Here is a 115,343-nt window from a genome sequence, read left to right as displayed (position 1 = left end):
GGAGATATCAGGATACAATGATTAGAATTCTCATCTCCGGAGACACGCAATGCAGCAATCAGACAACAAACATCAACAGTTTACTCCACAAGATGTAAAAATCATCTCAAGAAAATCGCTTTATCGAGGCTTTTTCTCGATGGTGAAATACACATTCCAGCACAAATTGTTTGCTGGTGGTTGGAGTAACCCCGTTGAACGAGAAATGTTTGAAAGAGGCCATGCCGCTGCGATGTTGCCCTATGACCCTATCGAAGACAAAGTTGTTTTGATTGAGCAAATTCGAGTTGGGGCGCTTGAACATAATAGCCCATGGCAACTCGAAATTGTGGCTGGTGTAATCGACACTGATGAATCTTCTGAGGAAGTTGTCCGCCGCGAAGCCGTTGAAGAGGCCGGAGTTGAAATTGGGAAAATCGAAACCATAACGAGTTATTACCCCTCTTCAGGAGGTTGTTCTGAAAAGTTGGATGTTTTCATTGGTCAGGTAGCGGCATCAAGCGCTAAAGGCATTCATGGCTTAGACTATGAAGATGAGGACATAAAAGTGCACGTGATGAGCCGCCAAGAAGCTTACCAGCTTGTTAGGGACGGAATTATTGAGAATGGTGCCTCAATAATTGCACTGCAATGGTTGGAATTGCATCATGAAGAACTAAAATCTCGATGGAAGTAAAGAATGTTGAATAAGCCATATCATGTTGATCTTGCAGCTCTCATGAGAGTCTACGAGACCAATTACGCCAAATTGAATGCATTGCTGCCAGGGCAGCCCAATGTCGGTGACGTGCGTTCTTATCAGGTGGCGTCAATGGCTTATCAGTTGGAAGTGAGTGAAGTGACCAAATACACCACGCTCATTGATGTATGTCAGTGTGATGAACAGCCCGTTTTTCCACTTCCGAAGATGACTGTAAGACTTTATCACGATGCTCGTGTTGCAGAAGTGTGTGCAAGCGAGCAGATTTCTCGTGTCTTTGCTCGTTATGATTACCCCAATACAAAAATGGTGCAAAAGGATGAAAAGTTTCAACTTAACCAATTTTTAGGTGAGTGGCTTACATTCTGTCTTAAGAACGGTATTAGCCGAAGCCCCATTTACTAAGCACCAACGTTACCAAAAGCCAACGTTATCAAAAATAGTGTAGAGAGATTTAGCCAGGTTTTATTTTGAAATTGTCCTTAGATTCAAATCGCGATATCAGACTATTGCAGATTACTGACACTCATTTGTTTGAACCTGAAGACGGGTGCTTGTTGAGTGTTAACACCCAAGATAGTTTTCATGCTGTTGTAAATACGGTAATTTCTCGGAAACTGGAATTCGAAGCCATTCTGGCTACAGGCGATATTTCGCAAGATCATACAGCCGCTTCTTATCAGAAATTTGAAGAAGGCATTGCTCCGTTAAAGAAGCCATGTTTTTGGTTGCCCGGCAATCACGATTTCAAGCCGGGTATGCACAGTATTTTCCCGTCTACGCAAATTAAGACAACTTCGCATGTGGTGCTTAATAATAAGTGGCAGATCATTTTACTGGATAGCCAAGTTGAAGGGGTTCCTCATGGGCGACTGAGCCAAGAACAGTTAGATTTACTTGAATCTAAACTGACTGAGTTTCCTGAGCACCGCACTATTGTTCTTCTGCATCACCATCCAGTATTGGTAGGCAGCCACTGGCTTGATCAGCATACTTTAAAAGATGCCGATGACTTTTGGTCAGTGTTGAGCCACCACCAAAATGTAGAAGCTGTACTTTGTGGACATGTTCATCAAGACTTTGATGTTATGTATCAGGGAGTAAGAGTAGTGGCGACACCTTCAACCTGTGTGCAATTTAAACCAAACTCCGATGATTTTGCGTTAGATAATGAATCACCAGGTTGGCGTATGCTTACTCTTACTCGAGAGGGTGAACTAAAGCTGGAAGTCGGGCGACTGTCCGATGGTGAGTTTCTCCCCGATTTTTCTGCCGGAGGCTACTAATTTGAGTGAAAATAAGCCCTCATTGTTGCTGTATATACATGGGTTTAACAGTTCCCCTCAGTCGCACAAAGCGAATGTAATACTAGAGTGGTGCAGTGAAAACCGACCAGACATTAAAGTTATCGCACCACAGCTTCCTTGCTACCCTCAACTCGCCGCCAAGTTTCTACTAGAAACGGTAAAAAAATATCAGACAGACTATCAAATAGGATTGATTGGCAGTTCTCTAGGCGGATATTTATCGACTTGGCTAAATGCACATTTTGGTTTTAGAGCTGCTCTAGTGAACCCAGCAGTGAAACCTTATGAATTGCTTGTAGATTATTTAGGGAAGCAAGTTAACCCCTATACTCAAGAAGAATATGTGCTTGAAGAAAAGCATATGGCTGAGCTTAAGGCTCTCGATGTAGACACAATTAAACATCCACAAGATTTCTGGCTACTTCAACAAGAAGATGACGAAGTATTGGATTATCGGCAAGCGGTTACACGATATAAAGACGCAAAACAAACGGTCGAGAAAGGTGGAGACCACAGTTTTGTTGGCTTTGAAAGATATTCTCAACAAATTATTGAGTTCTTAGGAATTTAACCCGGTAGTCCAAAAATTCAAACACGGAGGGGCAGATAACCCAAGTTGGGATGGGGTCATAATTTTGAGGTTTACTTACCTTGGTCTCTTGACATCCCCTTGTCTGTTCCAGAGTATGTTCCATCATAGTTTTATCATTGTGCTTTTGATGTCTTTTTCTACAACTAGGCGCAACTTTCCACAATGTCACCAAAAAACTTAACAATCACGCATCAAAGTGCTGATTGCATTCTAATCATTTGAGTATTATTCCGTATTATGACTGAACAATATAATGCGAAAGACCTGTCTGTTCTTGAAGGTCTCGACCCAGTACGACACCGTCCAGGTATGTATACCGAAACTGAGCGTCCAAACCATCTTGCACAAGAGGTTATCGATAACTCAGTCGACGAAGCACTTGCTGGGCATGCAAAGAAGATAAAAGTCATTCTGCATAGCGACCAATCACTAGAAGTGATCGATGATGGTCGAGGTATGCCCGTCGACATTCACCCAGAGAAAGGTATTTCGGGTGTGGAACTTATTATGACCAAGCTCCATGCTGGCGGTAAGTTTTCCAACGACAACTATAAATTTTCTGGTGGATTACACGGTGTAGGTATTTCCGTTGTTAATGCCCTATCCAAACGTGTTGAAGTAACAGTAAAGCGCGATGGTCAGGTGCATGAAATTGCATTCGAGGGCGGCACGACAGTCAGTGATTTAACTGTGACGGGTACTTGTGGACATCGTAATACAGGAACCTCCGTTCACTTCTGGCCAGACGCTAAGTATTTTGATAGCGCCAAATTCTCTGTTATTCGGTTGATCAATAACCTACGTGCGAAAGCGGTATTATGCCCTGGGCTAGAAATCACATTTAGCGATAAGGTAAATAACGAAGAACACAAATGGTTCTATGAAGATGGTCTAAAAGACTACCTTGCCGAAGGTGTGAAAGGCTATACCGTTCTTCCAGAAGAGCCTTATATCGGCGACTTTTCTGCTGAAACGGAAATGGCGACATGGGCCGTGATTTGGCAGCCTGAGGGCGGCGAAATGATCACAGAAAGCTACGTAAACTTGGTTCCCACCAAGCAGGGTGGTACTCACGTTAATGGTCTTCGCCAAGGTCTTTTGGATGCCATGCGTGAATTCTGTGAGTTTCGAAACTTATTGCCACGCGGTATCAAACTGACGGGGGATGATGTATTTGACCGCTGTTCTTATGTTCTGTCGATTAAAATGCAAGACCCTCAATTTGCGGGTCAAACCAAAGAGCGCCTATCTTCTCGTCAAACTGCGGCATTTGTTTCAGGTGTTGTGAAAGATGCCTTTAGCCTGTGGTTAAATGAAAAGCCGCAATTAGCCGAGCAACTAGCGGAAGTGTGTATTGCTAATGCGCACCGCCGTATGCGAGCGAGCAAAAAAGTCGTACGTAAGAAAATCGCATCCGGTCCAGCGCTACCAGGTAAGTTAACCGATTGTTCCGTTCAAGACTTAAGCCGCACTGAGATCTTTTTCGTGGAAGGGGATTCTGCGGGTGGTAGTGCAAAACAAGCACGAGATCGCGAGTTCCAAGCGGTGATGCCACTTCGCGGTAAAATACTGAATACATGGGAAGTGTCTGCAGATCAGGTATTGGCTTCTCAGGAAGTACACGACATTTCGGTTGCTTTAGGTATTGATCCGGATAACGACAACCTAGACGGTCTGCGTTACGGTAAAATTTGTATTCTTGCGGATGCGGACTCTGATGGTCTTCATATCGCTACGCTTTTATGTGCCCTGTTTACTCGCCACTTCCGTGCGTTAGTAGAAGCTGGTCATATTTACGTTGCAATGCCTCCTTTGTATCGAATCGACTGTGGTAAAGAAGTTTTCTACGCCTTAGACGATGACGAAAAAGAAGGGGTATTGGAGCGCCTTTCTAAGAAGAAAGCCAAAATCAACGTTCAGCGATTCAAAGGATTGGGTGAAATGAACCCACTCCAGCTGCGTGAAACAACTATGGATCCCAATACGCGTCGCTTGGTTCAATTAACCATAGATGACAGCGATGCAACCATGGAAATGATGGATATGTTGCTTGGCAAGAAACGTGCGGATGACCGCCGTACTTGGTTACAAAGCAACGGTGATTTGGCTGAGGTTTAATAGATGTCGACAGAAATAACATACGATGGCGTTGAACAGCTGCCAATGCGCAGGTTTACTGAAGACGCGTATCTGAATTACTCAATGTACGTCATCATGGATCGTGCCCTGCCTTACATCGGCGATGGCTTAAAACCGGTTCAACGACGTATTATTTATGCTATGTCGGAGCTCGGTTTATCCGCAGCGTCTAAATACAAAAAATCGGCTCGTACAGTGGGTGACGTGTTGGGTAAGTATCACCCTCACGGCGATTCCGCATGTTATGAAGCCATGGTATTGATGGCACAGCCTTTCTCCTATCGTTACCCATTGGTGGATGGTCAGGGGAACTGGGGTGCACCTGACGATCCGAAATCCTTCGCTGCAATGCGATATACCGAAGCCAAGCTGTCTAAATTTGCCGAAGTATTGCTTGGAGAATTAGGACAGGGAACCGTTGAATGGCAACCCAATTTTGATGGCACGATGAAAGAGCCACAAATGTTGCCTGCAAGGCTGCCACATATCCTTCTAAACGGCGTAACCGGTATTGCGGTAGGTATGGCGACAGACATCCCACCACATAACGTACGTGAAGTGGCTGACGCTACGATTAAGCTGATTGATAATCCTAAACTGGAACTTGATGACATAATGCAACATGTCCAAGGTCCGGATTATCCAACAGAAGCGGAGATCATTTCTCCGAAAGCTGAAATCGAGAAGATTTACCGCAATGGTCGCGGTAGCATTAAAATGCGCGCGGTTTGGAATAAAGAGAATGGTGAGATCGTAATTACCTCTTTGCCTCATCAAGTCTCGGGCGCTAAATTGCTGGAACAGATCGCTAATCAGATGCGAGCGAAGAAGCTACCAATGGTTGACGATCTTCGCGATGAGTCTGATCATGAAAATCCAACACGTATTGTTATTGTGCCAAGATCTAACCGAGTGGACAGTGATCAGTTGATGAATCATTTGTTTGCTTCCACAGATCTGGAAAAAAGCTATCGCGTTAACTTAAACATGATTGGCTTGGATAATCGCCCGCAAGTGAAAGGGCTGGTGATGATCCTGAAAGAGTGGATTGAATTCCGCCGTGAAACGGTTCGTCGTAGGCTGCAATATCGTTTAGACAAAGTGTTGGCGCGTCTACACATCTTGGAAGGTTTGTTGATCGCTTACCTAAACCTTGATGAAGTGATCGAAATCATCCGAACAGAAGATGATCCTAAAGCTGTGCTGATGTCTCGCTTTAGTATCTCTGAAATTCAAGCCGATGCGATCCTCGATACGAAACTTCGTAATCTTGCCAAGCTGGAAGAAATGAAGATTCGTGGAGAGCAGGAAGAGTTAGAAAAAGAGCGTGAGAAACTGGAGCAGTTGCTTGGCTCTGAGCGTCGCTTGAATACTTTGATTAAAAAAGAGATCAAAGCTGATGCGGAAAAATATGGCGATGATCGTCGCTCGCCAATTGTTGAGCGAGCAGAAGCGAAAGCGTTGACTGAGCGAGATCTAATGCCAAGTGAACCAATCACAGTGGTTCTGTCAGAAAAAGGCTGGATACGTCATGCGAAAGGTCATGATGTCGACTCTGAGAGCTTGAACTATAAGTCGGGTGATAAATATCTCGCTCATGCTCGTGGTAAGAGTAATCAACAAGCGGTTTTTCTGGGTACAGATGGTCGTAGCTATTCGCTTGAATCCCACTCGTTGCCTTCGGCACGGAGCCAAGGTGAGCCCATTACAGGTCGCTTGAACATTACTGCGGGTACAACGATCAGCCAAGTGATTATGGGTGAAGAAGAGCAGCTTTGGCTTGTTGGTTCAGATGCGGGTTATGGGTTTGTCTGTAAAGGCACAGATTTACTTTCCAAAAACCGCAGCGGTAAGGCGTTGGTCAATCTTCCTCAAAATTCTGAGGTGATGACGCCAAGCGCTATTTCTGATTTGGATAATGACGAGATACTCGCGATTACCAATCAAGGTCGAATGCTAATATTTGCAATTAAAGATCTCCCTCAGCTGAGTAAAGGTAAAGGGAATAAGATCATTAATATCCCATCAGCGAAAGCCAAAGAGCGTGAAGAAACGGTTTCTCACTTAATGGCTCTTCCTAGTGGTGTTTCTATTACTTTGTACGCTGGCAAACGCAAACTTGGTTTGAAACCTGCTGACCTGGATAACTTCCGAGGAGAGCGAGGTCGAAGAGGTAGTCTGTTACCACGAGGTTTGCAGCGCGTGACTCGAATAGAAATTGAGAGTAGCACGCAGTTATCTGCTCCTGAATCGGACAGTGAATAGTAAAAACCCCCTAGTTTAGCTAGGGGGTTTTTGTTTGGTGTGAATTGATCAATACATTTGAATGGAGCAAGATAGCAAAGAGACGGTGTTTTAACCCTGAGGGTCATCACCTACAAGTACATTGAGTTTTACTTTCTCGCCTTTACGAAGAACGGTCATCTCTACTTCTGCGCCAGGGCGTAGACCCGTTACAATTTCAAGAACACCTTCTTTTCCATTAACCTTTGCACCGCCAATTTCAAGTATGATGTCTTTTACTCGAATGCCCGCGTCTTCTGCTGGACCTCCTACATCCACACTCATCACGATGATGCCACCTACGTATTCTGCTCCGAGTATTCTTGATGAGATGGAAGTGATGTCTTGACCACTAATGCCGATGTAACCGCGAATAACACGCCCATCAGCAATGATTTTTTCCATTACCCTATCCGCTAAAAAGTACGGTATAGCAAATGAAATTCCATAGGTATTTGTATTTGTCGCTTGCTGGAAGGAGGCCGTATTGATTCCAACTAACTCGCCTTTCGTGTTAACCAAAGCACCGCCTGAGTTGCCTTTATTGATTGCCGCGTCGGTTTGTATAAATGGCTGACGGCCATCTGCGCTAATGGCAAAGCGTTCAATCGCAGAAATGATGCCAAAAGTAGTTGTTTGACCTAAGTTATACGGGTTACCTATCGCGAGTACGACATCGCCGACTTTTTCTTGGTAGTTCGGGTTCAAAGGGATAACAGGTAGATTTGCCCCTTCAATTCGCAAAACAGCAATGTCTGTCCTACGGTCTTTGCCGACCAGTTGAGCTGAGAAATATCGACCATCTTGTAATGCTACCGTTATTTCAGCAGCCTGAGCGATGACGTGGTAGTTTGTTATGATGTAGCCTTTTTTACTTACAATGACACCAGAACCCAGATCTTGTTTAATTCCAGCTCTATCACCACCATTTGGCTTACTCGTATAAATGTTGACGACAGCAGGGCTTGCTCTACGTACAGCATGACTGAACGATACCTGAAGATCTTCTATATTTGTCGGCGTGTCATCTATTGTTGCTTCTACCGCAGCTGTTCGCAGTGATGGCAATACGGCAAGAAGTAAACCTGCGGTAAGGAGCCCTATGAATGAAGAGCGTAAAAGGGTCTTCCACATACTATCCTCAGAGTGGGTATAAAGGGGAAAACCCCATAAGAATTTGATTTATATTGAGAGAGAAAGCATAGCACTGATTAGCCAACGTATGCCAGTACTGGCTATGTCAGCTGTGTGTTAGCCAAGATAGAGCTTTTAAAACGGCAGGTATAAAAAAGGAAGCAGTTATTTGCTTCCTTTTTAGAAGTGTTGTTCGTGAAATGACAAAAAGTGCTAACTTAATATCAATAACTTTATTAAAAACAAATACTTAGATGGAATTAATGTTTATCTAACAACAAGGTAAATTGTTCTTTCGCCTCGTTGGATGTTCAGCGCGAGTACATTTGGTTTGTCTTCCAAAATGGCTCTAAACTGCCCAAGGTTTTTAACACGAGTACGGTTAACACCAATGATGATATCTCCTTCCTTAAGCTGATAAGCATCGGCTGGAGAGCCTTTCTCAACACTGGTGACCTTCACGCCTGACAGTGGATCACTGTTGTCTGTGTTTGAGAGTTCCGCCCCGGCAAGCCCTTCATGCAGTTTGTCTGCCCGTGTCTTATTGTCACCAGCTTCTTGCAGGGTTGCGTCGAATGTTTTGTTTTTACCGTCGCGAATAACCCCAATGGTGATTTCTTTACCGGCACCTAGCGTGGCTATTTTCGCCCGAAGTTCTCCGAACGTGCTAATGGACTTACCGTTTAGTGAAACAATAACGTCGCCCGCTTCCAGACCTGCTTCATCTGCCGCACTTTCAGGCACAACCTGGCTTACGAATGCGCCTTTATTTGATGCGTAACCAAGGGCTTCAGCGAGCTCGGATGTGATTTCACTTCCTTGAACGCCAAGTAAGCCTCGTTTGACTTGACCAAACTCCAGTATTTGCTGTGTCAGGTTTTTCATCATATTGGCAGGGATCGCGAATCCAATCCCAACATTACCGCCATTTGGCCCAAGAATCGCAGTGTTTATGCCGATCAGTTCACCGTTTAGGTTCACCAATGCTCCACCAGAGTTACCGCTATTAATCGCGGCATCGGTTTGAATGAAGTTTTCAAAATTCTGTACGTTTAAGCCAGAACGCCCAAGCGCAGACACTATTCCTGAAGTAACAGTTTGACCCAAACCAAACGGGTTACCTATTGCAACAGTAAAATCACCAACGCGTAATTTATCGGAATCCGCCAATACGATTTGGGTTAGGTTTTCTGACTTTTCTAACTTGAGCAATGCCACATCCGACATTTCATCACCACCGATGAGCTCTGCATCGTATTCGCGACCATCGTGTAGTTGAACGCGGATTTCGTCAGCGCCTTTAATTACGTGGTAATTGGTGACAATGTGTCCTTTTTCGGCATCAATGACCACACCAGAGCCGAGCCCGCGAAACGGACGCTCTTGTACTTGCTCAGCAGGAAAGTCTGGGCCAAAAAAGAATCGGAATGCTTCTGGAACACGTTGAGTGGCAACGTGTTTGCCTTCGACGGCTATGCTTACAACCGCAGGGGTTACTTTTTCAAGCATAGGTGCAAGGCTAGGTAACTGTTCACCGCTAACCGCTACTGGTAATGCCGCAGTAGCGGGCAGTGGCGCGATGATTGAACTTAAGCTTAATGTTAATGCACTTAAAACAAGCAAAGGTTTTTTCATCATAAGGCTCCTCTTTGATAGGTGAAGATTATGACTCAGTAACCTAAATAAAGTTCAATCATCCATTTTTCAAGTCATGATACTTTTTGTACCAAGACCGTTTTTTGTATCAAGACAGTTTTGGAGCAGGCTCATCGGTAGGTGTATTGATGACTTCTTTCTCTTGGTCTTTCAGCAAACCCGTTGCACCATGCGCATAATCTTTAGGTGCTTCTTGACCGTTATCTTTAGAAATTATTTCTTCTTCAGTATGTTGGGCTATCTTTTTTACAAATGGATTGTCTTGTTCGGGAACGTTAGGCAGTAGCTCCGTCGACGTTTTCGCCATATGCTGATAGAGCTTTGTGTAGTCTTTCCCAAGCACATCTAACATTTCTGCCGTTTGAGCGAAGTGATCCGCAAGTTCTTGTCTTTGTTGCTCTAACTCGAATTTTGATTTTTCTAAATCTTTTTGAATGGATTTCTGCTTATTCGCATCCGGTGTCATCAGTTTTGCCAGAAAATAACCGGCAACTAATCCGATCACAATCCCAATGACAATATACATCCCAGGCATAAATGCTCCTTTATCATCGTTACAGTAAGCTGTGTTTGGCTGAATTTTGGGGAATTCAATTGCAGAGACCAAAGTCACCTTTAAGGCTTGATTTGTTATTGGTGTGTTACACAGCCGAAGGGGCATGGTACTATGAGTTCAGAGTACGATAAAGAGAAAGCGTCTTATACTGAGAACAAAAAAACGACATGTCTCAACTCTTTGAAGTCGCTATAATCGTAATAATATCAACACGATTAATGAACAATAATAAACGTAGTTTCCAATGACGCCTAAGCTTAAATATCAAGAAGATATAGAAAACAATGGATTTTCGGTTGACCCTGCTCAGCAACTTGCTGTTGAAAAATTAGACAGCTTATATCACCGATTTCAAGACTATTTAAATACTCCTATCGAACCACTTTCTACCTGGCAAAAATTGATGGGGAAGAAGCCTCAAAAACCTGAACCACCAAATGGTTTATATTTCTGGGGTGGTGTAGGGCGTGGGAAAACTTATCTAATGGATACGTTTTTTGATGCGTTGCCCACCGATAAGAAACTTAGGGTTCATTTTCACCGCTTTATGTATCGGGTTCATGATGAACTAAAAGCATTGGGTGAAGTTGCAGATCCTCTAGAGAAAGTGGCTGATGTATTAAAGTCTGAAGCCGACATCATTTGCTTTGACGAGTTTTTTGTATCGGATATTACCGATGCGATGATTTTGGGTACCTTGATGCAGGCGTTGTTTGCCAGAAATGTAGTTCTCGTAGCTACCTCTAATATTCCGCCACAAGACTTGTATCGAAATGGATTGCAAAGGGCTCGCTTTTTACCGGCTATCGCGCTAATCGAAAAGCATTGTGATGTACTGAATGTCGACAGTGGTATCGATTACCGCCTTAGAACCCTTGAACAAGCTGAAATTTTCCATTTTCCGTTGGACGAAGATGCCACCATCAATTTGAATCGATATTACCGTCAACTGGTTGGTGAAGGTCATCAATGCGTTACTCAAATAGAAGTGAATCACCGAATAATTGATGTCATTAATGTTCATGATGACGTACTTATGGCAACGTTCGGGCAGTTGTGTGAATCGATGAGAAGTCAAAATGATTACATTGAGATGTCTCGTGAATATCACACGGTATTGTTGGGTGATGTGAAGCAAATGGGAAAAAGTAATGACGATGCCGCAAGGCGATTTATAGCGTTAGTTGACGAGTTTTATGAAAGGAATGTAAAACTCATTATTTCTTCAGAAGTGGCTTTGGAAGAACTCTACACAGAAGGGCACTTAAACTTCGAATTTAAACGTTGTCAGTCGCGTCTAATTGAAATGCAAAGTCATGATTATTTGGCTAAAGAACACTTACCTTAATATCAGAAAAACGTAAAATTTGCCGATTCACTTTCCAAAGAGGAAAAAAATGATCTTTTTAGAGAAAAAAAGGTGATTTTTTCCTCACTCTTCTCTATAATCCTGCGACCTACCGTTACTGCGAGCCTCTGGCTACACATGATAAGTAGCTATGCCGAGAGTTTCCAACACTCGAAGGGGTGATGAATGGGGCTTTCAGACAGTGGGGACAAGTAATTGTTCCTTAAGTGTAAATTTTTTAATAGGTAATTATTAGCATGAAAACTTTCGTTGCTAAACCAGAAACTGTAAAACGCGACTGGTACGTTGTAGATGCAGAAGGTAAAACTCTGGGTCGTATTGCAAGTGAAATTGCATCTCGCCTACGCGGCAAGCATAAAGCAGAATACACTCCTCACGTAGACACTGGTGATTACATCATCGTTGTTAACGCTGAGAAAGTTGCTGTTACTGGTAACAAAGCTAAAGGTAAAGTGTACTACCGTCACTCTGAGTTCCCAGGTGGTCTAAAATCTATCACTTTTGAAAAGTTGATCGATCGTAAACCTGAAATGGCTATCGAACTTGCGGTTAAAGGCATGCTACCACGTGGTCCTCTTGGCCGTGCTATGTACCGTAAGCTGAAAGTTTACGCTGGCGCTGAGCACAACCATGCTGCTCAACAACCACAAGTACTAGACATCTAATCGGGGATTATGAAAATGGCAGAGAATCAATACTACGGCACTGGTCGTCGCAAAAGCTCAGCAGCCCGTGTTTTCATCAAACCAGGCAGCGGTGAAATTGTAATCAACAAGCGTAGCCTTGATGTTTACTTCGGTCGTGAAACTTCTCGTATGGTTGTTCGTCAGCCTCTTGAGCTAGTTGAATTGACTGAGAAGCTAGACCTATACATCACTGTTTCTGGTGGTGGTATTTCTGGTCAAGCTGGCGCGATCCGCCACGGCATCACTCGTGCTCTAATGGAGTACGATGAGTCTCTACGTCCTGCGCTACGTGCAGCTGGTTACGTTACTCGTGACGCTCGTTGCGTTGAACGTAAGAAAGTTGGTCTACGTAAAGCACGTCGTCGTCCACAGTTCTCTAAGCGTTAATCTTTCTCTATTCAGAAAGTTACCGCTCCAGTTTTGCTGGATTGTGGCACCAAAAGCTCGGTATTTATACCGGGCTTTTTGTTTTTTCCTTCCTAAAAATTCGTTGTAACTCTTTCTTCTTAAATTACATTTTTTAAATATCCCTATCTTTTGTGATGTGATCGCCACTTTCACTCACATTTGTTACAAAAAAGTAGTATTACCTTGTCAAAAAGTAGGGTTTTATTTATCATTTCTTAAGCAAATAAGTATAAAAAACGCGTAATTTTTAGCCATGCTCTTTGGAAGTCGAAAAAATAATAAGACACTGGGAGCAAATGGGAGAATGTTGGATGAGCAATGCGCCTATAAATAACGGACGTCGGCGCTTCCTAACAGCCACAACTGCAGTTGTGGGTGCTGTGGGAGGTATCGCCGTCGCCGTTCCTTTTATCAAATCTTGGAACCCTAGCGCCAAAGCTAAGGCCGCCGGAGCCCCTGTTGAAGTTGAAATAGGGAAACTGGAAGAAGGTCAAATGGTTCGTGTTGAATGGCGAGGTAAACCTGTTTGGGTGGTCCGTCGTTCGAATTCCATTGTTGAAGAACTCAAAGAGCTGGACGGGCAGCTTCGTGACCCTGCGTCGTCAGAGGAGCAGCAGCCTTCTTACGCGCAAAATACTTACCGGTCTATCAAACCTGAGTATTTTGTTGCAGTTGGAATATGTACTCACTTGGGGTGTTCCCCAACTTACCTCCCAGATAGCTTTAACGAACAAGTGCAAGGCGTTAAATCAGGGTTCTTCTGCCCATGTCATGGTTCTAAATTTGATATGGCAGGACGAGTATTCCAAGGGGTTCCGGCTCCTTTAAACTTGGTTGTTCCCAAGCATACATACTTGACCGACTCTAAGATTCTTATCGGGGTTGATGAAGGAGGGGAAGCCTAATGCAAGCGATACTTGATTGGGTAGAAAAACGCCTACCCGCGATGAATGCTTATAAAAAGCATCTTTCAGAATACCCAATGCCAAAGAATTTCAATTTCTGGTATCTTTTCGGTTCTTTAGCAATGTTGGTTTTGGTTAATCAGATCTTAACGGGCATCTGGTTGACAATGAACTACGTACCGTCTGGTGACGGTGCATTTGCTTCCATTGAATACATCATGCGAGATGTTGAGTATGGTTGGCTACTTCGCTATATGCATTCAACTGGCGCGTCTGCATTTTTTGTTGTGGTTTACCTCCACATGTTCCGTGGTCTAATTTACGGCTCTTACCAAAAGCCTCGTGAGTTACTGTGGATCTTTGGTATGTTGATTTTCCTCGTGCTCATGGCTGAAGCCTTCATGGGTTACCTACTTCCTTGGGGACAGATGTCGTATTGGGGAGCACAGGTAATTATTTCGCTATTTGGTGCGATTCCTGTAATCGGAGATGACTTAACGCTTTGGATTCGTGGTGACTATGTTATTTCTGGTGCGACGCTTAACCGCTTCTTTGCACTTCACGTTATAGCGCTACCCATCGTATTGCTACTGCTTGTTGTTTTGCATATTTTAGCTCTGCATGAAGTCGGCTCTAATAACCCAGATGGTATCGAAACCAAGCTACCGAAAGGCAGTATGGGTGACGACTACAAAACGCAATTCAAATTCCACGATTATTACAGCAAAAAATACGACATTATTGATTCGGTACCTTTTCATCCGTACGGAACTGTTAAAGATCTGGTCGGCGTTGCTGGGTTCTTATTCCTTTTCTGCTACGTATTGTTCTTTAATCCAGAAATGGGAGGTTACTTCCTTGAGCCACCTAACTTTGAAGCAGCAAACCCGCTGAAAACACCAGAGCATATTGCGCCAGTTTGGTACTTCACACCTTTCTACGCCATATTACGTGCTGTACCTGATAAGTTGTTAGGAGTGGTTGCAATGGGGGCTTCGATTGTTGTGCTGTTCCTACTTCCATGGCTTGATCGTTGTAAAGTACGTTCTTATCGTTATCGAAGTAAGTTCCACTTATTCAATATCATTCAGTTCACCATCTGTTTTGTCGCGTTGGGTGTTTTAGGTGCTTTACCTGCAACACCAACTTACACGCTTATGGCACAGATATTTAGTTTGGGTTATTTCATGTTCTTTGTGTTGCTGTACTTCTACAGTAAAAATGAAGCCACGAAACCATTACCAGAGAGGGTGACATTCAAATGAAGAAGTGGATTGTAATGCTTTTTGCTTTGATGCCATCTTTAGTGATGGCAGCTGGTGCGAATGTGCCACTAGACAAAGCGAACAACGATTTAAGCGATAAGGCTTCTCTGCAAAATGGTGCGAAGCTATTTATGAACTATTGCTTTGGCTGTCACTCAGCGCAGTATCAGCGATATGAACGTGTAGCGACTGATCTTAATATTCCTCTCGATCTTATGAAGGAACATTTGATATTTGATCCGGAAGTTAAAATCGGTTCTTTGATGGAAAACTCGATTCCAGATAAGCAAGCTGGTAACTGGTTTGGCGCGCCACCACCTGATTTGACTTTGGTTGCGCGAGTTCGTGGGGCCGATTGGTTGTATACCTACCTCCGTTCTTTCTATGCTGATCCATCACGTCCTTTTGGGGTGAACAACGTTGTATTCCCGAGCGTTGGTATGCCACATGTACTTGAAGAGTTACAGGGTGTTCCAACTGCAGTGTATGAAACACACACTGTAAACGGTGAAGAGAAACAGGTGATTGCCCGAATCGAAACGGATGGCCGCGGAGAACTCAGCCCGACGGAATACGACGATGCGGTTAGGGATTTAGTTAATTTCTTGGAGTACTCCGGCGACCCGGTCAAACTTGAGCGTCATGTTATGGGCTGGTGGGCTATGGCATTCCTTGTTCTCTTGACTATAGTGGTAGTATTCCTCAAGAAAGAGTATTGGCGTGATGTTCACTAATCGTGCTATAATACATCGCTAATTTTTCTACAATGGAGACAGTTGGTCTCCATTGTTTTTTTTATTTTCAAGTGTGCTGGAGGGCTCAATGGCTGTAGCTGCCAATAAACGTTCCGTGATGACTCTATTTTCTAGTGCTTCTGATATGTACAGCCACCAGGTTCGTATTGTTCTGGCTGAGAAAGGGGTGAGTTTCGAAGTTGAACTGATTGATGAAGCAAACTTACCAAGTGAGCTTATCGAACTAAACCCTTATAAGACGGTGCCAACCTTGGTTGACCGTGAACTAGCACTATATAACTCCAAGATTATCATGGAGTATCTGGATGAGCGTTTTCCGCACCCACCATTGATGCCAGTCTACCCTGTTGCCCGTGGTAACAGCCGTTTGATGATGTTCCGAATTGAGAACAACTGGTATTCGTTGGCAGAGAAGGTACAGAAAGGAAACGCTGAAGAAGCAGATTCTGCTCGCACTAAATTGCGTAACGATCTACTTACTCTTGCTCCAATTTTTGCAGAATACGAACACTTCATGAGTGAAGAATTCAGCTTGATCGATTGCTACTTGGCTCCGCTTCTATGGCGTTTGCCTGCGTTAGGTATCGATTTAATTGGACCAGGTTCGAAAGAACTTAAGATTTACATGAATCGCGTATTTGAACGTGATTCGTTCTTAGCTTCTTTAACAGAAGCTGAGCGTGAAATGCGTTTGGTTCGTTAATGGATATAGAGAAAATGACACCGCGCCGTCCTTATTTAGTACGCGCGTTTTATGAGTGGTTGGTTGATAACGACTTAACCCCGCATTTGGTTGTTGATGCAACATTGTCTGGTGTACGAGTTCCTAAAGAGTTTATTCAGGATGGTCAAATCATTTTGAATATTGCCCCGCGCGCGGTAGGTAACTTGGAAATGAGTAACGATGCGATTACTTTCAACGCCCGATTTGGCGGTAAACCTCATTCTGTCATCGCACCCCTTTACGCTGTGCATGCGATATATGCTCGTGAAAATGGTGCCGGAACTATGTTTGAACCTGAAGACGGTTACGCAGACGCAGAGGAAGGCATTGTTGAGGAAGACTCTGAAGATATCGGATTTGATGTTGTTGACAGCATTGCGGAATCCAAACAAGTCGAGTCTCCATCAGATAATACTCCACCTGAGAGACCGAAAGGTCGCCCTAGTTTAAGGGTTGTCAAATAGTTACTAGGTTCATATTCTCTAATCGGATAACATAAAAAAGCAGCGAATTTTCGCTGCTTTTTTATTTAGCTAAGAATAAATAACCAATTCAGACGCCTATCACCTTAGGCTAAGTTTGCTCGGCTATTTCAAAGGCTCGAATAACTTGTTTCACACCGGAAATATTGCGCGTAATGTCAGTCGCGATATCTGCTTGCTCAGGAGTAACATACCCAAGTAAAAAAACTTCACCATCTTCAGTGATGACTTTGATTTTTACTGTGGTCAGATTTTCGTTCGCAATCAAACTGGCTTTGACTTTAGTGGTAATCCAGCTGTCGTGCGTAATAGTTTGCAAATCAAGCAGCGGGCGAACACGTAATTGATTCGATACGCTACTTACCCCTTTAGTTTCTGATACTCTCACGCCGAATTGCTCTTTGTAGTCATGAGTGACAGCTTGACCGATTAGAATAACCTTACCGCGAAAGGCCGTTGCAGTTGCCTTTACGTGTCCAGTATAAGGGGCTTTGTTTCCAATTCCGGCTACCTCAAATTCCAATTGGCTATCTTGCCATTGCTCTTGAGTTGTGCGCGTATCTGAAACGATATTGGCAGTGGTTGCTGCGCCAGCCACCAACAATCCAGCACAACCTGTAAGGCTTAAACTGCAAGCTGCGACTAAAAACCATTTTTTCATCTCTGTACCTCTCGTCAAAATACCAAGCTGCTTACTCAACAGAACATCATGTTTTCTAACTACTCGTCATGCGAAGGGAAGAGGACTTGGTCGATAAGGTCGCACAGACAATGTAGGGTTACCATGTGAACTTCATGGATACGGGCAGTACGATGAGATGGGATGCGAATTTCGACGTCCGACTCACCTAATAACCCGGCCATCTCGCCGCCATCTTTACCTGTGAATGCGATGATGGTCATATCACGGGTTACAGCGGCTTCCATTGCTTTGATGATGTTTTTGCTATTTCCGCTCGTTGATATAGCGAGAAGAATATCGCCTGTTTGCCCAAATGCCCGTACCTGTTTGGAAAAAATTTCTTGGTAGTGATAATCGTTGGCGACAGCAGTTAGAGTTGTATTATCCGCCGTAAGTGCCATTGCTGGAAGGCTCGGTCTTTCAGTCTCAAAACGATTGAGAAGGCAAGAAACAAATTGTTGAGCGTTCGAGGCTGACCCGCCATTACCACAACAAAGAATTTTATTGCCATTAAGTAAACTGGTCACCATTGCCTGCGCGGCATGCATAATGTGATCAGGCAGCGCTTCGGCCGCAGCAATTTGAATTTGAATACTTTCTGTAAAGCTTTCTTTAATGCTGTCTAGCATCGATTATCCTTGAGTTATTGCGTTCTTTATCCACTCAACTTGACGACCTTCATCATGAATGGCGACGACGTCAAACCGGAAGTCGGTATCGTAAGGAGATAAGTTGTTCTTGCTTAGCCATATCATAGCGGCTTTAATCAGCTTTCGCTGTTTTGCTGGTGTTACCATTTCCGCTGCGTGCCCATAGTGGCTTTGTTTACGATACTTTACCTCGACAAACACAACCGTGCTTTGGTCTTTCATTATCAAATCTAATTCACCAACTTTGGTATTAAAATTAGACTCAATCGGTTTTAACCCTTTACCAGCAAGAAACTTACTGGCAAAGGATTCGTATCGTTCGCCTAACGCTCTACGGTTAAATAGCCTCATGCTCAGCCCAGCTAACTTCGCGCTGAACCACACACTCGTTATTAATGGTTAGAGTGCCAGTTTGCCCTTTAACTGAGTATTCTGGCATAACTTTCATTTGTGGCAACTCTAAGATGAGCTTGTATGCATCCATTCCAAGCGCATGTAGGCGTTTTTCTACATTACCACTTTTCGGCCAGTTTTCTTCAAGTTGCGCCTTTAAAGTGGAGTTTTGCTCAATCAGCATCGGAATGTCACTGTAAACCACACCACTTAAGTCTTCATACTGACGCTTTTTCCCACTATTACTCCGCGAGTTTGAAAACAGCTTAGGAGGCGTTGTGTCTGGATTGATGGCCACTTCAATGAAAGGTTTAATGAGGGTCAGCTCGGAACTTTTAGCCACAACATAGACCGCATCAATATCGCGACGGCTGCGAGGTTGAGACTCTGTTTGAATGTTGATTAGGCGGTTAAGTTGGGCTATGCGCGCTTGACTGTCTGCTAGACCAAAGACTGAGTTGATGTTCTTTTGAAGCTGGGACTTGTTACCGAAATAGCTGAACGCTGCTGGGTTCTTACTGTATTTTTCCCATTCTGACTTGAATGCTTGAGTGACTCGCTCACCAAAGCCTCCTACAGGAGCAAGAATCAGTGGATATTGGAACCCGTTTGCAAATAGATATTTCGCGGCTTGAGCAACCTCTTGTTCAGGAGAGAGCGTGAAATAACACACACGAGTTTCAGGTAGCTTTGCATCTGGGATGTTGAGTGCAAGCATGGGAAGTTGTGTAGATTGTTGAAGCACTTCCACTTTGTCTTTTACCAATGGACCCACAACAAAATCCACATGACGTTTTTCAAGCTCTTGCTGAATTTCATCGGTTGAAAGCGCAGCGGAATCAAGAACCGTCAACGTCGCCATGTCTTCTCGATTAAAATCATCCATCATGGCATGAATGAAACCATCACGAACCAACTGACCTTGCTTTCCATATTTTCCACTGAGAGGTAATACCAGCCCAGTATTTGTAGGCTTAATGATTTCTAGGGCAAGAATGGCTTGGACATCAGCAGGAGTATAAATGTTCGCTGGGTGCTCTGGATTGGCTTCAAACCAAGTTTCTAATGTACTTTTGAGCTGAGCAGGGTTACCTGAAATGGTTTTCATGTAGACGGCGAGTTGAAGCCAGCCTTGTAATTCGGATTCCCCATCCTCCGCTTGCAAAGATGTAATATCGTACTCAGAGTACGTACTCAGATTGAGCCAAATATTCTGATGATTTCGCACTTGCGCATCTTCAAACGAATACTGATTAGCAGCAATATATTCTCGGCTGGCGTTTAGGTGATCCGATAGCAACTCAAACAACTGCGCACGAAATTCATGATATTCACTCCACTGAGCATTATTTAGCTCCCACCAAGACTGATAATTCAGCTGTTTCAGAGCGGATTGAATTTCACCTGTACGGAAGAGCAATTGCGCGCGCGAAATTTGCCATTCAGCCATTTGCACAGGTGATAAAGCTTGCTTAGATAGACGTTTTACTAAATGATCGGCTCTGACCAAATCGTTTTCTTGCAAAGCCGCTTTTAACGCCATGATCAGAAGATCATTTTGGGTGCCACCTTTCGCACTGTCGGCTTGCATGACATAGGCCTGTGCACTTTGCGTTGGATCTTGTGTAACGTCAATATTCACAGGTGTTTGTGAAGTAGTCGAACACGCCGCTAAAGTTACTGCCAAGGCGATAGGGGTCAGAAGGCGTGGTACACTAAATTTATTCTGGTGCTTCATAGCCATGAGTTCTTGTTAAACAAATACAAAATTGTCTCTATATTAATCGTTGAAGTGATGGTAAACAAATGACAGACAACAATTCTTCCCCGTCTGAGGTCTCAACTCTCTATATTGTTCCCACCCCAATCGGAAATTTGGGAGATATTACGCAGCGAGCCATAGAAGTTTTATCCAACGTGGATCTTATTGCCGCTGAAGATACCCGACACACAGGCAAGTTACTTTCCCACTTCAATATATCGACGAAAACATTCGCTCTGCATGATCACAATGAACAACAAAAAGCGCAAGTACTGGTTGAGAGGTTACAACAAGGGCTTTCTATTGCTCTGGTTTCCGATGCTGGAACGCCATTAATCAGTGATCCAGGGTATCACCTAGTGAATCAATGTCGTCAGGCCGGTGTCAAAGTTGTGCCATTACCTGGTGCCTGTGCTGTGGTGACAGCATTGAGCGCTGCAGGGCTGCCTTCCGATCGATTCAGTTTTGAAGGTTTTCTTCCTCCTAAGAGTAAAGGTCGAAAAGATAAGTTCCTTGAAATTGCCAAAGCTGAGCGTACCTGTATTTTTTATGAGTCGCCGCACCGTATCATGGACTCTCTCAACGACATGCTTGAGATCCTTGGTGCTGATAGAGAAGTGGTTCTAGCCCGCGAGCTGACCAAAACATATGAAACCATTCAGGGGATGCCGTTAGGCGAACTTATTCCTTGGATTGAAGAAAATGACAACCGTAAAAAAGGTGAAATGGTGTTGCTCATACACGGTCACCGAGAGCAAGCCACAGAAGAAATACCTGATGAGGTGACTCGTACTTTGAGTATTTTAACCAAAGAGTTACCACTCAAAAAAGCGGCAGCAATGACGGCAGAAATATACAACCTCAAAAAAAATGCTTTGTATAAATGGGGATTGGAGCATTTAGATTAAGACTCGTCGATAAGTTGCTTGAGTTTTATACGATTGGCATTAAAAATATCGTCAACCCTAATGAGCCCCTAGACAGTAGGCATCTATCTCTATACAATCCGCGGTCGGAGTTGACTGGGTAGTCGCTGCTTCGTTGGTGTCCTTCGGGAGACTGACGGAGGGGAGGAAAGTCCGGGCTCCAAAGAGCAGGGTGCCAGGTAACGCCTGGGGGGCGCAAGCCCACGACAAGTGCAGCAGAGAGAAAACCGCCGATGACCTATTTCCTTCGGGAAGGGCACAGGTAAGGGTGAAAGGGTGCGGTAAGAGCGCACCGTGCGACTGGTAACAGTTCGTAGCAAGGTAAACTCCACCCGGAGCAAGACCAAATAGGCTTCCACATTGCGTTGCTCGCGTAAGGAAGCGGGTAGGTTGCTTGAGCCAGTGAGCGATTGCTGGCCTAGACGAATGGCTACTGCCGCGCAAGCGGAACAGAACCCGGCTTATGTGTCGACTCCACCTATTCAGAACCCATCATTACTTTACCGAGTAATGATGGGTTTTTTGCTATTTGCTGACGCATTTAAGCCTATTGTGGCTAAACTAAGCGAGACTTAGATACAAAAGCTAACAAAATAAGATTAAGTACTGGCAGCAAAGAGCGAAATCAGTACACTAAACCCTTGCTTTATTTTCGCCATTCGGCACAAGAGAAAACCATGACAGAAACTTTTCAGCACATTTCCGTTTTACTAAATGAATCCATTGATGGGTTGGCAATTAAACCCGACGGCATTTATATAGACGGCACTTTTGGTCGTGGTGGTCATAGCCGAACCATTCTTTCTAAGTTGGGAGAAAACGGTCGCTTATTCAGTATCGATCGCGATCCGACGGCGATTGCTGAAGCCCAAAAAATTGATGATCCTCGTTTTACTATTGTTCATGGTCCATTTTCGGGTATTGCAGAATACGCCGAGCGCTATGATCTTGTGGGCAAAGTTGATGGCGTGCTTCTTGACCTTGGTGTTTCATCCCCACAATTAGATGACGCTGAACGTGGATTCAGTTTCATGAAAGATGGTCCATTGGACATGAGAATGGATCCGACGTCAGGTATGCCGGTTTCTGAGTGGCTAAAAGAAGCCGAATTAGATGACATTACGTGGGTCATTCGTGAATTTGGTGAAGATAAGCACGCAAGACGAATTGCTAAAGCCATTGTCGCCTATCGTGAAAATGAAGAAAACGAGCCAATGACACGTACAGGTCAGCTCGCTAAGTTGATTTCAGATGCAGCCCCAAAAAATTTCAAAGAGAAAAAGCATCCAGCGACTCGTAGTTTTCAAGCATTTCGAATTTACATCAATAGTGAATTGGAAGAGATCGATACCGCTTTGAAAGGGGCAGCTGAGATTTTAGCGGCAGAAGGACGTCTTTCTGTCATCAGTTTTCATTCTCTCGAAGATCGCATGGTTAAGCGTTTCATGCGAAAAGAGAGTAAAGGACCTGAAGTGCCTCATGGTATCCCAATGACGGAAGATCAAATTAAGGCATTGGGCAGCGCGCGAATGAAAACGCTCAGTAAAGCCATCAAACCTTCGAAACAAGAAGTGGATGAAAATACGCGTTCACGCAGTTCAGTGTTAAGGATTGCGGAAAAACTCTAATGCCGAGTGCCAAGGACGCTTCCCCGAATCTCGCCAAGCTCATCTTTATCGACATTGTTACCGTCGGAAGAGTGCCTGCGACCCTATTATTATTAGCGTTTGCCTCAGCGATGTGGGTTGTGCATACCACGCACGATACGAGAGCTGCCATTCACCAACGTGATAGCGAACTGGTTGAGAGGGATCGTTTAGATAACGAATGGCGCAACTTAATACTGGAAGAGAATGCGTTGGCAGAGCACAGTCGTGTGCAAGAAATGGCGCAGAAAGAGTTAGACATGAAGCGTCCTGATGCCGACAAAGAGGTCATAGTTTCTTTCCAATGAGTAAGTCTAAAACCACTTCTAACACAAGAAAACAACCCGAAAAAGAAACGCCAATTCTTATCCGTTGGCGTTTTGCTGTTGTACTTGGGTTCGTTGTGTGTGTTATGGGGGCATTATTAGCGCGGTTGGCTTACATTCAGGTCGTTGAGCCAGATAATCTAATTAGACAGGGTGATTTACGCTCTGTTCGTGTCAAGGCGCTACCTTCTGCTCGGGGGATTATTTCTGATCGGAACGGGGAGCAACTTGCTGTCTCCGTACCCGTTGAAGCCGTTTGGGCAGATCCAGTCACCATATTTAAAGAGTCCGGACTAGAGCCGATAGAGCGCTGGTATGCATTGGCCGACGTACTTGGAATGGACCGCCAAAAACTTATTACGCGCATCAATAAGAATAAATCGCGCCGTTTTATCTATCTTCAACGCCAAGTCAGCCCTGCCATGGCAAATTATATTCGAGAATTAAAGCTAGCGGGTGTAGGGCTAAAGCAAGAATCTCGACGTTATTACCCCTCTGGTGAAGTTAGTGCTCACTTGATTGGTGTGACTGGAATCGATGGACATGGGCTTGAAGGCATAGAGCGTTCGTACGACAAATGGCTCATGGGTGAGGCAGGCAAACGCACCATTCGAAAAGATCGCTTTGGGCGGGTTGTCGAAAATATCTCGCTCGAAGAAAGAGAAGAAGGGCAACCACTTCAACTTACTGTGGACCAAAGATTGCAATCCATCGCGTACCGAGCGATGAAACAGGCGGTGGCCGATCACAACGCGACTTCGGCTTCAGCGGTGCTTCTCGATGTTAAAACTGGCGAAGTGTTGGCGATGGTTAATGCGCCATCTTACAACCCAAACAATCGTTCTCAACGACAAAGTTTTCGCATGAGAAACCGCACCATTACAGATGCATTCGAGCCGGGTTCGACAGTGAAACCTTTCGTCGTATTGGCCGCTCTAGAAAATGGTGTGGCTGATGAAAATACAGAAATTGATACGGGTAATGGCATTTTACAAATTGGCGGAAGCCGAGTAAGAGATGTCTCTAAGGTCGGGAAAGCCGATCTCACCACCATATTAAAAAAATCGAGTAATATCGGCGTCACTAAGTTAGCGCTCGCTATGCCGCTGGAAGCATTGCTGGGAATGTACAGCTCTGTAGGGTTTGGCGAAGTCAGTGGTTTGAACCTTGTCGGCGAAACAACCGGTATATTTCCATCGCGACGTCGTTGGTCTAAGTTTGAAATCGCAACGCTATCATTTGGTTATGGACTATCGGTTTCACCAATTCAACTAGCGCATGCTTACGCGACATTAGGTAATTATGGGATGTATCGACCTTTGCATATTGTGAAAAACAATAAGCACGATATTTCAAAACAAGTGATCGATGAGCATAACGTAAAGTTAGTTCTGAATATGATGGAGAAGGTAACCCAAAAAGGGGGCAGTGCCACGCGTGCTGCCGTTCCGGGTTATCGGATTGCCGCCAAAACGGGGACATCCCGTAAAGCAACGGCTGGTGGTTATAGTGACGAATATTTTGCTTATACGGCAGGCATTGCACCAGTAAGCGATCCAAGGTTGGCATTAGTTGTGGTCGTGAATGAACCGCAAGGTGACCAGTATTACGGAGGCACCGTTGCTGCACCTGTTTTTTCTGAAATTATGAAAGGTGCGCTGCAAATTCTCAATGTCGCACCGGATGAAAATCAGTTTTCGGAATAATAGAATTTCTAAAGAATAGATAAGAGGACATTGCGTGCATAATTTAGCTTCTCTGATTCGTCCATGGACAGATGCAAATATTCCTGAAGAATTTAACGTTCGTATTACTCAGTTAGTATTGGATAGTCGAAAAGTACAGCCAGGTGACACATTTGTGGCGCTTTCAGGCCATGCGGTTAATGGTCATGATTTCATTCCTGCGGCTGTTAACAGCGGAGCTGTGGCAGTAATTGCTCAGGCAACCGAAGAGCACCCACATGGTAGCTATGAAGAGCAAAGCGGTACGCTGATCGTTTATCTAAGCGATTTGAATATGATCTTATCGGCAATTGCTTTGCGAGCATATGGTGACATAGATACCAAGCTTATTGGTGTCACTGGGACCAATGGAAAAACTACTATTACGCAAATCATCGCTCAATGGATAGAACTGGTTGGTCAAAAAGCCGCAGTAATGGGCACGGCCGGTAATGGCTTTCTCCACGATATTAAACCTGCGTTAAACACAACTGGCAGTGCAATTGAAGTGGTTGAAACCTTATCTAACCTAAGACAGCAAGGTGCAGAGCATGCGGCTATTGAAGTCTCTTCTCATGGTTTGATTCAAGGAAGAGTGAAGGCCCTGACTTTTTCTGTAGGCGTATTTACTAACCTGAGTCGTGATCATCTTGACTACCATGAAACCATGAAGTCCTACGCTGATGCGAAATTTACTTTGTTCCGAGACCATGACTGCCGCAAAGCCGTGATAAATGTCGATGATTCGGTCGGGGCGCAATGGGTCCAACAGCTATCGTCGCCTTTGGCGGTGTCTTTAGAGTCAAATCCAAATACAGAAAAGTCTCTATATGCCACAGAGGTGAAATACAGCACTAAAGGTATTGAGCTCTCATTTGACGGTAATTGGGGGGCTGGCAAGCTTTCCGTTCCTCTGATTGGTGCTTTTAATGCAAGTAACATATTACTTGCGTTTGGTTCTTTGTTGGAATTGGGCTTTGAAAAAGAAGTGTTAATAGAAGCCGCACCTAGGCTTTCCCCTGTTATTGGCCGTATGGAGCTCTTCCAGCGTAGCGGCAAAGCCAAAGTTGTCGTGGACTATGCACATACACCCGATGCATTAGAAAAAGCGTTATCAGCGTTACGTGTCCATTGTGAAGGGAAGCTATGGGCAATCTTTGGGTGTGGTGGTGATAGAGATATTGGTAAACGCCCGATGATGGCGGACATAGCTGAAAGGCTGGCCGATCACGCGATTTTAACGGATGACAACCCAAGAAGTGAGTCCCCTGAAATAATCGTTAAGCATATGCTCGGTGGCATGAAGCAGCCAGATAGGGTGGTGATTAAGCATGATAGGTTTGATGCTTGCTCGTATGCTCTGCGCAATGCATCTGAAAATGACATTATTTTATTAGCAGGCAAAGGGCACGAAGATTACCAAGTATTGGCTGACAAAACGGTGCACTATTCGGATAGGGAAACCGCAGAACAATTATTAGGAATCATGGGATGATCAGTTTTTACCTTTCTCAAGCAAGTCAAATTCTTGAAGGGACGTTGAAGGGAGAGGATGTTCAGATACATTCTGTCTCAACGGACACTCGCACCATTGAGGAATCAGCCTTGTTTATCGCAATCGTGGGTGAGCGATTTGATGCCCATGATTTTTGCCAGCAAGCGATAGACAAAGGGGCAAAAGCGCTTTTAGTTGAGCGCGAACTTCCCATCGACATACCGCAAATAATTGTTGAAGACACAACAAAAGCACTTGGCGCGCTTGGTTCTTGGGTGCACGAACAAAGCGAAAGCTTAACCTTAGCTCTAACAGGAAGCTGCGGAAAGACGACAGTGAAAGAAATGTTGAGTGCAGTCTTGCGTCAAAAAGGTCACGTATTGGCAACGCTTGGCAACTTTAACAATGAGTTTGGTGTGCCACTAACATTGCTTCGCTCAGAAAAGAAAAACGACTATGCCGTTATTGAGCTGGGGGCTAATCATATTGGAGAGATTTCCTACACGACTCGCATAGTGAAGCCCAAAATAGCGCTAGTAAACAATGTGGCGGCTGCGCACCTTGAAGGTTTTGGCTCGATGGACGGAGTAAAACAAGCGAAAGGTGAAATATTTCAAGGGTTGTCCAGTAACGATATTGCTGTTGTAAATAAAGACAGTAATGGCTTGGAATTTTGGGGGGAAACGTTAAACGATAAGCAAGTCGTTACGTTTTCTGCTTCAGATTACAGTGCTGATTTTTTCGCAAAAGATATTGAAATCTCAGAAGAAGGGCTTCCCTCTTTTACACTTTGTACCCCGCTTGGCAATGCACCAGTGAGTTTAACCTTAGTTGGTGAGCACAATGTTGCTAACGCTGTTGCGGCAGCTGCGCTTGGACAAAACGCTGGCGCTACGCTGACAGAAATACAATTTGGTCTGGCTAACATGACAAATGTTTCGGGTCGGGTAGAAGTGATCAAGCTCAATGAACATGTTCGCCTTATCGATGATAGTTACAATGCCAGTGTTCCTGCGATGAAAGCCGCTGCTGATCTACTGAATCATTACGACGGCGTGCGCTGGTTAATTTTGGGCTTCATGGCGGAATTAGGTGACGAAAGCCTTGAACTTCATCGTGAAGTCGGACAACATTCGGCACCATTTAATTTTGAATATGTGTTGACCTACGGGGACGACACAAAAGTGATCAGCGAAGAATGTGGTGGGCAACATTTTGATTCTCACGACGCGATGATCCAATTTATTAAGCAGCAGCTAGAAACACAACAAAATCAAATGCACACACTTTTGGTCAAAGGGGCGAATAGCGCCGGAATGAGCAAAGTAGTCGCTGCTTTGAAGGAGATTCAATAATGATTATTTGGCTCGCCGAGTTACTTCAACCATATTTTTCTTTCTTTCGATTGTTCGAATACCTGTCTTTTCGTGCCATCCTCAGCGTATTGACCGCTCTGGGTCTTTCATTATGGATGGGACCTCGATTGATTGAGCGTTTGCAAATGCTGCAAATTGGTCAAGTTGTTCGCAATGACGGTCCTGAATCTCACTTTAGTAAGCGCGGCACTCCAACAATGGGAGGGTTGATGATTCTATCCTCCATTGCAATAACGGTTTTACTCTGGGCAGATTTATCCAACCCTTATGTCTGGGCTGTAATGGCGGTCTTATTAGGATATGGCGCTGTTGGGTTTGTCGATGATTATCGTAAAGTTGTACGTAAAAATACCGATGGTCTTATCGCTCGTTGGAAATACTTCTGGCAATCGAGTATTGCACTTGTCGTCGCGTTTGCACTCTATGCGCATGGTAAAGATACAGCGGCAACTCAATTAGTAGTGCCATTCTTTAAAGATGTCATGCCTCAACTGGGCTTACTGTATATTGTATTTACGTATTTCGTGATCGTTGGTACCAGTAACGCGGTGAACTTAACCGATGGGTTAGATGGTCTCGCGATTATGCCAACGGTCATGGTTGCGGCGGGTTTTGCTGTTATCGCGTGGGCGACGGGTAACGTGAATTTTGCCGCATACCTGCATATCCCTCATATCCCTTACACTAGTGAGTTGGTTGTGGTGTGTACCGCTATCGTTGGTGCTGGTATGGGCTTTTTGTGGTTCAACACATACCCTGCACAGGTCTTCATGGGTGATGTCGGCTCTCTTGCATTAGGTGGAGCGCTTGGCACTATTGCGGTATTAGTGCGCCAAGAACTTCTGCTTGTGATCATGGGGGGCGTGTTCGTGATGGAAACAGTATCCGTTATCCTTCAAGTTGGATCATACAAACTTCGTGGTCAACGTATTTTCCGTATGGCACCTATTCACCATCACTACGAATTGAAAGGCTGGCCAGAACCTCGCGTTATTGTACGCTTCTGGATCATCTCTATTATTTTGGTTCTTATTGGTCTGGCGACCTTGAAGGTACGTTAATCGATGAATGTAAATCCAAACAATCAGCGTTGGGAGAACCTGAAAGACGTCGTGGTAGTGGGGCTTGGTATTACAGGCCTGTCCGTCGTCAATCATTTGCTGCGCCAGAAGCAACCTCTAAATGTGAAAGTCATCGATACTCGAGAAAATCCTCCGGGTTTGGATAAACTGAATGAGGATGTGGCTGTCCACACTGGAAGTTGGAATGAGAGCTGGCTTAAGAATGCTGACCTCATTGTGGCGACCCCCGGTATTGCATTAGCTACACCAGAATTGCAGCGTGCTATTGAACATGGCGTACCTGTTGTCGGTGATATTGAATTGTTTGGTTGGGCAGTAACCAAACCCGTTATCGCTATTACTGGGTCAAATGGTAAAAGCACCGTTACCGATTTGACTGGTGTAATGGCTAATGCTGCGGGTTGTAAAACAAGAGTTGGCGGAAATATCGGGATTCCTGCTTTGGATCTCCTTGCAGAGGATGCCGATCTTTACGTGCTTGAATTATCGAGCTTCCAATTGGAAACGACATCGAACTTACCTCTAGTTGCTGCCGCTTATTTGAACCTGACCGAAGATCATATGGATCGATATGATGATTTTGCCGGTTATGGTGCTGCCAAGCAGCGAATTTTCTTAAATGCCCAAAAAGCCATCGTTAATCAACAGGATTCAGCGACGTTCCCAACGCCTAATTATTCCGGTGATATCATCACTTTTGCGCCTTCCAATGCAGACTATTGTTTGAAAACAGTGAATGATGACGTTTTTCTCGCGAAAGACGATGATCCCTTTGTTCCGACATCTTCTTTAAGTCTTGTCGGTCAACACAATAGTATGAATGCTTTGGTCGCAATGGCTTTACTTGATGCGGCAGGTATCGACTATCATTCATCTGTTTCCGCTCTCCAAAATTACACTGGACTAACCCATCGTTGTCAGGTTGTTGCTCAATCCCGTGGCGTAAAGTGGGTGAATGATTCCAAAGCCACCAATGTCGCCAGTACTTTAGCCGCTTTGTCGGGGTTGCAGTGTGAAGGACAACTTCATTTGTTGGTGGGTGGTGATGGAAAAGGTGCCGATTTTTCTGAACTTGAACCCGTGTTGGCGTCTTTACCAGTGACATTGCATTGTTACGGCGACGATGGCAGCGAGTTTTTGTCTTTACACCCGTCAGCTATCCGCTGGAATACTATGGATGAGGCATTATCGAGCATTTCATCCAAGTTAAATGCTGGTGATATCGTTATGCTGTCCCCTGCTTGTGCCAGTTTTGACCAATATCCAAACTTTATGGCGCGTGGCGATGCGTTTACTCAACTCGCTCAACGTTACTCGTCCTCGTAAGGCTAAAGGGAATTCTGTTGGGACGCTTAATCGAAACATTTTCAAACTGCAAACACTGGCTGTTTGAACCAGCACCCAAAGCACTGTTTGATAGACAGCTACTTTGGCTGTCGTTCGGTCTAATGCTTATCGGCTTAGTCATGGTGACATCAGCTTCTTTTCCCGTTAGTAGTCGCCTTACAGATACACCATTTTACTTCATGTATAAGCAGCTTGTGTTTTGTGTTGTGGGGCTTGCTGCGGCTTCAGTTGTTGTTCAAATCCCCATGGATCGTTGGTTTAAATACAGCCATATATTATTGGGGATTTGTTTCGTTCTATTGATTGTTGTGCTGGTGGCAGGCAAGTCCGTGAATGGTGCTTCGCGCTGGATCCCGTTAGGGGTTTTCAACTTGCAGCCAGCAGAATTGACCAAGTTATCCTTGTTCATGTTTATGGCAGGTTATTTGGTTCGAAAACAAGACGAAGTGAGGAAAACGTTTTTCGGTGGCTTTATGAAGCCCATTATCGTTTTCGGTCTTGTTGCTCTTTTATTGTTGGGGCAGCCAGATTTGGGCACTGTGATTGTCATGCTGGTGACCATGTTCGGACTGTTATTCATTGCAGGCGCAAAACTGTGGCAGTTTTTGGCGCTGATGATGGTTGGAATAGCTGGCGTTGTTGTGTTGATATTGGTGGAGCCTTATCGAGTACGACGAGTTACATCTTTTTTAGACCCATGGGACGACCCATTTGGTAGCGGCTATCAGTTGACTCAATCCTTGATGGCATTTGGTCGTGGTGGTTGGTTTGGTCAGGGGTTAGGTAATTCCATTCAAAAGTTAGAATACCTTCCTGAAGCACATACAGACTTTGTTTTTGCGGTGATCGCCGAAGAGCTTGGGTTTGTTGGCGTTAGCATTGTCCTCGTGTTGATATTTGTGTTAGTACTGAAAGCAATATTTATTGGAAAGAAAGCGTTTGAAGCAAAGCAAATGTTTGGTGGATACTTGGCATTTGGTATTGGAATATGGTTTGCTTTTCAAACACTGGTCAACGTTGGTGCTGCTGCGGGTATGGTTCCGACTAAAGGGCTCACTCTGCCGCTGATTAGTTATGGTGGTTCCAGTTTAATCGTGATGTGTGTCGCGGTGGCAATATTAATGCGGATTGATCATGAGCGGCGACTGTCGCAACAAATAAAGATTCCTGAAAATAAGAACTCAAATGAAACAAAATAAACGTTTATTAGTGATGGCTGGTGGTTCGGGGGGGCATGTTTTCCCGGGGCTTGCCGTTGCCAAATGCTTGCAAGATGAAGGGTGGGAAATTCGTTGGTTAGGCACGGCTGACCGTATGGAAGCCGACCTTGTCCCAAAACACGGCATTGATATCGACTTTATTCAAGTGAAAGGTCTTCGTGGGCAGGGCGTTTTAAAATTGATTCAAGCACCTTTTCAAATTCTCAATGCTATCTTTCAAGCCAAAAAGCACATCAAAGCATGGCAGCCTGACGTGGTGTTAGGAATGGGCGGATATGTCAGTGGACCTGGTGGTGTTGCGGCTTGGTTATCGGGTATTCCTTTGGTTCTTCATGAGCAAAATGCGGTAGCGGGCTTAACGAATCAATGGCTATCAAAAATTGCAACCAAAGTCTTTCAGGCCTTTCCCGGTGCTTTTAAAGGTGTTCCGGTAGTGGGTAACCCCGTGAGAAAAGATGTGACGACTCTTGGTTCTGCAAAATCTCGGATAGCGTCCCGTGAAGGCGACATACGTATTTTGGTGATGGGTGGAAGCCAAGGGGCAAGAATCCTCAATACAACATTGCCTGAAACAGCAGCTTTGCTTGGAAACGGCTATGTTATTCGCCATCAAGCAGGCAAAGGAAACCAAGAGTCTGTCCAATCTGCCTACGAAAGTGCTGGTATTCAAGCCGAAGCAACCGAGTTTATTGATGACGTATCAGCTGCTTATGAATGGGCAGACCTAGTTGTATGTCGATCCGGTGCACTCACCGTCTCTGAGATATCATCTGCTGGAGTCGGCGCAATCTTTGTACCTTTTATGCATAAAGATCGCCAACAAGCATTGAACGCCGATCATCTTGTTGATGCTAATGCCGCGATTATGATTGAGCAACCAGACCTGACTTCAGAAAAATTATCAGAAGCCATAAAACAGCTAGACAGAGCGAGCTTGGTGGAGATGGCAAGTAAAGCCCAAAAGTCGGCAAAACCCAATGCTGATCAATACGTAGCGAATGCGATTAAAGAATTAACTCAACAGTCTGTTGACCGATAGAATGAGAAACACAAAATGACAATAGAACACAACCAAGACATCTCTCAAATCCGTGCAATGGTGCCTGAGATGAGAAGAGTGAAGTCCATTCATTTTGTCGGAATTGGTGGTGCCGGAATGAGTGGCATCGCTGAAGTGCTCTTAAATGAAGGTTACCACATCTCAGGATCAGACCTAGCCGAAAACCCAGTAACAGAAAGGTTGAGTGGCAAAGGAGCAACGATCTATTTTGGTCATGATGCAGGTAATGTTGAAAAAGCCAGTGTCGTCGTTGTCTCGACTGCCATTCAACAAGATAATCCAGAGTTAGTTGCTGCGAAAGAAAGGCGTATTCCAGTTGTTCGTCGTGCTGAAATGTTGGCTGAATTAATGAGATTCCGACATGGCATTGCTGTGGCAGGAACACATGGTAAAACAACGACAACTGCGCTTGTCACGCAGATTTATTCTGAAGCTGGACTCGATCCAACGTTTGTAAATGGCGGATTGGTTAAAAGTGTTGGTACAAATGCTCGTTTAGGGTCTAGCCGTATTCTTATTGCAGAAGCCGATGAAAGTGATGCTTCATTCTTACATTTACAGCCAATGGTCAGCATCGTTACCAATATCGAAGCTGATCACATGGATACTTATGGCGGCGACTTCGAAACTTTAAAACAAACGTTCATTGATTTTCTCCATAACCTGCCATTCTATGGACAGGCAATCATGTGTATAGACGATCCGGTTGTACGTGAGCTGATTCCAAGAGTCAGCCGCCAAGTTATTACGTACGGATTCTCTGAAGATGCAGACGTAAGAATTGAAAATTATCGCCAAGAAGGGCAACAGGGTAAATTCACGGTTGTGCGTAAAGGAAAAGCCAACCTAGACATTACGTTGAACATCCCGGGTAAACACAATGCACTAAACGCATCCGCTGCTATTGCTGTAGCAACAGAAGATGACGTGGCTGATGAAGCGATACTAAGCGCAATGGCAGGTACTCAAGGTACTGGACGACGTTTTGATCACTTGGGAGAGTTCGAAACAGGTTGTGGTAAGGCAATGCTGGTCGATGACTATGGTCACCACCCTAGCGAAGTGGATGTCACCATTGATGCAGCAAGGGCTGGATGGGAAGACAAGCGATTGGTCATGGTATTTCAGCCGCACCGATATAGCCGAACGAGAGATTTGTATGATGATTTCGCTAATGTGCTCGAAAAGGTTGATGTACTTATTATGCTCGATGTCTATTCAGCTGGCGAAGCGCCTATTGCTGGAGCTGATGGTCGTGCTTTATGCCGGACGATTCGTAGCCGAGGTAAGTTGGACCCAATTTTTGTTCCAGAAACTCAAAACCTACCGAGTGTCCTAGCGAATGTTCTCCAAGATGGTGACCTAGTATTAACACAAGGAGCTGGTGATGTTGGTAAGGTTGCCAAAGTGCTGGCTGGTTTAGAGTTGAACGTAGAACGTATGCGTCAGGAATAATAGCCAAGCCTTTATTTTGTCTGTTTTTTGTCCGGTGTGTCACACTAGACCATATTTATTCTTGTGGTTGATGGACTATGGGATGATGGTCAGTATAATCGCTAGTTTGAGTAAATCAGTCGAATGGTCTTTAGTTTTAGGATGTTCTGCTCTAAACCGAACAAGAATATCGTTAAATAATTGATAGCATTGGTATGTACTCAGTGAGCCACGAAAGCGAAATAGAAACGTACGAAGAGTTACCCAAGCCCCACAATACACTCTTGGGGATAGGCTTTTTAGTCGTTGTTGTCTTGTTTATTGGTTGGTTGATATTTTCTACATTGAATTGGATGTGGGACGAGCAACGATTACCATTATCTAAATTGGTACTGCAAGGGGATTTAACTCACGTGCAGCCAAAAGAGGTGCAAAGTGCCTTTGCTTCATTCGAGCATATTGGCACCTTTATGTCTCAAGACGTTGATGAGCTTCAAAATGCCTTATTAGCCCTACCTTGGGTAGCGCGAGTGTCAATACGTAAACAATGGCCAGACACGATCAAAGTATATTTAGTTGAGCATGAAGCCCAAGCTATATGGAATGGTATTTCCATGCTCAACATGGAAGGAAATGTATTTGATGCCGATATTGCAGAGCTGACGAGTGAAAAGATTAAACTTTATGGCCCTGAAGGGAGTCATCAGCAAGTCTTGCAAGCCTGGCAAAAAATTCAAGAGCTACTGGCTCCGGTGGACCTTACCGTTTCTTCCGTACTCCTAAACGACAGACGTGCATGGCAAGTTATTTTGACTAGCGGAATACGTTTGGAGCTTGGAAAAGAAGCGCTTCTTGAACGAATAACACGTTTTGTTGCGCTTTATCAAAAGCTTGGCTCAAAATCGCAACAGATTAGTCATATCGACTTACGGTATGATACAGGAGCGGCAATAGGTTGGTTTCCAAATCAGGATTTAGTACAAGAGAGCACAGATGACTAAAACCACAGATGACAACATCATTGTTGGTCTTGATATTGGTACTGCGACCGTTTCCGCTTTGGTAGGTGAATGCCTACCAGATGGGCAGATTAATATTATTGGCGCTGGCACAAGTCCGTCGAGAGGTATGGACAAAGGTGGCGTGAATGATCTTGAATCTGTGGTCAAGTCAGTACAAAGGGCTGTTGATCAAGCTGAATTAATGGCTGAATGCCAAATCAGCAAAGTATTTATTTCGCTTTCTGGGCGTCATATTGCTAGCAGGATTGAAAAAGGAATGGGAACCATTTCAGATGAAGAGGTTTCTCAGGACGATATGGATCGTGCGATCCACACAGCAAAGTCCATAAAAATTGGTGATGAACAGCGAATTTTACATGTAATTCCTCAAGAATTTACTATTGATTATCAAGAAGGGATTAAGAATCCGCTTGGCTTATCAGGGGTAAGGATGGAGGTCAGCGTTCATCTGATTTCTTGCCATAACGACATGGCGAGAAATATTATTAAAGCGGTAGAGCGTTGCGGACTGAAAGTAGAACAGCTGGTTTTTTCTGGCTTAGCTTCGAGTAATGCAGTCATTACCGAAGATGAACGAGAGCTAGGTGTTTGCGTCGTCGATATTGGCGCTGGGACAATGGATGTATCCATTTGGACTGGTGGTGCGCTTAGACATACGGAAGTATTTTCCTACGCCGGCAATGCAGTGACAAGTGACATCGCATTTGCTTTTGGCACGCCTGTTAGCGATGCTGAAGAGATAAAAGTAAAGTACGGCTGTGCGCTCAGTGAGCTTGTCAGTAAAGATGATACTGTGAATGTTCCAAGTGTTGGTGGTCGTCCGTCTCGAAGTTTGCAACGACAAACACTATCGGAAGTGATTGAGCCCAGATATACTGAACTTATGGGCTTGGTCAATCAGACTATCGATAACGTTCAAGACAAACTGCGAGCAGAAGGGATTAAACACCATCTCGCAGCAGGCGTAGTCTTAACGGGTGGAGCTGCACAGATTGAAGGGGTTGTGGAATGCGCCGAAAGGGTTTTTCGTAACCAAGTCAGAGTAGGTAAACCGTTGGAAATCAGTGGCCTAACTGATTACGTTAAAGAGCCGTATGATTCTACGGCAGTTGGATTACTTCATTACGCAAAAGACAGCCAATTCTCTGAAGATGGTGACTACAACGAACCCAAGCGACAGTCTAATGTTTCTGGGTTGTTTCAAAAAATGCGTAATTGGATACAGAAAGAGTTTTAACCTGAAATACAGGAAAAACGGAGATAACAAATGTTTGAACCGATGATGGAAATGTCTGACGATGCGGTAATTAAAGTCGTTGGAGTTGGTGGTGGCGGTGGTAATGCCGTAGAGCACATGGTGCGTGAATCTATTGAAGGCGTGGAATTCATCAGTGTCAACACAGATGCTCAAGCACTTCGTAAAACGAGCGTAAACACTGTTATTCAAATTGGTGGCGATATCACCAAAGGTCTTGGAGCTGGCGCAAACCCGCAGGTAGGTCGCGAAGCGGCTCTTGAAGACAGAGACAGACTTAAAGAAATTCTAACCGGTGCCGATATGGTATTTATAGCGGCCGGTATGGGTGGTGGTACAGGTACAGGTGCAGCTCCAGTAATCGCAGAAGTAGCGAAAGAACTAGGAGTTCTAACGGTAGCTGTAGTGACTAAGCCATTTGGATTCGAAGGAAAGAAACGTCTTGCTTTTGCAGAACAAGGCATCGAAGAATTATCAAAGCATGTAGATTCTTTGATTACCATCCCGAATGAAAAGCTGCTTAAGGTATTGGGACGTGGTGTTACTCTGCTTGAAGCATTTGCAAGCGCCAATGACGTTCTTAAGAACGCAGTACAAGGTATTGCTGAATTGATTACTCGCCCTGGCATGATTAACGTCGACTTTGCGGACGTACGCACTGTAATGTCGGAAATGGGGCATGCGATGATGGGAAGCGGTGTCTCTAAGGGAGAGGACCGAGCAGAAGAAGCGGCAGAGACGGCAATTTCTAGCCCACTTCTGGAAGATATTGATTTGGCTGGCGCAAGAGGTGTTCTTGTGAACATTACGGCAGGTTTGGATATGCGTCTGGACGAATTCGAAACTGTCGGTAATACTGTAAAAGCGTTTGCATCAGATAATGCGACGGTAGTTATTGGTACATCTCTGGATCCGGACATGACCGATGAAATTCGCGTAACTGTTGTTGCAACCGGAATTGGCAACGAGAAAAAACCTGAAATTACTTTAGTAACAGGTGCTTCCAAGCCACAAAACACCACGCCAGCTCAACAGCCAGCTGCTCCAGCAGCCAAAGTTGAAGAAAAAACGGCACAGCCTTTGCAAGCGAATAACTTGCCAAAAGGTGAAGAGGTGAAGAGTCAGCCAGCTGCTCCAGCTAGCCCTTCGACTCCTGCTCAAGGTGGTGCAAACACTGCACCGAAGCAGGAAAAAGAGAATGGTTATTTGGACATTCCAGCGTTCTTGAGACGCCAAGCTGACTGATTATTGTACGAAATAATTGATATTCGTCAGAAACGTGGTAGCATGTGCGGTCGATTTTCCGGTCGCACGGCTGGTATACGTAGTAGGGGTAGGTAAATGATCAGACAAAGAACTCTGAAAGAGATGGTGAAGACAACTGGAGTGGGTTTGCACTCGGGTAGAAAAGTCACACTTACTCTTCGTCCAGCTGCGGCGAACACAGGGGTTATTTATCGCAGAACGGATATGAATCCGCCTGTCGATTTCCCAGCCGATCCTGCGTCAGTTCGTGACACCATGCTTTGTACTGCGCTAGTCAACGATGAAGGTATCAGAATCTCAACCGTTGAGCACCTCAACGCGGCACTAGCTGGTATGGGGATCGACAACGTAATTGTCGAAGTGGACGCACCTGAAATCCCTATTATGGATGGCAGCGCGAGTCCGTTTGTTTACCTGTTGCAGTCGGCTGGTATTGAAACGCTCAACGCCCCTAAACGTTTCGTACGTATTAAGAAAAAGGTTCGCGTTGAAGATGGTGATAAGTGGGCTGAGTTAGTCCCTCACGATGGTTTTCGTATGGATTTCGCTATCGAATTTGATCATCCTGCAATTGAATCTGACGAACAGCACCTACTTTTTGATTTTTCTTCTCAAGCGTTTGTCAAAGATATCTCACGAGCACGAACTTTTGGGTTCATGAAGGACATTGAATACCTTCAATCTCAGAACTTATGTCTTGGTGGTAGCTTTGATTGTGCGATTGTGTTGGACGAGTACCGAATTCTTAATGAAGAAGGGCTACGTTTCGAAAACGAATTCGTGACTCATAAAGTACTCGATGCCATTGGCGACTTGTACATGTGCGGTCATAGTATTGTTGGTGAACTTCGCGCCTATAAATCCGGTCATGCGATGAACAACAAAGTACTAAGAGCGGTACTTGCCGATCAAGAAGCGTGGGAGTGGGCATCTTTCGAAGAAGAAGTTGGGTCTCCAGTCGCGTTCGGTGAACCTAATATGGTTCTCGCGTAGAAGCGAACATAAAGAATTAAAAAAACCAGACACTAGTGAACTGACCCCCAATAGTTGGACACCAATTATTGGGGGTCTTTTTATGTCCAAATACAACCGAGCATTGAAATGCTCAATAGCGAAACAATACCTACAAGGCGAAAGCTCATCTCAGGAGCTTTCTCGCCTTCATTCCATACCATCGCGTCAAATACGTTACTGGGCACAAGTATTCGATATTCATGGCTCTCAGGCATTTATGCCTCATAGTTTTGCAAAAAATGCGCAAACTAAACTGCAAGCTTTAACTCATATGTGGACGAATGGTTGGTCTATCAGTCACACTAGTGCGGTTTTAAACTTTTCTTCCCCTGGCACAATCGCTGTTTGGCTCAAACAGTACGAAAGAGATGGCTTTCAGGGGCTTGAACGTAGCAGAGGACGACCCGTAATGAGTAGGCACCCTTTTATTCAAAACAAGAGCGATGACGAGAAAACACTGGAAGAGCTCAAAGAGGAGTTAGCGTACTTGCGAGCAGAGAATGCTGTCCTAAAAAAGTTAGAGGAGCTGGAACAGGAGAAACATCGTCGAACAAAGAAAAAACGAAAGTAGTTCTAGCTCTTAAAAATCGATATCTACAGCAACATCTCTTGCATGCTCTTAAGTTAGCAAGAAGTAGCTTCTATTATCATGCGCAGTCGAACAACGCCATCGAAAGCTATCAAGATGAAAAACGGTTAATTGAGAAAATATATCATGACCATAAAGGGAGATATGGCTATCGTCGTATTCATTTAGAGTTAAGGAGACAGGGCGTCATGCTTAACCATAAGACAGTTCAACGTCTAATGGGGTTACTAGGCTTGAAATCAACGGTCAGACCTAAGCGGTACAGCTCTTACAAAGGAGATGCTGGGACAACCGCTCCAAATGTACTTGAACGGGACTTCAATGCAACGAAGCCTGATGAAAAATGGGTAACTGATGTCACTGAGTTTAAAGTTCAACAACAAAAGGTGTATCTATCACCAATTGTTGATCTGTTTACTCAAGAAGTTGTCGCTTACAGGGTTGCTAAAAATGCGTGTTTACCTCTGGTTACTGACATGCTGACTGAGGCGGTTGCGACCTTAGCTAAAGACGCTAAGCCCATAGTGCATAGCGATCAAGGTTGGCAATATAGGCATAGGAAGTATCAGCAAACTCTCGCTGAACGGGGATTAACTCAAAGTATGTCACGAAAAGGAAACTGCTTAGATAACGCAGTAGCAGAGAACTTCTTTGCCTTACTGAAAACAGAAATGTACCATAATCAGCACTTTGAAGATGCCGATGACTTAATCGCACATATTGACGAATACATCGAGTATTACAATACGAAACGCATCAAGGTGAAACTAAAAGGCCGGACTCCGACGGAATATCGAAATCAGGCCTTAAAAGCCGCTTAACAGAAATGTCCAACTTTATGGGGTCACTTCACTAGTCTGGTTTTTTTGTTTTTGAAAACCAGAATTTATTTGCTGCCAATTGTCTTATTTCTCAAATTTTCTTATTTCTAGTGTTAGGCTATTTTTTCTTTTTCGCCAAATTGGCAATGTTTTCTAGCCTTTGTTTCACTTTGGGTGTGGCGTTAGGCATATTTGCTGTTGCAATTAAGAACTCAGCTGCGACCTCTGAAACGGGAACTTCCTGCCATTCGGGATCCGGATCGGACATATCTTGCCCTCGATAAAGTGACGGATTTATTCGAATTTGAACCCCCATCAGTTTTGCGTACCCTTGCTGGCGAAGCTGAGTCAATAAGTGTAAACGATCATAATTCAGTTTCATTTGTACGGAAGCGCTGGCAACTTCGATGACCAAGTGGTTATCCTTTATGTTAGCCGCTCGACAATGCTCCAGTAAGCTTGCGGGTAATAGAGATTTTAATAGCTTATTTAGTTCATTGATCTGTTTCGCATGTTCTTGAATTTTACTTAGCTGTTGAGATTCAAGAAGATCATTTGTCAGTGTCGGTCTGTGATCGCGCATCGCCATCTCCTCACTACTGTATTCCGAGACTTCCTTAATTCGAGAGTGTAGAGCAGTGACCTTTGAATACCAAGCCTTTGGGTAACTTTCTGCTTCAGCGTCGAAAATTTCTGGGGGATTATTGTCCGAACATCGAAAATTTCTAAACCTGTCTCAAACAATTGCTAATACCCATGGTTGTCAATTTGATAATCACTTAATATACGAGGCAAATTTGAAAATTAAGATTGGCGCTTGAAAATCAAAGGTGCCGCCTCAATATTCTTACAAACATGATGTATCTCAGTATTCTTAGTTTGGAACTGGTAGAGACTGAAAGTTACAAGGATAGATCGAGCACGATCTAAACAGAGAGATTCACTGAAAATGATAACTAAGCTACTGACAAAAGTAATTGGCAGCCGCAACGATCGAACTCTGCGTCGTCTGCGAAAAATAGTCAAAGAAATTAATAATTACGAACCAGAATTTGAAACATTATCTGATGAAGAACTGAAAGCGAAAACAGTAGAGTTTCGCGAGCGCCTAGAAAAAGGCGATTCTCTAGACAGTTTACTTCCGGAAGCATTTGCTACAGTACGAGAAGCATCTAAGCGTGTTTTTGGTATGCGTCACTTCGATGTGCAGCTCATTGGCGGTATGGTCCTTAACAATGGTCAGATTGCTGAAATGCGTACGGGTGAAGGTAAAACCTTAACCGCAACTCTTCCAGCTTACCTTAACGCGCTTCCTAGTAAGGGCGTGCACATTGTAACGGTGAATGATTACTTAGCATCTCGTGATGCAGAAACAAACCGCCCACTTTTCGAATTCCTTGGTATGACGGTAGGCGTTAACGTACCGAATATGCCTCCGTTAGCAAAAAAAGAAGCCTATCAAGCGGATATTCTTTACGGAACGAATAACGAGTTTGGTTTCGATTACTTACGCGACAACATGGCTTTCAGAGATGAAGACCGTGTGCAGCGAGAGCGTTTCTTTGCAGTTGTCGATGAGGTGGATTCCATTCTTATTGATGAAGCGCGTACCCCACTTATCATCTCTGGTCCTGCTGAAGATAGCTCAGATCTTTACACTCGTATTAACACTCTGATTCCTAACCTTGTTCGCCAAGAGAAGGAAGACACAGAAGAGTACCGTGGTGATGGGCACTACACTCTGGATGAAAAATCCAAGCAGGTTCACCTGACTGAAAATGGTCAGGAGTTTGTTGAAGAGTTGATGATTAAGAACGGTTTGATGGATGAGGGCGATACGCTTTATTCTCCAACCAATATAAGCCTACTTCACCATGTAAATGCAGCACTGCGCGCTCACGTTTTGTTTGAGCGTAATGTGGACTACATCGTCAATGAAGATGATGAAGTTGTGATAGTCGATGAGCATACAGGTCGTACAATGCCTGGTCGTCGTTGGTCTGAAGGTTTGCATCAAGCGGTAGAAGCAAAAGAAGGTGTTAAAATTCAAAATGAAAACCAGACGCTCGCGTCTATCACATTCCAGAATTTCTTCCGCCTATACGAAAAACTGTCGGGCATGACAGGTACTGCGGATACCGAAGCGTTTGAATTCCAGTCAATTTATGGTTTGGAAACCGTTGTTATTCCAACCAACAAACCAATGATCCGTGATGATATGCCAGATGTGGTGTACCGTACTGAAACTGAGAAGTTCAATGCGATCATTGAAGACATCAAAGAGCGTGCTGCAAAAGGTCAGCCATCTTTGGTTGGTACGGTGTCTATTGAAAAGTCAGAGCTGCTTTCAAACGCGCTGAAGAATGCCAAGGTTAAGCACAATGTACTGAACGCTAAGTTCCACGAAAAAGAAGCGGAAATTGTTGCTCAAGCTGGTACTCCTGGTGCGGTGACCATTGCGACCAACATGGCGGGTCGTGGTACCGATATCGTACTAGGTGGTAGCTGGCAAGCGAAGCTGGAGCAACTGGACAACCCTTCTCAAGAGCAGATAGATCAAATTAAAGCGGATTGGAAAGAAGTACACGACAAAGTACTTGAAGCTGGTGGTTTACATATTATCGGTACTGAGCGTCATGAATCTCGCCGTATTGATAACCAGCTGCGTGGTCGATCTGGTCGTCAAGGTGATGCAGGTTCATCACGCTTCTACCTATCGATGGAAGATTCACTGCTACGTATCTTTACTTCTGATCGCATGGCGAGCCTTATCCAAAGTGGTATGGAAGAAGGTGAAGCGATTGAAAGTAAAATGTTGTCTCGTTCTATCGAGAAAGCACAGCGTAAAGTTGAAGGTCGTAACTTCGATATTCGTAAGCAGCTTCTTGAATTCGATGATGTTGCGAACGATCAACGTAAAGTTGTCTACGAGTTGCGTGACGAGCTCATGAGTGCTGAAGACATCAGCGACATGATTGAACAAAACCGCACAGATGTATTCGACATCGTAATTAGTGAATACATTCCACCTCAGTCTTTAGAAGATATGTGGGATGTGAAAGGTCTTGAAGATCGCCTAAAAGCAGATTTTGATTTAACCATACCGCTCCAAGCTTGGCTTGATGAAGACGACAAGTTATACGAAGAGGCGCTTCGCGAGAAGATTCTTGATACGGCAGTTGAGACGTACAAAGAGAAAGAAAAAGTGGTGGGAGAGAATATCCTACGTAACTTTGAAAAGTCCGTGATGCTTCAGACTCTTGATACATTATGGAAAGAACACCTTGCTGCGATGGATCACCTCCGCCAAGGTATTCATTTACGCGGCTATGCACAGAAGAACCCGAAACAAGAATACAAACGTGAGTCGTTTGAATTGTTCGAAGGTTTGCTGGACTCACTCAAAATTGATGTGATTACTGTGCTCAGCAAAGTTCGCGTTCAACAGGAAGAAGAAGTGGAGCGTATGGAAGCTCAACGCCGTGCACAGGCAGAAGAAGCCGCACGACGTCAGCAGTTCCAGCATCAACAAGCTGAAAACCCGCTTTCTGATGGTGAGCAAGAAGAAGCCAGTCAGCAACCTACTCAACGCGAAGAGCGTAAAGTCGGGCGCAACGAACCTTGCCCATGTGGCAGTGGTAAGAAGTTTAAGCAGTGTCACGGTAAGATTTAATTCTTCCCTCTCTCCCAAAAGAGCCGCAGTCGCGGCTCTTTTTGTATCTATCTACTTTACTGTCTTGTACAAAGAATAAACCTTGTTTAACTGTGGTAACTTTCGAGCCTTTACGTTACATTGATCACATCGTAACAAATGGAGAACTTACGCAATGGTAAAAATTGCGATTGCAGGAGCAGCTGGCCGTATGGGCCGCAACTTGGTGAAAGCCACCCACCTGAATTCTGATGCGCAACTTGGCGCAGCCTCTGAAAGACCAGAATCTTCTCTTATCGGCGTCGATGCAGGCGAATTGTGCGGCGAAGGTCGTTTCGAAGTCGCTTTAGTCGATGACTTTGTCAAAGCGGTTGAAGAATTTGATGTCATCATTGATTTTACCGCCCCAGTGAGCACTTTAGCTAACATCGAACTTTGTAAACAACATGGGAAGCAAATCGTAATCGGTACAACGGGTTTCTCTGATGAAGAACGTGCACAGATCGATGAAGCGGCAAAAAACATCTCTATCGTTATGGCACCAAACTACAGCGTTGGCGTAAACCTAGTCTTTAAACTGTTAGAAAAAGCAGCAAAAGTTATGGGTGATTACTGTGATGTTGAAATTGTTGAAGCGCATCATCGCCATAAAGTCGATGCACCTTCAGGTACTGCTATAGGTATGGGAGAGGCAATTGCTGGAGCGATGGGAAATCAGCTAAGTGACGTTGCAGTTTATGCTCGCGAGGGTATTACTGGTGAGCGCACTAAAGATGAAATCGGTTTTGCTACTATCCGTGCTGGCGATATTGTTGGTGAACATACTGCAATGTTTGCAGATATTGGTGAGCGCGTTGAAATTACTCACAAAGCGACCGACCGCATGACATTTGCCAATGGTGCAGTAAAAGCAGCGGTTTGGTTGGCTTCAAAACCTGCTGGCTTCTACACTATGACCGATGTTCTTGGTCTGAATGAGCTTTAATTAAATATTTATGCGCTGGAGCCTTCTGGCGCATACCTTCATTTCACTTATATCCTGCAAAATAAACTTAAATTTCACGCCAGTTTTACCAGTGTTAATCTTCTAATTTAAGCATCTTAAGCTTGATTTTTGCCTTAATGACTTAAAAAGAACATTAACTTGCAATGTATTATCGTTTGCTTTTTCTCTATGACCAATTTTCTTATATTTATTACTAAATAAAGGTAATTTTCATGAACAATGCTCATTTGGCGTATTGTTACAGGGAGATAAGTTAGATTTATATGGCTTTTGCACCAATTAATGTGTTTTAGCAAACAAATGATAAATTTCTTTTACTGAGAATGTTGACACAAATCACAGTGATCACTAGAATACCGCCAATTTGTCTAAATTCCCCCAAAGCGCGTTTTTATAACGAATTTAGGGCTGAGTTTGCAATTAAATACACTGTTAATGCATTTTTATTCTGGAGGTTGCCTTGAGTAAGTCAGCACTGTTAGTCCTAGAAGATGGGACTGTGTTCCATGGACAATCCATTGGAGCAGATGGCTCAGCTGTTGGTGAAGTCGTCTTTAACACCTCGATGACGGGGTACCAAGAAATCCTCACTGATCCTTCCTATTCTCAACAAATCGTTACTCTTACTTATCCTCACATTGGCAATACCGGAACCAATTCCGAAGACGAAGAATCTTCTTCCATTCATGCACAAGGCCTTGTGATTCGCGATCTCCCTCTTATCGCTTCAAATTTCCGTAACGAGCAATCTCTTTCTGACTACCTTAAATCACAAAATATTGTTGGCATTGCCGATATTGATACGCGCAAGCTAACTCGTATTCTCCGTGAAAAAGGTGCTCAAAATGGCTGTGTTGTAGCCGGCAACAGCCTTGACGAAGCTTTGGCTCTTGCTAAAGCAAAAGAGTTCCCTGGTTTGAAAGGTATGGATCTTGCGAAAGAAGTTACAACAAAAGAAGCGTACCAATGGAAACAAGGTTCGTGGACGCTCACGGGAGGTCTTCCGGAAGCGAAAGATGATGCTGAGCTGCCATTCCACGTCGTTGCCTACGACTTCGGTGCAAAGCGTAACATCTTGCGTATGCTTGTCGACCGCGGTTGCCGCTTAACGGTTGTGCCTGCTGAAACATCAGCAGAGGAAGTGCTTGCTCTTAACCCTGATGGCGTATTCCTTTCTAATGGTCCTGGTGACCCAGAGCCATGTACTTACGCAATTGAAGCAACTAAAGTTTTCCTTGATAAAGGTCTTCCAATTTTTGGTATCTGTCTTGGACACCAAATCTTGGCACTGGCGTCTGGTGCACAAACTGTAAAAATGAAGTTTGGTCACCACGGTGCAAACCATCCAGTGAAGGATTTGGATCGCAATGTGGTTATGATCACTTCTCAAAACCACGGTTTTGCAGCGGATGAAGAGACATTGCCAGAAAACCTTCGCGCGACGCACAAATCACTGTTCGATGGTTCTCTACAAGGTATTCATCGCACAGATAAGCCAGCATTTAGTTTCCAAGGGCACCCAGAAGCAAGCCCTGGTCCGCATGATGCAGCGCCACTATTTGATCACTTTATCGAACTAATTAAACAGCACTCAGCGTAATTTGGAGTAGAGAGAAAATGCCAAAACGTACTGACATACAAAGTATTCTTATTCTGGGCGCTGGTCCGATCGTTATCGGTCAGGCATGTGAGTTTGACTACTCTGGTGCTCAAGCATGTAAAGCACTTCGTGAAGAAGGCTACCGAGTTATTTTGGTTAACTCGAACCCTGCAACCATCATGACAGACCCTGAAATGGCAGATGCGACTTACATCGAGCCAATTCAGTGGGAAGTTGTTCGTAACATCATCGCTAAAGAGAAGCCTGATGCGGTTCTACCAACTATGGGTGGTCAAACTGCATTGAACTGTGCTCTAGATCTAGAGAAGCACGGTGTTCTTGAAGAGTTTGGCGTTGAGATGATTGGTGCAACGGCAGATGCAATTGATAAAGCAGAAGACCGTTCACGCTTCGATAAAGCGATGAAATCGATTGGTCTTGAGTGCCCAACAGCTGATACTGCTAAAAGCATGGAAGAAGCTTACAAAGTTTTAGATATGGTTGGCTTCCCTTGTATCATTCGCCCATCCTTCACCATGGGTGGTACTGGCGGTGGTATCGCATACAACAAAGAAGAATTTGAAGATATTTGTCGCCGTGGTTTGGACTTGTCTCCAACCAACGAGCTTCTTATCGATGAATCTCTGATCGGTTGGAAAGAGTACGAAATGGAAGTTGTTCGCGATAAAGCTGACAACTGTATCATCGTATGTGCAATCGAAAACTTCGACCCAATGGGTATTCACACGGGTGACTCAATCACCGTAGCTCCAGCTCAAACGCTGACAGACAAAGAATACCAACTTATGCGTAACGCTTCATTAGCGGTACTGCGTGAAATTGGTGTTGAAACGGGTGGCTCAAACGTACAGTTTGGTATCAACCCGAAAGATGGCCGTATGGTTATCATCGAGATGAACCCACGTGTATCTCGTTCTTCTGCTCTTGCGTCTAAAGCGACGGGTTTCCCAATCGCGAAAATCGCAGCGAAGCTTGCTGTTGGTTTCACGCTTGATGAGCTAATGAACGATATCACGGGTGGTGCAACTCCAGCGTCATTCGAACCAACCATCGACTACGTGGTAACTAAGATTCCACGTTTCAACTTCGAAAAATTTGCAGGAGCAAATGACCGTCTGACGACTCAAATGAAGTCAGTAGGTGAAGTGATGGCAATTGGTCGTAACCAGCAAGAATCTCTACAAAAGGCACTACGTGGCTTGGAAGTAGGTGCAAATGGTTTCGATGAAATGGTTGATCTGGACGCGCCTGATGCACTGTCGAAAATTCGCCACGAGCTTAAAGAAGCAGGTGCAGAACGAATTTGGTACATTGCCGATGCATTCCGTGCTGGTTTATCTGTTGATGGTGTGTTCAACCTGACTCAAATCGATCGTTGGTTCTTAGTTCAAATTGAAGAACTAGTGAAACTAGAGAACGAAGTGAAAGTAGGTGGTTTTGCTGGTCTTACTCAAGAAGTACTAAGCAAAATGAAGCGTAAAGGCTTCTCCGATGCGCGTCTATCAAGCTTACTAGGTGTGTCTGAAAGCGAAATTCGTCGCCTACGTGACCAATATGATATCCACCCAGTGTACAAGCGTGTTGATACGTGTGCTGCTGAATTCTCATCGGATACGGCTTACATGTACTCATCTTACGATGAAGAGTGTGAAGCACAGCCTACAGACAATGACAAAATCATGGTTCTAGGTGGCGGTCCTAACCGTATTGGTCAAGGTATTGAGTTTGATTACTGTTGTGTACATGCGTCGCTAGCATTGCGTGAAGACGGTTACGAAACCATCATGGTGAACTGTAACCCTGAAACTGTTTCTACCGATTACGACACGTCAGATCGTCTGTACTTTGAGCCAGTTACTTTGGAAGATGTTCTAGCAATCGCTCGTGTTGAAAAACCAAAAGGTGTGATTGTTCAGTATGGTGGTCAAACGCCACTGAAATTGGCTCGTGCTCTTGAAGCTGCTGGTGTACCAATTATCGGTACAAGCCCAGATGCTATTGACCGTGCTGAAGACCGTGAGCGTTTCCAAGTTGCTGTAGACCGTCTTGGTCTTCTACAACCACAGAATGCGACCGTGACTACTATGGATCAAGCGGTTGAGAAATCTCGCGAAATCGGCTTCCCATTGGTTGTGCGCCCTTCTTATGTGCTGGGTGGTCGTGCGATGGAAATCGTATACGACGAGCAAGACTTGCGCCGCTACTTCAACGAAGCAGTCAGCGTTTCAAACGAATCACCAGTACTACTGGATAGCTTCCTAGATGATGCTGTTGAAGTAGACGTAGATGCGATTTGTGACGGTGAGCGCGTTGTTATCGGCGGTATCATGGAGCACATCGAACAAGCGGGGGTTCACTCAGGGGATTCAGCATGTTCGCTTCCTGCGTACACGCTAAGCCAAGAAATCCAAGACGTCATGCGTGAGCAAGTAGAAAAGCTCGCGTTCGAATTGGGTGTTCGCGGTCTAATGAACACGCAGTTTGCTGTTAAGAACAACCAAGTATACCTAATCGAGGTTAACCCTCGTGCAGCACGTACAGTACCGTTCGTATCGAAAGCAACTGGCGCGCCAATCGCTAAGATTGCAGCACGTGTAATGGCTGGTCAATCTCTAGAGTCTCAAGGTTTCACGAAAGAAATCATCCCACCATACTACTCAGTGAAAGAAGTGGTACTTCCATTCAACAAATTCCCTGGTGTAGACCCACTATTAGGCCCTGAAATGCGCTCTACTGGTGAAGTAATGGGTGTGGGTGCAACGTTCGCAGAAGCATACTCGAAAGCTGAATTGGGTTGTGGCAACATCTACCCTGAAGGTGGTCGTGCACTTCTTTCTGTTCGTGAAGGCGACAAAGAACGTGTTGTTGACCTAGCATCTAAGCTTTCGAAGCTTGGTTACCAGCTAGACGCAACTCACGGCACAGCAGTTATCCTTGGTGAAGCGGGTATTAACCCTCGCTTGGTAAACAAGGTACACGAAGGTCGTCCTCACATTCTTGACCGTATCAAGAACAATGAGTACACCTACATCGTGAACACCGCTGCTGGTCGTCAAGCGATTGAAGATTCGAAAGTTCTTCGTCGTGGTGCTCTTGCTGAGAAAGTGAACTATACAACAACGCTAAACGCAGCATTTGCAACCTGTATGGCACATACAGCTGATGCGAAAACAAGCGTAACGTCAGTTCAGGAATTGCACGCTAAAGTGAAAGAAAGCTTAGCTTAATCGCCATTTCTAACGATAAAAGGAAGCCCGTTCAATGAGCGGGCTTTTTGTTGTCTGATGTGATGACTATCTGTGCTTGGTGAGCTCTTTTAACCTTCTTCCTTCTTGTCGACGATTGCTCTGTAATACGTAGTAGAACTCGACAAAGTTTTTGTAGGCCTTTCCGCACAATAAGATAAAACATAACAGTGGGATGGCGACATTTGATAAAGTGATCCGCCCCAGCAGTTTTGGACACCAAGTTAAGTGAGTACAATCACTAACGAGGTGAACAATGACAACTAACAAAAAAACTAGAATTAAACATTCCCCTGAATTTAAGGCAGAAGCTTTGAAGCTATCAGAGAAAGTGGGAGTTGCTGCGGCAGCGAGGCAGCTCGGGTTGCATGAATCCCAGATCTACGGTTGGCGTAAGGCAATTAAAAAAGACACCAGTACCAGTCAGCGTGAAAGAGATCTCGCTGCCGAAGTCGCCAAGCTCAAAAGGCAATTGGCTGAGCAAGCTGAAGAGCTAGATATCGTAAAAAAGGCCGCCACCTACTTCGCGAAAAATCTAAAGTAGATTGCTATGAATTTATGCTAGAACACCTTCTGTGTTTCAATGTGGTCCGCATGGCTAAGGTGTTCGAAGTTTCACGAAGTGGGTTCTATTACTGGATTAAGCATCGCCACAAGGCCATCCAGCGTGAGGCAATACGCCAAAAGCTTGATGAAAAAGTCAAAAAAGCTTTTGACAATAGAAGGGGCGTGATGGCTCAAGGCGCATCCAGAAAGAGCTAGCTGAGAATGGGGATAGCCGTAATGTTAAAACCATTGCCGCCAGTATGAAGCGTCAGGATTTAACGCCGAAAGCGGCACGCAAGTTTAAATGTACGACGGATAGCAAGCATAAGATGCCCGTAGCGCCGAACTTGCTAGCTCAAGACTTTAACGCAACGGCTCCGAATCAAAAATGGGCGGGAGATATCACGTATCTTGCCACGAGCGAAGGCTGGTTGTATCTGGCTGTCATCATCGACCTTTACTCACGACAAGTGATCGGTTGGTCAATGGATACGAGGATGACGGCAACTCTGGTCTGCGATGCATTATCAATGGCTCTGTTCCGTCGAGGGTTCCCTGAGCATGTTACTGTCCATAGTGATCGAGGTAGCCAGTATTGCTCAAAAGACTATAGGGACATAATAAGTGCTTATAACCTAAAACAAAGTATGAGTAGAAAAGGAAACTGTTGGGATAATGCGTGTGTTGAGAGCTTCTTCCATTCTATGAAAGTCGAGGCGATCCAATACGAACCGATCATGACAAGAAATGAGATGCGCCAAACGGTCTTCGAGTACATTGAGGTTGATTATAATCGGATGAGAAGGCACAGTGCTCTTGGGTATCTAAGCCCAGTTAACTTTGAACAGCAAAATGTCGCTTAATGAAGTGTCCAGTCTTGCTGGAGCAGATCATTATTGCTGTACCCATCATTACGACCCAATAGTAAAAATAACCAAATCTCTCACCAACACTAAAAGTTGCTTCAATAAGCGACATCGTTAGTGATCCTCCAATGATAAGAAGGAGGATAACTGAAAGTGCGGATGCGATACTTTTAATCGCCAGATAGATATGATTTTCATCACTCAAACTTTAGTTCCTCATGGATACCAATAGCGAGTGCTTTAACTGTTCCTGAGCTAGCGATGCCTGCAAAGCTAATTGAAGCACCAATAGAACTTTGGTGATTTCCATATATGAGTGTCTGTAGTTGAAAATAATTGAGCGAAAATCCCCATTTGGAAGTATATGGGGATATTTGTTGGTTAACGATATTTATAACTAAGCTATTGATTTATTCAAGAGTTGATAGATATCCTGCGTACAGATGCCACTTACCTTCGACTTTTTTAAATTTTAAATCACTGACTCTAGCAAAGTTATCATTACAAGGAGGATAGCCCCCTAATTCTGGTTCGGAATCTAGCAAGACGTGGTATGTGTTAGTGTCAATATAGTCGCCACTCTTCTTATCTAAGTAGGAAAATTGCCCGTCATTGAAAATATCGTTTAGGACAACTTCAAACTCAGCTACGTTTACCTTTTTGGGTTCCATCCAATCTGCAATCCCTTCTACCGTAAATGGAAAAAGAGTTTGTTCTGATATGGATTTGTAGTCACGCTTTTCGATATACGGTCTCAATTTGTACCAAAAATCAATAAACTCCTCACATTGTCCGTGCTTATCAATGATCTCTTTGTCATCAGTTATCATGGGTCCATTTATTACCATCACTGAAACTGACAACATGAATGTCGAGAAAATTATATTCAACATTAGTTTTCTCCGAATTGAGAGATTTAGTTTGGTAGGCGATAACCTTTCACTTTCCAACTTCGTTTTGGGTATTTACTTTCTTTTACTTGATCACGTTGATTCCCTCCCAATATGCTGAAGTAGTGTTCAGTTTCACTCAGTAGAAAGCCAACGTGATTACCAGAACGAGTTAGGCTTGAGTTTGCTGCACCGGAATTGTGGATGATAATTATTGCTCCTGGCGTTGCAGATACTTTCTTTCCCCATTTTAGCCAACTATTTGCAGCTGCTGAGTTCGTGCCCTTATGTCCAGACTTGATGATGGCCCAATTGACAAAAGAGGAGCACCATGGGACTTCATCAGATTGTGCTTTCAAGGTTGTTGTTGAATGATACTCGATTATTCGAGGGTTATTTTTAGAACCAACTTCTTCATGGGTTTTTCCAGAATCTTTTTCTTGAATAGCATACTTCATCCATGGTGTATCACCTCTTGGAACAAGCATTTTACGAAGATCGTGCATTGAATTTTGAATAAAGTTCAAAGTCATTATTGCTATTTTATTCGTCAATAGCTGTTCTATCGTTAGCCAAGTATCCCTTCCAACTATTCCATCTATACCAAGCGATAGACGAGCTTGAAACTCACGAACATAGCGATCAGTATCTGCCCCAAACCGCCCGTCAAGTGACATTTTGGGGCTGAGATTTAGGAGTTTGTTTAGCGCATTTTGTAAGTGAGCTATATCAACACATTTGTTGCTGAACTTGAGTGGCTTTCTGTATGCTTTTTTTGTGTTTTGGAGTTTTATGGATTCCCAAGTTTTTGAACCTACTTCTCCGTCTGTGAAAAGACCAAACTGCGCTTGGTATTTTTTGACTAATTTCTTCGTACCTGAACCAAACTTTCCATCAAGTAACGTTGGAGTTGTGGGCATCAAAATTTTATTGAGATAAAACTGAAGTGAAACAACTTCGCGCCCACTTGCTCCAGTTTTTAGTAACTTGTTATACACTCTTTCCTCCGGAGAAATTGAAAATCCCCTCGGAGGATATCTGTACAGATAGACAATTCAAACGAATTGAAGTTATTTGCGGGGTGTTCTAAAGATAAATGAATATTGATTTTAGAATCAGTTACATAAGTGTTACTTGGTTGGTAATTTCACAGCTACCTCTGCCGCCAACTTCGCATTGTTAAACACTAGCTGAATGTTAGAAGCGAGGCTGTTTCCAGCGGTTTTTTCTGCGACTTTGGCAAGAAGGAATGGTGTGGAGTCTTTTCCTTTAATCCCTTTTGCATCCATCTCTTCGATAGCGCTCGCTATGACCTGATCAATCTCCGCTTTATTCATCGCGTATTGCTCTGGAATTGGGTTTGCGATAACAGCGCCACCATCCAGTCCTAAATCCCACTTTGCTTTTAAAGCAGTAGCAATTTGAGTTGGAGAATCTAGGCGATAGTCGACTTGGAACTCGCTTTCTCGTGTATAAAATGCAGGGAGGGTTTCTGTTTGGTATCCAATGACGGGCACACCATGCGTTTCTAAGTATTCCAGTGTTAAACCGATATCCAAAATGGATTTTGCCCCAGCGCATACAACGGCTACGTTGGTATTGGCAAGCTCTTGTAGGTCGGCTGATACGTCGTAAGAGGTTTCCGCACCACGGTGCACACCACCAATTCCCCCAGTCGCGAATACTTTGATTCCAGCCATGGCAGCAAGGATCATAGTAGAAGCAACGGTAGTCGCGCCGTCTTCTTCTTTGGCGACAATAAACGGAATATCTCGGCGGCTGGTTTTGATAACGTTTTGCCCTGCTTTGCCTAGATATTCAATTTCATCTTGAGACATCCCAACTTTCAATCGCCCTTTTAGGATTGCAATAGTGGCGGGAACAGCGCCATTATCACGAACCGTTTGTTCCACTTTAAGGGCGGTCTCGACGTTTTGGGGGTAGGGCATACCATGAGAAATGATGGTCGATTCCAACGCAACAACGGGTTGACCTGCTTTGAGCGCTTGAGCGACTTCAGGCGCTACATCCAAATACTGAGTTAACATATTGTGTCCTTTAACATTCGGTCTCATTTAATACACGCTGAATCGCGCTGTCTGAAAAGTTTGGGTTGATGGTTGCGACATCAGAAAGCGCAACGCTGGCGGCAGCCATGGCGTACTCACCGCTTTTTTCTACCGACCATTTATTGATGAAGCTGTGAGCTAACCCAGCCAAGAAAGCATCTCCAGCACCATTAGCATTTTCAATATGATTACTCACAGTTGGGAAAAGCTGGGTACGTTGATCATCTTTATAGAACACCCCTTCCGCCCCAAGGCTTAAAAAGATTTGCTGAGTCCCTTGATTGAGGAACCAGTCGGCAATCGCGCTGAGATCTTCTTGATTGTGATAAGGCAGATCAGACAAAGATTGCGCTTCTTTGATGTTAGGTTTGAGTGTGTGGATCTGGTTTAAATAGGGTTTGATTTTTACCGCTTTGGTACTGGACACCGTATCGACAAATATCGGCTTATCGGAAAACTGGCTGAAGATGTATTCGAGCAGTGACTCACTCAAATTGGTGTCAATGACGATTACTTCCGCTCGCTTAATGGTTTCAAGGTGAGGCTCTAGCGATTCAATGGTTAAACGCTCTAGGATGGACATGTCTGAAACGGCAACCTGCATGTCGCCATCTTCATTGAGCAAAGAAAGATAAGTGGATGTTGTACCATCGGAAAGCTTCAATACCGACGAGACATCAACGCCCGCTTGGCGTGTTTTGTCTAATATTAATTGCCCATAAGTGTCGTTACCCACAACAGAGATTAAACGCACTTCTGTGCCGAGCCTTGCGATGTTTTCGGCAATGTTTCGACCAACTCCACCCGGCGAGCATGAAACGACGCCAGGATTGGAATCACCTTGATGCATGGTGTGTTTGGGTTGACCTAAGATATCCATGTTTGCACCGCCGATCACTACGGCGTATTGAGATTCTGACAAAATATACCCCTTCCCTAGGATGATGCCTTTGTTTGTCATATTCATGATATGTCCAGCCACGGCACTTCGGCTGATCCCAAGTTTCTCCGCAATACTTTGCTGGGGGATCATTGGGTCTTGCTTAATCAACTGAAAGATTTGTTGTTCACGTTCCGTCATAAGAAACCCTAACAAAAGTTTGATTAACTAACTTTTGTTAGGTTGAGGTGTGAGTAAAAAAACGTCAATACATTTGTCTTGGTCGTTGTATGTTATGTGAGCGACAACACTTATTGAGTGATTTGGACAACATAGCTTTCACCGTCTTCGCTAGGGACAAAATCAACGAAATTTTGAATGCTATCAATGGCATCTTCTTCATAGTGAGAAACAAACAGAAGTTGGCTAAGTCTATGTTTCGCAATTAATTCAAGTGAGTTCACTACCAGTCTTCTACCTAGAAAATCCAGCCCTTGATAGGGCTCATCCAATATAAGAAGCGCAGGTTGTTTGATTAAGGCTCGGGCAATAAGCAGCAATCGTTGTTGCCCATATTCGAGCTCTTTAAAAGGCTGATTGGCAATATCGCTCATTTGGAAAATAGCGAGCCACTCCCTTGCAGTTTCAATTTGATTTTTACTTGGAGATTCATAAAGCCCGATAGAGTCGTAAAAGCCAGATAAAACAACTTCAATGGCTTTACAACTTACACGGTATTGCAAGTGCAGCGCTGAAGACACCATTCCTATGTGTTTCTTAATATCCCAAACCGTTTCACCGTTACCCCGCTTCATATCGAACAAGCGAATATCGTTACTGTAGCATTGAGGGTGATCGCCAAAAATTAGCCCCAGCAACGTACTTTTCCCACAACCGTTTGGTCCTCTAACTTGCCAATGCTGGTGGTGCTTAATTTGCCAATTTACACCGCTGAATATTTTCTGGTCGGTGTATTCCACTTTGCCATTCACCAGTTCAACGAGCGGTTCAGAAAAAGTCACTTTGTGTTGATGCTTATTGTACAGATCGAGCACTTGCTCACTCTGGGCTTCGGATTGCGCATTGATCTGAGCGATGATGGGATGGCTTTCCCACTCCTTTCTTGAGAGTGTTTGGGTCAGTTTTCCATGTTCGAACAACGCAATATGCTCAATCCATTTTGGTAACTCATTTTCCCGTGAAACCAGAATCAATAGTTGTACCTTTCGGCTGAGGTCTTGGAGGAAATGAGCGAGTGCTTTTCGGTGTGCTTGATCCAACCCAGTATAAGGTTCATCTAAAATTAGAAGTTTAGGCTTCTCAAGCAGTGCCCGTGCCAGCATTAACCGACGTGTTTCTCCCGTTGAAAGCAAACGAAAACCACGATCAAGCAGGTGCTTTAAATCTAACCGTTCGACAAGTAGGCCAATGTCGCTCGCTGGCTGATCTGAAGCCATTAGTAATTCGCTTACCGTTGATCCGTTATCAAACTTATCCATAAAGTCTGTATCGTCATCAGCGATCTCTTGTTCAAGGAGTGCCTGTTGCTGAGAGAGAGAAACATAAGCAATTTGGTTTGTTGTACTTTCACAGCTACCCGACTCAAGCTCGCAACTACCTGATTCAAGTTCACAACTGCCAGTGAGAACTTGGTAAAGTTGCTCACCAATATCGCCTCTGGCACAGAATATCCCCCAGTTCTGTTGGTTTTCAATTTTCCAATGTTTGATTGATAGCGCGTGAGGAGAGTTGTTTGTGTGTACTTGGGATAATGTGATGGGCATATGACATCCTTGCCTTTATGAATGTCACAAGCTTAAAAAAGCCGCGCTCCAATGTAAATTAGATTTGGGTAGCGATTGTGCGATTTGTGTTCTTTTTTTAATCTTCGAATTCGTGGTTTATGCGTTCCAGCAGTGTGTAAGAGAGGTTTTGAGTAGCAAATAAGCGCACAAAAAAAGGCACACCACAGGGCGTGCCAATACAAGTAGATTTGAGCCGTTAACGTTTTCGCCAAATGCTCATTTCAGACAACGTATGTTGGAATTTACGTTTGGTTTCACGGATAACAAACGGCACTTCTTTCACGGCAATCCGTTCAAATTCGCCATTTAGCGCGTCGGTTAACCCATCCAGTGTGGTGTGGTTTTCACCGTTTACTTTTGTGCCACCCAGCCACTTTTCCTTATCTGTATACTCTTCTAACCAAGTATAGGGCGAGGCAATCACTAAATAGCCGCCTTGGTTTAGCCGCTGGCTAATACTGGTAAGAAAAGCGTTAGGGTCCGACAATCGGTCTATCAGATTTGATGCGTAAACCAGATCGTAATTGGCGTACTGAGGTTTGAGGTTACAGGCGTCCCCCTGCATGAAATTCACTTTATTAGCGAGGTTTCCATACCCAAGTTGCTCAAGTGTCACGCTTTTGAATTCAACCAAATCTCCCTCTGTTTTGATGGTATAGCGTTTCTCACCTTGTTCAGTCAGTGCATAAGCTTGTTGAATAAAGCGTGCTGAGAAATCAATGCCGTCCACGTAGTCGAAGTGCTTCGCGAGTTCAAACGTTGCGCGTCCAACAGAGCAACCAATATCCAAAGCGCGGGCACTTTGCTTCAGCTGAATGGTTTGCATCACTTGCTCGATGCCATTCACGCAAAAATTGGGTACATCGAAGTACTCTTTTCCATAGTGGAATTCAAGATACTGGGAAATGAGCTCATCGGTTTCATAAATGTTCATGGAGACCATATCTTGCGGATTTTGATCCGATTCGACATAACGAAACCCTGCGTGTTGATAGAAATGGCGACGAAACGCGTAGCGTGATGAGCGAATGGCTTCATTTCCGGTAGATATCCATGATCCCCCTTTGATCATGTTGTGCTTACCATCAAAGGTGGGTGTAGAGAAATCATCGTAAAGTGGATGAACTTCAAAGCCGCTGAATCCGTCGATTGGCGTTTCAGTGTGCTGCCAAACATTACCCACAACGTCAAACAAACCGTTATGCCCAAAGCGATTAACTGGGCAAGATGAAGCATAAAATGAAAGTTGTAAGTTTCCGGGTACTTCATGCCAAATGGGGGAATCTTGATCGATATTTTCTCTCAGCAATTGCCATTCAGGTTCAGTGAGAAGCCGGATGTTTGCCTGAGCTTGCTCCGCTTTCCAGTTACAGAAGGCTTTGGCTTCTAGCTGGTTGACTTCTACTGGCCAGTCTAACGGTAGGGGGATTTCTTCTGTGAGATTACGCTGCCAAAAAGTCCCTTCCTGATTGCGCCAGAATCGAGGCATGGTCGCTTGCGTGTAGTTAAGCCAGCTCTGCCCTTCCTCATTCCAAAAGCGCAGTTGTTGATAGCCTTCATCTTTAACAAACTCCATAAACTCTTGGTTTGATACCAAGTATTTCGATGCTTTGAAATCGTCTACTTGGCAACTTTGTGTGCCAAACTCGTTGTCCCAACCATAAGTCGCGTCTTCTGGGGATTTACCCAATGTTACACTATTACCTGCAATGCTGATTAAGCTGTTTTTAGGGGCGATCCCAGTATCTACGCAGCTTTCCCACAAAGGATGAGGGCTGACATCATCAAGGGGAAGCTGGCGAATGATGACGGATGAGGTTTCTAGGTGAATACGTTCATGTTCAATACCCATTAATATTGCCCAAGCGGGTTGGTCTTGGGTGATCGGTAGGCTTAAAGGCATAGAGTTGATCGTTTTTTCGATCAATAGCTTGGCTTGATCTCGGTAATGTCTGACGTCTTCAACGGATGGCCAATCATAATGTTTTTCATCAAGATCATCCCAAGACATCTCATCCACACCAATAGCAAACATGGATTCAAAGTTTGTATTGATGCGTTGATCGATGATCTTGCCCAGTTTCAGTTTGTTGATAAAAAACGTGGCGGTGTGACCAAAATAAAAAATCAGCGGATGGCGTAAGGGTTCGGCTTTCTTGTAATAAGCCTGATCGTTGTTGATCACATCAAACAAAGACTCATACAAGCGCCATGTTTGATCGAAATAGTGAAGGAGTTCTTTCCTTTTATCCTGTTCATTTTCTCCAGTAAGAAGAATGGTTTGATGATCCCTGATCAGGTTGTTTTCCATGATGACATCTCCAAAGTTCAGCGTATCCAACACAGTTTTATTAAAACTAGTTCATAAAGAGGAAGCTGCAGTGCAAAAACATTACAGACCGAGGAAATAGCAAAAAGGAAACAAGCTCTGAGGTAATTGTGTGATTTAAATCACTTTTGGAGTGTGGAATAAGCCGCTATTTCAGCGGCTTAAATAGGGTTCAAGGTAATTGACCTGATGTAATGACTAAGCTACCTAAGTCCACACCTTGAACATAAGGTCCGATTGCCGCAGGGGCGTTGTTGGTTTCAATTTTGTTCATGTGAATTCCTCGTTAGCCCGTGAATGCGGGTAGCAAATTAAACATGGAGAGAAAATGGAAAACAGCGGTAGTGACACCAAAGAAGATAACCAGTACTACCATGAGTAACCCACCAGGGGCTTTAAAACCTTCTTGTCCATCTTCTCGGCTGCGTGACTTCATCACCAACAAGCCGGGAATAATACACGCCCACAATGTTGCTGCTGCACCGGCATAACCAATTGCAATAAGAAAGCCGAACGGAAAAAGCAATGACAGAACCAGTGGGGGAAGGAAGGTTACTGCCCAAGTCTTTGTGCGACCTTTTTTGTCATCTTCAAAATTGAACAGATCGGCAAGGTAGTCGAAAACGCCAAGCCCGACTCCGATAAATGACGATAGGATCGCTGCCATTGAAAATGAGTTAATCGCATTGGAGACACGCTCAGATTCGATAACCGAACCAAGGGCACTCAAAAGAGAATCGACGTTGCCACCTTGCTCCAAAATCGGACCAAATCCGCTTCTAGGAAGGTTGCCATAAATGCTCATTATCCAAAGGAAGTAGAGAGACATGGCGATAATGGTTCCCCCTAAAATGGCGTATTTCGCTCGTCTTTCTTCGCCGTAATAACTCCTCATGCTCGACACGGAATGATGGTAACCAAATGAAGTAAGTGCCACGGGTAGCATTGCCATCGCATACGGCGCGTAACGAGTTTCATCGCTGGCTTTATCGAATAGGATGGACATGTCGACTTTGGCGACCAAACCAGACACGCCAAATACAAAACTCAACACCATGAACGCAATCAGAATCACAGAGATTCGATCAACTGCTCTGGTGGAGTGCCAAACAAATCCAGAAAAGATGAATACAAATAGGATAGAAGCCAATTGGCTGCTCACTCCGAGGACTTCTTGTAAAATAAGTCCCGAAGAAGTGATGTAAGCGTAAAGTAATATGCCACCGACAAAATACACCGCCAAATTGTTTAACCTATTGACGTTGTTGCCAAGCATATCTTTGGTCACTGTATTAAAGGAGACTTTGAGATCGTAATGCTTAAACGCCTCAAGTAGCATCCATCCAGACAGTGTCATGATGATCATAGTAATGGTGATAGCAATGAGCGACCAAGACGTCCAGCCGCCAGCACCTGCGCTGGGAAGCCCCAGCATTCCAGCGCCGACGCAGACGCTGGCAATAATGCATGCGCCACCCAAAATTGATGGAGATTTTTTCATAATCGTATCCCTGATTACAGTTTTTTAGGCACAGCAATACTCCCCCGATACCGAGATATCAGGTGTATGCTGCAAAATTAAGGGCGCTTAAAAAGCGCCCGAATAAGTTAGACTTCGACCATTGGCACTTCCTGTGCGACCTTCCTTGTTTCTTCTACCTCTTTTAGCTTTGCTGTAAAGTGTCTGAGTACTTCAGGCTCATAGGTAAACTCCAACCCTTTGATGTTTTGAGCATTTTGTTGAACTTTCTCAAATGCCTCGATGATGAAATCCATGTGCGTTTGCGTGTAAGTGGCTCTAGGGATTGTGAGCCTGAGCAGCTCGGCAGGTGAGGGCATTTGTTCGCCTGTAGCAGGATCGCGCCCTAGCAGCAGAGAGCCAATTTCTACGGCGCGAATACCAGCAACTTTGTAGAGTTCACAAGCCAGTGCGTGTGCGGGGAATTGATGTGAAGGGATATGAGGAAGAAGCTTTCCTGCGTCAACAAACGCGGCGTGACCGCCTGCTTGCTGGCAGACAATACCCAGTTTTTCTAACCCATCCACGAGGTATTGAACTTGTCCAATGCGGTATTCTAGCCATTCTTGTCGCATAGCTTCATAAAGCCCAACGGCCAAGCGCTCCATTGCTCCGCCTTCTAGTCCACCGTAAGTAGGAAAACCTTCTTGAACAACACATAGCGTTCGGCATTGGTTGTAAACATCGTCGAATCGGCTGTCTTTAAAGCACAATAGCCCACCCATTTGAACCATGGCGTCTTTTTTGGCAGACATAGCGAGACCGTCTGCGTATTGGTACGATTCGCGTGTAATATCCTCGATACTCCAATCCTCATACCCTGGTTCACGTTGCTGGATAAAATAGGCATTTTCAGCAAATCGAGCCGAGTCCATGATGACTGGGATGTCGTATTTTCCAGCAATTTCGTACACGGCTTTCAAGTTCGCGATAGAAACAGGTTGCCCGCCAGAGGAATTACACGTGATGGTGCTGACTATGTACGGGACGTTCTGAGCGCCGACTTCTAATATGGCACTTTCCAATTTGTCTAAATCAAAGTTACCTTTGAAATCAGCATTTACTGAAGTATCGAAGGCATCTTCTGTGTACACGTTTCTTGCGACACAGCAGTTTATTTGAGTGTGCCCTTGTGTGGTGTCAAAGAAGTAATTAGACAGTGCAACCATCTTGCTACGGTCCAATCCTTTTTCTTGCTCTCTTTTTTTGATGAGTACAGGGATGTAGATCTGTTCTGCCCCACGTCCTTGGTGGGTCGGAATGGTATATTCATAGCCAAAAATATCGCTTACCGCTTTTGATAACGCATAGTAGCTTCGGCTTCCACTGTAAGCTTCGTCTCCCATTAACATCGCAGCTTGCATGCTTTGAGTGATAGAACCTGTTCCACTGTCTGTCAGTAAATCGATAAAAACATCTTCGCTGTCTAACAAAAATGGGTTCATACCTGAGTTCATTATGGCTAGTTCACGGTACTCTCGGGTGGTGCGTTTTACTGGCTCTACAACTCGAATGCGAAATGGTTCTGGGAGATGTTTAAAGTTTTCCATATTAAGACCTTTCAAGATTATATTTATTTTAGATGAGATGAATCCCATCAAATTATTAATAAATTCAATGTTTAGAATTAATTGTTAATAAATAGAGCAGTGATGATTTAGCTATGAATAAAGCAGGTGTTAAGCGGTGGAAAATAAAGAATGTAATGATTCTTTACAGCAATTTCCGCTGATGTTTTTTGCTTGCTTTAGATGTGCTTTTTCGTCACTGAGGTTGACTTGAAAAGTTCTTATTCAGAAGATAGATGAAATGAAATCTGATGATCGATGGTATACCAGTCTAACAGGGTTAGCTGGAATTTGGATTGCCAATTAAGGTACATGTTCATTGTATGTTCCTCTGCCCATAAGCAAGAATATTGCTCTACTTACATAAATATATATTAGCTTAATGAAGTTTGGTATTCACAAAAAACAAATGTGATTCGCGTATTATAGTTTTATCATCATAATTATAAATTAGCCTAAAGCATCACATATTTAATGGGTGTCATATGAATCAAAACTCTGACGAGGAAATATGATTGAATTGTTAAGATAAAATGATATTTATTCCAGTATGTTATCGGTATTAATTTTGTTATATACCTAAGTGGCTCTAAATTCTGAACCACTTGGATATATCAAGTTCTAGTTGGTGAGCTTTGCGATCCGTTCGCCTAAATAGATGGCGGTCTTGGCGTCGTTTGAATGCACTAACTCTTCAATATCTTTATTACAAGCCGTCAGCCCTATATTGGATCCCAGTCGGTTTAACCCGCTGTCGCTGACATGTTCGGATTCGTCCAAGCCAGCCCAAATCATGCCGTGCTGGCAAGCCAATACGAAGAATGAAAACAGTGTTTGTTCTTGTTCGCCATTCAGGCTTCCACCGCAAGTAAAGCCCGCGGCTAGTTTGTTATGCCATTCCCGTTCAACGTAGGCATCACTGCTTGTATCCATAAAGGCTTTGAATTGGGCGGCGGGACCGCCCATGTAGGTGGGTGCCCCAAAAATGATGGCATCACTGTTTTTGAGTTCTTCAAACAGCGCATCATTTTTGTAACGTCCTTCGTGAATGTCCTTAGGCTCAATTTCTAACAGTGTAGGTGATGCGTTAGGTACAGAACGGACACCACTGGCGATATATTCAGCCAAGGCTTTAGTCGCGCCACACTTTGAAAAATAGACAATAGATATTTTAGTCACTGACGTCATCCTTATTATTGGGGTATCGGTTATTAATGGTCGTAGTCATTTCGTTTTTTCGAATCGTGAGTTAGGTATTGAATGAATTCCCATTCCAGTCCATCGCTGTCGTAAAAATAGAGACGTTTACGATATGGATGCTTTGTTTCCATTGGGTTTTGTTCATAGCCATTACTCAGTAAACTGCGTTCTACTTCCTCAATATCGTCGACCACGAACCCAATGTGGTTGATACCTACATCAACATAGGGAGAGCGATCTACGGATTCTTTTTCAACGACTTCCTGTAAGGCAATATAGGTTTCTTCTGTACCGATATGGCACCAGCGATAATGGCTATGTCCGAAATGACGAATCTTGAAATCAGGTAAAGCGGTTTGAAGAAACTCTATGGCGCGATCCACATTTTTAACGGTGACATTAGCGTGTTCGACATAAGTACTCATAACGACTCCTTAGCAAGACGCATTTCAGCAGCTTGAATAGATAATGGGGTAGGGTTGGATTGATCGATGCGAAAACAACTAAAAACCAGCTTTATGGTGTGGTCGTCATTGCTTTGGCTCGCACGTTGCAATCGTTGTTGCCAATTTTTACTGGGATGAGTGATGGTACAGTCCGTGGCTTTGGCGTATGGGCTACTCGCACAATAAGCTGCCACGTAAGCTTGCCAAAAGCGTTGTAGTCCAACAGTTTGATCTTGTAGATAAGGCAGGATATTGATGAACGCTTGTAGACCCGTCACGCCGTGTAAATACGTGAAATCATTAGTTCGGATAAATTGCTTCAGAATGACATCGCGCACCTTTTCCAGTGGGAGTGTATCCGGTATCGCTGATATGGATACGTAGCGTTCTGACTCGATCACTTCTTGCACCCGATCCACAATGATTCCCGGTTCAAACGAGTGTTGGTGGAACAAGTTGTATCCTTCTACTATTTGCTCGTCCAGCGAGTATGAATTTGTGGTCTGAAGATCGCCCAAATACTGATACTCGCTAGCGAGGTATGCCAGCGCATGGGATATCTCGTCTGGAGAACCTAGGTCAATGGCATAGGATAACCGAATCAGACCGTGAAACGCTGCCGCTGCAATCCCTTCAACGAGCACTGGAAGTTGATTTTTCAAGCACGTCTCTATGCCGTGGCTATGGATTTCATTGAGGAAGAATGCTTGCCAGTCATTGAAATGATCTCGGTTCGACATTTGTGGCTGTTTCGCGGTACGCGAGGCTTTCTTGGGATCCAGAATTTTGACGTAATGATCATAAAAGCGCTGAATTCGGGCTTCTGACGCGCCACTAAGATCCAGTGCCACCAAAGCCATGGGCAAGTGATTCGTTAAGTTGCCTTGGTAGTTGGGATCAAATTGATGTGTCGCAGTCACTAAATGTTGAGTGGAAGATCGTATGTTGTTCATATTGCCTCTTGACGTTCTTATAGTTGTTTTAATAAAGTAATTTGTTTACTAATATAGATCGCAGAATGATTAAGTAAACAAATTACTTTATTTAATCGTTTTTAAGTCAGCTAAATGAGAAGTCACTCAAAAAAGCGTGCAACAAAAAGCCCACATCAAAAGATGTGGGCCAATAAAATACGATGGTGTTACAGCCTGAATAACGTCAGATGAATGAACTTATCTATTAATGGAGTTAAACCCATTGTTTTAGACTATTTGTTAATTGCAAATACTGGTAGAGAAAGGTGCCATTTGATGGCCGCCAGCCTAATGGTCAATGTAGTGAAAATACCAATGAACAACGCAGGAGAGTGCTCAACACCTAAAGCGATAGCACCAGTGTGAACAATACCGCCCACTAAACAGGCGGTGGCGTACACTTCGCTTCTTAATACCATTGGGATTTCTCTTGCTAGAACATCGCGGATAATACCGCCCCCACACCCTGTGAGTACCCCCATAATGACGGCAACAATGGCGCTGTCTTGATAGCTTAATGCTTTTTCTACACCGATTCCGACAAATACAGCCAGCCCGATGGCATCACAGACGGGTAATACGAACCATGGCAAGCGTTTAGGACGTCTAACAATCAACATGGTGAGCACACAGGTAATGAAAATAACCCAGAGATATGCGGTATCGGATATCCAGAATACGGGAGTTGCCCCTAAAAGCATATCGCGTATCGATCCGCCGCCAATGGCTGTGACACTGCCCAGCACGACTACACCGAATGGGTCCATTTTTAATCGGCCTGCCAGCAACACCCCAGAAATCGCAAATACTGCGGTTCCAAACAGATCAATTATGTATAGAAGTAATGCGTCCATGTTCCTCGTATTCTCAGTTAGCTTTTTACGTGAGCTTAGCTAGCTTTTGCGTATTGCCTTGCTTGTTCAAAAAAGTCGCATACCTGCTCTATGGCTTTAACGGTGCGCGGTGTCGGTCGATTTATCCAATCGGAATTCAGTGACCAAATGTGTTTGTGTTGTACAGCAGGGACTTGCGATGCCCACCCTTGCCATAGGGACTCATCTTGTACCGCATGTCGAGAAGTAAAGATGACATCTGGCTGCCGAACAATGACCTGCTCTTCACCAACTTGAGGGTAGGGAGACGCACTGTCGACAAAGATATTGGTACCCCCACAAAAACTAAACACCTCACTTGGCCAGCTATTTTGTGCCACCGTGATAATGGGTTTTGTACTTAATTGATAGAAATACTTTACGGGCTTGTCGGTGGTGTAGCGTTGTTTAAGTTGCGCTAGGTTTTCTCGAAAATCCGCGGCGGCTTTCATGCCAACACTTGGGTCTTCTGCGTATTGGCTTAGCTGCTCTAAATTGTGGACAATATCTTCGAATGTACCCGTTTTGGAGTTGTAAATTTCAAACCCAAGCTTTCTTAGTTTGTCTAACTCTTTGGCGGGGTTGCCACTTGGCCACGCGATGATTAAGTCGGGTTGAAGCGCCACAATGCGTTCGAGTTTGATGCCTTGATAGTTGGCGACCCGCTCGAGTGCTTTCGCTTCTTCTGGGTAATCGCTGTGGTCGGTAGCGGCAATAAGCTTGTCGCCTAGTCCTGCTGCAAAGGCGATTTCTGTTGCGTGAGGCGCAAGGGAAATAATGCGTTGAGGTGCGGAATTAGCCAAAACAGATTGGCTAACAAGGAGACCTGCTAACAAAACAAAGAGCGTTTTCAATTTAAATACCTTGATAGATGACTGCCATGATTGCGCTTTGCAGCAACACCCAAACACAGATGCGCCACGCCAGAAGATGTTGAATTTGAGATAAATGATAAGCGGAAGGCGCGACTCGACCTCCAAGTTTGGGGCGCATGGTTTTTTTATCGCCATAAATAGCAGGGCCACCAAGTGATAGCTCGAGTTTGTTACCCACCACCGCCATGAGCCAACCAGGACCCGGTGTTGGCCATGTTTTTCCTTGCGAAAGCATGCCAGATATCGCCGCAGACATATTATTTCCCACGGCTATAAATAAGCTAAATAGTCTTAGAGGAATTAATTCTAACAGTGCGAGCATTCGAATAGCGGGTAAGCCGAAAGGTAGAAATTCACTTCGACTAGGTGACCAAGCCCGTGCCAGTTCCATGATTAAGCGGTACATCATGGCACCAATACCGCCACCGATGGCATACCAGAACATCACGCAGATAACGTTTCTGCCGTACCCTAAAATCAGAGTTTCTGCGCCAGCTTTGCCAAGCCCTAATGGAGAGAGCGTGTCGGTTGCTCGATTAACATGAGGCGCTAATTCACGGCGGGCGCGCTTTTTGTCTTCTTTCCCTAATGCTTGAATGAGGTGCTTCGCGAGAGACTCATTGCTGCGCCAATCGATCGCCAATAGAAGTAATGCTAAATCGAACAGTTGTGGCTGCCAGACCAGAGGCTTTAATGCGATAAAGAAGATTAAGGCTGGTATACACATCATTCCCCAAGCCAAGCTGCCAGAGATGACACTTTGCCCGTGGTTTTGATTGTTGTTCACCTTGGTTGCGAGGATTTCAGCAAACTTATGCCAAAGCGTCGCAGGGTGCACTGATTTGGGGATAGGCAAGATAAAATGGAACAGTAAAGCGCCCCATAAGACCAATAGGGCGCCGTTGGAATACAGCTTAGTAAACAGCTCTTCCATGAGTAATGTTACTTCAGTAAGTCAGCCATTTTGAGCACCATTTCCGAGGAGCTTTGTGCCGCCAAAGGAAGGAATTCGTCAAAACTCATTGGAGACTCTTTATCCGCAACGTCAGAGATGGCGCGAACAACCACAAACGGAACATTAAATTGGTAACAGGTTTGAGCGATGGCTGCGGCTTCCATTTCAACTGCAATCACAGATGGGAAATTCGTGCGGATAAAAGCCTGGCGTTCTGCGCTGCATACAAAGGCATCACCCGTGCAAATGAGTCCGCGAACTGCGTGCTTGCCATCCATTTTTTCAAGAGCTTGCTCTGCAACTGCCATCAGCTTTTCATCGGCAGCAAAACCTGCCGGCTGGCCTGCCATCTGCCCAATTTCATAACCAAAAGCGGTAACATCCGCATCGTGATGACGAACTTCGGTTGAAATAACAACATCACCCAAGTTCAGAGAAGAATCAAAACCACCAGCAGAACCGGTATTTATCACGACTTCAGGCTGATAGATTTCGAGTAACAAGGTGGTACCAACAGAAGCCGCCACTTTGCCAATACCAGACTGCAACAAAACAGCATCCACACCATTGATTTGACCTGTGTAGAAAACACAACCTGCGCGTGTTTCTTCTTTACAGTGAGTCATTGCTTCTTTCAGGATAGCCACTTCCTGCTGCATGGCACCGATAATACCGATTTTCATTGGACGTCTCTAAGTTAGTATTCAATTACAGCGGATTGTAGCAGGAAAGTTTTGCAGTCTCTAACCCCGTCTAGGCAATATTTTTTGGTAGCGATGGAGCGATAACCTCAAGATCATAATTTCAGTAATGGCTGAATTATTAGTGCTCTCGAGGTTTTTGGTCTCCACAGCGCACGAGCTATGGCTGCTTGCTGAATGCTCTTATTGCGCTAGTTTTTTCTGATTGAAGTTGATGGGATGGTGAGCTGTAAGGTATCGACTAGCTCGTTTAACTGCGTGCCGAGTTCGCTGTTATCAAACTTCATATTTTGATGTGGTTTTAGGTCTGGCAAATAAATGGTGGTCACGGGGTTTTCTGAGTCGTAGGAAGAAACGATTTGCGCAGCATTATCACCTCTTAAGGATTCAATCATTGCGATCAGGAGTTGTGAATTATTGTCTTTAGAGACTTCAGAGAAATCAAAGGTGACGGTAGCAGCATCACTCAGCTGTTGAAGAGCGTTCTCTGTTTGCTTTTGAATATCGCTAGAGGGAGTTGTGTCCGTCGTGCCGTATTGTATTACGCCGTTTGAACCGGTTAGCTCAGTCGAAATAACCGATACGGGGATTTGTATTGTTTTTTGAATTGACTGGGTTTGTTGCTTTTGAGTGGTTTGGTTTGAGTGGTGTCTAATACCAGCAGAAGCCGAAGCACCAGCATTTGCGGCATTAAGTATGAGCCGAACAGTATCGATGTTACTGCGAGCGCCACTGTCCCTGACATACAGCTGGAACTCATAGGTACCTGCCAATGTCGGATTGATAATGGACGCCTTCAACTTATCGGCATTGAGAATACTTAACTGTTGCGGACCAGAGCGCTGAGTCCAAGAGATGGTTTCAATATCATAGACACTAGGTGATGTTGATGCCGTACCGTTTAGTGCAATACTACTGACAGGAAGCGTGTGCACTTGATCATTGCCAGCGTTGACGGTTGGCTTTGTGAGTTTTTTTGCCTCATCGGTGTCAACACTGCATCCTACTAACGCAACCATCAAAGCTGGAGCGGCAAGCTTTAACCATTTAAACATAATTCATTCCCTTTACTATTCAATGTTTTGATATTGAATGTACCGCTATTGGATTGAATTATCGTTGGTTGAAATGAGACGGTTTGTGTCTAAGTTGGACACAAACCAATTTAGGCACAAGTGAAGTGCTGATTACGGGGTAATTAAACCTTGCTCTAACAAGCTACTGCGAAGTTCGTCCGCGCGCTCTCTGTTTACGCCAAAGTCGGAGTGACCCGTGCGGGATTCGGAGCGTACGATCAGTTTGTCTCCCTCAATTTTGATTTCTAAATCGTCGACAAACCCGAAGAAATCACTGGTGTATTCTATTCGAATGTAAGAGCCATCTTTTACTGCCGTTAGCGAGCCCGGCATTGATAGCGCCACGGTTTCAATTTGCTCAATGGTGATATCGCTTGATGCTAAAGTGAAAGGCTGCAGAATAAAGTCTTCACGGTGTTCAAGGGTGGACACGCAGTTAGGGCTATCGCCACAAGGATGAGAAGTTCTGTCTGGAATGGAAACAGGTTCTTGGCTGCAAGCCGAAAGGAAAACTAAAGAGCCTAAGACGACGCTGATGGTTTTCATTGGTGAACTCTCCTATGAATGAAAAAAGCAAAGAATAACGGCATTCTTTGCTTTTAGAGTATGTGTTAAGCGTAATGTTGGCGAGTTAAACTTCTAAGAAATCGAGTATTCCTTCCGCAGCTTTTCTGCCTTCATCAATGGCCGTTACTACTAAATCGGATCCTCTTACGGCATCACCGCCTGCGAAGATCTTCTTATTGGATGTTTGGTGTTGAAATTCTTGGTCGGAAGGTGCTTTGATGCGACCCCATTGATCCAAGTCCACACCAAACGGTTCTAACCAGCTCATTTTGTGTGGTTGGAATCCAAAGGCCATGATCACCGCATCGGCATCCAGAATGTGTTCGCTTCCCGCAACAGGTTCTGGTCGGCGACGCCCAGCGCTATCGGGTTCACCCAGCGCGGTTTTCACCACTTTCACGCCCACGACTTTGCCTTCTTTGTTCACCTCAATACCAAGCGGCTGGAGGTTGAACATGAAGTTTACGCCTTCTTCTTTAGCATTTTTTACTTCACGGCGAGAGCCGGGCATGTTGGCTTCATCGCGTCGGTATGCACAAACAACGTTGCTTGCACCTTGACGAATGGACGTGCGAACACAGTCCATCGCGGTGTCTCCACCGCCGAGAACCACTACGCGCTTGCCTGACATATCGATGTATGGATCGGTTGTATCCAGTTCCATCACTTTATACGTGTTAGAAATGAGGAATGGCAACGCATCATATACGCCAGGCGCTTCTTCGTTTTCTAAGCCTGCACGCATATTTTTATAGGTGCCCACGCCTAAGAAGACCGCATCGTAATCATCAATGAGTTCTTGAAGTTGTACATCTTTGCCAACTTCCACGTTCATTTTAAATTCGACGCCCATATCACTGAAGATACGACGGCGATTTTCCATTACCCCTTTTTCCAATTTGAAAGAAGGAATACCAAACGTCAGTAAGCCACCGATTTCTGGGTAGCGATCAAATACGACTGGCTTCACACCATTTCGAACTAAAATGTCGGCGGCAGCAAGACCGGCTGGCCCCGCACCAATAATGGCGACTTTTTTGTCTGTCCATTCCACGGCAGACATGTCGGGTTTCCAGCCCATTTCGAAGGCTTTATCGGTGATGTATTTTTCAACGTTACCTATGGTGACAGCGCCGAAATCGTCGTTAAGTGTACAAGAACCTTCACACAGGCGATCTTGTGGGCACACACGCCCGCACACTTCGGGTAGGCTATTGGTTTGGTGAGACAGCTCAACCGCTTCTATGATTCTTCCTTCATTGGCAAGTTTTAGCCATTGAGGAATGTAGTTGTGAACAGGGCATTTCCACTCACAATAAGGGTTTCCGCAGTCAAGGCAGCGATCAGCTTGTGCAGTTGCTTGCTGATTGGTAAAGGGCTCGTAGATTTCTACAAACTCAATTTTACGTATCTTAAGCGGCTTTTTAGCCGGATCAACACGTTGAACATCGATAAATTGGTATACGTTCTGGCTCATGAATCTCTCCTACTTACTGTGCCTGAACACGCAACTCAGCTGCGCTGCGACTTTGGTGACCGAGTAAGGTTCTCAAGTCAGAGGCTTGCGGTTTCACAAGGTAGAACTTAGGAATCCATTCGTCGAAATTTGCAAGAATTTCCTCAGCATGCGCTGAGTTGGTTTCGTCCAAATGTTCTGATATCAACCCTCTCAAATGCTCTTGATGGATGTAGAGATCCGAGAGTGATAGAGCTTCAACCGATTCTGTGTTCACACGCCCTTTAAAGTCGTCGTTCGCATCCAGTACATAGGCAAATCCGCCTGTCATACCCGCTCCAAAGTTCACGCCTGTTGCGCCAAGAATGGCAACAACACCTCCCGTCATGTACTCACATGCGTTGTCGCCTGCGCCTTCGATGACAGCAATGGTGCCTGAGTTTCGAACGCCAAAACGTTCACCAGCTTTCCCAGCAGCAAACAGCTTACCGCCTGTCGCACCGTACAAGCAGGTGTTGCCTATAATCGTTGCTTCATTGCAGCGGAATGCGGTACCTAAGTGTGGCTTGATGGAGATTTTTCCGCCTGCCATGCCTTTACCGACATAGTCGTTCGCATCACCAGTCAGGTAGAGCTCAACACCACCAGCATTCCAAACACCGAAGGATTGCCCAGCAGTGCCATTTAAGTACAACTTAATGGGTTGGGTAGCCATTCCCTGATTACCATATCGCTTGGCGATTTCGCCAGACAAACGTGCGCCTACCGAGCGATCGGTATTAATCACATCATAGTAAAAGTTAGCGCTTTGCTTGGCTTCGACAGCCGCCATGGCATCGGAGATGATTTTTTGGTTTAACGCAGCGTTATCAAATGGAGTATTGGGCTCAGTCCAGCTGACAGGGTGCCCTTGTGGCGAGATTGGCTTTTCCAAAATTCCCGAAAGATCGAGCTTACTTTGTTTTGCCGTCATACCTTGAACGGCTTCAAGCAAGTCGGTGCGCCCTATTAAGTCTGTGAGTTTTTCAACGCCCAGCTCAGCCATGATTCCACGTACTTCTTCGGCAAGCCCTGTGAAGTAGTTGACAACCATATCTGGCAACCCTTTGAAATACTGCTTACGCAGGGTTTCATCCTGAGTTGCAACGCCCGTTGCACAGTTATTTAGGTGACAGATTCGGAGGAACTTACAGCCCATCGCAACCATTGGTGCGGTACCAAAGCCGAAGCTTTCTGCCCCTAAAATGGCGGCTTTTACGACGTCTAAGCCCGTTTTTAGCCCACCATCCACTTGCAAACGGATCTTATGACGTAAGCTATTGGCCACTAATGCTTGCTGAGTTTCTGCAAGCCCCAGCTCCCAAGGACAGCCAGCATATTTCACAGACGTTAATGGACTGGCAGCGGTGCCGCCGTCGTATCCGGAAATGGTGATCAAATCGGCATACGCTTTAGCAACACCTGTGGCAATGGTGCCTACACCCGGTTCAGACACCAGTTTGACAGACACCAAAGCATTTGGGTTAACCTGCTTCAGGTCGAAAATCAGCTGGGCCAAATCTTCTATCGAATAAATGTCGTGATGAGGTGGCGGTGAAATCAGGGTGACACCCTGAACGGAATATCGCAGTTTGGCAATTTCAGCCGTCACTTTGTGACCTGGAAGCTGACCACCTTCACCGGGTTTCGCCCCTTGTGCAACTTTGATTTGCAATACATCGGCATTGGTCAGATAGTGCGGGGTAACGCCAAATCGACCCGATGCCACTTGTTTGATACGTGAATTACGGTCCGTACCAAAGCGACGCGGATCCTCACCGCCTTCACCGGAGTTTGAGTAGCCACCTAAGCGATTCATCGCCATGGCTAATGCTTCGTGTGCTTCAGGGCTAAGTGCACCAATCGACATTGCCGCTGAATCAAATCGCTTAAAGAGTTCGGTGTTTGGCTCAATTTTTTCTAGTGGCAGCGCTTTGTCTGCTTTCTTTAGTTTCAATAAGTCACGCAACATGGCGGCAGGACGTTCATTAACCTGCTTAGAAAAGGACTTATAGTCATTGGTTTCACCCGAATTAACCGCCGTTTGCAATGTGCTGACGACATCTGGGTTGTAGGCGTGAAATTCTCCACCGTGGACAAATTTCAGCAATCCACCGTGGTCGATGGGCTTGCGTTTTGCCCATGCTTTACGAGAAAGATTGAACACATCTTGTTGGAAATCACTGAATGAAGCGCCTTGGATTCGGCTCGTCACCCCTTTGAAACAAAGATCGACAACATCTTGGTGTAATCCAACGGCTTCAAACAACTGAGAGCAGCGATAGGAAGCGATGGTCGAAATGCCCATTTTGGACATGATCTTGTATAGCCCTTTATTGATGCCGTTGCGATAGTTCAGCATCGCTTCTCCGTAGGAGCGTTCCAGTGCACCATCATCAATGGCTTTACCTAAGGCTTCGTAAGCAAGATATGGATAAACCGCGGTCGCACCAAAGCCCAATAGCACTGCGAATTGATGAGGATCGCGTGCCGTAGCCGTTTCCACAATAATATTGGCATCACAGCGTAAATTGGCATTGATAAGATGAGTTTGTACCGCACCCACTGCCATTGCAGCCGGAATCGGTAGTTTCCCTTTCTGAATATCACGATCGGATAAGACAACCAGTACCGTGCCTTGTCGGACAACGGTTTCAGCTTGCTCGCACAAGTCATGGATGGCTTGCTCTAGCGACTTTTCTTTAGGATCAAAGTTGATGTCCAGAATGGTATTTCGGTAGTGTTCGTCATTCAGTTCGAGCAACTGCAACATATCGGAATACAGCAAAACCGGTGACTCAAAGGCAACTCGATGTGCGTGACCGTCGGTTTCGCAGAACACATTCATTTCCTGACCCACGCTGGTGGCCAGTGACATGACGTGTTTTTCACGAAGTGGATCAATCGGTGGATTGGTGACCTGTGCAAACTTTTGACGGAAGTAATCCGTTACCAAGCGCTCTTTGGAAGATAAAACAGCCATTGGGGTATCGTCGCCCATTGAGCCAACGGCTTCTTGCCCCATATCGCCCAGTACTCGAAGGACTTGATCGACTTCTTCATTGCTCATCGCAAATTGCTTTTGATAAGTTTTGAGCTCATCGTTATCAAAATTGCGTTGACCCACTTCATCGTCCTTTAACTCTGCAAAGGGAGTTAAGCGATGAACGTTGTTTTCCATCCATTCACGATAAGGGTGACGGCTCTTTAGGTCGCTGTCGATCTCAGACGATTGCCAAAGTTTTCCTTTTCGAGTGTCGATAACCAGAAGTTCACCGGGACCAACACGTCCTTTTTCAGAGACTTCATCTGGCGTGTAATCCCATATACCGACCTCTGAAGCGAGTGTAATCAGGTTATCTTTAGTGATGACATATCGAGCTGGGCGCAGCCCATTTCTATCTAAGTTACAGGCAGCGTATCGACCGTCCGATAAAACGATCCCTGCCGGCCCATCCCAAGGCTCCATATGCTTTGAGTTAAAGTCATAAAACGCACGCAGATCGGGGTCCATGTCTGGGTGATTTTGCCACGCTGGTGGAACCAGCATCCGCATGGCACGGAACACATCCATACCTCCGGCTAAGAACAAATCCAACATGTTGTCTAAGCTGGATGAATCAGAACCTGTTTCATTCACAAATGGCGCGGCACTTTGTAAGTCTGGTAGCAGTGGCGACGAGAACTTGTAAGCACGTGCTCTAGCCCATTGGCGGTTACCTTCAATCGTATTGATTTCACCGTTGTGTGCTAAATAGCGGAATGGTTGAGCCAGTGGCCAGCGCGGTTGCGTGTTGGTGGAGAAACGTTGGTGGAACAAGCAAATCGCCGATTCCATGCGTAGATCCGCCAAGTCCAAATAGAATCGTGGTAGATCCGCAGGCATGCACAGCCCTTTGTACACGATGACCTGAGTCGACAGGCTACAGATATAAAAATCGTCATCGTCTTGAATTTGTTTTTCAATACGGCGACGAGCAATATACAGGCGACGTTCAATATCGCGTTCCCGCCAACCAGCAGGAGCTGAAATAAACACTTGCTCGATGTTAGGAACGGACTCATTGGCGATCGGACCTAAAACATCGGTGTTGATGGGAACATCACGCCAACCAACGACAGTGAGTGTTTCTCTTGCTAACTCTTCGTTAATTACGCGTTTGGCTTCTTTTGCTTTTTCAGGATCTTGGCTAAAGAAGACCATGCCAACCGCATACTGTTTGCCTAGGTTCCAACCTTGTTCTTGGGCGATAATGCGCAGATAAGTATCTGGCTTTTGAAGTAGTAATCCGCAGCCATCACCCGTTTTACCGTCGGCGGCAATACCACCACGGTGAGTCATTCTGTCGAGTGCTGAAATAGCAGTGCGGACGAGTTTGTGACTCGGCTGACCTTCCATATGGGCGATCAAACCGAATCCACAGTTGTCTTTTTCAAGACGTGGATCGTATAGAGCCATTGCAATTCTCCCTTTGCTTCCTACCTTCCTGGTAAGGGAATTGTGTAACTTATATTTTTATAGTTATGTGGAGTGGCGTAGTAATTATAGTTGCCAAACTCTCTGTTTTCTTAACATTGCGGTGTCATTTTGTTATCACCAGCTTCACAACCTATAGCTAATGATAGAAAACGTCAAGTTATTGGATATTTGTCGGTATAACTAAGGAAATTTGGTGATTTGCCTCGTTTATTTGTCATGTAAACAATGAGTTAGAATGATGTTTTTAACATCTTATTCACAATTGAAGGCAAAAAAATGCCAGCAACAAATGTTGCTGGCAAAGTTCAGGAAGGAGTTGGCAAAGCAACGTATTGCTTTGCCTATTTTTATACTGAAAGCATCAGCGAATCGGCTTTTGCTTCTAAATTGGTGTTGCCCATTAAATGTGCATCAATAGCGCGAGCAGATTCGCGCCCTTCATTGATGCAACGAACCACTAGTGATTGCCCAGTACGCATATCACCTGCAGCAAATACACCTTTTTGATTCGTTTGGAAATCTTGAGTTGCAACGTTACCGCGCTCATCAAGCTTGATATCCAATTGCGCAAGAATACCGGTTGGTTCTGGGTGCAAGAAACCCATGGCCAAGAAAGCCAAGTCACATGGAATCACGCGCTCACTGCCAGCAACTTCATCAAATGATGGGCGCTCACCAGGTTTGGCGTCCTGCCATACGATATCGGCAATGCGTAAACCCGTTACTTGACCTTCATCGTTACCGACAAATTCTTTGGTCAGAATATTCCAGTGGCGGTCACACCCTTCTTCGTGCGAAGTAGAGGTGCGCATGATCATTGGGTATTGAGGCCATGGCATGTTAGCAGGTCGTTTCTCTGGTGGAATCGGCATGATTTCAACCTGAGTGATGCTCGCCGCTTTGTGGCGGTTAGAAGTACCCACACAGTCAGAGCCTGTGTCACCACCACCAATCACGACAACATTTTTGCCTTTGGCGTGAATTTCTTTGGTTTTAAGATCCATTTCGTTTGCACGACGGTTGTTCTGACCTAAGAACTCCATTGCAAAGTGCACGCCGTTCAGTTCACGACCCGGTACTGGCAAATCGCGTGGTACCGTAGAACCACCCGTTAGCAGAACCACATCAAAGTCTTGACGAAGTTGCACTGCGTTGATGTCGACACCGATGTGCGCGTTTACAACAAACTTGATTCCCGCTTTCTCCATTAAATCGATTTTACGATCAATAACAGACATGCTGAGTTTGAAGTCAGGGATACCAAAGCGCAGTAAGCCACCCACTTTTTCATCACGTTCGAAAACCGTAACTAAGTGACCCGCACTATTAAGTTGTTCTGCAGCAGATAGACCAGCAGGACCACTGCCGATGATAGCGACAGTTTTACCTGTGCGTGAACGCGGTGTTTTCGGTTTGGCATAACCTTCGCGATACGCCGTTTCAACGATGGTTTTCTCGATGTTACAGATGGTGATTGGATCTTGGTTAATACCCAATACACACGAACTCTCACAAGGAGCAGGGCATACGCGACCGGTAAATTCTGGGAAGTTATTGGTGGAACTTAGAATGTTCCACGCCTCTTCCCAGCTGTCGCGAAAGACCGCATCATTAAATTCAGGAATGATGTTGCCGATAGGGCAGCCGTTATGACAAAACGGCACACCACAATCCATACAGCGAGAAGCTTGAGTATTGATTTTGGTGCCGAACTCTTCGTTCAGCACAAATTCTTTGTTGTTTTCAATCCGAACGCTAGGGTCAAGCTTTCTTGGAAGCTCACGACCATGCTCTAAAAATCCAGTAGGCTTACCCATTATACTGCCTCCACTTCTTCTTTCTGTTCTGCTTCCGCTTTACGCTTTTGAAGTACCGCTTTGTAATCACGCGGCATAACTTTCACCATAGTGGTTAAGCTTGCTTCAAAGTTATCAAGGAAAGACTGAGCAACTTCACTTCCTGTGAATTCAACGTGCTTGGTCAGCATGTCGAGTAGCAGGTCTTTATCTTCTTGTTCAATAGGGTCTAAATCGACCAGCTCAGCATTCAGCTTGGTTTCGAAATCACCTGCTGTATCCCAAACGTAAGCGACACCGCCGCTCATGCCTGCCGCGAAGTTACGACCTGTAGAGCCAAGAATAACGGCTGTACCACCTGTCATGTATTCACAACCGTGGTCACCTACACCTTCAACAACTACCTTGGCACCAGAGTTACGAACACAGAAACGCTCGCCAGCTAGACCACGAATGTAGGATTCACCGGAGGTTGCACCGTAGAAACATACGTTACCTACAACGATGTTGTCTTCCGCGACAATGCTGGATTTGGCGTCTGGATATAGCACCAAAGTACCGCCAGATAAGCCTTTACCCCAGTAATCGTTCGCATCACCTTCCACTTCGAATTTCACACCTTTCGCAAGGAATGCGCCAAACGACTGACCAGCACTACCGTGGAACTTAACGTTCATTGGTTGAGGTAATCCTTGGTCTTTGTAGACTTTGGATATTTCGTTGGAAAGCATGGTACCTGCACTGCGGTCGGTGTTGATGATAGGCAGTGTTGCACTGACGGGTTCACCGAATTCTAGAGCTGGCTGTGCCAGTTGAATCAGCTGGCGATCCAGTACTTCTTCCAAGTTGTGGTTCTGCTCTTTCTGGTTGTAAACGCCGTCTTCTTCACGCGCTTGCTCGATGTGCAAGACAGGTGAAAGGTCTAGGTTTTTGTACTTCCAGTGAGCGATGTTTTCACGCACTTTCAACTTGTGAGACTGACCAACCATTTCAGCGATAGAGCGGAAACCAAGTTCAGCCATAATTTCACGTAAGCCTTCTGCCATGTATTGGAAGAAAGTCACGACATCTTCTACGCGACCATCGAATCGCTCACGTAGCGTTTTGTTTTGTGTTGCGATACCAACTGGGCAAGTGTTCTTATGACACTTACGCATCATGATACAACCTTCAACGACAAGAGCGGCTGTTGCCACGCCCCATTCTTCTGCACCGAGAAGTGTCGCCATGGCCAAATCACGAGGGGTTTTCATCTGACCATCAGACTGAACCACGATGCGATTACGCAAACCATTCTTAAGAAGGGTCTGGTGCGTTTCTGCCAAGCCCAATTCCCACGGTAATCCCGTGTGACGGATTGAAGACATTGGTGAAGCACCTGTACCACCATCGAATCCGGCAATGAGAACGACATCAGCTTTGGCTTTAGCAACACCCGAGGCAATCGTGCCCACGCCAGCTTCAGAAACCAGCTTCACGTTCACACGACCTTTTCGGTTGGCGTTTTTCAGATCGTAAATGAGCTGTGCCAAATCTTCGATAGAGTAGATATCGTGGTGTGGTGGTGGTGAAATCAGACCAACTCCTGGAGTTGAGTGGCGAGTAGCACCAATCCAATCATCGACTTTGTCGCCAGGCAGTTGTCCACCTTCACCAGGTTTCGCACCCTGCGCCATCTTGATTTGGATTTCGTCAGCGTTAGTTAAGTAGTATGACGTTACACCGAAACGACCCGATGCCACCTGCTTGATAGCAGAGCGTTCCCAGTCGCCATTTTTCTTACGCTCGAAACGCGCAGGGTCTTCACCACCTTCACCGGAGTTCGATTTCGCACCAATGCGGTTCATCGCAACGGCTAGTGTGGAGTGCGCTTCGTATGAGATAGAACCGAAAGACATCGCACCTGTCGCAAAGCGTTTTAGGATACTTTCGATAGGCTCTACTTCTTCAAGAGGAATCGATCCTGCTGGGTTCTTAATGAAGTCCAACTGGCTACGCAGTGTTGCAGCATCATCACCTTGGTCATCGACCGCTTTCGCGTATTGCTTGAACTGACCAAAATCTTTGTTTCGCGTCGATTGCTGAAGCAAAGAGATAGTTTCAGGGTTGAACAGGTGCTTTTCACCACGCTGTTTCCACTGATAAACCCCACCTACATCCAGTACTTGTACTGGGATTTCACGTGTTGGGTAACCGACGCGGTGACGAACCAATACTTCTTTGGCAATGTCATCAATGGTTAAACCTTCGATACGTGTTACCGTACCTGTGAAGTATTTTTCTACGACAGATTTGCTAATACCCAGCGCTTCGAAGATCTGTGCGCCGTGGTACGACTGCAATGTTGAGATACCCATCTTAGAGAAGATCTTGAGCAAGCCACCATTGACGCCCTTACGGTAGTTTTCGAATAGAACATCCGATGGCGTTTCAGGATCGAGCTTACGCTTCTTCTGAAGATCGATAATGGTTTCTGTTACCAAGTATGGGTTTACGGCATTTGCACCGTAGCCACATAGCGTTGCAAAGTGGTGCGTTTCGCGCGCATCACCTGTTTCTACAACGATGTCACACTTCGCACGTAATCCTTTACGGATCAAGTGGTGGTGAACAGCGCCAACAGCCAGCATGGCAGGGATAGCGGCGTGGTTAGAGTTAACGGCACGGTCAGTCAGCAGGATGATGGAGTAGCCATCAATCACGGCATCTTCTGCGTATTGGCAAATACGCTTCAATGCTCGCTCAAGCTTGCCTTCTTCTTCGCTTGCTCGGAATACGATGTCGAGTGTTTTAGCTTGTAAGTGCTCGTTGTCGATAGCACGCAGTTTTTCTAGCTCGGCATTCGAAAGAACAGGGGATTCCAGCTCTACTTTCTGACAGTGTTCAGGGGTTTCGGCTAGCAGGTTTTGGTCTTTACCTAGGTAGGTATTCAAAGACATCACCATACGCTCACGGATTGGATCGATTGGTGGGTTTGTAACCTGAGCAAAAAGCTGCTTAAAGTAGTTAGATAAGTGCTGAGATTGATGTGACAGCACAGCCAGCGGCCAGTCGGCACCCATAGCACTCAACGGCTCTTTACCATCTTTTGCCATTGGTACGATGATTTCGTTGACTTCTTCCGAGCTCACACCAAAAGCTTGCTGATGATGCATCAAGCGCTCTGAACTTGGCTGGTGGTGTTTGTTCCCCGCTTCTGGTAGCCCTTTCAGGCTTAGAAGGTTGTCTTCCACCCACTGCTCATAAGGCTGTGCATTGGCAATGCCATCTTTCACTTCTTCATCAGAAATGATGCGACCTTGTTCTAGATCGGCAACGAAGATACGACCAGGCTGTAAGCGACCACGGAATTCGACGTTCTCTGGCTCGATTTCAACCACACCAGATTCTGATGCCATGACAAGGAAGTCGTCTTTGGTTACTGTGTAGCGTGATGGACGTAAACCGTTACGGTCAAGTGTTGCCCCTACTTGAACACCGTCGGTGAAACAAACAGAAGCCGGACCATCCCAAGGTTCCATGATATTGGCATGGTACTGGTAAAACGCACGGCGCGTTGGGTCCATATTTTTGTTTTCTTGCCAAGCTTCAGGGATCATCATCATAAGAGCATGAGGCAAGCTACGACCAGAAAGGACTAGGAGCTCAAGCGCCATATCAAAGTTAGATGAATCTGAGCTACCTTCCTGACAGATAGGCAGCAGCATGTCGATTTCAGCCTGAGTAAACAGGTCAGATTCCAAAATGGCTTCACGCGCTTTCATCCAGTTAAGGTTGCCGCGAACAGTGTTGATTTCACCGTTGTGTGCAATGTAACGGAAAGGCTGAGCTAAGCGCCATCTTGGGAATGTATTGGTAGAGAAGCGAGAGTGAACCAATGCCAGCGCAGTAACCATTGTAGGGTTTTGCAGATCCAAGAAGTACTGAGGTACTTGTTCTGTGGTTAGCTGTCCTTTGTAGACAATGGTTTTGTACGACATGGAGTTGATGTAGAAATCATCCCCAATGTTCGACACGCTTTCTAGGCAGACACGGACGGTGTAGTTTCGCAGAACATAAAGTTTACGCTCCAGTTCTTCTGGTGTCGTACCCGGACCGCCTGTGATAAACACGTGCTCAAACTGAGGTTCAGTGCTAAGAGGATCAGCACCAATCATGGAGTTATCGACAGGGAGAACACGATAGCCTAGAACTTCAAGATCTAAGCGCTTTGCATTACGTTCAAGGATATCTCGGCATTGTGCACGTTTGTGCTCATCTTTAGGGAAGAGGACAACACCCGCACCGTATTTTTCAAAAGAAGGCAATTTAATGCCAAGCTTAACCGTTTCTTCCAACAGGAATTCGTGTGGCTTCTGCAGTAAAATACCAGCACCGTCACCCGAACACGGATCACAACCCTGACCGCCGCGGTGTTCCATGCGAGCAAGCATATCAAGCGCCTGCGTCACTACATCATGAGATTTACGGTTTTTTAGGTGAGCAACAAAACCGATACCACAAGCGTCATGCTCCAATTCGGGAGTGTATAGACCTTGTGTCTTTTGCTCTCTATCTACCATAGATACTTCCTTCCAGTTTATTACGGGCACGGGTTACTCGCGTAAACGCACCTGTTCCTTTTAATTATGAAATCGAAACCATCTATGTTGATGGTCTGAATCCTTTCTGTTCTTCGCGGAAATATAATTAGCGAAGATAACTAATCCTTGGTGATATCCATTATGATTCGCCTGATTTGTAGGCATTTATATTGGAGGGAATGGATATCTTCCGATTTATTCGCGCTCTTTTATTGGCCGACATTGCTCAAAAAAACGTGATTTATGTAACTATCCTACATTTTTGTAATAGTAAATTCCATCCAAACTTAACGCAGAATGTGTGTTTTTTCAGCTGATTTATGCAGTTTTAGCTTAACAAAACGATAACATTTGCAAAAAATCCTGTATTTTCTGCATCTTTATTGATTTTTGTTCGTAATTCATCTTTTTCGTGCTTCTACAATTTGGTGATAATTTTCGGTGATATGTAATTAAATTACACGAATGAGAATGATTCTCGTTTGGTGTTTTTTCGTTCATATGACACCAGTTTTTCGATCTTAAAGAAGATTCTTTTGTAGAGGTGTTAATTAATAGCCATGAAACAATTGCACGAGTCAGTCAATACGCTGGGGCAAGATCTACATCGGAGGTACGGTGAGAAAGTTCATAAATTGACGTTGCATGGTGGATTTAACTGCCCAAACCGAGACGGAACGATTGGTCGAGGAGGCTGCACTTTTTGCAATGTGGCTTCGTTTGCTGATGAGCAAGCTCAAGTGAAGAGCATTAAAGAGCAACTCGCAGATAGAGCGGGTGAGATAAGTCGAGCAAAAAAATACTTAGCCTATTTCCAGGCCTACACCAGTACGTACGCTGAAGTGCAAGTACTACGCAGTATGTATGAAGAAGCGCTGGAACAAGCGGATATTGTGGGTTTGTGTGTTGGCACTCGACCGGACTGCGTGCCAGATGCTGTGCTGGAATTACTAACTGAATACTTGAGTAAAGGGTATGAGATCTGGCTGGAATTGGGGTTGCAGACAGCAAACAACAATACGCTGAAACGGATAAACCGAGGGCATGATTTTGAGTGCTACTCGCGCATTACCCAAAAAGCGCGACAGTTGGGTATAAAAGTGTGTACTCATCTTATTGTCGGTCTGCCAGGAGAGGGTAAGCCGGATTGTATAGAGACTATAGACAAAGTTGTCGATGCGGGCACAGACGGTATTAAGCTTCACCCTCTTCATATTGTAGATGGAAGCATCATGGCTAAAAGTTGGCAGGCAGGAAGGCTCGTAGCGCCAGAACTTGAATGGTACGTGGATATTGCGTCTGAGATGATTCGCCGGACACCGCCTGAGGTTGTTTATCACCGAGTTTCAGCGACTGCGAGAAGGCCAACGTTACTGGCTCCGATGTGGTGTGAACAGCGCTGGCTGGCGATGACTGAAATTGGGCACAATCTGGATAATCTAGGTGCACAAGGAAGTTTACTTAACCAACCTTATGAATTTGTTGATCCCAAACGGTTAGTTGAATAATTCATTTAAGCGCTCATTCCCCTATTTGTGTACAATCTGGACGGGCAATCAAGAGCGACGATCACGATGGAAGAATTTGTTCACTGGCTTTGGGATAACACCCACGGGTTTGGTATCGATATTTTTGCGATATTGGTGGGATCCAGCCTGGCAATTGGTGCGAAGTTGTATTTTCAAAGACAACTCAACGAGCTGATTCAAAGTACCCCAACGGCCATGATTGCCATCGATGCTCATAGTGGCAAGCTACTTGATGCGAATACAGAAGCTCTTCAACTTTTGGCCATTAGGCGAGTAGGGGAGCAATACCTTTTCCCTAATTCGGTTTCTTCAACCGATTTGCTCCATCTATTGAATGACGCGTTTGATGACCAGCGCAAGAATCTATCCTATCGATTTTCTGTTTCACAGCATCATGAAGTAAACACCACCTTATCGGGACGAAAAACAGCTTACTTAGGGAAGAAAGCTTGGATTTTGTACTTAACACCTTATCAATCGACAGAAAGTGAGCTTGATGAAAAGCAGCGAGATTTGCTGATTTCAAAGCGGGTCTTGGACTCCATTTCGCAGCCAGTTTTTTATACAGATAAAAATGGGGAGCTGATCGGGAGCAATAGAGCGTTCGATCTTTTTTGGAAAGGAAGGTCAAGTGAAGGCACTAAAAGTGCGAAACAGCTGAGCCAGCAAAAGCACGGTCAGCAGCGCTGGACTACGTCTTCAGATGGTCATGCTTGCTTGTTAGAGACTCACATTAAAATGCTAACCGATGAAAATGGCGATGTGATAGGCAGTATCGGTATTAGTCTTGATGTGACTGACTGGCATAACAGCCAGCAAATATTGCGCGATGAAATGGAGCGCAGTAAAGACACTGAAATTGCCCTCGCACAGCGTGACACGATATTGCAATCAATATTAGAAGCTAGCCCCGATCCGATTGGTTTATTCAACCAAAATCGAATTTATGAAGCCTGTAATCAGCCTTATGTTGAAGCTCTTGGGGTCGCAACACCTAATGATTTGATTGGCAAGCGAGTGGAAGAGGTTGTTTCTCGCAAAGCTTACATGCGCTACAAAGACAGCGACGACAGAGTAATGCAGGAAGGCACATCACTACGCTATATCGATCGTATCGAACACAGTAATGGTGATGTTACTTGGTACGACGTAGTAAAAGCACCCTATCGGAACCCTGCATCAGGTACAAACGGTGTTTTGGTCATGGCGCGAGATGTTTCTGAACGATTCATCGTGGAAGAGCAACTCGAAAAAGCAAATCGAGAGCTGGAGAAACTGAGCTTCATTGATGGCTTAACAAAAGTTGCGAATCGCCGACGCTTCGATGAGCAGCTAGAGTTGCTATGGCGTTTGCACGTTCGTCAGCACAAGCCCTTGACCGTCATGCTGTGCGACGTAGACCATTTTAAAGACTACAACGACAACTATGGTCACCAAAAAGGGGATTCTGCTCTTATTGCCCTAGCGTCCACTTTTGAGAAGGTCCTCTCTCGATCTTCTGATTGTGTTGCGCGATATGGTGGAGAAGAGTTTGCCTTTATTTTGCCTGATACTACATCGGAAGGGGCGAAGCGGGTTGCAGAAAACATCCATCAATACGTTCATGAATTGAATATTGTTCATGAACACTCCGGTGTCGCTGATCGCATTACTCTAAGCATCGGTATTGTGTCATACATTCCGGCGATATCAGAAGTGCCTAGCCAACTGGTGGCTATGGCAGACCAAGCGTTATACAAAGCCAAACAGAAGGGACGAAATCAGTCTCAATTTGTTTGAATTCATTGTTTTAACGTGGATGTGAAGCATCAATAAGAATCTTTTTTTGGCTACCGTTACAATACGGACTTCCGTCACACTGCCATTCTCATTTTATACGGAGCTTTCATGAAGCCGATGAAAAACTTGGCGCAATACTATGTCGACTTGTTGGTCAAATTAGGGATTGTGCGTTTCTCCATTCTTTTGGCATTAGCCTTAGTTGCTCTCGCAGTATTTGTTCAGGTAGGAATTACGCTTGCCTTGCAAGGTACTGTCGACAATATCGATATTGTTCGCTCGGTTTTCTTTGGCTTGGTGATTACACCATGGGCGGTCTACTTCCTTTCTGTGGTTGTGGATCAACTGGAAGAGTCACGTCAGCGCCTTTCCAAGTTGGTATCCAAACTGAAAGATATGCGATCGCGCGATCAGGAACTGAATCAACAGCTGCAAGAAAACATATTGCAACTCAACCTAGAAATAGAAGAAAGACAAAAAGTCGAAGTCGCGCGTGAGCAATTGCTCACTGATATGGAAAACGAAGTATTCCAAAGGGAAAAAGCGCAAGTGGAATTGGCGGAAAGAACGGCGTTACTTCGTTCCTTTATTGATGCGTCTCCCGACTTGATTTATTACCGCAACGCCAAAGGGGAGTTCTCTGGCTGTAACCGCGCAATGGAAGACTTAACAGGCAAGCGCGAACACGATCTGGTGGGCTTGACGCCATGGGACGTATACAGCAAGGAAGTCGCGCAGCAAGTTGTGGAAACTGACGAGCAAGTTTTTTCGCACAACAACTCACTCACTTACGAGCAGTGGTTGGAATACCCCGATGGCAAAAAAGCGTATTTTGAATTGCGAAAGGTGCCGTTTTACAGCAAAGAGGGCAAGCACCTCGGTTTGGTTGGGTTTGGTCGTGATATCACTGAGCGGAAAAAATACCAAGATGCGTTAGAAAAAGCGAGTCAGGACAAAACCACGTTTATTTCGACAATAAGCCATGAACTGCGTACCCCGTTGAACGGTATTGTTGGTTTAAGTCGAATGTTACTGGATACCAAGCTATCTCAAGAGCAGCGCCAATACATGCAAACCATCAACGTGTCTGCGGTCAGCTTGGGCAACATATTCAATGACATCATTGATATGGATAAGTTTGATCGCCGCAAATTGGAGCTGTTCCCCAAACCTTTGGACTTTACCGAGTTCGTTTTAGAAATTGAAAGCCTGTCGAGCTTGATGGCAGAACAGAAAGGGCTCCGTTTCGATTTAGAAAGGCTAACGGATTTACCGTCGGGCATCGATGTGGATGCCACTCGCCTTCGCCAAGTACTGTGGAACTTAATCAGCAACGCCATGAAATTCACGAAAGAAGGCGGCGTGGTGATGAGTGTGAGTGCAGAAATATTCACCGATCAGGCTGAGATTGTTATCGAAATCGAAGATACCGGCATAGGTATTCCTGAAGCGGAACTAGAGAAAATCTTTGCGATGTATTATCAAGTGAAATCGGGCAAAGACAACTTACACGCCGTTGGAACAGGCATTGGTTTAGCGGTTTCTCATCAACTAATTAACATGATGGGAGGCGATATTGTTGCATCAAGTGAAGAAGGGTTTGGAAGCACCTTTACCGTTACGTTAAAAGCACCGCTAGTCGAGATAGACCCTCAAGAGTCAGTTGTTGCACCAAGTTCCGATCGCCATTTACGAATCTTCATGGTCGAAGATATCGAGCTGAATGTTACCGTTGCACGTTCATTACTTGAAAGCCTTGGGCACAGCGTAGAAGTCGCAATGACGGGTGAAGAAGCGATCGCCTTATTTAAGCCCAGCGACTTTGATTTGGTTTTGTTGGATATTCAATTACCGGACATGACTGGGTTTGATGTAGCTGCATACTTCAGAGATCACTATGAACACCTTCCTCCACTCGTTGCTCTTACTGCCAACGTGTTGAAGGATAAAGATGAGTACTTCCAGAACGGAATGGATGAAGTGATCAGCAAGCCGTTATCAGTGAAAGGTATCAAAAAAGCGCTATCACTTTCTGATTTTTCTTCCAGTAATGTTGAAAATGAATGTAAAGAAGAACAAGAAGTTAGTACCCCTGCTGAAACACAGATAACGAATCAAATCTTAGATCTGGAAATGCTAGAATCCTACGTTGGAATAGTGGGGACAGGTCCAGTATTTGACAGCATTAAATTGTTTGAAGATATGATGCCGAGCTACATGGATGTATTGGATTCCAATATGACGGCGAAGGATCAGGCTGGCATTGTATCTGAAGCACATAAAATCAAAGGAGCAGCGGGCTCCATTGGCTTAAAACACATTCAAAGTGTGGCACAAAAAGCGCAATCACCAGAGCTGGCAGCATGGTGGGAAAATATACACGATTGGGTCGAAGAGATTCGCAATGGTTATCAACCCGATATCGATATTCTTAAAGCGTGGTTAGAAAACGAAAAAGGAAAATAAAATGAAAAAGCTTGCCTTAATGGCAGTATTGGCTGTGGCTGGGTGTGCACAACAAGATAGAGATGCTAATCAAGTGCCTTGGGAAAAAAGTACTGCGCAAGAGACCATTGCTGGCGCAACCGTGCGAATGACGGTGAATCTATGGTTAAACAAAATGCCGGGTATTGATGGTGAACAAGGTTTATTGCTTCACGGATCTCTTTATCTAGAAGGGCGTGAAGATTTACCTGCAGATTTGGATGCGAGTGCTCTGATCATAAAGCAGGGCGATTTAGTGCAATGGGTCGCGTTGGAGAGCATTGACGTACGCAACCATAGTGGCAACCGTTGGGAAGTCGCATTTAGCACGGATATGCCATTGAGTGAAATTGAGGATGTGGATGTTGGATTGCAGCTGGTTGATGTAGAAAACACTTACTGGTTGACGCAAGAAAAAGTGAAAGTGGACAGCGTTTACTAAAAGATAGAACGTGCATACAAAAAAAGCCGATGGATTCATCGGCTTTTTACTATGAGCACGTTGGCTTACTCGTCTAAATCACCACAAAAGCGGTAACCTTCACCGTGGATGGTGGCGATGATTTCCGGTGTGTCTGCAACCGATTCAAAATGCTTACGAATACGGCGAATGGTGACATCCACTGTACGATCGTGTGGCTTAAGTTCGCGTCCAGTCATCTTCTTCAGAAGGTCGGCACGTGTTTGAATCTTGCCTGGGTTTTCACAGAAGTGAAGCAATGCTCGGAATTCAGAACGAGGAAGCTTATAGCTGTCACCAGAAGGGCTAACAAGAGAGCGGCTGTTGATGTCCAATTCCCAACCATTAAATTCATACTTTTCAACGCTGCGTTTTTCTTCTTGAACAACGCCATTCGTCATAGAACGATTAAGAAGATTACGAGCACGAATAGTTAATTCACGAGGGTTGAACGGCTTGGTGATGTAGTCATCCGCACCAATTTCTAGACCTAGGATTTTGTCTACTTCGTTATCACGACCAGTCAGGAACATGAGTGCTACATTTGCTTGCTCGCGGAGTTCGCGCGCCAGCAACAGACCATTTTTACCTGGTAGGTTGATATCCATGATAACCAAGTTAACTTGGTTATCAGCAAGTACACGATGCATTTCTTCACCATCACTTGCTTCGTAGACAGCATATCCCTCTGCTTCGAAAATGCTTTTCAGCGTATTGCGGGTTACTTGCTCATCTTCAACGATGAGAATCTGCGGGGTTTGCATTGGCGGTACCTAAATTGTAACTAAAACTGTGCTAATAGAATAAATTCTAGGCAGAAAAATAACATACAGGTAAAGTGTTCTTGATAATAAACGATACTACGCAAAAAAACACCACCTTCACACGGTACGCCGTCCTTGGAAGTCTGATTTTGTAAGACTAAATCCTATGTCATGCTTGCTTTCTGCCATTTGCTGAACTGGATTTTATATTGTTAACAGCTTGCTAACAACGCCCAAATTCCAATTCCATTCACTTTGTTGATTTATATCAATAGAAGAAAACTAACAAGAATAGATAGTAAATGTATATAAAAAGTTGAAATTTTTATGCAGATTGATAGCACTCTCAAACAAGCCTATGTAGAAACATTCTTTTACATAGACCAAACAATCGGTTTTTCCAGTTTTTGCGTAATAACTGCTTGTAATCCAAGAAGTATAATACTGAGTGATGAGGAAAATCTGCGAAGAAATTCACAGTTAGAGTCGCTGTTACAACTCAATAAAACGTTACGTTTGTTGGCTGGCGACATCAATTTGGAGTGGAGCGAAGCCAGCTATGCTGTAGAAATATCACTACAAAATGGCTTGGATTTAGCAAAAGCGTTTGACCAAAATGCCATCTATTACGTGGAATCCGGTGAGCTGTATTTAGCATTTGTTACCGGAGAGATAGAAAAGATAGGTAAATTTGAAAGCAAGGTAAAACCGATGCTTTAGCGGTTGTATACCTTAGGGAAATGGATAAGTAGCTTGTGGCGAACTTTATCTACCTATGGATTTTAATGCTTCAGGTGGCATAAGGGGAACCACAGTTTATAGTTAAATAAGCAGGAATATTTCAAGGAGGATTCATGAAAGACTTACTGCCTGATCTATGTGATCAGTATGAAGACCAATTAACCTTACTCGACTTACCTTTACAAAACTTTGGGCAAAGAGCTGCGTTTTGGGGGGAGATAGTCACTGTGCGTTGCTTTCACGATAATTCCAAAGTGAAAGAAATGCTAAAAGAGAATGGAAAAGGAAAAGTATTGGTTGTCGATGGCAATGGTTCAAGTGAGCGAGCTTTAATGGGTGACCAGGTTGCATTAACCGCTCTAAACAATCAGTGGGAGGGAGTCGTGATTTGGGGGGCGGTTCGAGATGTTGGAGCGTTATCCGAAATAGACTTAGGCGTGAAAGCGTTAACTTCCTGCCCTTTCAAAACAGAGAAAAGAGACATAGGTGAAACTCAAGTAGGTCTAACGATTCAAGGACAAATGATTCAACCTGGGGATTACCTGTATTCCGATTGGAACGGGATCGTCATTTCTAAAGAAGAGTTGAAAGTGAGCTAACAGGCTCAGAACGGTTGGAGTTGGATTTAGAAGCGGAAGCCTAAGCCAACTTCAACACCACCTTTTTGAAGCTCTTCATAATCTAAGGTCGCGTGGATATCTAAATTTTCAGATAATTTTAATCGACTAGACAGTTCAGCCGAAATCAGCTTTTCTTGTGGGTTGCTGCTGTTGTCTTCGTAGGATTTTGAAGCTCTGAGGCTACTGTTTACTGAAAAAGATTCATTAAACGTGTAGTTCACTCCACTTAAGAAACCGTTATAACGAGGTGATTCTGAATTCGTGATACTTGCACCAACATACAAGTCAACAGAATCAAATAGATTGTAGGAATAGCCACTGTCTATTTGCCAACTATCAAACTGGGTGTTTGGTTGGGATTGACTCGATATAAACCAGCTGTGTGAAGATGGCTTATCTGGGTTTAATAGCGGTAGGCTTTCAGCAAAAGAAGTTGCAGGAATAGCGAGCAGGCTCATAACGAGAAATAGTTTCTTCATATTTTGCCTCCTTGCTGAATAATCTACTTAGTGAATATAGCGTATCTGTAAAGCTACAACGATCTTTTTTTCGGGATTGATCATACTCTGGGATCATACTCACCTATACACAGTATTTTGTCAAAGAATGATGATTCGCTTATATATGCACAATTTTTATTATAACTGAGCGAGGATTCAGGGTTGGCTCAAATAATAAGTTGATTATTAATATCTTTGTCGCGCAATGTTCTAAGTCTCATCTTTCACTGAGTCGAGTAAAAAGCAAAAAAAATAATCTTTTCATTGACTCTGATACAGAAAATCGGTAAACGTAAATGTAAGCAAACACACGTACACAATAAGATAAAATATATTCATGCTTAATCACCGCTCAATAGTGACTACCACCATTATTATTACCGACATTCGAATTGTTGGGGCGGGCTGGTAAGCGAAAGAAATTTCAAAAAAAGGCCTGTATCCCACGAGATACAGGCCTTTTTTTATGCAGGTTTAAAATATACCGGAGGAAGGGATGCGAGTTTTAAAATTTGGTGGATCGTCGCTAGCAGACGCAGATCGCTTTTTAAGAGCGGCGGACATCATTGCAAACAACGCAAAGCAAGAGCAAGTCGCTGTAGTACTTTCAGCGCCAGGGAAGACAACCAACAAATTGGTGTCTGTTATTGAAGGGGCATTGCGCAACGGTGAGGCAGATTTGCAAATCGCAGAGCTGGAGTCATCTCTGCAAGCTTTGTTCGATGACGTTAAAAAACACGTGCCCGATCTCGCCAGCGCAGGTTTTTCTAACCAATTAAAAACCTCTTTAAGTCAGTTGAAGCAGTTTGTTCACGGAATCAACCTTTTGGGCATGTGTCCGAACAACGTGAATGCTCGTATCATCAGTAAAGGTGAACGAATTTCAATTCAGCTAATGAAAGCGGTATTGGAAGCCAAAGGGCACCCATCTTTTCTCATCGATCCTGTCGAATACCTCGTCGCTAAGGGTGACCATCTAGAAGCGATGGTCGATGTGGAAGCGTCTACACAAAATTTCCGAAACAATCCTCTTCCAAAAGATCATGTCTACATCATGCCTGGTTTTACTGCTGGTAATGATAAAGGTGAGTTAGTGACGCTTGGGCGTAACGGCTCCGATTATTCCGCTGCTGTGTTAGCTGCTTGCTTGCGTGCTGAGTGTTGCGAAATTTGGACTGATGTTGATGGGGTATACAACTGCGACCCTCGCTTGGTTGATGATGCTCGTTTACTTAAATCTCTTAGTTATCAAGAAGCGATGGAGCTTTCATACTTTGGTGCTTCCGTTCTGCATCCAAAGACTATTGCGCCAATCGCTCAATTCCACATTCCTTGTCTGATCAAAAACAGCTTTAACCCGCAAGGCGCGGGTACGCTCATAGGGCAAGACACAGGTGAAGACAACCTTGCAATCAAAGGTATCACGACCCTTAGTAAACTGACTATGGTGAACGTATCTGGCCCTGGTATGAAGGGCATGGTTGGTATGGCAAGCCGAGTGTTCGGAGCGATGTCATCAGCCGGTATTTCCATTGTTTTGATTACGCAGTCTTCATCTGAATACAGCATCAGTTTCTGTATTGAACAAGCCGATAAAGCCAACGCAGAGCAAGTACTGAGTGACGCATTCGAACTTGAACTAAAAGATGGCTTGTTAGAGCCTGTTGAGTTCATCAATGATGTCGCCATCGTAACGCTTGTGGGTGATGGCATGCGTACATCTCGTGGTGTTGCATCTCGTTTCTTTGCGTCTCTGACGGAAGTAAATGTAAACGTTGTTGCGATTGCTCAGGGGTCTTCTGAACGCGCGATTTCCGCTGTGATTCCTGAAGACAAAGTATCTGAAGCTATCAAAGCGTGTCATGAAAACCTGTTCAATTCGAAACACTTCCTTGATGTATTTGTGGTTGGTGTCGGCGGTGTAGGTGGTGAGCTGGTCGATCAGATAGAGCGTCAACAAGCCAAACTGGCAGACAAAGGCATCGTTATTCGAGTTTGCGGATTAGCAAACAGCAAGGGCTTACTTCTAGACAGTAAAGGTTTACCTTTGGAGCACTGGCGTGATCGCATGACACACGCGACAGAAGAATTGAGCCTTGCTCGCCTAATTGCATTAGTTCAGCGTAACCACATCATCAACCCTGTGCTGGTTGACTGCACATCGAGTGAAGATATTGCGAATCAATACGCGGATTTTCTTGCCGCTGGATTCCACGTGGTAACACCAAACAAAAAAGCGAACACAGCAAGCATGGCTTACTACCATCAATTACGCGATGTTGCTCGCTCTTCTCGCCGTAAGCTTATGTACGAAACAACGGTAGGGGCTGGGCTTCCGGTTATTGAAAACTTACAAAACTTGATTTCAGCTGGCGATGAATTAGAGAAATTTAACGGCATCCTTTCCGGTTCTTTGTCTTATATCTTTGGCAAGTTGGATGAAGGCATGACGCTGAGCCAAGCGACTAACATTGCAAAAGATAATGGATTCACCGAACCGGATCCGCGCGATGATTTGTCTGGTATGGATGTGGCTCGAAAACTTCTTATATTGGCACGTGAAGCGGGTTTTGAACTGGAGTTGGATGATGTTGTAGTTGAAGCGGCATTACCTCCAGGTTTCGATGATAGCGGCAGCGTGGAAGAGTTTATGGAAAGGCTGCCAGAAGCTGATGCACACTTCAGTGAACTTTCTAAGAATGCTGCAGAAGAAGGCAAAGTGCTTCGTTATGTCGGCGAAATTTTGGATGGAAACTGTAAAGTGAGCATTGCTGCTGTGGATGAAAACGATCCGATGTTCAAGATTAAAGACGGTGAAAATGCCTTGGCATTCTACAGCCGCTACTATCAACCGATTCCGTTAGTGCTTCGTGGTTATGGTGCAGGTACAGAGGTTACGGCAGCAGGTGTATTTGCTGATGTTATGCGTACGTTAGGCTGGAAATTAGGAGTATAAGAATGAGTGTAGTGGTTTATGCTCCTGCCTCTATAGGCAATGTGAGTGTTGGCTTTGATGTGCTTGGTGCTGCGGTTTCTCCAGTTGATGGCACGCTATTAGGTGACCGTGTATTGGTAAAAGAAGGCGCAGAGTCGTTTACTCTTGATACTGCGGGCGATTTTGTCAGCAAGCTACCAACCAACCCAAAAGAAAATATTGTTTACGATTGCTGGCGTGTTTTTGCACGCGAGCTTGATAAAAAAAGTGTACCGCTAAAACCAGTACACATGGTGCTAGAGAAGAACATGCCGATAGGGTCGGGGCTTGGCTCTAGTGCGTGTTCTATTGTTGCGGCGCTGGACGCACTAAATCAATTCCACCAAAACCCACTCAACAAAATGGAACTTCTGGCGTTGATGGGAGAAATGGAAGGTCAAATTTCTGGTGGCATTCATTATGACAACGTTGCGCCTTGTTACCTTGGCGGGCTGCAACTGATGCTAGAAGAGCTGGGTATCATTTCACAAGAAGTACCGTGCTTCGATGAATGGTATTGGGTTATGGCTTATCCTGGGATTAAAGTTTCTACGGCTGAAGCGCGTGAGATTCTGCCTTCTCAATATCGACGTCAGGACATCATTGCACATGGTCGTCACCTTGGGGGCTTTATACATGCATGTCATTCAGGTCAACCAGAGCTTGCAGCTAAGATGATCAAAGACGTGATCGCAGAACCATATCGTGAGAGACTGCTACCTGGCTTCGCCGATGCTCGTAAATACGCTGCAACCGCGGGTGCCCTAGCTACAGGTATTTCTGGTAGCGGTCCGACGCTGTTCAGTATTTGCAAAGAAAAAGATGTCGCCGAGCGCGTAGCGCGTTGGTTAGAACAGAATTACGTACAAAATGAGGAAGGGTTTGTTCATGTTTGCCGTTTAGACAAGCAGGGATCAACCGTAACAGGAAGTGAGCTATGAAGCTTTACAACATCAAAGAAAATGACGAACAAGTATCCTTTGGCCAAGCCGTGCGCCAAGGATTAGGCCGTAACCAAGGCTTATTTTTTCCTTCAGAACTGCCCAAGTTTGAAGATATCGATGCGCTGCTTGATGAAGATTTCGTCACACGCAGTAGCAAAATTCTTTCTGCTTTTATTGGTGAAGAATTATCAGCGGAGCAAGTAAACCAACTGGTTGATGCTGCGTTCCAATTCCCTGCGCCAATCAAGCAAGTAAAAGATGGCGTTTATGCGCTGGAGCTTTTCCACGGACCGACTCTTGCGTTTAAAGATTTCGGTGGTCGCTTTATGGCGCAATCACTGGCTGCGGTATCAGATGGTGGCAAAATTACCATCCTCACCGCGACATCTGGTGATACGGGTGCCGCTGTAGCGCATGCTTTCTATGGTATGGAAAACATCAATGTTGTGATTCTTTACCCGAAAGGTAAGATCAGCCCTATGCAAGAAAAGCTGTTCTGTACATTGGGTAAAAATATCCACACAGTGGCGATCAACGCCGATTTTGACGCGTGTCAGTCACTAGTGAAAAACGCATTTGATGATTCTGCGTTACGAGAAGAGATTGGTCTAAACTCTGCGAACTCCATTAACATCAGCCGTTTGATGGCGCAAATCTGCTACTACTTTGAAGCAGCAGCTCAAATGAGCAAAGCAGAGCGTGAGAACCTTGTTATTTCAGTACCAAGTGGCAACTTTGGTAACTTAACAGCAGGTTTATTAGCGAAAGCAATTGGTTTGCCTATTAAGCGCTTCATTGCAGCAACAAATGCAAATGATACGGTACCTCGCTACCTATATACAGGGAAGTGGGATCCAAAACCAACAGTCGCAACCACATCAAATGCCATGGATGTCAGTCAGCCAAACAACTGGCCACGTATTGAAGAGCTTTGCCAGTTAAAAGGCTGGGGTTTGGATACGTTGGGCAAAGGTGCAGTGACAGACGAGCAAAGTGCTGATTCAGTTCGAGAGCTGAATGATAAGGGCTACTTATGCGAGCCGCACGGCGCGATAGCGTATCGCGTTCTAGATGAGCAACTTCAAGAAGGCGAAACAGGGCTTTTCTTGTGTACTGCTCACCCAGCTAAATTCAAGGAAGTGGTCGATGACGTTCTAGGTGCGGATATCGATGTCCCAGCACCACTTGCGAAGCACGCTGCGATGGAGTTGTTGTCGGAAGAGTTGGATAACGATTTTGACGCATTAAAAGAAGTACTTCGTCGAGTTCAAAAATAACAAGCAGCGAAGTTTCCATAGCTTGTAACCTATAAAAAAACAGCGCTCAATGAGCGCTGTTTTTGTATCTAATAAACCCCGAAAGGTTATTCAATCAGCTTTTCTTATAGAGACTCTGTAAACGTACGAGCAATAACGTCGCGTTGCTGTTCTTGAGTCAGAGAGTTAAAACGTACCGCGTAGCCAGAAACACGAATTGTTAGCTGAGGGTAGTTCTCTGGGTTGTTTACCGCATCTTCTAACGTTTCACGCTTAAGAACGTTCACGTTTAGGTGTTGACCACCTTCGATGCGTGGTGCGGTTTCAATCGCCACTTCACGGCTTTCGAATTCACCTAGGTCAGATGCAGGAATAACTTGATCAGCTTCGTAGCCTGCGTTAGCTGCTACACAACGCGCTTCATTTTTATCGTTATCCAATAGCCAGATTGAGTTAAGTAGATCGTCGTTTGCCGCTTTAGTAATTTGTATACCTTGGATCATTCCTGTCTCCTAGTCCACGTACGTGGTGATGAATTTTGATGTAAATTTCGATTTTTTGTCGAGCTAGCTATTATATAACCAATAACCTTTAAAATAATATTGATTTATGTCAAAAAACAACGAAACTTATTGAAAATTGACCAGTAAATTTATTGAGTTAAATCAATTAATCTTTATAAAACAAAGTATTTACAATTTATTTTAATTTATCAAAAATATTTTATATCTGTATTTGTTGTAATTTTACTACAAAATGAAGCGTAATATTCATCAATAGTGACTCGAGGTCAATGGTTGGGTAGCATTGGTGAAAGACTTTCAGTCACAATTACAAGAGAGCATATGAAATACATTGGCGCACATGTTTCTGCTGCTGGTGGGGTCGATAAAGCCCCTCTGAGAGCGAAAGAAATCGGAGCAAATGCTTTTGCTCTTTTTACAAAAAACCAAAGGCAATGGGTAGCGAAGCCTTTGGAAGAAGACACCATTACTGCCTTTAAAAAACAGTGTGAAGTACATGGGTTCAGTGCTGACACCATTCTTCCTCACGATTCGTACCTGATTAATCTTGGTGCACCCGAACAAGAGAAGTTAGAGAAATCTAGGGCGGCCTTTATTGATGAAATGGTACGTTGCGAACAACTGGGATTGAAGTTGTTGAATTTTCATCCGGGGAGCCACCTAAAGAAGATATCCGAGCAGGAGTGTTTATCTCTAATAGCAGAATCGATCAATATCGCTCATCAGGCCGTTCCCAATGTAATTGCGGTGATAGAGAACACAGCAGGGCAAGGAACAAACCTAGGGTGGCGATTTGAACATCTTGCCGAGATCATTAGCCAAGTCGAAGATAAATCTCGTGTCGGTGTATGCATCGATACTTGTCACGCTTTTACAGCAGGTTATGACCTTAGAACGTTTGAAGCTTGTGAGCAGACTTTTAACGCGTTCGAAAACATTGTGGGAATGCACTATTTACGTGCGATGCATCTTAATGACTCCAAAGTGGAATTTGCTAGCCGTGTCGATAGACACCATTCATTGGGTAAGGGAGAAATTGGCTGGGATTGTTTTCAATACATTGCACAAGATACACGATTTGATGGTATCCCTTTGATTCTAGAGACCATAGAGCCGGAGATATGGAAAGATGAGATACAAGCACTCCGCATGTACTACCAAAACTCACAGGAAAAATAGATAAGTTGGCACTGATCTTTCATAAGAAATACTGAGATGAGAAAACAGAATTTGTACTCTTATGTGAGGAGTGACTTATGAATAGTCAAGCACCTGTCGGTTCTACGACAAACAGCTCTGCGCCAAAGCCGTTACCTTTGCCTAACCGATACCATAGAGGTACTGGGCATTGGAGAACGCCACAGCAAAGCAGACCTGCCAAGCGATAAGGTAATACGCTCCCAACCAGTGTGTTTGGAGTGACTAAAACCCAAGCCGAACCAAGGCTTGGGTTCTTTTTTGTTCTCCCATTCCACACATCTTCGTAAAAAACATCTCGAAAGGCTAACAGGCCCTAGCTACCCAAAAACGAACTCGGTATCCTTTCTTAAGATCAATCCCCCTAGTTTGGGAATCTCTATTGGAATGAATGTGAGGGTATTATGAGCGAGTCGCTAACTTGGCACGACGTTATTGGTGAAGAGAAAAAAAACGCCTATTTTTCAGAGACAATGGAATTTGTTCGGCAAGAGCGTGCTAATGGAAAAGTCATCTACCCACCGGAAAGCGATGTTTTTAATGCGTTTAGGTTCACTGAGTTTCATGATGTGAGAGTGGTTTTGCTTGGCCAAGATCCTTATCACGGACCCAATCAGGCTCATGGCTTGTGTTTCTCGGTTTTACCTGGCATCAAATCGCCGCCTTCACTCGTTAATATGTATAAAGAATTGGCGCAAGACATTCCTAATTTCACCATTCCTGACCACGGGTATCTGAAAAGTTGGGCACAGCAAGGCGTTTTGATGCTCAATACCGTGTTAACGGTCGAACAAGGGCAAGCGCATTCCCATGCAAAAACAGGTTGGGAAACCTTTACTGATAAGGTAATAGAAGCAGTTAATCAGCATAGAGAAGGCGTGGTGTTTTTACTTTGGGGGGCGCATGCTCAGAAAAAAGGACGCATGATTGATAGAAATAAACATCATGTACTTGCGGCACCTCATCCGTCTCCGCTTTCCGCTCATCGAGGTTTTTTTGGGTGCGGTCATTTTTCGCAAACCAATCATATTTTGCAGAAGCAAGGTCACACTCCTGTAAATTGGCAACCTGAAATTGATTAATTTTTAATCGATATCAAGGAAGGCTTCTTTTCTCATTCTTAAACTCAAATTGAGGATAAAAAGAGGAATGAAGCCATGATTATAGAAAAAATAAGGCGAGAACATGGTTATATGGTTCGTTTGTTGGCGATTTTGAGTTCCAAGCTGGAGCAGCTAAGAAACGAGAAAACCATTAACTACAGCTTAGTTAAAGAGATCATTGATTATTTAGCTATTCACTCACAGAAAACACATCACCCGAAAGAAGACATTCTTTACCTTCACTTTGCTAACCACTATGGAAACCAGCAAAAAATCGATGATCTTGAGAAGGAGCACGTAGCCTTATCTAAAGTGACAGAAGCGTTTCAAAATACGGTAGAAATGATATTGCACGATGCAGTGATCCCATCAGACATATTTGCATTGCAGCTGGAAGAGTTCATTTCGCGGCAGAAGGGACATTTGGAAATGGAAGAGAGAGAGGTTCTTCCTAAAATAGCCAAAGCTTTTACTGCCGCAGATTGGCGGGCGGTCGAAAGCCAATGGCTTCATGATGATGAAGACCCAGTGTTCGGCAACACAATAGCAGATCAATATCGTCAGCTAGCGGCAAGAGTCAGGCAAACCGAGTTTGAAAGCACTTAACCTGTTTTGACACGAGAAAGATTCAAACGAGCAGATTTTCAAGCGAGAAAGCTGACAAGCTGCCGCTAAGTAAAGACTCGGAAAACGGTAAGCTCTCGACGGTAATGACAAAAAGAGGCACCCAAAGGTGCCTCTTTATTTATAAGTCGATGTCATCTAGGTCGTACTCGTTACAAACATCCATTTCCATTAGTTCGCGTTGCAAGCGTTGTCGATCTTTAATCGCTTCTATCTCACGCCATTTCCGTTTAGCCGGTTTCGAACGTGTTGAGCGAGTCTGCTGGCCATTCATAGCCATAATATCTTCGAGTTGAAAGCCATCCATATGCGACCTCTCTTTTTTGTTATAAAGACTCCGATTGGAGCCTTTTAAGTAACATAATTGCTTGCAGAATAACCTTGATGTGTTTCTCATTTGTTTCTCTTTTATGAAGGTTTTATGAGAAACCCTGCGGAATTTCACAATTTACAGCGAAAATATTTGAATGAAAAATGAGCGATCAGTATCAAATAAAGAAAAATTCTGACATTTAATTATGTTAAAGAAGCAACCCTGAAAAGGGCTGAGATGAATATCAAAGAGGTATTTTCTTCAAAGTTGCAAATTATTGTTAAGGGTTGAACGAACAATCACTCATAAAAATTCGGTAAAGCTCGCTAGGCAAAGGGTTACGCTGCATTTGTAGCACACAAAAAATGACCGAAGGTTGATACGCTTTTTTGTAAAGAAATTTTAGGATTTTTGTTTGGCTGTTGTGCGGTTAGTGTTGTTTGTTGTGTTAATAAATCGTGCAAAAATAGTGAAATATAACAAATAAATGCATGTGTGTGCATATTGATTTTTGCCGTTTAGGTCTGCATTATCCCCGCGGTCGAAATAATCACTCCGACATTTCTCCTACCGAACACGGTGAAAAAAACGGAGAGCCAGTGCAATGCTAAAAACTACAACAAAGAGGGGACTCCTCTAATCCTGCACTGAACAAGGGAGCATAGCGTGAAGCTGTGTTGTTGTCATAACTCGATGCGAGGCTATCGTGGCAGATTTAATTCATTTAATGAACGACCTTCTTTGGGGATCGATTCTAGTTTACTTACTTGTTGGCGTGGGCGTGTATTTTACCCTTCGTCTTGGGTTCATTCAGTTCAGACATTTTGGTCACATGTTTTCCGTTCTTCGGAACAGCCGTAAATCCGATGCGGCGGGCATTTCTTCTTTCCAAGCACTTTGTACTTCGCTCGCAGCACGTGTCGGTACGGGTAACATGGCTGGTGTCGCCGTTGCACTTACGGCTGGTGGCCCTGGTGCAATCTTCTGGATGTGGATGATTGCTATGCTGGGCATGGCGACATCTTTTGCTGAAAGCACACTGGCGCAGCTATACAAAACACGTGATGCCGATGGCAACTACCGAGGTGGGCCTGCCTACTACATGGAGAAAGGGTTGGGGATGCGCTGGATGGGCGTGTTGTTCTCTATTTTCCTGATCATAGCGTTTGGATTGGTATTCAACGCTGTACAAGCCAATTCCATTGCTGGTGCAATGCAAACGGCTTTCGGTACAGAGCCTAAATTTGTTGGCGGCGCGCTAGTCCTTATCTCGGCATTCATTATTTTTGGCGGTATGAGAAAGATTGCTCGTACAGCCGAGTTGATCGTACCGGTTATGGCGCTAGCGTACCTTTTGCTTGCCATGTTTGTGATGCTGACCAACCTAGAGAAAGTACCGGCGGTATTTAGCCTGATTTTCAAAAGCGCGTTTGGCTTACAAGAAGCAGCAGCCGGTGGCTTAGGTTACGCAATCGCACAGGCTATGATTCAAGGTATTAAGCGTGGTTTGTTCTCGAATGAAGCGGGTATGGGCTCTGCGCCAAATGCCGCTGCATCGGCGACTCCATACCCACCGCACCCAGCTTCACAAGGTTACGTACAAATGCTTGGTGTGTTTATGGACACTATGGTTATCTGTTCAGCGACTGTTGCCATTATCCTAATGTCTGGTGAATACGTTCCACACGGTGAAATTACTGGTATTGAACTGACTCAACGTGCATTGAGTGCACAAGTTGGTGAGTGGGGTGGTATTTTTGTCGCAGTGGCGATTTTCTTCTTCGCCTTCACATCCATTATTGCCAACTACTCGTATGCAGAAACCAACCTTATCTTCTTAGAACACAACCGCAAGAAAGGTTTGATTCTTTTTCGCATCATTGTTCTAGGTATGGTTATGTTTGGCTCGTTAGCGACATTGCCGACCGTTTGGGGCCTAGCAGACGTATCAATGGGTTTGATGGCAATCGTCAACCTTGTCGCTATCTTGCTTCTTTCTGGCATCGTGGTGAAGCTGGCAAAGGATTACAACAAGCAATTGAAAGCGGGCAAAGTGCCGACGTTTGATGTGAAAGATTACCCAGAACTGCAATCTCAACTAGAAGAAGGCATCTGGGACAATACTAAGTCTAAGCAGAATATTGAGCCCGAGAAAAACTGATCTCTTGAACAGAGATAATAGACTTCACTAATCAATACAATTGAAAAAGCCATGCTGACTTAGCGTGGCTTTTTTTATATGCTTACAATACAAAATCAGCCCAACAGAGTAAAAGTCATGCTTATCGTTGTATCACCTGCAAAAACACTCGATTACGAATCTCCACTAGCGACAGAGCGCTTTACCCAGCCCACGTTGGTTAAACACAGTGCCGAGCTGATCAAGGAATGCCGTAAACTGACTCCTGCCGATATTTCAGGCTTGATGAAAGTGAGTGATAAAATTGCAGGGCTTAACGCCGCGCGTTTTGAGCAATGGAGTGAGACATTTACGGTCGAGAATGCGCGCCAAGCTGTTTTGGCATTTAAAGGTGATGTATACACGGGGTTGGAAGCGGAAACATTTTCCGAAGACGAGTTCGATTACGCGCAATCGCATTTGAGAATGTTATCTGGTTTGTATGGTTTGCTTAAGCCGTTGGATCTGATGCAGCCATATCGACTAGAGATGGGCACTAAGCTTGCCAATGAGCGCGGTACTAACCTCTATCAGTTTTGGGGCAATATCATCACTGATGAAGTGAACCAAGCGCTTAAAGAGCAGGGCGACAACGTGCTTATCAACCTAGCATCAAATGAATACTTTAAAGCTGTGAAGCCAAAGAATGTAGACGGCACGGTTATTACCCCTGTCTTCAAAGATTGTAAAAATGGCAATTACAAAGTGATCAGCTTCTTTGCTAAAAAAGCGCGTGGAATGATGGCTCGCTACATCATTCAGAATAAAGTGGATTCGGTTGAAGCGTTAACTCAATTTGATACAGCGGGTTACTATTTTGTTGAAGCGGAATCCACAGCAACAGAGTTAGTGTTCAAGCGTGAAGAGCAAAACTAGGCTACACACCTTGCGCCGCGATAAAAAGGCATAGAGATCGAACAAAATCAAACGCCAGCACAGAAATGTGCTGGCGTTTTTAGTTTGAGTTATTGAGCGGGGTATATTGGGTGTTGTTAGCGTGAAAGTAATTGTCGCAGATATTGCAGGCGAGACATGCTTTGCTTACAACCACCAAGGCGATATTTCTCTTGCCACAAGATGGCATACTCACTTTCAATTTCAGCAACTTGAAGAACCAATTGCCTTTTCAGTGAGGCAGGGAAGTCTTCCACTTCTCGGCATTGGTTTTGAATGTAACCGATGGCGATATGGCTTGCCAATTTCATTGTTTTTATCGTCCAGAGGATCTCTCGTTTCAGCACCGATTCGTTGGCTGACTTCACTTGCTTTTCAGTGCTTTCTAATTGGGCGATGCTCTGCCTGATCTTTTGCTCATCTTTCAGTTCTGCTCTTCGTATATGGCGACGTGATTTCTGGTCAAACACAAATGGTCCATAAAATGCGCAGTTTGGTGTCGATACACCAGAATCACTGTATGCGTCTTGAAGTTGCAGTAACGTGTCTGTTAAATCGGAATACTCTTTTCCCCAAAAAGTGGTGAGCACATAACGAATATCTACATCGATGTTTTGTTTCTCTCCCCAAGCAACTGCAGCGCCAAACGCATAGGCTGGTAACGAGGTGGAAAACTGTTGAGCATGTCCCATATCCCCCCATTCTGATATCTGATAACCATGTCCGCCAAACTTTTTGGCAGAAATAGCGGCACGGCGCATATGAATCTTCGCTGCCTGCCAGCGACCCGCGACGGATGCAAAGGTATTCGTTGAAACCACCACCTGAAACGGGTAGCCAAATTCAGCTAGCTTTGCGTGTTCTTCATCGTAGGGGTGATTTTCTTCATAGCCCCAATTGAGCAGCTCCAATTCTTTGGGTAGGTGAGGAAGGATTTCTGGGTATCGAAACAGCATGTCACTGAATATCTGGCAGTACATTCCCCGTTCACTGGCAATCGTCAACACTTTGGTTAGGTAGTTCAAATAAACTTGCCCTTCCCCTAAGGTCTCACACGCTTGTTTACTGCCATCGACCCCTAAGTCCATGGTTTCATCAAAATTGATGTTCAGCGTTTTACTGGAAAAGTTAGGCAATAACTCGTCAAATAATTCGGCAATGAATTTTGGAACATCCGGGTTTTCGGGATTCAATCCAAAGGATTCCGGGCGAAAGTCACCACGTTGGTCATAAAAGCCTGAAGTTTGTTCTGCCAAATGCGTGTATTCCGGATGGCAGAGCCATTTTTCCATGTGCCCAAACGTTGCTTGATTTGGAATTAACTCGATGCCTTTGGTTTTACAATAGTAATCCAACGCGCGTATTTGTTCGGGGGTGAGAGGGTCATAGTCTTGCCAAACTTTGTGGTGCAGCTGGTACGAAAAAGCATGTTCAGTATAGAACTGCAGTTGGTTGATTCTGAGTGATGACCAGTAATCGATAAGCTCGAATAAGGTGTCCATCGTTGGGATCTTATCTCGACTTACATCTAGAATCACACCGCGTTGCGAGAAATCGGGTTTATCGAAAAGGACCAGTTGTGGCAATGACGAAGAGCACTGGCAAACCAATTGAGCCATGATGTGGTGAGCATACAGAATGCCCAGTTCATCGCAGTGCTTGATCAACAAAACATCCTTTCGGATCTCAATGCCAAAAGATTGTTCGGTAAACTCACTATGATATTGGTATTCAACTTGTGGCGATGAGATTCGCTCACCTTGAACGCGAGGTATCATGCCTCGTGTTAATCCAGGTATAAATAATGGATCGCCATTAAGAAACTGAATCGACTTTGGTTCAGGAAACAGTGTTGGGCAAAATTCTGCCATATGGACCTCAGTTAAATACGACTATCAGAAGGCAGCACACTAAACAGCGCGATATCCTGAGTGATAAGTTTCTGCCACGCCATTGCGGCGGCTCCAGCCGAGACAGCTTGAGTACCTAAGGTGGAAAAACTAATGCAGGGATCCCACGTTTTAGGACCGTCCGTGTTAGCAAGTTTCTGATCAATATTGGCTACAAGATTGGCTCCATAGCGTTGGGCTTCGCCACCAATAATGACGTTATGGATGTTCATCAAGCGCCCCATGATGACAAGTGAAGATGCAAACTCTTGAAGGATCAGGGACAAATCGGCAGATTCTGTTCCATGTACCAGTTCACTTTTGTATTGACCCGCTGAAAAATCATCGCCATAAAAGAGCTTGTCGTTCAACACGAATCCCAAACCGATTCCTAAATGCTCAGAGTCGGTGTGGCGATGGTGAGAGGTAAACAGAACATAGATAAAATTGGTCGTGGGCTCACGACGTGTTTGCATCATTTCCCCCCAAGCAGCGCAGTTGGCATCGTTGTCAATGAAGATCGGATACGCAAATATTTGGCGGAGTTTATCCACCAACGCAAGTGGCTTATATATTTCGAGCGCATTAGATAGCGACACCTGCCCGCTCTCCGGATCCACCAAGCCAGGTAACCCGATACCAATGGCGAGAATTTTATGGAACTTATCTTCTATTTCTCGAAGTACAGGCGTTAGCACATGGGCGATTTCGGAAATGACACCTCGCTTGGGCTGGAACGGGATAATGGTGCGATAAACAATTAGGCAATCCACATTCACTACCGAAACGTTAATCACACTATCGGTGAGCTCAATACCAACCAAAACACCAATATCTGAATTGAGAGAAAGTGATACCTTCGGTCGTCCACCTTTGCTATTGGAAGGTTTAGCTGTGACTTCTGAAATCAGATTCTTTTCCGTCAGCAACCCTACAATTTTAGTAATGGTGGATTTATCCAGCCCGAGCTGTTCTGCGACTTCTACCCGTGAAATTCGGTTATGACGCCAGATGCTATCGATGACTCTGGATAAGTTGACAATCTTACTGTTTTGGCTTGGCTTCATGGTTAAGTTGATTGTGGAAACTAATTAATAATATCCTTTATAGCGACTTCAATATGACTATTCAAGAACAAAAATTAAGCGTTCCAATCTATTCATTTGAAGTATGATCGATGTAACTTTTCTTATTTTTCATTGATAATTTTGTTACTTATTTGTGATCATGATCGTTGTATCGAGCAAAAAATAGCCTAGATTATATAGTTAGTTTCCCCTGTAAACTAACTAGAGGATAAAACAATGAAGTTTAAGAAAGGAGTTAAAGCACTGGTCGCATTAACCGCGTTTACCGTCGCTTTACCTATCTCTGCAATTGCAGAAGAAACCCTAACCATATGGACATGGCGCAAACAGGAGCGTCCTCTATGGGAAGCTGTATCTAAGAATATGAAAGACATCAACGTTAAGGTTGAGGTCTTTAAAGGCGTAGATTACAACTCCCGTCTTCGTCTTGGTTTACAAAGTGATGGTGGTCCGGATTTATTCCAAGGTCGCCCTGGTGCTTCCTTTATTGATCAATACGCAAAGGCGGATGTGATTAAGCCGGTTAGTGGCGATGTGGATCTATCTGGAATTTCTCCAGCAACACTGGGTGCAGCGACAGGCTCGGATGGTAAGGTTTACGGTGTGCCATTTGCCGTTCAAACTGTACAAATCATCTATAACAAAGATATTTTTGATAAGCACAATATCAAAGAACCTCAATCACTCGACGAATTTGAGCAAGTCATGAAAACGCTGAAAGCGGCAGGTGTTACACCGCTTGAAGTACCGGGACGAGCTGGTTGGGCTCTGGCCATGATGAGTGCAGGTCTTGAAGCGGGATTGTCTGGCGACGGTATGGCAAAAGTTGCAACGCGTGATGAACCGTTTACCGCTAGCGGCTATCAAAAAGTTGTAGATACCTTCGCAACGTGGAAGCCGTACATTAACCCTTCAGCAGCAGCGCAAGACTACAATGGTATGCGTGCGAATGTGGCTTTAGGCGATTCAGCCATGATTATTGATGGCTTATGGTCAACATCTCCACTATCAACCATTGCTCAGACCAATCCAGATGCGAATTTGGGTCTTATGCCAGTCCCAGGGGCTGGAGGTAAAGTCTATGCTTTTGCTGATGGCGCGTATTTAGTTAATGCTAATAGTGCTAAGAAAGCTGCAGCAGACAAATTGTTAGCTTACACAGCAACTAAAGAGTTCGCGCAGTTGTTTGCCGATCACGTAGGTGAACTTTCTACCTATGCATCTGGCATTCAATATGAAGGAGCGCATCAGGCTGAAGCCGCGACTTTTGTATCCAACCAAGCGCAAGCGCACTTGACTTGGAAAGGTCCATTCAATGTTCAGTATGAAGAAGTTGTCGGTCCTGCGTTCCAGAAGTTCTTAGCTGGTAAAGTTGACAGTAAAGGGTTGTCTGAAGAAATTGAAAAAGGCTTCAAAGCCAAAAACCTGTAATGACCTTTCTGTCATAGCAAAAAGAAAAACGTAAAAACAAAAAGAAAGACGGCGACCTGAATATACAGGTCGCCCATATACCCATACCGCTGGAGTCAGTATGACCGAGTTTTCCCGCCCCAAAGGATTGAGCTTCAAGCAGAAAGAAAAGATTCAGTACATGTTGCTACTGATTCCAGGCTGCTTGTTGTATGGGGTATTTAACCTTTTGCCCCTGTTCGGCACATTAGTGCTGTCCTTTTTTGATTGGCCAGGCATAGGACCGGCCACTTTTGTTGGATTTGATAATTTTACCAAGCTGTTAACTGATGACTACATGAGTACCCAGCTTTGGAATGCGTTTTACCAAACCGTATTGTTCTTCGCTATTTGTATCTCTGTGTTTCTTTTATTGGGAACGGCTTTTGCGCTGGTATTGAGTTGGAATACGGCAGGAAAATCTGGCTATAAACTTCTGTTCTTTATGCCTTATCCATTGGCTGCTGTCGCTGTCGCCTTCTTAGGGCAACTCGTGGTAGACGTGCGCGGACCGCTGAACCAGTTATTAATGAATTGGGATTTGATTTCTGCACCACTGATGTTTTTAGGGGATGAAAGTGCAGCGCTTCCAACCATTGCACTATTTCAATCTTGGCAGAAGCTAGGGTTCTCAATCATGTTGATTCTCTCTGCGATTCTTGGCGTTCGCTCCGACTTGCTAGAAGCGGCAGTATTGGATGGTGCAAGCCGCTGGCAGTGCATTCGACATGTTGTGTTTCCTGTTTTGGCGCCTGCGTTTGTCCTTATTACGATTTTGACCATGGTTGATGTGTTCAATAACGCTGAGTATGTCTTGATTCTCATGGGGCCCGATGCTGGACCTTATTACTCAACAGACATCATGGGCACATTCCAGTATCGAACCGCATTTGGAACCAGTGGTGGTTCGGGAACGGCTGATCTTGGTATGGCTGCCGCCATCGGCATGGTGATTTCTGTTTTGATTTTGCCAGCAACGATCTATTTGGCACTTAGAAACATGCGTAATCGATAGGGAAAGTCATGGAACGTATATTCAAACTCAAACCCTTAGAGCAGGTGGTGGTTCAGTTCTTATTACTGACATGGGCTCTGATTGTCGCACTTCCTTTTGGCTTAGCTTTTATTAACTCGGTGAAAGGGAATCTAGGGCAGGTGATCCGCTCGCCATTTGGCATGCCACAAGAATGGCATTTTGAAAATTACCTAAGTGCTTGGGAGCAAGCGAATTTCAGCAGCTACTTTTTAAATTCACTGATTATCAGCCTAGGCACAGTCGTACTTGCTGTTGCATTCAGCACTATGGTGGCGTTTGTACTTGCACGGGTGCATTTTAAAGGCAACAGGCTGATTTTTATATTATTTATGCTAGGTGTTATTGTCCCTTTGCGTTTGGCTATGGCGCCGTTGTTTGTCGTAGTTCAGAGCTTGGATCTTTTAAACTCTTTACTCGGCATTATTTTGGTTCAAGCAGCAAGTATGATGCCTGTCGCGGTTTTCATACTCAGTACTTTCTTCAAAAATCTGTCGCCTGAAATAGAACAGGCAGCGCGGGTGGATGGCGCTTTGCCTTTCCAAATCTACTGGCGCATTGTGTTGCCATTGGTTAAGCCTGCGATTGCAACGGTAGCATTGTTGTCGTTTGTGAGTGCGTGGAATGAATACATCTTCCCTCTATTGTTCTTACAAGATAGGGACTTGTATCCGTTAACGCTTGGCTTACAAGAGTTTCAAAATGAATTTGCCATTCAGTGGCATATGATGTTCGCAGGTTTGATCATCATGATGGCACCTACACTTATCGCATTTTTGCTGGCATCCAAAGCCTTTATTCAAGGTCTGACTCAAGGTGGAATTAAGGAATAACCATGGCTCACGTAGTACTAAAAAACATCAAGAAATCTTATGGCAAAGTGGATGTTCTTAAAGGCATCGACCTTGAAATCAATGACAAAGAATTTGTGACTTTTGTTGGACCTTCTGGCTGTGGTAAATCGACCTTGCTTCGTATGATCTCGGGGTTGGAAGAACCGACTTCCGGCGAGATATTCATCGATGACAGGGACGTTACCGATGAAGCACCTGCGGATCGTGAAATTGCTATGGTGTTCCAATCCTATGCGCTGTATCCGCAAATGACGGTACGGGAGAATATGTCCTTTGCCCTCTCGATAGATAAACGCCCTAAGGAAGAGATCACCAAGAAAGTGAATCATGCAGGGAAGATGCTAAAGCTCGACCAACTGTTTGACCGCTTACCTAAAGAGCTATCGGGCGGTCAGCGTCAAAGGGTAGCGATTGGGCGTGCGATTGTACGCAACCCTAAGTTATTTTTGTTTGATGAGCCTCTTTCTAACCTAGATGCTGAACTTCGGGTAGATATGCGGATTCAAATTGCCGAGCTGCACCGAACTCTGGCAACCAGCATGGTTTACGTGACTCACGATCAGGTCGAAGCAATGACACTAGCCGACAAGATTGTGGTGCTTCGTGATGGCAGCGTAGAGCAAGTAGGGCCGCCGCTTGAGCTTTATTATCACCCTAAAAACCAGTTTGTTGCTGGGTTCATCGGTTCTCCGAAAATGAACTTCATCCCTGTTACTGTGCTGGAATCCAGTGAGACGCAAACGACAGTCAGCATTGCAGATCGTTATCGCCTGACTTTACCAAGAAATGGTGCTCATTTAGCGTCTGGCGATAAAATCACCTTGGGTATTCGTCCAGAGCATTTGGTTGTAAAAGAGGCGGTAGAAGAAGGGCGTTGTATTGTGCCAATGACGATTAATGTGGCTGAATATTTAGGGGCGGTTTCTTACGTTCATTGCTATTCAGGTGATATAGAAAAGCTGAGTTTGATGTTGGATGGTGAAGAGGCGGTATCGCATAAACTGGATAATGGGCAGATTCTGCATATCGAACTTAGAGAGCAGTATTGCCATCTTTTCGATATTGACCAGCAAGCACTGCCTTTGGTCAAATAGCCAGATTATTTGGAATTAAGCAAAAACAAAGCCGCTCATTGATAGCGGCTTTGTTGTTTTTTATCTCAAAGTGATAGCTTTACCAGCTTCTTTTAGCGCACGCTACTGGCTTAAAATCGCCTTCATGCGTTCAATCACTTCCGGTGAATTCACCACAGGTGAGCGTAACATCAGCAGCGCAAAATTATCTGCCAAGATTTCTTCAGGGTGAATAATGTAGTTGGTGTTGGTGCCGACTTGTTCAAAAAAGCCTGTTAGCTTTGCGCGATCAACGATCACGGGTTCATCGTCGTCGTATGTCCATTCACCGTTTTTATCTGCCACCACCAAAAATTTGAATTGCAGATAATTGAAGAACTCGCCGCCTTTTTTCAGATCGTATTTTTCAGAAACCGAATACAAGATTGGCATTGCCCATACTTGCTCGTTGTTCAATCCTACTTTAATGGCATAGTCGTTTACGGGCGCATCAGGATTAGTGATTTTTCTGTCTTCCAAGTCATCGGGAAATTCAATTTCGCCGACATGTTGAAATCCGATGCTTTGGTAAAGTTCGTCCTTTTTCGCAGAATTTAGGCGGGTATAGATATGGAAAATTTCATGAGCCATGATGCGCTTTAGCTCGATACCAAGTTCGAGTTTGTTGCGCTGCAAAATAATGGCTTTCCCACGGGTATACGCCGCTGTGCCTTCTTCTTTTCCCGTCGTTAAAATCATTTTGATTTCTTTTGGCAAATCCAAGGGGTATTTCGATAACTCCTTTTGTAAATTGGTGTAGACGTCTTGTACCTTGGCTTTGTCCTCCGCTGTCCAATCGAGCGTATTTGCTCGCACGAAACGGCGAAACTCTGGCTTAATGATGTGGTCTTCGGTTTTCATGCGCGCTTCCATATCAAACTGGCTCAGACGGCGCATGAATGCATCATTTTTTCCGAGTTCTTTTGCTGACTGTTTGGCGCTGAGAAATGTCAATTCTGGTGTGGCTAGGCTGGAAAAGCTTACGCTGACCAGCGCGGTGATAAGTAGGGCTTTCAATGTTTTCAAAAATTACCTCCAACAGCTTTGGTTTTAAAATCTTTTGATTATTGCCATTGTGAGGATACTGAGACGACTTCACAGTAAATTACTGGAAGTGGTAAAAAGAAATGCGATCAATATAAAATCAAGTGCATATTAAGCGTTGATAGAAACTTAATATGCACAGGTTAGATTACTGAAGGTAAGCCGATTGGTTAGCAGAATCCACTTCTTTTAAGAAGAGGTTCAGCAATTCTTCTCCTTTCTTGCCATGTGTCTCTTTAATGTATGCTTTGATGGTTGGTTGAGTAACATCGCGCATTTTTTGGCGTTGTTCATCGGTTAAAGAGTTCACTTTCATTTTTTTCTTCAGACCTTCCAAACCACGATCTTCTGATGCTTCTATTAAACGAGACAATCCTCGGTTAGCACTTAATGCAATTTGCACGGCATCGCGCACGATTTTTTGTTCATTGGCAGACAAGCCATCAAAGAAATCGCGATTGATCATAAAGGTGTATGGTGCGAATAGGTGATTCGTTAAGGTTAGGTACTTTTGTACTTCATTGAATTTTGCGAATGACACGGTTGGAATGGGGTTCATTTGCCCGTCTATTACGCCAGTTTGTAAAGAGGAATACACTTCCCCCCAAGAAAGAGGGTAGGCTTGTGCCCCTAAAGATTGAATGATTTTTTGGTGAGTCGGCAACGTCATTGTTCGAATGCGCAGCCCTTTAAAATCATCCAAAGAGGTCAAGGCACGTTTCGAGTTGGTGACAGAGAAAAAGCCACCTGTGTCTGGAAAACCAAGTACACGTACATCTTTTATTTCTGATTCAATATCAGACGCGAGTGCCTTGCCAAAAGGACCATCAAGCACGTCATACGTTGCGGCATTGTTGTTAAAAGCAAATGGCACATCCAAAACCCCAATACGTGGATAATACCCTGCAAGTGCACCAACGGATGAGAGTGTTCCTTGAAGCTGCCCATCCTTAACCATTTGTATGTGCTCTTTCGCGCTACCCAATTGGTTGCTTGGAAATACTTGAACTTTTATTTCGCCATTTGATGCAGTTTCGACAATGTTTTTAAACACTCCCGTAAAAGCGTGCGCTGGGTTTTCCATAATGTCAGCTTTATTATCGTGACCAATTCTTAACACCTTGGTAGCCATGGCGTAAGGTGCAGCAACCATACTGACGGCCAGCGTTGCAGCAAGGAAAGTTTTCGACAAATTTTTCATCATTACTCCTTTAATGTGTTGTTTTTGTAGCAGGTTGTTTTTGTTTCGGGTTGTTCGTGTAGCGGATCAATACCCAAGCAGCCTTGGTATAAACAGCACCAAGTCTGGGAAGTAAGCGATAGTGAACAGCAATAGCAGTTGTCCAATTAAGAAAGGCATTAGCTCTTTGGCTATTCCTTCAATGCGTGCACCGGTAACGGAAGAGAGCACGAATAGACATGCCCCTATTGGCGGTGTCATCAGCGATATATTGAGAGCCAACACAAACACGATGCCAGCATGAAGAGGATGCATCCCTATTTCCGCGGTGAGTGGTACCAAAATAGGCGCGAGGATGATCAACATAACGTTAATATCCATCAGCATTCCCACCACCAATAGCAAGCTGATGATCAAGAACAGGATGATGTGAGGGTTATCAGACAGCGAGATAAAGAAATCGGCAATCATCTGGGGTATTTGATTGAAACTCAGCCACCAACCAAGAATGGATGCCGACCCAATGATGAGGTAAATCACCGCTGAAATCTGTGCAGTGCGGATCACCATTTGAAACAGAGCAGGAAACGTCAGATTTCGATAGACAAAGAAACCGATGATCATCGCATAAGCCACGGCTATGGATGCCGCTTCTGTTGGCGTGACAATACCAAATACGATACCACCTAAAATGATCAGCGGCATAAGCAGCGCTAGAGAAGACTGTCTAAAGTGAACAAGCACTTCTTTTAGCGATGCCTTCTCGCTCATTTTTGGTAAATTTTTGCGTTTTCCCATGGCGGCAATAATGGCCATGCAAACCAAGCACACCAATAATCCTGGCAATATGCCTGTAGCAAAAAGGCCTCCAATGGAAACCCCCATAAGTGATCCATACACCACCATTAAACCGGAGGGGGGGATAGTTGGCCCGATAATGGAACCTGCCGCGGTAACCGCGCAGGCATACGACCGGCTATAACCTTGTTTTTCCATAGCAGGCACAAGAGTTCGACCAAATGCCGCGGCATCGGCAGTGGCACTCCCGGTGATGCCAGAAAAGAAAACCGATGCAACCATATTGGAGTGAGCAAGCCCACCACGAAAATGTCCAACAAGGGCTTCTGCCAAATACACCAGTCGATTTGTGATACCGGTGAAATTCATAATTTCACCAGCAAGAATGAAAAACGGCATCGCAAGGAAAGGGAAAATGTTTAAGCCGTTAAAAATTTTGCTTGGTGCCAAAGAAGCAAAGTGTGCACCGCCAACATCAAACATTCCCGTGATACCCGCCACTCCAAGAGCGATGGCGATGGGAGCACCAAGTAACATCAATAAGAGAAACAGCCCACCAATCAACATGCTTCTTCCTCCTGAGCGGATGTGCCATTCGGCGTATTGTCAGTACCTAAGCAATCCTCTAGCCACACGAGTAACGCCTGGAATCCAGAGAGGAAAAAGGTGACGGGGACCGCAGCATAGGCATAGGACATGGGGAGAGAGAAAACAGTAGAGAGTTGATTGGCTCCTTTCATAGCAAAGAAGTAGCCGAGATAAGCGATATAGAAAAAGAATGCGCAGGTTAAAAGCCCCAATACTCGATGAATAAGAATTCTCACATGTTCAGGGAATTGACGAACCACAAATTCCAAGCCCATATGTTCTCGCCCTGCAGTACAGCAAGGAACTGCCATTAAGATTGCCCAAATCATGATGTAACGTGCCAGTTCCTCAACCCACACCAATTGCCATTGGAAAACGTAGCGATCAAGCACCCCAATCCACACGTCCAATATGAGCAATAGGGTAAGTATGCCTACAGCGAATTGGTTGGCTTTATTGAGCTTATGTTTGATGCTTGAAATGACGGACTTCTGCATGACGACTCCTTTCGATCTGCAAGTAGAGTTCTTGATTTGCTCGAAAGTTAATGTAGCGACGATGATTGTTTATAACTGATAAAAAGATCACATTTATGATAGTTTCTAACATTGATGATTGTTATAGGTTAAGTGTTTGAAAATAAATAATTTACAATCAATTCTTTGATCTGTGGTGTTGAAACTATCATGTTGTAATTCGTTGTTTTTTGGTTGATAAATAACGACGGGTTGCCATGATTTCAAAAAAGTAACAGGGCATACATTAAGTCTGATTATTTGATTAACATCACAAATTAAAATTTGACGAGTTTGTGGCGAGTATTTTTAATTTATTAATTATTATGAATAAAATTGGATTTAACGTGTGAATTTTGCTTTTTTGAAATGTAACAATTCTGATGGTCCGAGTAAGGCTATTTAGTGACCCAGCGCTCATTGAGCATCGGTAGAGTATGGCAAGATGTTCAATTCTGTTAGAAAATATCTAACTAATAAAATGTCAGGATCAACGATCCTGAGCAATCAATAAAAGTGAGAACGTTACGTGTCTGTGGATATCGATATTCTTTCTAAAATCAGCGAACGGTATTCCAGCCTACGAGACGCTGAAAAGAAAGTCGCCAATTACATTGCTGATGATCTATCGTCGGCGGCGAATGCCAGTATTACCGAGATGGCACAACAAGCCAACGTGAGTGAAGCGACCATTACACGGTTTGCCAAAGCCGTCGAATGTCGTAATGTGCGTGATTTGAAAATTAAACTGGCGCAGTCTTTAGCTGTTGGGCAACGTTTTATTGATGAGCCTATTGATCAGACCGGTATGCAAGGTGTTTATGAATCCATAAAGCATACA

Annotated in this window: 93 protein-coding genes, 1 other RNA gene, 3 pseudogenes and 1 other annotated feature (1 of these 98 cut by a window edge); of the genes and pseudogenes, 57 read left to right on the top strand and 40 right to left on the bottom strand. The window is 44.5% G+C overall.

The genetic code is table 11. From position 1 onward, the window contains the following. Positions 1–49 precede the first annotated feature (49 nt). From nudF to parC, 6 genes are all read left to right on the top strand, one after another. Positions 50–676 (top strand): ADP-ribose diphosphatase, encoded by a 627-nt coding sequence (gene nudF / locus LDO37_RS15770; protein ID WP_101112450.1) that lies wholly within the window; start codon positions 50–52, stop codon positions 674–676. Between the two features lie 3 nt (positions 677–679). Next, a complete protein-coding gene (locus tag LDO37_RS15765; RefSeq protein WP_101112449.1) occupies positions 680–1,105 on the top strand; it encodes a DUF1249 family protein in 426 nt (141 codons plus the stop codon). 65 nt (positions 1,106–1,170) lie between these two features. Next, positions 1,171–1,986: a 3',5'-cyclic-AMP phosphodiesterase gene (gene cpdA, locus LDO37_RS15760; protein ID WP_126607488.1), complete on the top strand. Its 816-nt coding sequence runs from the start codon at positions 1,171–1,173 to the stop codon at positions 1,984–1,986. Between the two features lies 1 nt (position 1,987). Continuing rightward, entirely contained in the window at positions 1,988–2,578 is a 591-nt protein-coding gene (yqiA, locus tag LDO37_RS15755) for an esterase YqiA (protein ID WP_224055257.1), read from the top strand. A gap of 258 nt (positions 2,579–2,836) precedes the next feature. Further along, on the top strand, positions 2,837–4,717 hold the full coding sequence (parE, locus tag LDO37_RS15750) for a DNA topoisomerase IV subunit B (RefSeq protein WP_126607490.1): 1,881 nt from the start codon (positions 2,837–2,839) through the stop codon (positions 4,715–4,717). 3 nt (positions 4,718–4,720) lie between these two features. Further along, entirely contained in the window at positions 4,721–7,003 is a 2,283-nt protein-coding gene (gene parC / locus LDO37_RS15745; protein WP_126607491.1) for a DNA topoisomerase IV subunit A, read from the top strand. Positions 7,004–7,093: 90 nt separating this feature from the next. Here parC and degS read toward each other — a convergent pair whose 3' ends face one another. The 3 genes from degS to zapG all read right to left on the bottom strand — a co-directional run bounded on the left by degS (position 7,094) and on the right by zapG (position 10,346). Continuing rightward, a complete protein-coding gene (gene degS / locus LDO37_RS15740; RefSeq protein ID WP_126607492.1) occupies positions 7,094–8,155 on the bottom strand; it encodes an outer membrane-stress sensor serine endopeptidase DegS in 1,062 nt (353 codons plus the stop codon). Positions 8,156–8,422: 267 nt separating this feature from the next. Then, complete coding sequence (locus tag LDO37_RS15735; RefSeq protein ID WP_126607510.1) at positions 8,423–9,790, bottom strand: Do family serine endopeptidase; 1,368 nt, start codon at positions 9,788–9,790, stop codon at positions 8,423–8,425. Between the two features lie 109 nt (positions 9,791–9,899). Next, on the bottom strand, positions 9,900–10,346 hold the full coding sequence (zapG, locus tag LDO37_RS15730; protein ID WP_101112442.1) for a Z-ring associated protein ZapG: 447 nt from the start codon (positions 10,344–10,346) through the stop codon (positions 9,900–9,902). Positions 10,347–10,611: 265 nt separating this feature from the next. Between zapG and zapE the strand changes: the two genes are divergently transcribed. From zapE to sspB, 8 genes are all read left to right on the top strand, one after another. Further along, complete coding sequence (gene zapE, locus LDO37_RS15725) at positions 10,612–11,715, top strand: cell division protein ZapE (RefSeq protein ID WP_126607493.1); 1,104 nt, start codon at positions 10,612–10,614, stop codon at positions 11,713–11,715. Positions 11,716–11,972: 257 nt separating this feature from the next. After that, positions 11,973–12,401 (top strand): 50S ribosomal protein L13, encoded by a 429-nt coding sequence (rplM, locus tag LDO37_RS15720; protein WP_101112440.1) that lies wholly within the window; start codon positions 11,973–11,975, stop codon positions 12,399–12,401. A 15-nt stretch (positions 12,402–12,416) separates the two neighbouring features. Further along, positions 12,417–12,809 (top strand): 30S ribosomal protein S9, encoded by a 393-nt coding sequence (gene rpsI / locus LDO37_RS15715; protein ID WP_101112439.1) that lies wholly within the window; start codon positions 12,417–12,419, stop codon positions 12,807–12,809. Positions 12,810–13,141: 332 nt separating this feature from the next. Further along, positions 13,142–13,735, top strand: coding sequence for a ubiquinol-cytochrome c reductase iron-sulfur subunit (gene petA / locus LDO37_RS15710; protein WP_126607494.1), 594 nt, complete (start codon positions 13,142–13,144; stop codon positions 13,733–13,735). Further along, entirely contained in the window at positions 13,735–15,000 is a 1,266-nt protein-coding gene (locus LDO37_RS15705; RefSeq protein WP_126607495.1) for a cytochrome b, read from the top strand. Before petA ends, LDO37_RS15705 begins: the two co-directional genes overlap by 1 nt. Continuing rightward, positions 14,997–15,734, top strand: coding sequence for a cytochrome c1 (locus LDO37_RS15700; RefSeq protein ID WP_104401300.1), 738 nt, complete (start codon positions 14,997–14,999; stop codon positions 15,732–15,734). Before LDO37_RS15705 ends, LDO37_RS15700 begins: the two co-directional genes overlap by 4 nt. Positions 15,735–15,822: 88 nt before the next feature. Further along, on the top strand, positions 15,823–16,458 hold the full coding sequence (gene sspA, locus LDO37_RS15695) for a stringent starvation protein SspA (RefSeq protein WP_126607496.1): 636 nt from the start codon (positions 15,823–15,825) through the stop codon (positions 16,456–16,458). After that, on the top strand, positions 16,458–16,943 hold the full coding sequence (gene sspB / locus LDO37_RS15690; protein ID WP_126607497.1) for a ClpXP protease specificity-enhancing factor: 486 nt from the start codon (positions 16,458–16,460) through the stop codon (positions 16,941–16,943). The genes sspA and sspB overlap by 1 nt, the downstream gene beginning before the upstream one ends. A 109-nt stretch (positions 16,944–17,052) precedes the next feature. On the opposite strand, the gene LDO37_RS15685 is transcribed toward sspB, so the two are convergent. From LDO37_RS15685 to LDO37_RS15670, 4 genes are read right to left on the bottom strand one after another with little or no spacing between them, the layout of a single operon-like run. After that, positions 17,053–17,622 (bottom strand): BON domain-containing protein, encoded by a 570-nt coding sequence (locus tag LDO37_RS15685; RefSeq protein ID WP_126607498.1) that lies wholly within the window; start codon positions 17,620–17,622, stop codon positions 17,053–17,055. 59 nt (positions 17,623–17,681) lie between these two features. Beyond that, on the bottom strand, positions 17,682–18,272 hold the full coding sequence (locus tag LDO37_RS15680) for a phosphoheptose isomerase (protein WP_104401297.1): 591 nt from the start codon (positions 18,270–18,272) through the stop codon (positions 17,682–17,684). Positions 18,273–18,275: 3 nt separating this feature from the next. Then, complete coding sequence (locus tag LDO37_RS15675) at positions 18,276–18,644, bottom strand: YraN family protein (protein ID WP_126607499.1); 369 nt, start codon at positions 18,642–18,644, stop codon at positions 18,276–18,278. Beyond that, on the bottom strand, positions 18,631–20,430 hold the full coding sequence (locus tag LDO37_RS15670; RefSeq protein ID WP_399480333.1) for a penicillin-binding protein activator: 1,800 nt from the start codon (positions 20,428–20,430) through the stop codon (positions 18,631–18,633). Before LDO37_RS15670 ends, LDO37_RS15675 begins: the two co-directional genes overlap by 14 nt. Before the next feature lie 62 nt (positions 20,431–20,492). Between LDO37_RS15670 and rsmI the strand changes: the two genes are divergently transcribed. The 18 genes and pseudogenes from rsmI to LDO37_RS15580 form a co-directional block, all read left to right on the top strand. After that, the gene (gene rsmI / locus LDO37_RS15665) at positions 20,493–21,356 is read left to right on the top strand and encodes a 16S rRNA (cytidine(1402)-2'-O)-methyltransferase (protein WP_126607501.1); all 864 of its coding nucleotides are present in this window, start codon (positions 20,493–20,495) and stop codon (positions 21,354–21,356) included. 106 nt (positions 21,357–21,462) lie between these two features. Further along, an RNA gene (gene rnpB / locus LDO37_RS15660) (RNase P RNA component class A) lies at positions 21,463–21,854 on the top strand. Between the two features lie 197 nt (positions 21,855–22,051). Continuing rightward, positions 22,052–23,002, top strand: a complete 951-nt coding sequence (gene rsmH / locus LDO37_RS15655) for a 16S rRNA (cytosine(1402)-N(4))-methyltransferase RsmH (RefSeq protein ID WP_126607502.1) — start codon at positions 22,052–22,054, stop codon at positions 23,000–23,002. Then, positions 23,002–23,328, top strand: coding sequence for a cell division protein FtsL (gene ftsL, locus LDO37_RS15650; protein ID WP_101112427.1), 327 nt, complete (start codon positions 23,002–23,004; stop codon positions 23,326–23,328). Before rsmH ends, ftsL begins: the two co-directional genes overlap by 1 nt. Beyond that, positions 23,325–25,052 (top strand): penicillin-binding transpeptidase domain-containing protein, encoded by a 1,728-nt coding sequence (locus LDO37_RS15645; protein ID WP_126607503.1) that lies wholly within the window; start codon positions 23,325–23,327, stop codon positions 25,050–25,052. Before ftsL ends, LDO37_RS15645 begins: the two co-directional genes overlap by 4 nt. A 34-nt stretch (positions 25,053–25,086) precedes the next feature. Further along, positions 25,087–26,565 carry a UDP-N-acetylmuramoyl-L-alanyl-D-glutamate--2,6-diaminopimelate ligase gene (murE, locus tag LDO37_RS15640; protein ID WP_126607504.1) on the top strand — a complete coding sequence of 493 codons (1,479 nt, stop codon included), beginning with the start codon at positions 25,087–25,089 and terminating at the stop codon, positions 26,563–26,565. After that, positions 26,562–27,920, top strand: coding sequence for a UDP-N-acetylmuramoyl-tripeptide--D-alanyl-D-alanine ligase (locus LDO37_RS15635; RefSeq protein ID WP_126607505.1), 1,359 nt, complete (start codon positions 26,562–26,564; stop codon positions 27,918–27,920). The genes murE and LDO37_RS15635 overlap by 4 nt, the downstream gene beginning before the upstream one ends. Beyond that, positions 27,920–29,002: a phospho-N-acetylmuramoyl-pentapeptide-transferase gene (gene mraY, locus LDO37_RS15630; protein WP_101112423.1), complete on the top strand. Its 1,083-nt coding sequence runs from the start codon at positions 27,920–27,922 to the stop codon at positions 29,000–29,002. The genes LDO37_RS15635 and mraY overlap by 1 nt, the downstream gene beginning before the upstream one ends. A 3-nt stretch (positions 29,003–29,005) precedes the next feature. Further along, positions 29,006–30,349: a UDP-N-acetylmuramoyl-L-alanine--D-glutamate ligase gene (murD, locus tag LDO37_RS15625; RefSeq protein WP_126607506.1), complete on the top strand. Its 1,344-nt coding sequence runs from the start codon at positions 29,006–29,008 to the stop codon at positions 30,347–30,349. A 29-nt stretch (positions 30,350–30,378) separates the two neighbouring features. Continuing rightward, positions 30,379–31,569: a cell division protein FtsW gene (ftsW, locus tag LDO37_RS15620; RefSeq protein WP_126607511.1), complete on the top strand. Its 1,191-nt coding sequence runs from the start codon at positions 30,379–30,381 to the stop codon at positions 31,567–31,569. After that, complete coding sequence (gene murG, locus LDO37_RS15615; protein WP_126607507.1) at positions 31,556–32,629, top strand: undecaprenyldiphospho-muramoylpentapeptide beta-N-acetylglucosaminyltransferase; 1,074 nt, start codon at positions 31,556–31,558, stop codon at positions 32,627–32,629. Before ftsW ends, murG begins: the two co-directional genes overlap by 14 nt. Before the next feature lie 15 nt (positions 32,630–32,644). Continuing rightward, on the top strand, positions 32,645–34,105 hold the full coding sequence (murC, locus tag LDO37_RS15610; protein WP_104401288.1) for a UDP-N-acetylmuramate--L-alanine ligase: 1,461 nt from the start codon (positions 32,645–32,647) through the stop codon (positions 34,103–34,105). Between the two features lie 194 nt (positions 34,106–34,299). After that, the gene (locus LDO37_RS15605) at positions 34,300–35,085 is read left to right on the top strand and encodes a cell division protein FtsQ/DivIB (RefSeq protein WP_126607508.1); all 786 of its coding nucleotides are present in this window, start codon (positions 34,300–34,302) and stop codon (positions 35,083–35,085) included. After that, positions 35,078–36,343 (top strand): cell division protein FtsA, encoded by a 1,266-nt coding sequence (ftsA, locus tag LDO37_RS15600; protein ID WP_101112418.1) that lies wholly within the window; start codon positions 35,078–35,080, stop codon positions 36,341–36,343. Before LDO37_RS15605 ends, ftsA begins: the two co-directional genes overlap by 8 nt. Before the next feature lie 30 nt (positions 36,344–36,373). Further along, positions 36,374–37,606: a cell division protein FtsZ gene (ftsZ, locus tag LDO37_RS15595; protein ID WP_104401286.1), complete on the top strand. Its 1,233-nt coding sequence runs from the start codon at positions 36,374–36,376 to the stop codon at positions 37,604–37,606. A 96-nt stretch (positions 37,607–37,702) separates the two neighbouring features. Next, positions 37,703–38,620 (top strand): UDP-3-O-acyl-N-acetylglucosamine deacetylase, encoded by a 918-nt coding sequence (lpxC, locus tag LDO37_RS15590; RefSeq protein ID WP_126607509.1) that lies wholly within the window; start codon positions 37,703–37,705, stop codon positions 38,618–38,620. 82 nt (positions 38,621–38,702) lie between these two features. Beyond that, positions 38,703–39,212 carry a helix-turn-helix domain-containing protein gene (locus LDO37_RS15585; protein ID WP_126607613.1) on the top strand — a complete coding sequence of 170 codons (510 nt, stop codon included), beginning with the start codon at positions 38,703–38,705 and terminating at the stop codon, positions 39,210–39,212. After that, a pseudogene (locus tag LDO37_RS15580) lies at positions 39,212–40,051 on the top strand (IS3 family transposase); the annotation flags it as partial. The gene LDO37_RS15585 and the pseudogene LDO37_RS15580, both read left to right, overlap by 1 nt. 118 nt (positions 40,052–40,169) lie before the next feature. Here the strand turns inward: LDO37_RS15580 and LDO37_RS15575 are convergent. Continuing rightward, complete coding sequence (locus tag LDO37_RS15575; RefSeq protein ID WP_101112415.1) at positions 40,170–40,634, bottom strand: DUF721 domain-containing protein; 465 nt, start codon at positions 40,632–40,634, stop codon at positions 40,170–40,172. 366 nt (positions 40,635–41,000) lie between these two features. Between LDO37_RS15575 and secA the strand changes: the two genes are divergently transcribed. From secA to LDO37_RS15550, 5 genes and pseudogenes are all read left to right on the top strand, one after another. Then, positions 41,001–43,724: a preprotein translocase subunit SecA gene (gene secA, locus LDO37_RS15570; RefSeq protein WP_126607760.1), complete on the top strand. Its 2,724-nt coding sequence runs from the start codon at positions 41,001–41,003 to the stop codon at positions 43,722–43,724. A gap of 154 nt (positions 43,725–43,878) precedes the next feature. Continuing rightward, a complete protein-coding gene (dapB, locus tag LDO37_RS15565) occupies positions 43,879–44,688 on the top strand; it encodes a 4-hydroxy-tetrahydrodipicolinate reductase (protein ID WP_126607759.1) in 810 nt (269 codons plus the stop codon). Positions 44,689–45,169: 481 nt separating this feature from the next. Further along, positions 45,170–46,309 carry a glutamine-hydrolyzing carbamoyl-phosphate synthase small subunit gene (carA, locus tag LDO37_RS15560; protein WP_101112412.1) on the top strand — a complete coding sequence of 380 codons (1,140 nt, stop codon included), beginning with the start codon at positions 45,170–45,172 and terminating at the stop codon, positions 46,307–46,309. Positions 46,310–46,326: 17 nt separating this feature from the next. Further along, positions 46,327–49,557 carry a carbamoyl-phosphate synthase large subunit gene (carB, locus tag LDO37_RS15555; protein WP_101112411.1) on the top strand — a complete coding sequence of 1,077 codons (3,231 nt, stop codon included), beginning with the start codon at positions 46,327–46,329 and terminating at the stop codon, positions 49,555–49,557. A 274-nt stretch (positions 49,558–49,831) separates the two neighbouring features. Continuing rightward, a pseudogene (locus tag LDO37_RS15550) lies at positions 49,832–50,981 on the top strand (transposase); the annotation flags it as partial. 416 nt (positions 50,982–51,397) lie between these two features. Here the strand turns inward: LDO37_RS15550 and LDO37_RS15545 are convergent. From LDO37_RS15545 to gltB (LDO37_RS15440), 22 genes and pseudogenes are all read right to left on the bottom strand, one after another. Continuing rightward, the gene (locus tag LDO37_RS15545) at positions 51,398–51,817 is read right to left on the bottom strand and encodes a hypothetical protein (protein ID WP_126607762.1); all 420 of its coding nucleotides are present in this window, start codon (positions 51,815–51,817) and stop codon (positions 51,398–51,400) included. Positions 51,818–51,903: 86 nt separating this feature from the next. Then, a complete protein-coding gene (locus LDO37_RS15540) occupies positions 51,904–52,875 on the bottom strand; it encodes an NlpC/P60 family protein (RefSeq protein ID WP_126607763.1) in 972 nt (323 codons plus the stop codon). A 132-nt stretch (positions 52,876–53,007) separates the two neighbouring features. Next, complete coding sequence (locus LDO37_RS15535) at positions 53,008–53,925, bottom strand: pseudouridine-5'-phosphate glycosidase (protein WP_126607764.1); 918 nt, start codon at positions 53,923–53,925, stop codon at positions 53,008–53,010. 10 nt (positions 53,926–53,935) lie between these two features. Further along, a complete protein-coding gene (locus LDO37_RS15530; protein ID WP_101112406.1) occupies positions 53,936–55,027 on the bottom strand; it encodes a PfkB family carbohydrate kinase in 1,092 nt (363 codons plus the stop codon). 110 nt (positions 55,028–55,137) lie between these two features. Further along, the gene (gene modF / locus LDO37_RS15525) at positions 55,138–56,610 is read right to left on the bottom strand and encodes a molybdate ABC transporter ATP-binding protein ModF (RefSeq protein ID WP_126607765.1); all 1,473 of its coding nucleotides are present in this window, start codon (positions 56,608–56,610) and stop codon (positions 55,138–55,140) included. 217 nt (positions 56,611–56,827) lie between these two features. Then, positions 56,828–58,942 (bottom strand): 5-histidylcysteine sulfoxide synthase, encoded by a 2,115-nt coding sequence (gene ovoA / locus LDO37_RS15520; protein WP_126607766.1) that lies wholly within the window; start codon positions 58,940–58,942, stop codon positions 56,828–56,830. A gap of 193 nt (positions 58,943–59,135) precedes the next feature. After that, a pseudogene (locus LDO37_RS15515) lies at positions 59,136–59,234 on the bottom strand (reactive intermediate/imine deaminase); the annotation flags it as partial. A 12-nt stretch (positions 59,235–59,246) separates the two neighbouring features. Beyond that, on the bottom strand, positions 59,247–60,461 hold the full coding sequence (locus LDO37_RS15510; protein ID WP_126607767.1) for an aromatic amino acid transporter: 1,215 nt from the start codon (positions 60,459–60,461) through the stop codon (positions 59,247–59,249). Positions 60,462–60,568: 107 nt separating this feature from the next. After that, on the bottom strand, positions 60,569–62,029 hold the full coding sequence (gene tnaA, locus LDO37_RS15505; RefSeq protein WP_126607768.1) for a tryptophanase: 1,461 nt from the start codon (positions 62,027–62,029) through the stop codon (positions 60,569–60,571). Positions 62,030–62,668: 639 nt separating this feature from the next. Next, the gene (locus LDO37_RS15500; RefSeq protein ID WP_126608543.1) at positions 62,669–63,235 is read right to left on the bottom strand and encodes a flavodoxin family protein; all 567 of its coding nucleotides are present in this window, start codon (positions 63,233–63,235) and stop codon (positions 62,669–62,671) included. A gap of 23 nt (positions 63,236–63,258) precedes the next feature. Then, complete coding sequence (locus LDO37_RS15495) at positions 63,259–63,672, bottom strand: VOC family protein (RefSeq protein WP_126608542.1); 414 nt, start codon at positions 63,670–63,672, stop codon at positions 63,259–63,261. Then, entirely contained in the window at positions 63,669–64,646 is a 978-nt protein-coding gene (locus LDO37_RS15490) for a questin oxidase family protein (RefSeq protein WP_126608541.1), read from the bottom strand. The genes LDO37_RS15495 and LDO37_RS15490 overlap by 4 nt, the downstream gene beginning before the upstream one ends. Positions 64,647–64,900: 254 nt before the next feature. Continuing rightward, positions 64,901–65,521 (bottom strand): trimeric intracellular cation channel family protein, encoded by a 621-nt coding sequence (locus LDO37_RS15485; RefSeq protein ID WP_126608540.1) that lies wholly within the window; start codon positions 65,519–65,521, stop codon positions 64,901–64,903. 35 nt (positions 65,522–65,556) lie between these two features. After that, positions 65,557–66,393, bottom strand: coding sequence for a vitamin B12 ABC transporter substrate-binding protein BtuF (gene btuF / locus LDO37_RS15480; RefSeq protein WP_126608539.1), 837 nt, complete (start codon positions 66,391–66,393; stop codon positions 65,557–65,559). Position 66,394: 1 nt separating this feature from the next. Next, a complete protein-coding gene (locus tag LDO37_RS15475) occupies positions 66,395–67,348 on the bottom strand; it encodes a cobalamin biosynthesis family protein (protein ID WP_126608538.1) in 954 nt (317 codons plus the stop codon). Between the two features lie 8 nt (positions 67,349–67,356). Continuing rightward, complete coding sequence (gene mtnN, locus LDO37_RS15470) at positions 67,357–68,052, bottom strand: 5'-methylthioadenosine/S-adenosylhomocysteine nucleosidase (RefSeq protein ID WP_126608537.1); 696 nt, start codon at positions 68,050–68,052, stop codon at positions 67,357–67,359. A gap of 209 nt (positions 68,053–68,261) precedes the next feature. Next, positions 68,262–69,125, bottom strand: coding sequence for a PKD domain-containing protein (locus LDO37_RS15465; RefSeq protein ID WP_126608536.1), 864 nt, complete (start codon positions 69,123–69,125; stop codon positions 68,262–68,264). Between the two features lie 132 nt (positions 69,126–69,257). Then, on the bottom strand, positions 69,258–69,692 hold the full coding sequence (locus LDO37_RS15460) for a DUF1499 domain-containing protein (RefSeq protein WP_126608535.1): 435 nt from the start codon (positions 69,690–69,692) through the stop codon (positions 69,258–69,260). Between the two features lie 85 nt (positions 69,693–69,777). Then, a complete protein-coding gene (locus LDO37_RS15455; RefSeq protein ID WP_126608534.1) occupies positions 69,778–71,190 on the bottom strand; it encodes an FAD-dependent oxidoreductase in 1,413 nt (470 codons plus the stop codon). A 13-nt stretch (positions 71,191–71,203) separates the two neighbouring features. After that, positions 71,204–75,667, bottom strand: coding sequence for a glutamate synthase large subunit (gltB, locus tag LDO37_RS15450; protein ID WP_126608533.1), 4,464 nt, complete (start codon positions 75,665–75,667; stop codon positions 71,204–71,206). Positions 75,668–76,035: 368 nt separating this feature from the next. After that, a complete protein-coding gene (locus LDO37_RS15445) occupies positions 76,036–77,505 on the bottom strand; it encodes a glutamate synthase subunit beta (protein WP_126608532.1) in 1,470 nt (489 codons plus the stop codon). Further along, positions 77,505–82,046: a glutamate synthase large subunit gene (gene gltB, locus LDO37_RS15440; RefSeq protein ID WP_101112389.1), complete on the bottom strand. Its 4,542-nt coding sequence runs from the start codon at positions 82,044–82,046 to the stop codon at positions 77,505–77,507. The genes LDO37_RS15445 and gltB (LDO37_RS15440) overlap by 1 nt, the downstream gene beginning before the upstream one ends. A 581-nt stretch (positions 82,047–82,627) precedes the next feature. On the opposite strand from gltB (LDO37_RS15440), the gene LDO37_RS15435 reads away from it, so the two are divergent. From LDO37_RS15435 to LDO37_RS15420, 4 genes are all read left to right on the top strand, one after another. Then, positions 82,628–83,575 (top strand): TIGR01212 family radical SAM protein, encoded by a 948-nt coding sequence (locus LDO37_RS15435; RefSeq protein ID WP_126608531.1) that lies wholly within the window; start codon positions 82,628–82,630, stop codon positions 83,573–83,575. A gap of 66 nt (positions 83,576–83,641) precedes the next feature. Next, positions 83,642–85,375 carry a sensor domain-containing diguanylate cyclase gene (locus LDO37_RS15430; protein WP_126608530.1) on the top strand — a complete coding sequence of 578 codons (1,734 nt, stop codon included), beginning with the start codon at positions 83,642–83,644 and terminating at the stop codon, positions 85,373–85,375. 108 nt (positions 85,376–85,483) lie between these two features. After that, complete coding sequence (gene arcB / locus LDO37_RS15425) at positions 85,484–87,841, top strand: aerobic respiration two-component sensor histidine kinase ArcB (protein WP_126608529.1); 2,358 nt, start codon at positions 85,484–85,486, stop codon at positions 87,839–87,841. Between the two features lies 1 nt (position 87,842). Then, entirely contained in the window at positions 87,843–88,301 is a 459-nt protein-coding gene (locus LDO37_RS15420) for a hypothetical protein (RefSeq protein ID WP_126608528.1), read from the top strand. A gap of 65 nt (positions 88,302–88,366) precedes the next feature. Here LDO37_RS15420 and arcA read toward each other — a convergent pair whose 3' ends face one another. After that, entirely contained in the window at positions 88,367–89,083 is a 717-nt protein-coding gene (gene arcA, locus LDO37_RS15415; protein WP_104402965.1) for a two-component system response regulator ArcA, read from the bottom strand. A 327-nt stretch (positions 89,084–89,410) separates the two neighbouring features. On the opposite strand from arcA, the gene LDO37_RS15410 reads away from it, so the two are divergent. After that, positions 89,411–89,803: a DUF3293 domain-containing protein gene (locus tag LDO37_RS15410; protein WP_126608527.1), complete on the top strand. Its 393-nt coding sequence runs from the start codon at positions 89,411–89,413 to the stop codon at positions 89,801–89,803. 134 nt (positions 89,804–89,937) lie between these two features. Continuing rightward, positions 89,938–90,423: a putative 4-hydroxy-4-methyl-2-oxoglutarate aldolase gene (locus LDO37_RS15405; protein ID WP_101112382.1), complete on the top strand. Its 486-nt coding sequence runs from the start codon at positions 89,938–89,940 to the stop codon at positions 90,421–90,423. Positions 90,424–90,449: 26 nt separating this feature from the next. Here the strand turns inward: LDO37_RS15405 and LDO37_RS15400 are convergent, their stop codons facing one another. Further along, on the bottom strand, positions 90,450–90,923 hold the full coding sequence (locus tag LDO37_RS15400; protein WP_126608526.1) for a ribonuclease regulator: 474 nt from the start codon (positions 90,921–90,923) through the stop codon (positions 90,450–90,452). A 366-nt stretch (positions 90,924–91,289) separates the two neighbouring features. Beyond that, positions 91,290–91,411 (top strand) — a sequence feature (Thr leader region). 29 nt (positions 91,412–91,440) lie between these two features. Here LDO37_RS15400 and thrA point away from each other — a divergent pair. Genes thrA through thrC form a run of 3 tightly spaced genes read left to right on the top strand, consistent with a single transcriptional unit; the run spans position 91,441 to position 96,139 of the window. After that, the gene (gene thrA, locus LDO37_RS15395; protein WP_126608525.1) at positions 91,441–93,900 is read left to right on the top strand and encodes a bifunctional aspartate kinase/homoserine dehydrogenase I; all 2,460 of its coding nucleotides are present in this window, start codon (positions 91,441–91,443) and stop codon (positions 93,898–93,900) included. Between the two features lie 2 nt (positions 93,901–93,902). Continuing rightward, positions 93,903–94,859 (top strand): homoserine kinase, encoded by a 957-nt coding sequence (thrB, locus tag LDO37_RS15390; protein ID WP_101112379.1) that lies wholly within the window; start codon positions 93,903–93,905, stop codon positions 94,857–94,859. Beyond that, positions 94,856–96,139 carry a threonine synthase gene (gene thrC, locus LDO37_RS15385; RefSeq protein ID WP_126608524.1) on the top strand — a complete coding sequence of 428 codons (1,284 nt, stop codon included), beginning with the start codon at positions 94,856–94,858 and terminating at the stop codon, positions 96,137–96,139. The genes thrB and thrC overlap by 4 nt, the downstream gene beginning before the upstream one ends. Before the next feature lie 104 nt (positions 96,140–96,243). On the opposite strand, the gene grcA is transcribed toward thrC, so the two are convergent. Then, positions 96,244–96,621 (bottom strand): autonomous glycyl radical cofactor GrcA, encoded by a 378-nt coding sequence (gene grcA / locus LDO37_RS15380; RefSeq protein ID WP_101112377.1) that lies wholly within the window; start codon positions 96,619–96,621, stop codon positions 96,244–96,246. A 342-nt stretch (positions 96,622–96,963) separates the two neighbouring features. Between grcA and nfo the strand changes: the two genes are divergently transcribed. From nfo to LDO37_RS15365, 4 genes are all read left to right on the top strand, one after another. Then, the gene (gene nfo, locus LDO37_RS15375; RefSeq protein WP_126607975.1) at positions 96,964–97,821 is read left to right on the top strand and encodes a deoxyribonuclease IV; all 858 of its coding nucleotides are present in this window, start codon (positions 96,964–96,966) and stop codon (positions 97,819–97,821) included. A gap of 77 nt (positions 97,822–97,898) precedes the next feature. Beyond that, positions 97,899–98,030 carry a hypothetical protein gene (locus LDO37_RS30240; RefSeq protein ID WP_263422434.1) on the top strand — a complete coding sequence of 44 codons (132 nt, stop codon included), beginning with the start codon at positions 97,899–97,901 and terminating at the stop codon, positions 98,028–98,030. A gap of 213 nt (positions 98,031–98,243) precedes the next feature. Next, on the top strand, positions 98,244–98,921 hold the full coding sequence (ung, locus tag LDO37_RS15370; RefSeq protein ID WP_101112375.1) for a uracil-DNA glycosylase: 678 nt from the start codon (positions 98,244–98,246) through the stop codon (positions 98,919–98,921). Positions 98,922–98,996: 75 nt separating this feature from the next. Next, positions 98,997–99,548, top strand: a complete 552-nt coding sequence (locus LDO37_RS15365) for a hemerythrin domain-containing protein (protein ID WP_126607976.1) — start codon at positions 98,997–98,999, stop codon at positions 99,546–99,548. Positions 99,549–99,687: 139 nt separating this feature from the next. Here the strand turns inward: LDO37_RS15365 and LDO37_RS15360 are convergent, their stop codons facing one another. Continuing rightward, positions 99,688–99,873, bottom strand: a complete 186-nt coding sequence (locus LDO37_RS15360; RefSeq protein ID WP_101112371.1) for a DUF3545 family protein — start codon at positions 99,871–99,873, stop codon at positions 99,688–99,690. Between the two features lie 712 nt (positions 99,874–100,585). On the opposite strand from LDO37_RS15360, the gene LDO37_RS15355 reads away from it, so the two are divergent. Both LDO37_RS15355 and yaaA read left to right on the top strand, forming a co-directional pair. Beyond that, positions 100,586–102,040: an alanine/glycine:cation symporter family protein gene (locus LDO37_RS15355; RefSeq protein ID WP_126607311.1), complete on the top strand. Its 1,455-nt coding sequence runs from the start codon at positions 100,586–100,588 to the stop codon at positions 102,038–102,040. 117 nt (positions 102,041–102,157) lie between these two features. Beyond that, positions 102,158–102,934 carry a peroxide stress protein YaaA gene (gene yaaA / locus LDO37_RS15350; protein WP_126607312.1) on the top strand — a complete coding sequence of 259 codons (777 nt, stop codon included), beginning with the start codon at positions 102,158–102,160 and terminating at the stop codon, positions 102,932–102,934. Positions 102,935–103,050: 116 nt separating this feature from the next. Here yaaA and LDO37_RS15345 read toward each other — a convergent pair whose 3' ends face one another. Together LDO37_RS15345 and LDO37_RS15340 are read right to left on the bottom strand one after the other, a co-directional pair. Next, complete coding sequence (locus tag LDO37_RS15345) at positions 103,051–104,823, bottom strand: family 20 glycosylhydrolase (protein ID WP_126607313.1); 1,773 nt, start codon at positions 104,821–104,823, stop codon at positions 103,051–103,053. Between the two features lie 11 nt (positions 104,824–104,834). After that, on the bottom strand, positions 104,835–105,908 hold the full coding sequence (locus LDO37_RS15340) for an ROK family transcriptional regulator (RefSeq protein WP_101112367.1): 1,074 nt from the start codon (positions 105,906–105,908) through the stop codon (positions 104,835–104,837). 237 nt (positions 105,909–106,145) lie between these two features. Here LDO37_RS15340 and LDO37_RS15335 point away from each other — a divergent pair, with 237 nt between their 5' ends. The 4 genes from LDO37_RS15335 to LDO37_RS15320 all read left to right on the top strand — a co-directional run bounded on the left by LDO37_RS15335 (position 106,146) and on the right by LDO37_RS15320 (position 110,359). Continuing rightward, the gene (locus tag LDO37_RS15335) at positions 106,146–107,360 is read left to right on the top strand and encodes an ABC transporter substrate-binding protein (protein ID WP_126607314.1); all 1,215 of its coding nucleotides are present in this window, start codon (positions 106,146–106,148) and stop codon (positions 107,358–107,360) included. A 100-nt stretch (positions 107,361–107,460) separates the two neighbouring features. Beyond that, a complete protein-coding gene (locus tag LDO37_RS15330) occupies positions 107,461–108,393 on the top strand; it encodes a carbohydrate ABC transporter permease (protein ID WP_126607315.1) in 933 nt (310 codons plus the stop codon). Between the two features lie 8 nt (positions 108,394–108,401). Continuing rightward, positions 108,402–109,244 carry a carbohydrate ABC transporter permease gene (locus LDO37_RS15325; protein WP_126607316.1) on the top strand — a complete coding sequence of 281 codons (843 nt, stop codon included), beginning with the start codon at positions 108,402–108,404 and terminating at the stop codon, positions 109,242–109,244. A 2-nt stretch (positions 109,245–109,246) separates the two neighbouring features. Continuing rightward, positions 109,247–110,359 (top strand): ABC transporter ATP-binding protein, encoded by a 1,113-nt coding sequence (locus LDO37_RS15320; RefSeq protein WP_104402949.1) that lies wholly within the window; start codon positions 109,247–109,249, stop codon positions 110,357–110,359. Between the two features lie 102 nt (positions 110,360–110,461). Here LDO37_RS15320 and LDO37_RS15315 read toward each other — a convergent pair whose 3' ends face one another. The 4 genes from LDO37_RS15315 to LDO37_RS15300 form a co-directional block, all read right to left on the bottom strand. Continuing rightward, positions 110,462–111,403 (bottom strand): hypothetical protein, encoded by a 942-nt coding sequence (locus LDO37_RS15315; protein WP_126607317.1) that lies wholly within the window; start codon positions 111,401–111,403, stop codon positions 110,462–110,464. Between the two features lie 166 nt (positions 111,404–111,569). Then, positions 111,570–112,622, bottom strand: a complete 1,053-nt coding sequence (locus LDO37_RS15310; RefSeq protein ID WP_126607320.1) for a TRAP transporter substrate-binding protein — start codon at positions 112,620–112,622, stop codon at positions 111,570–111,572. A gap of 66 nt (positions 112,623–112,688) precedes the next feature. Beyond that, positions 112,689–113,966 (bottom strand): TRAP transporter large permease, encoded by a 1,278-nt coding sequence (locus LDO37_RS15305; RefSeq protein ID WP_126607318.1) that lies wholly within the window; start codon positions 113,964–113,966, stop codon positions 112,689–112,691. Next, on the bottom strand, positions 113,960–114,484 hold the full coding sequence (locus LDO37_RS15300) for a TRAP transporter small permease (RefSeq protein ID WP_126607319.1): 525 nt from the start codon (positions 114,482–114,484) through the stop codon (positions 113,960–113,962). The genes LDO37_RS15305 and LDO37_RS15300 overlap by 7 nt, the downstream gene beginning before the upstream one ends. 547 nt (positions 114,485–115,031) lie before the next feature. Here LDO37_RS15300 and LDO37_RS15295 point away from each other — a divergent pair. Then, a protein-coding gene (locus LDO37_RS15295) for a MurR/RpiR family transcriptional regulator (protein WP_126607512.1) crosses the window boundary here: on the top strand, positions 115,032–115,343 show its 5' end (the start). It continues 552 nt past the right edge of the window; the window shows 312 of its 864 coding nt (coding positions 1–312); it begins with the start codon at positions 115,032–115,034; its stop codon lies beyond the right edge, outside the window.

It is taken from the genome of Vibrio penaeicida (assembly GCF_019977755.1).
Taxonomy (GTDB): Bacteria; Pseudomonadota; Gammaproteobacteria; order Enterobacterales; family Vibrionaceae; genus Vibrio; species Vibrio penaeicida.
Note: the sequence above shows the minus strand (reverse complement) of the source record. Positions and strands in the feature narration are given on the sequence as shown.

What these genes read in the sequence shown, in the direction of transcription:
- petA (WP_126607494.1), top strand. Translation starts at nt 13,142, where the DNA reads ATGAGCAATGCGCCTATAAATAACGGACGTCGGCGCTTCCTAACAGCC.
- LDO37_RS15420 (WP_126608528.1), top strand. Translation starts at nt 87,843, where the DNA reads ATGAAAAAGCTTGCCTTAATGGCAGTATTGGCTGTGGCTGGGTGTGCA.
- LDO37_RS15705 (WP_126607495.1), top strand. Translation starts at nt 13,735, where the DNA reads ATGCAAGCGATACTTGATTGGGTAGAAAAACGCCTACCCGCGATGAAT.
- LDO37_RS15430 (WP_126608530.1), top strand. Translation starts at nt 83,642, where the DNA reads ATGGAAGAATTTGTTCACTGGCTTTGGGATAACACCCACGGGTTTGGT.
- LDO37_RS15530 (WP_101112406.1), bottom strand. Translation starts at nt 55,027, where the DNA reads ATGACGGAACGTGAACAACAAATCTTTCAGTTGATTAAGCAAGACCCA.
- LDO37_RS15670 (WP_399480333.1), bottom strand. Translation starts at nt 20,430, where the DNA reads ATGGCTATGAAGCACCAGAATAAATTTAGTGTACCACGCCTTCTGACC.
- LDO37_RS15680 (WP_104401297.1), bottom strand. Translation starts at nt 18,272, where the DNA reads ATGCTAGACAGCATTAAAGAAAGCTTTACAGAAAGTATTCAAATTCAA.
- nudF (WP_101112450.1), top strand. Translation starts at nt 50, where the DNA reads ATGCAGCAATCAGACAACAAACATCAACAGTTTACTCCACAAGATGTA.
- parC (WP_126607491.1), top strand. Translation starts at nt 4,721, where the DNA reads ATGTCGACAGAAATAACATACGATGGCGTTGAACAGCTGCCAATGCGC.
- LDO37_RS15495 (WP_126608542.1), bottom strand. Translation starts at nt 63,672, where the DNA reads ATGAGTACTTATGTCGAACACGCTAATGTCACCGTTAAAAATGTGGAT.
- LDO37_RS15435 (WP_126608531.1), top strand. Translation starts at nt 82,628, where the DNA reads ATGAAACAATTGCACGAGTCAGTCAATACGCTGGGGCAAGATCTACAT.
- LDO37_RS15305 (WP_126607318.1), bottom strand. Translation starts at nt 113,966, where the DNA reads ATGTTGATTGGTGGGCTGTTTCTCTTATTGATGTTACTTGGTGCTCCC.
- LDO37_RS15325 (WP_126607316.1), top strand. Translation starts at nt 108,402, where the DNA reads ATGGAACGTATATTCAAACTCAAACCCTTAGAGCAGGTGGTGGTTCAG.
- LDO37_RS15605 (WP_126607508.1), top strand. Translation starts at nt 34,300, where the DNA reads ATGTACTCAGTGAGCCACGAAAGCGAAATAGAAACGTACGAAGAGTTA.
- mtnN (WP_126608537.1), bottom strand. Translation starts at nt 68,052, where the DNA reads ATGAAAATCGGTATTATCGGTGCCATGCAGCAGGAAGTGGCTATCCTG.
- ftsL (WP_101112427.1), top strand. Translation starts at nt 23,002, where the DNA reads ATGCCGAGTGCCAAGGACGCTTCCCCGAATCTCGCCAAGCTCATCTTT.
- LDO37_RS15320 (WP_104402949.1), top strand. Translation starts at nt 109,247, where the DNA reads ATGGCTCACGTAGTACTAAAAAACATCAAGAAATCTTATGGCAAAGTG.
- LDO37_RS15360 (WP_101112371.1), bottom strand. Translation starts at nt 99,873, where the DNA reads ATGGATGGCTTTCAACTCGAAGATATTATGGCTATGAATGGCCAGCAG.
- zapE (WP_126607493.1), top strand. Translation starts at nt 10,612, where the DNA reads ATGACGCCTAAGCTTAAATATCAAGAAGATATAGAAAACAATGGATTT.
- ung (WP_101112375.1), top strand. Translation starts at nt 98,244, where the DNA reads ATGAGCGAGTCGCTAACTTGGCACGACGTTATTGGTGAAGAGAAAAAA.
- LDO37_RS15445 (WP_126608532.1), bottom strand. Translation starts at nt 77,505, where the DNA reads ATGGGTAAGCCTACTGGATTTTTAGAGCATGGTCGTGAGCTTCCAAGA.
- arcB (WP_126608529.1), top strand. Translation starts at nt 85,484, where the DNA reads ATGAAGCCGATGAAAAACTTGGCGCAATACTATGTCGACTTGTTGGTC.
- murD (WP_126607506.1), top strand. Translation starts at nt 29,006, where the DNA reads ATGAATGTAAATCCAAACAATCAGCGTTGGGAGAACCTGAAAGACGTC.
- ovoA (WP_126607766.1), bottom strand. Translation starts at nt 58,942, where the DNA reads ATGGAAAACAACCTGATCAGGGATCATCAAACCATTCTTCTTACTGGA.
- rplM (WP_101112440.1), top strand. Translation starts at nt 11,973, where the DNA reads ATGAAAACTTTCGTTGCTAAACCAGAAACTGTAAAACGCGACTGGTAC.
- LDO37_RS15365 (WP_126607976.1), top strand. Translation starts at nt 98,997, where the DNA reads ATGATTATAGAAAAAATAAGGCGAGAACATGGTTATATGGTTCGTTTG.
- LDO37_RS15300 (WP_126607319.1), bottom strand. Translation starts at nt 114,484, where the DNA reads ATGCAGAAGTCCGTCATTTCAAGCATCAAACATAAGCTCAATAAAGCC.
- LDO37_RS15585 (WP_126607613.1), top strand. Translation starts at nt 38,703, where the DNA reads ATGTCCAAATACAACCGAGCATTGAAATGCTCAATAGCGAAACAATAC.
- tnaA (WP_126607768.1), bottom strand. Translation starts at nt 62,029, where the DNA reads ATGGAAAACTTTAAACATCTCCCAGAACCATTTCGCATTCGAGTTGTA.
- LDO37_RS15510 (WP_126607767.1), bottom strand. Translation starts at nt 60,461, where the DNA reads ATGAAAAAATCTCCATCAATTTTGGGTGGCGCATGCATTATTGCCAGC.
- LDO37_RS15410 (WP_126608527.1), top strand. Translation starts at nt 89,411, where the DNA reads ATGCAGATTGATAGCACTCTCAAACAAGCCTATGTAGAAACATTCTTT.
- gltB (WP_101112389.1), bottom strand. Translation starts at nt 82,046, where the DNA reads ATGGTAGATAGAGAGCAAAAGACACAAGGTCTATACACTCCCGAATTG.
- LDO37_RS15765 (WP_101112449.1), top strand. Translation starts at nt 680, where the DNA reads ATGTTGAATAAGCCATATCATGTTGATCTTGCAGCTCTCATGAGAGTC.
- LDO37_RS15685 (WP_126607498.1), bottom strand. Translation starts at nt 17,622, where the DNA reads ATGAAAAAATGGTTTTTAGTCGCAGCTTGCAGTTTAAGCCTTACAGGT.
- grcA (WP_101112377.1), bottom strand. Translation starts at nt 96,621, where the DNA reads ATGATCCAAGGTATACAAATTACTAAAGCGGCAAACGACGATCTACTT.
- zapG (WP_101112442.1), bottom strand. Translation starts at nt 10,346, where the DNA reads ATGCCTGGGATGTATATTGTCATTGGGATTGTGATCGGATTAGTTGCC.
- LDO37_RS15645 (WP_126607503.1), top strand. Translation starts at nt 23,325, where the DNA reads ATGAGTAAGTCTAAAACCACTTCTAACACAAGAAAACAACCCGAAAAA.
- LDO37_RS15335 (WP_126607314.1), top strand. Translation starts at nt 106,146, where the DNA reads ATGAAGTTTAAGAAAGGAGTTAAAGCACTGGTCGCATTAACCGCGTTT.
- LDO37_RS15330 (WP_126607315.1), top strand. Translation starts at nt 107,461, where the DNA reads ATGACCGAGTTTTCCCGCCCCAAAGGATTGAGCTTCAAGCAGAAAGAA.
- LDO37_RS15635 (WP_126607505.1), top strand. Translation starts at nt 26,562, where the DNA reads ATGATCAGTTTTTACCTTTCTCAAGCAAGTCAAATTCTTGAAGGGACG.
- thrB (WP_101112379.1), top strand. Translation starts at nt 93,903, where the DNA reads ATGAGTGTAGTGGTTTATGCTCCTGCCTCTATAGGCAATGTGAGTGTT.
- LDO37_RS15460 (WP_126608535.1), bottom strand. Translation starts at nt 69,692, where the DNA reads ATGAAAACCATCAGCGTCGTCTTAGGCTCTTTAGTTTTCCTTTCGGCT.
- arcA (WP_104402965.1), bottom strand. Translation starts at nt 89,083, where the DNA reads ATGCAAACCCCGCAGATTCTCATCGTTGAAGATGAGCAAGTAACCCGC.
- yaaA (WP_126607312.1), top strand. Translation starts at nt 102,158, where the DNA reads ATGCTTATCGTTGTATCACCTGCAAAAACACTCGATTACGAATCTCCA.
- LDO37_RS15345 (WP_126607313.1), bottom strand. Translation starts at nt 104,823, where the DNA reads ATGGCAGAATTTTGCCCAACACTGTTTCCTGAACCAAAGTCGATTCAG.
- LDO37_RS15500 (WP_126608543.1), bottom strand. Translation starts at nt 63,235, where the DNA reads ATGACGTCAGTGACTAAAATATCTATTGTCTATTTTTCAAAGTGTGGC.
- LDO37_RS15475 (WP_126608538.1), bottom strand. Translation starts at nt 67,348, where the DNA reads ATGGAAGAGCTGTTTACTAAGCTGTATTCCAACGGCGCCCTATTGGTC.
- murC (WP_104401288.1), top strand. Translation starts at nt 32,645, where the DNA reads ATGACAATAGAACACAACCAAGACATCTCTCAAATCCGTGCAATGGTG.
- LDO37_RS15535 (WP_126607764.1), bottom strand. Translation starts at nt 53,925, where the DNA reads ATGTTAACTCAGTATTTGGATGTAGCGCCTGAAGTCGCTCAAGCGCTC.
- thrC (WP_126608524.1), top strand. Translation starts at nt 94,856, where the DNA reads ATGAAGCTTTACAACATCAAAGAAAATGACGAACAAGTATCCTTTGGC.
- degS (WP_126607492.1), bottom strand. Translation starts at nt 8,155, where the DNA reads ATGTGGAAGACCCTTTTACGCTCTTCATTCATAGGGCTCCTTACCGCA.
- ftsA (WP_101112418.1), top strand. Translation starts at nt 35,078, where the DNA reads ATGACTAAAACCACAGATGACAACATCATTGTTGGTCTTGATATTGGT.
- LDO37_RS15545 (WP_126607762.1), bottom strand. Translation starts at nt 51,817, where the DNA reads ATGATAACTGATGACAAAGAGATCATTGATAAGCACGGACAATGTGAG.
- LDO37_RS15675 (WP_126607499.1), bottom strand. Translation starts at nt 18,644, where the DNA reads ATGAGGCTATTTAACCGTAGAGCGTTAGGCGAACGATACGAATCCTTT.
- murG (WP_126607507.1), top strand. Translation starts at nt 31,556, where the DNA reads ATGAAACAAAATAAACGTTTATTAGTGATGGCTGGTGGTTCGGGGGGG.
- nfo (WP_126607975.1), top strand. Translation starts at nt 96,964, where the DNA reads ATGAAATACATTGGCGCACATGTTTCTGCTGCTGGTGGGGTCGATAAA.
- LDO37_RS15575 (WP_101112415.1), bottom strand. Translation starts at nt 40,634, where the DNA reads ATGCGCGATCACAGACCGACACTGACAAATGATCTTCTTGAATCTCAA.
- LDO37_RS30240 (WP_263422434.1), top strand. Translation starts at nt 97,899, where the DNA reads ATGAATAGTCAAGCACCTGTCGGTTCTACGACAAACAGCTCTGCGCCA.
- mraY (WP_101112423.1), top strand. Translation starts at nt 27,920, where the DNA reads ATGATTATTTGGCTCGCCGAGTTACTTCAACCATATTTTTCTTTCTTT.
- rsmH (WP_126607502.1), top strand. Translation starts at nt 22,052, where the DNA reads ATGACAGAAACTTTTCAGCACATTTCCGTTTTACTAAATGAATCCATT.
- rpsI (WP_101112439.1), top strand. Translation starts at nt 12,417, where the DNA reads ATGGCAGAGAATCAATACTACGGCACTGGTCGTCGCAAAAGCTCAGCA.
- thrA (WP_126608525.1), top strand. Translation starts at nt 91,441, where the DNA reads ATGCGAGTTTTAAAATTTGGTGGATCGTCGCTAGCAGACGCAGATCGC.
- rsmI (WP_126607501.1), top strand. Translation starts at nt 20,493, where the DNA reads ATGACAGACAACAATTCTTCCCCGTCTGAGGTCTCAACTCTCTATATT.
- LDO37_RS15405 (WP_101112382.1), top strand. Translation starts at nt 89,938, where the DNA reads ATGAAAGACTTACTGCCTGATCTATGTGATCAGTATGAAGACCAATTA.
- LDO37_RS15310 (WP_126607320.1), bottom strand. Translation starts at nt 112,622, where the DNA reads ATGAAAAATTTGTCGAAAACTTTCCTTGCTGCAACGCTGGCCGTCAGT.
- ftsZ (WP_104401286.1), top strand. Translation starts at nt 36,374, where the DNA reads ATGTTTGAACCGATGATGGAAATGTCTGACGATGCGGTAATTAAAGTC.
- parE (WP_126607490.1), top strand. Translation starts at nt 2,837, where the DNA reads ATGACTGAACAATATAATGCGAAAGACCTGTCTGTTCTTGAAGGTCTC.
- LDO37_RS15455 (WP_126608534.1), bottom strand. Translation starts at nt 71,190, where the DNA reads ATGAGCCAGAACGTATACCAATTTATCGATGTTCAACGTGTTGATCCG.
- sspA (WP_126607496.1), top strand. Translation starts at nt 15,823, where the DNA reads ATGGCTGTAGCTGCCAATAAACGTTCCGTGATGACTCTATTTTCTAGT.
- modF (WP_126607765.1), bottom strand. Translation starts at nt 56,610, where the DNA reads ATGCCCATCACATTATCCCAAGTACACACAAACAACTCTCCTCACGCG.
- dapB (WP_126607759.1), top strand. Translation starts at nt 43,879, where the DNA reads ATGGTAAAAATTGCGATTGCAGGAGCAGCTGGCCGTATGGGCCGCAAC.
- LDO37_RS15400 (WP_126608526.1), bottom strand. Translation starts at nt 90,923, where the DNA reads ATGAAGAAACTATTTCTCGTTATGAGCCTGCTCGCTATTCCTGCAACT.
- carB (WP_101112411.1), top strand. Translation starts at nt 46,327, where the DNA reads ATGCCAAAACGTACTGACATACAAAGTATTCTTATTCTGGGCGCTGGT.
- secA (WP_126607760.1), top strand. Translation starts at nt 41,001, where the DNA reads ATGATAACTAAGCTACTGACAAAAGTAATTGGCAGCCGCAACGATCGA.
- LDO37_RS15700 (WP_104401300.1), top strand. Translation starts at nt 14,997, where the DNA reads ATGAAGAAGTGGATTGTAATGCTTTTTGCTTTGATGCCATCTTTAGTG.
- LDO37_RS15485 (WP_126608540.1), bottom strand. Translation starts at nt 65,521, where the DNA reads ATGGACGCATTACTTCTATACATAATTGATCTGTTTGGAACCGCAGTA.
- lpxC (WP_126607509.1), top strand. Translation starts at nt 37,703, where the DNA reads ATGATCAGACAAAGAACTCTGAAAGAGATGGTGAAGACAACTGGAGTG.
- LDO37_RS15735 (WP_126607510.1), bottom strand. Translation starts at nt 9,790, where the DNA reads ATGAAAAAACCTTTGCTTGTTTTAAGTGCATTAACATTAAGCTTAAGT.
- gltB (WP_126608533.1), bottom strand. Translation starts at nt 75,667, where the DNA reads ATGGCTCTATACGATCCACGTCTTGAAAAAGACAACTGTGGATTCGGT.
- LDO37_RS15340 (WP_101112367.1), bottom strand. Translation starts at nt 105,908, where the DNA reads ATGAAGCCAAGCCAAAACAGTAAGATTGTCAACTTATCCAGAGTCATC.
- LDO37_RS15465 (WP_126608536.1), bottom strand. Translation starts at nt 69,125, where the DNA reads ATGTTTAAATGGTTAAAGCTTGCCGCTCCAGCTTTGATGGTTGCGTTA.
- LDO37_RS15490 (WP_126608541.1), bottom strand. Translation starts at nt 64,646, where the DNA reads ATGAACAACATACGATCTTCCACTCAACATTTAGTGACTGCGACACAT.
- sspB (WP_126607497.1), top strand. Translation starts at nt 16,458, where the DNA reads ATGGATATAGAGAAAATGACACCGCGCCGTCCTTATTTAGTACGCGCG.